General features: G+C 58.4%; 101 protein-coding genes, 3 tRNA genes and 3 pseudogenes. 49 read left to right on the forward strand and 58 right to left on the reverse strand.

The window, feature by feature from the left end:
- The 3 genes and pseudogenes from ACR1XY_RS14255 to hisD (ACR1XY_RS14265) all read right to left on the reverse strand — a co-directional run.
- Positions 1 to 137 (reverse strand): annotated as a pseudogene (locus ACR1XY_RS14255) (sulfopyruvate decarboxylase subunit alpha); the annotation flags it as partial.
- A 48-nt stretch (positions 138 to 185) separates the two neighbouring features.
- Positions 186 to 596 carry a universal stress protein gene (locus tag ACR1XY_RS14260; RefSeq protein WP_480594266.1) on the reverse strand — a complete coding sequence of 137 codons (411 nt, stop codon included), beginning with the start codon at positions 594 to 596 and terminating at the stop codon, positions 186 to 188.
- Between the two features lie 182 nt (positions 597 to 778).
- Positions 779 to 2,086, reverse strand: a complete 1,308-nt coding sequence (hisD, locus tag ACR1XY_RS14265; RefSeq protein WP_480594268.1) for a histidinol dehydrogenase — start codon at positions 2,084 to 2,086, stop codon at positions 779 to 781.
- A 153-nt stretch (positions 2,087 to 2,239) separates the two neighbouring features.
- Between hisD (ACR1XY_RS14265) and ACR1XY_RS14270 the strand changes: the two genes are divergently transcribed.
- On the forward strand, positions 2,240 to 3,265 hold the full coding sequence (locus ACR1XY_RS14270) for a LacI family DNA-binding transcriptional regulator (protein WP_480594270.1): 1,026 nt from the start codon (positions 2,240 to 2,242) through the stop codon (positions 3,263 to 3,265).
- Here ACR1XY_RS14270 and ACR1XY_RS14275 read toward each other — a convergent pair.
- Together ACR1XY_RS14275 and ACR1XY_RS14280 are read right to left on the reverse strand one after the other, a co-directional pair.
- The gene (locus ACR1XY_RS14275) at positions 3,262 to 4,233 is read right to left on the reverse strand and encodes a LysR family transcriptional regulator (RefSeq protein ID WP_480594272.1); all 972 of its coding nucleotides are present in this window, start codon (positions 4,231 to 4,233) and stop codon (positions 3,262 to 3,264) included. The two genes, ACR1XY_RS14270 and ACR1XY_RS14275, sit on opposite strands and share 4 nt — an antisense overlap.
- Positions 4,234 to 4,314: 81 nt before the next feature.
- Positions 4,315 to 6,750 (reverse strand): GcvT family protein, encoded by a 2,436-nt coding sequence (locus ACR1XY_RS14280; RefSeq protein ID WP_480594275.1) that lies wholly within the window; start codon positions 6,748 to 6,750, stop codon positions 4,315 to 4,317.
- 183 nt (positions 6,751 to 6,933) lie between these two features.
- Here ACR1XY_RS14280 and ACR1XY_RS14285 point away from each other — a divergent pair, with 183 nt between their 5' ends.
- Positions 6,934 to 8,454 (forward strand): trimethylamine methyltransferase family protein, encoded by a 1,521-nt coding sequence (locus ACR1XY_RS14285; protein WP_480594277.1) that lies wholly within the window; start codon positions 6,934 to 6,936, stop codon positions 8,452 to 8,454.
- 70 nt (positions 8,455 to 8,524) lie between these two features.
- Positions 8,525 to 9,493, forward strand: coding sequence for an agmatinase (locus tag ACR1XY_RS14290; protein WP_480594279.1), 969 nt, complete (start codon positions 8,525 to 8,527; stop codon positions 9,491 to 9,493).
- On the opposite strand, the gene ACR1XY_RS14295 is transcribed toward ACR1XY_RS14290, so the two are convergent.
- The 11 genes and pseudogenes from ACR1XY_RS14295 to ACR1XY_RS14345 all read right to left on the reverse strand — a co-directional run bounded on the left by ACR1XY_RS14295 (position 9,490) and on the right by ACR1XY_RS14345 (position 21,950).
- Complete coding sequence (locus ACR1XY_RS14295; RefSeq protein WP_480594282.1) at positions 9,490 to 10,464, reverse strand: arginase family protein; 975 nt, start codon at positions 10,462 to 10,464, stop codon at positions 9,490 to 9,492. The genes ACR1XY_RS14290 and ACR1XY_RS14295 overlap by 4 nt on opposite strands.
- A gap of 54 nt (positions 10,465 to 10,518) precedes the next feature.
- The gene (locus tag ACR1XY_RS14300) at positions 10,519 to 12,108 is read right to left on the reverse strand and encodes an ABC transporter permease (protein WP_480594284.1); all 1,590 of its coding nucleotides are present in this window, start codon (positions 12,106 to 12,108) and stop codon (positions 10,519 to 10,521) included.
- The gene (locus ACR1XY_RS14305) at positions 12,101 to 13,138 is read right to left on the reverse strand and encodes a quaternary amine ABC transporter ATP-binding protein (RefSeq protein WP_480594286.1); all 1,038 of its coding nucleotides are present in this window, start codon (positions 13,136 to 13,138) and stop codon (positions 12,101 to 12,103) included. The genes ACR1XY_RS14300 and ACR1XY_RS14305 overlap by 8 nt, the downstream gene beginning before the upstream one ends.
- 77 nt (positions 13,139 to 13,215) lie before the next feature.
- On the reverse strand, positions 13,216 to 14,166 hold the full coding sequence (locus tag ACR1XY_RS14310; RefSeq protein ID WP_480594288.1) for an ABC transporter substrate-binding protein: 951 nt from the start codon (positions 14,164 to 14,166) through the stop codon (positions 13,216 to 13,218).
- 1,442 nt (positions 14,167 to 15,608) lie between these two features.
- Positions 15,609 to 15,701 (reverse strand): annotated as a pseudogene (locus ACR1XY_RS14315) (IS5/IS1182 family transposase); the annotation flags it as partial.
- Between the two features lie 23 nt (positions 15,702 to 15,724).
- Positions 15,725 to 16,720: an ABC transporter ATP-binding protein gene (locus ACR1XY_RS14320; RefSeq protein WP_480594290.1), complete on the reverse strand. Its 996-nt coding sequence runs from the start codon at positions 16,718 to 16,720 to the stop codon at positions 15,725 to 15,727.
- Complete coding sequence (locus ACR1XY_RS14325; RefSeq protein WP_480594292.1) at positions 16,717 to 17,751, reverse strand: Gfo/Idh/MocA family protein; 1,035 nt, start codon at positions 17,749 to 17,751, stop codon at positions 16,717 to 16,719. Before ACR1XY_RS14325 ends, ACR1XY_RS14320 begins: the two co-directional genes overlap by 4 nt.
- On the reverse strand, positions 17,748 to 18,587 hold the full coding sequence (locus ACR1XY_RS14330; protein ID WP_480594294.1) for a carbohydrate ABC transporter permease: 840 nt from the start codon (positions 18,585 to 18,587) through the stop codon (positions 17,748 to 17,750). Before ACR1XY_RS14330 ends, ACR1XY_RS14325 begins: the two co-directional genes overlap by 4 nt.
- A 10-nt stretch (positions 18,588 to 18,597) precedes the next feature.
- Positions 18,598 to 19,539 (reverse strand): carbohydrate ABC transporter permease, encoded by a 942-nt coding sequence (locus ACR1XY_RS14335; protein ID WP_480594379.1) that lies wholly within the window; start codon positions 19,537 to 19,539, stop codon positions 18,598 to 18,600.
- Positions 19,540 to 19,757: 218 nt separating this feature from the next.
- Positions 19,758 to 21,011, reverse strand: coding sequence for an ABC transporter substrate-binding protein (locus tag ACR1XY_RS14340; RefSeq protein WP_480594296.1), 1,254 nt, complete (start codon positions 21,009 to 21,011; stop codon positions 19,758 to 19,760).
- A gap of 39 nt (positions 21,012 to 21,050) precedes the next feature.
- Positions 21,051 to 21,950 (reverse strand): N-acetylmuramic acid 6-phosphate etherase, encoded by a 900-nt coding sequence (locus ACR1XY_RS14345; protein WP_480594299.1) that lies wholly within the window; start codon positions 21,948 to 21,950, stop codon positions 21,051 to 21,053.
- Between the two features lie 237 nt (positions 21,951 to 22,187).
- On the opposite strand from ACR1XY_RS14345, the gene ACR1XY_RS14350 reads away from it, so the two are divergent.
- From ACR1XY_RS14350 to nagA, 4 genes are read left to right on the forward strand one after another with little or no spacing between them, the layout of a single operon-like run.
- Complete coding sequence (locus ACR1XY_RS14350) at positions 22,188 to 23,105, forward strand: glucosamine kinase nucleotide-binding domain-containing protein (RefSeq protein ID WP_480594301.1); 918 nt, start codon at positions 22,188 to 22,190, stop codon at positions 23,103 to 23,105.
- Position 23,106: 1 nt separating this feature from the next.
- Positions 23,107 to 23,862, forward strand: coding sequence for a GntR family transcriptional regulator (locus ACR1XY_RS14355; protein WP_480594380.1), 756 nt, complete (start codon positions 23,107 to 23,109; stop codon positions 23,860 to 23,862).
- Positions 23,863 to 23,888: 26 nt separating this feature from the next.
- A complete protein-coding gene (locus tag ACR1XY_RS14360) occupies positions 23,889 to 24,917 on the forward strand; it encodes an SIS domain-containing protein (protein WP_480594303.1) in 1,029 nt (342 codons plus the stop codon).
- Positions 24,914 to 26,053: an N-acetylglucosamine-6-phosphate deacetylase gene (gene nagA / locus ACR1XY_RS14365; protein WP_480594305.1), complete on the forward strand. Its 1,140-nt coding sequence runs from the start codon at positions 24,914 to 24,916 to the stop codon at positions 26,051 to 26,053. Before ACR1XY_RS14360 ends, nagA begins: the two co-directional genes overlap by 4 nt.
- Here nagA and ACR1XY_RS14370 read toward each other — a convergent pair.
- The 7 genes from ACR1XY_RS14370 to ACR1XY_RS14400 form a co-directional block, all read right to left on the reverse strand.
- Positions 26,050 to 26,379: a DUF6538 domain-containing protein gene (locus ACR1XY_RS14370; RefSeq protein ID WP_480594381.1), complete on the reverse strand. Its 330-nt coding sequence runs from the start codon at positions 26,377 to 26,379 to the stop codon at positions 26,050 to 26,052. The genes nagA and ACR1XY_RS14370 overlap by 4 nt on opposite strands.
- A gap of 38 nt (positions 26,380 to 26,417) precedes the next feature.
- Positions 26,418 to 26,492: transfer RNA gene (locus tag ACR1XY_RS14375), tRNA-Phe, on the reverse strand.
- 79 nt (positions 26,493 to 26,571) lie between these two features.
- Positions 26,572 to 26,754: a DNA gyrase inhibitor YacG gene (locus tag ACR1XY_RS14380; protein ID WP_480594307.1), complete on the reverse strand. Its 183-nt coding sequence runs from the start codon at positions 26,752 to 26,754 to the stop codon at positions 26,572 to 26,574.
- The gene (locus tag ACR1XY_RS14385; protein WP_480594309.1) at positions 26,751 to 27,773 is read right to left on the reverse strand and encodes a ribonuclease E/G; all 1,023 of its coding nucleotides are present in this window, start codon (positions 27,771 to 27,773) and stop codon (positions 26,751 to 26,753) included. Before ACR1XY_RS14385 ends, ACR1XY_RS14380 begins: the two co-directional genes overlap by 4 nt.
- The gene (locus ACR1XY_RS14390) at positions 27,770 to 28,348 is read right to left on the reverse strand and encodes a Maf family protein (RefSeq protein WP_480594310.1); all 579 of its coding nucleotides are present in this window, start codon (positions 28,346 to 28,348) and stop codon (positions 27,770 to 27,772) included. Before ACR1XY_RS14390 ends, ACR1XY_RS14385 begins: the two co-directional genes overlap by 4 nt.
- A gap of 11 nt (positions 28,349 to 28,359) precedes the next feature.
- A complete protein-coding gene (gene infA / locus ACR1XY_RS14395; protein WP_005978431.1) occupies positions 28,360 to 28,578 on the reverse strand; it encodes a translation initiation factor IF-1 in 219 nt (72 codons plus the stop codon).
- Between the two features lie 91 nt (positions 28,579 to 28,669).
- Entirely contained in the window at positions 28,670 to 29,545 is an 876-nt protein-coding gene (locus ACR1XY_RS14400) for a carbon-nitrogen hydrolase family protein (protein WP_480594311.1), read from the reverse strand.
- A 149-nt stretch (positions 29,546 to 29,694) separates the two neighbouring features.
- Between ACR1XY_RS14400 and ACR1XY_RS14405 the strand changes: the two genes are divergently transcribed.
- Positions 29,695 to 29,910 (forward strand): hypothetical protein, encoded by a 216-nt coding sequence (locus ACR1XY_RS14405; RefSeq protein WP_480594312.1) that lies wholly within the window; start codon positions 29,695 to 29,697, stop codon positions 29,908 to 29,910.
- A gap of 14 nt (positions 29,911 to 29,924) precedes the next feature.
- Here the strand turns inward: ACR1XY_RS14405 and ACR1XY_RS14410 are convergent, their stop codons facing one another.
- From ACR1XY_RS14410 to ACR1XY_RS14450, 9 genes are all read right to left on the reverse strand, one after another.
- Positions 29,925 to 30,524, reverse strand: coding sequence for a GNAT family N-acetyltransferase (locus ACR1XY_RS14410; protein ID WP_480594313.1), 600 nt, complete (start codon positions 30,522 to 30,524; stop codon positions 29,925 to 29,927).
- The gene (locus tag ACR1XY_RS14415) at positions 30,517 to 30,915 is read right to left on the reverse strand and encodes a ketosteroid isomerase-related protein (RefSeq protein WP_480594314.1); all 399 of its coding nucleotides are present in this window, start codon (positions 30,913 to 30,915) and stop codon (positions 30,517 to 30,519) included. The genes ACR1XY_RS14410 and ACR1XY_RS14415 overlap by 8 nt, the downstream gene beginning before the upstream one ends.
- A gap of 2 nt (positions 30,916 to 30,917) precedes the next feature.
- The gene (locus ACR1XY_RS14420) at positions 30,918 to 31,370 is read right to left on the reverse strand and encodes an arsenate-mycothiol transferase ArsC (RefSeq protein ID WP_475211327.1); all 453 of its coding nucleotides are present in this window, start codon (positions 31,368 to 31,370) and stop codon (positions 30,918 to 30,920) included.
- A 3-nt stretch (positions 31,371 to 31,373) separates the two neighbouring features.
- Positions 31,374 to 31,853, reverse strand: a complete 480-nt coding sequence (locus tag ACR1XY_RS14425; RefSeq protein ID WP_480594382.1) for a UPF0262 family protein — start codon at positions 31,851 to 31,853, stop codon at positions 31,374 to 31,376.
- Between the two features lie 689 nt (positions 31,854 to 32,542).
- Entirely contained in the window at positions 32,543 to 33,844 is a 1,302-nt protein-coding gene (hisD, locus tag ACR1XY_RS14430) for a histidinol dehydrogenase (protein WP_480594315.1), read from the reverse strand.
- Positions 33,845 to 33,896: 52 nt separating this feature from the next.
- A complete protein-coding gene (locus tag ACR1XY_RS14435; RefSeq protein WP_480594316.1) occupies positions 33,897 to 34,340 on the reverse strand; it encodes a GNAT family N-acetyltransferase in 444 nt (147 codons plus the stop codon).
- A 70-nt stretch (positions 34,341 to 34,410) separates the two neighbouring features.
- Complete coding sequence (locus ACR1XY_RS14440; RefSeq protein ID WP_480594317.1) at positions 34,411 to 34,887, reverse strand: DUF2948 family protein; 477 nt, start codon at positions 34,885 to 34,887, stop codon at positions 34,411 to 34,413.
- Positions 34,884 to 36,152: a UDP-N-acetylglucosamine 1-carboxyvinyltransferase gene (murA, locus tag ACR1XY_RS14445; RefSeq protein ID WP_480594318.1), complete on the reverse strand. Its 1,269-nt coding sequence runs from the start codon at positions 36,150 to 36,152 to the stop codon at positions 34,884 to 34,886. The genes ACR1XY_RS14440 and murA overlap by 4 nt, the downstream gene beginning before the upstream one ends.
- A 6-nt stretch (positions 36,153 to 36,158) precedes the next feature.
- Positions 36,159 to 36,314, reverse strand: coding sequence for a hypothetical protein (locus ACR1XY_RS14450; RefSeq protein ID WP_480594319.1), 156 nt, complete (start codon positions 36,312 to 36,314; stop codon positions 36,159 to 36,161).
- Positions 36,315 to 36,397: 83 nt separating this feature from the next.
- On the opposite strand from ACR1XY_RS14450, the gene ACR1XY_RS14455 reads away from it, so the two are divergent.
- Positions 36,398 to 36,472, forward strand: a tRNA-Thr gene (locus ACR1XY_RS14455).
- 121 nt (positions 36,473 to 36,593) lie between these two features.
- On the forward strand, positions 36,594 to 36,713 hold the full coding sequence (locus tag ACR1XY_RS14460; protein ID WP_480594383.1) for a DUF6538 domain-containing protein: 120 nt from the start codon (positions 36,594 to 36,596) through the stop codon (positions 36,711 to 36,713).
- A gap of 415 nt (positions 36,714 to 37,128) precedes the next feature.
- Here the strand turns inward: ACR1XY_RS14460 and ACR1XY_RS14465 are convergent, their stop codons facing one another.
- Entirely contained in the window at positions 37,129 to 37,704 is a 576-nt protein-coding gene (locus ACR1XY_RS14465) for a VPLPA-CTERM sorting domain-containing protein (RefSeq protein ID WP_480594320.1), read from the reverse strand.
- A gap of 296 nt (positions 37,705 to 38,000) precedes the next feature.
- On the reverse strand, positions 38,001 to 38,693 hold the full coding sequence (locus tag ACR1XY_RS14470) for a Crp/Fnr family transcriptional regulator (protein WP_480594321.1): 693 nt from the start codon (positions 38,691 to 38,693) through the stop codon (positions 38,001 to 38,003).
- 178 nt (positions 38,694 to 38,871) lie between these two features.
- Here ACR1XY_RS14470 and hemA point away from each other — a divergent pair, with 178 nt between their 5' ends.
- Positions 38,872 to 40,095, forward strand: a complete 1,224-nt coding sequence (hemA, locus tag ACR1XY_RS14475; protein ID WP_480594322.1) for a 5-aminolevulinate synthase — start codon at positions 38,872 to 38,874, stop codon at positions 40,093 to 40,095.
- 56 nt (positions 40,096 to 40,151) lie between these two features.
- Here hemA and ACR1XY_RS14480 read toward each other — a convergent pair whose 3' ends face one another.
- From ACR1XY_RS14480 to ACR1XY_RS14510, 7 genes are all read right to left on the reverse strand, one after another.
- The gene (locus tag ACR1XY_RS14480; RefSeq protein WP_480594323.1) at positions 40,152 to 40,400 is read right to left on the reverse strand and encodes a cytochrome C oxidase subunit IV family protein; all 249 of its coding nucleotides are present in this window, start codon (positions 40,398 to 40,400) and stop codon (positions 40,152 to 40,154) included.
- A 5-nt stretch (positions 40,401 to 40,405) separates the two neighbouring features.
- Positions 40,406 to 40,954: a cytochrome c oxidase subunit 3 gene (locus ACR1XY_RS14485; RefSeq protein WP_480594324.1), complete on the reverse strand. Its 549-nt coding sequence runs from the start codon at positions 40,952 to 40,954 to the stop codon at positions 40,406 to 40,408.
- Entirely contained in the window at positions 40,951 to 42,873 is a 1,923-nt protein-coding gene (locus tag ACR1XY_RS14490) for a nitric oxide reductase activation protein NorD (RefSeq protein ID WP_480594325.1), read from the reverse strand. The genes ACR1XY_RS14485 and ACR1XY_RS14490 overlap by 4 nt, the downstream gene beginning before the upstream one ends.
- 9 nt (positions 42,874 to 42,882) lie before the next feature.
- Entirely contained in the window at positions 42,883 to 43,692 is an 810-nt protein-coding gene (locus tag ACR1XY_RS14495; protein WP_480594326.1) for an AAA family ATPase, read from the reverse strand.
- Positions 43,693 to 43,694: 2 nt separating this feature from the next.
- Complete coding sequence (locus tag ACR1XY_RS14500) at positions 43,695 to 45,095, reverse strand: cbb3-type cytochrome c oxidase subunit I (protein ID WP_170575123.1); 1,401 nt, start codon at positions 45,093 to 45,095, stop codon at positions 43,695 to 43,697.
- A gap of 16 nt (positions 45,096 to 45,111) precedes the next feature.
- Complete coding sequence (locus ACR1XY_RS14505) at positions 45,112 to 45,561, reverse strand: c-type cytochrome (protein WP_170448418.1); 450 nt, start codon at positions 45,559 to 45,561, stop codon at positions 45,112 to 45,114.
- Positions 45,562 to 45,660: 99 nt separating this feature from the next.
- The gene (locus tag ACR1XY_RS14510) at positions 45,661 to 46,842 is read right to left on the reverse strand and encodes an NnrS family protein (RefSeq protein ID WP_480594327.1); all 1,182 of its coding nucleotides are present in this window, start codon (positions 46,840 to 46,842) and stop codon (positions 45,661 to 45,663) included.
- Between the two features lie 233 nt (positions 46,843 to 47,075).
- Here ACR1XY_RS14510 and ACR1XY_RS14515 point away from each other — a divergent pair, with 233 nt between their 5' ends.
- The 20 genes from ACR1XY_RS14515 to ACR1XY_RS14610 all read left to right on the forward strand — a co-directional run bounded on the left by ACR1XY_RS14515 (position 47,076) and on the right by ACR1XY_RS14610 (position 67,604).
- Positions 47,076 to 48,752 carry a cytochrome D1 domain-containing protein gene (locus tag ACR1XY_RS14515; protein ID WP_480594328.1) on the forward strand — a complete coding sequence of 559 codons (1,677 nt, stop codon included), beginning with the start codon at positions 47,076 to 47,078 and terminating at the stop codon, positions 48,750 to 48,752.
- Positions 48,753 to 48,876: 124 nt separating this feature from the next.
- Complete coding sequence (locus tag ACR1XY_RS14520; RefSeq protein WP_480594329.1) at positions 48,877 to 50,664, forward strand: NapC/NirT family cytochrome c; 1,788 nt, start codon at positions 48,877 to 48,879, stop codon at positions 50,662 to 50,664.
- Between the two features lie 50 nt (positions 50,665 to 50,714).
- Positions 50,715 to 51,119 (forward strand): cupredoxin domain-containing protein, encoded by a 405-nt coding sequence (locus tag ACR1XY_RS14525; protein ID WP_480594330.1) that lies wholly within the window; start codon positions 50,715 to 50,717, stop codon positions 51,117 to 51,119.
- 202 nt (positions 51,120 to 51,321) lie between these two features.
- The gene (gene cobA, locus ACR1XY_RS14530; RefSeq protein WP_480594331.1) at positions 51,322 to 52,083 is read left to right on the forward strand and encodes a uroporphyrinogen-III C-methyltransferase; all 762 of its coding nucleotides are present in this window, start codon (positions 51,322 to 51,324) and stop codon (positions 52,081 to 52,083) included.
- A 64-nt stretch (positions 52,084 to 52,147) separates the two neighbouring features.
- Positions 52,148 to 52,501: a c-type cytochrome gene (locus tag ACR1XY_RS14535; protein WP_480594332.1), complete on the forward strand. Its 354-nt coding sequence runs from the start codon at positions 52,148 to 52,150 to the stop codon at positions 52,499 to 52,501.
- Positions 52,498 to 53,643, forward strand: a complete 1,146-nt coding sequence (locus tag ACR1XY_RS14540; protein ID WP_480594333.1) for a cytochrome D1 domain-containing protein — start codon at positions 52,498 to 52,500, stop codon at positions 53,641 to 53,643. Before ACR1XY_RS14535 ends, ACR1XY_RS14540 begins: the two co-directional genes overlap by 4 nt.
- 3 nt (positions 53,644 to 53,646) lie before the next feature.
- Complete coding sequence (ahbB, locus tag ACR1XY_RS14545) at positions 53,647 to 54,636, forward strand: siroheme decarboxylase subunit beta (protein ID WP_480594334.1); 990 nt, start codon at positions 53,647 to 53,649, stop codon at positions 54,634 to 54,636.
- Positions 54,633 to 55,082 (forward strand): Lrp/AsnC family transcriptional regulator, encoded by a 450-nt coding sequence (locus ACR1XY_RS14550; protein ID WP_480594335.1) that lies wholly within the window; start codon positions 54,633 to 54,635, stop codon positions 55,080 to 55,082. The genes ahbB (ACR1XY_RS14545) and ACR1XY_RS14550 overlap by 4 nt, the downstream gene beginning before the upstream one ends.
- Complete coding sequence (gene ahbB, locus ACR1XY_RS14555) at positions 55,079 to 55,561, forward strand: siroheme decarboxylase subunit beta (protein WP_480594336.1); 483 nt, start codon at positions 55,079 to 55,081, stop codon at positions 55,559 to 55,561. Before ACR1XY_RS14550 ends, ahbB (ACR1XY_RS14555) begins: the two co-directional genes overlap by 4 nt.
- A 3-nt stretch (positions 55,562 to 55,564) precedes the next feature.
- Positions 55,565 to 56,779: a heme d1 biosynthesis radical SAM protein NirJ gene (gene nirJ / locus ACR1XY_RS14560; RefSeq protein ID WP_480594337.1), complete on the forward strand. Its 1,215-nt coding sequence runs from the start codon at positions 55,565 to 55,567 to the stop codon at positions 56,777 to 56,779.
- Entirely contained in the window at positions 56,754 to 58,307 is a 1,554-nt protein-coding gene (locus tag ACR1XY_RS14565) for a cytochrome D1 domain-containing protein (protein ID WP_480594338.1), read from the forward strand. The genes nirJ and ACR1XY_RS14565 overlap by 26 nt, the downstream gene beginning before the upstream one ends.
- On the forward strand, positions 58,264 to 58,527 hold the full coding sequence (locus ACR1XY_RS14570; protein ID WP_480594339.1) for a hypothetical protein: 264 nt from the start codon (positions 58,264 to 58,266) through the stop codon (positions 58,525 to 58,527). The genes ACR1XY_RS14565 and ACR1XY_RS14570 overlap by 44 nt, the downstream gene beginning before the upstream one ends.
- Before the next feature lie 141 nt (positions 58,528 to 58,668).
- Positions 58,669 to 59,133 (forward strand): DUF2946 family protein, encoded by a 465-nt coding sequence (locus tag ACR1XY_RS14575; protein WP_480594340.1) that lies wholly within the window; start codon positions 58,669 to 58,671, stop codon positions 59,131 to 59,133.
- A gap of 44 nt (positions 59,134 to 59,177) precedes the next feature.
- Positions 59,178 to 61,301, forward strand: coding sequence for a 4Fe-4S binding protein (locus ACR1XY_RS14580; RefSeq protein WP_480594384.1), 2,124 nt, complete (start codon positions 59,178 to 59,180; stop codon positions 61,299 to 61,301).
- Positions 61,302 to 61,317: 16 nt separating this feature from the next.
- Positions 61,318 to 63,225 carry a TAT-dependent nitrous-oxide reductase gene (gene nosZ, locus ACR1XY_RS14585; RefSeq protein ID WP_480594341.1) on the forward strand — a complete coding sequence of 636 codons (1,908 nt, stop codon included), beginning with the start codon at positions 61,318 to 61,320 and terminating at the stop codon, positions 63,223 to 63,225.
- A gap of 4 nt (positions 63,226 to 63,229) precedes the next feature.
- Positions 63,230 to 64,486, forward strand: a complete 1,257-nt coding sequence (locus tag ACR1XY_RS14590) for a nitrous oxide reductase family maturation protein NosD (RefSeq protein WP_480594342.1) — start codon at positions 63,230 to 63,232, stop codon at positions 64,484 to 64,486.
- Complete coding sequence (locus ACR1XY_RS14595; protein WP_480594343.1) at positions 64,476 to 65,369, forward strand: ABC transporter ATP-binding protein; 894 nt, start codon at positions 64,476 to 64,478, stop codon at positions 65,367 to 65,369. Before ACR1XY_RS14590 ends, ACR1XY_RS14595 begins: the two co-directional genes overlap by 11 nt.
- The gene (locus ACR1XY_RS14600; protein ID WP_480594344.1) at positions 65,366 to 66,187 is read left to right on the forward strand and encodes an ABC transporter permease; all 822 of its coding nucleotides are present in this window, start codon (positions 65,366 to 65,368) and stop codon (positions 66,185 to 66,187) included. Before ACR1XY_RS14595 ends, ACR1XY_RS14600 begins: the two co-directional genes overlap by 4 nt.
- Positions 66,184 to 66,699 (forward strand): nitrous oxide reductase accessory protein NosL, encoded by a 516-nt coding sequence (locus ACR1XY_RS14605; RefSeq protein ID WP_480594345.1) that lies wholly within the window; start codon positions 66,184 to 66,186, stop codon positions 66,697 to 66,699. Before ACR1XY_RS14600 ends, ACR1XY_RS14605 begins: the two co-directional genes overlap by 4 nt.
- Positions 66,696 to 67,604 (forward strand): FAD:protein FMN transferase, encoded by a 909-nt coding sequence (locus tag ACR1XY_RS14610; protein ID WP_480594346.1) that lies wholly within the window; start codon positions 66,696 to 66,698, stop codon positions 67,602 to 67,604. The genes ACR1XY_RS14605 and ACR1XY_RS14610 overlap by 4 nt, the downstream gene beginning before the upstream one ends.
- A gap of 127 nt (positions 67,605 to 67,731) precedes the next feature.
- On the opposite strand, the gene ACR1XY_RS14615 is transcribed toward ACR1XY_RS14610, so the two are convergent.
- Both ACR1XY_RS14615 and ACR1XY_RS14620 read right to left on the reverse strand, forming a co-directional pair.
- Positions 67,732 to 67,821: transfer RNA gene (locus ACR1XY_RS14615), tRNA-Ser, on the reverse strand.
- A gap of 257 nt (positions 67,822 to 68,078) precedes the next feature.
- Entirely contained in the window at positions 68,079 to 68,960 is an 882-nt protein-coding gene (locus ACR1XY_RS14620) for a LysR family transcriptional regulator (RefSeq protein ID WP_480594347.1), read from the reverse strand.
- Between the two features lie 103 nt (positions 68,961 to 69,063).
- On the opposite strand from ACR1XY_RS14620, the gene ACR1XY_RS14625 reads away from it, so the two are divergent.
- The 5 genes from ACR1XY_RS14625 (at position 69,064) to ACR1XY_RS14645 (ending at position 77,695) form a co-directional block, all read left to right on the forward strand.
- Positions 69,064 to 70,239 carry an acyl-CoA dehydrogenase family protein gene (locus tag ACR1XY_RS14625; RefSeq protein WP_480594348.1) on the forward strand — a complete coding sequence of 392 codons (1,176 nt, stop codon included), beginning with the start codon at positions 69,064 to 69,066 and terminating at the stop codon, positions 70,237 to 70,239.
- A gap of 35 nt (positions 70,240 to 70,274) precedes the next feature.
- Positions 70,275 to 71,897 carry an AMP-binding protein gene (locus tag ACR1XY_RS14630; RefSeq protein WP_480594349.1) on the forward strand — a complete coding sequence of 541 codons (1,623 nt, stop codon included), beginning with the start codon at positions 70,275 to 70,277 and terminating at the stop codon, positions 71,895 to 71,897.
- A gap of 328 nt (positions 71,898 to 72,225) precedes the next feature.
- The gene (locus ACR1XY_RS14635) at positions 72,226 to 73,887 is read left to right on the forward strand and encodes a GMC family oxidoreductase (RefSeq protein WP_480594350.1); all 1,662 of its coding nucleotides are present in this window, start codon (positions 72,226 to 72,228) and stop codon (positions 73,885 to 73,887) included.
- Between the two features lie 599 nt (positions 73,888 to 74,486).
- Positions 74,487 to 75,368, forward strand: a complete 882-nt coding sequence (locus ACR1XY_RS14640; RefSeq protein ID WP_480594351.1) for a FecR family protein — start codon at positions 74,487 to 74,489, stop codon at positions 75,366 to 75,368.
- A gap of 206 nt (positions 75,369 to 75,574) precedes the next feature.
- Entirely contained in the window at positions 75,575 to 77,695 is a 2,121-nt protein-coding gene (locus ACR1XY_RS14645) for a CHASE2 domain-containing protein (RefSeq protein WP_480594352.1), read from the forward strand.
- 118 nt (positions 77,696 to 77,813) lie between these two features.
- On the opposite strand, the gene ACR1XY_RS14650 is transcribed toward ACR1XY_RS14645, so the two are convergent.
- Positions 77,814 to 78,560 carry a pyridoxine 5'-phosphate synthase gene (locus ACR1XY_RS14650; RefSeq protein ID WP_480594353.1) on the reverse strand — a complete coding sequence of 249 codons (747 nt, stop codon included), beginning with the start codon at positions 78,558 to 78,560 and terminating at the stop codon, positions 77,814 to 77,816.
- A 9-nt stretch (positions 78,561 to 78,569) separates the two neighbouring features.
- Positions 78,570 to 79,220 carry a pyridoxamine 5'-phosphate oxidase family protein gene (locus tag ACR1XY_RS14655; protein WP_480594354.1) on the reverse strand — a complete coding sequence of 217 codons (651 nt, stop codon included), beginning with the start codon at positions 79,218 to 79,220 and terminating at the stop codon, positions 78,570 to 78,572.
- Positions 79,221 to 79,280: 60 nt separating this feature from the next.
- On the opposite strand from ACR1XY_RS14655, the gene pdxR reads away from it, so the two are divergent.
- On the forward strand, positions 79,281 to 80,717 hold the full coding sequence (pdxR, locus tag ACR1XY_RS14660; RefSeq protein ID WP_480594355.1) for a MocR-like pyridoxine biosynthesis transcription factor PdxR: 1,437 nt from the start codon (positions 79,281 to 79,283) through the stop codon (positions 80,715 to 80,717).
- A gap of 476 nt (positions 80,718 to 81,193) precedes the next feature.
- On the opposite strand, the gene ACR1XY_RS14665 is transcribed toward pdxR, so the two are convergent.
- On the reverse strand, positions 81,194 to 81,664 hold the full coding sequence (locus tag ACR1XY_RS14665) for a MarR family winged helix-turn-helix transcriptional regulator (RefSeq protein WP_480594356.1): 471 nt from the start codon (positions 81,662 to 81,664) through the stop codon (positions 81,194 to 81,196).
- Positions 81,665 to 81,813: 149 nt separating this feature from the next.
- Between ACR1XY_RS14665 and ACR1XY_RS14670 the strand changes: the two genes are divergently transcribed.
- The 6 genes from ACR1XY_RS14670 to ACR1XY_RS14695 all read left to right on the forward strand — a co-directional run bounded on the left by ACR1XY_RS14670 (position 81,814) and on the right by ACR1XY_RS14695 (position 84,382).
- Entirely contained in the window at positions 81,814 to 82,134 is a 321-nt protein-coding gene (locus ACR1XY_RS14670; protein WP_480594357.1) for an antibiotic biosynthesis monooxygenase family protein, read from the forward strand.
- A 37-nt stretch (positions 82,135 to 82,171) separates the two neighbouring features.
- Entirely contained in the window at positions 82,172 to 83,194 is a 1,023-nt protein-coding gene (locus ACR1XY_RS14675; RefSeq protein ID WP_480594358.1) for a (4Fe-4S)-binding protein, read from the forward strand.
- Positions 83,195 to 83,438: 244 nt separating this feature from the next.
- A complete protein-coding gene (locus tag ACR1XY_RS14680; protein ID WP_480594359.1) occupies positions 83,439 to 83,594 on the forward strand; it encodes a hypothetical protein in 156 nt (51 codons plus the stop codon).
- A gap of 3 nt (positions 83,595 to 83,597) precedes the next feature.
- A complete protein-coding gene (locus ACR1XY_RS14685) occupies positions 83,598 to 83,780 on the forward strand; it encodes a hypothetical protein (protein WP_480594360.1) in 183 nt (60 codons plus the stop codon).
- Between the two features lie 83 nt (positions 83,781 to 83,863).
- The gene (locus ACR1XY_RS14690; protein WP_480594361.1) at positions 83,864 to 84,088 is read left to right on the forward strand and encodes a cytochrome b/b6 domain-containing protein; all 225 of its coding nucleotides are present in this window, start codon (positions 83,864 to 83,866) and stop codon (positions 84,086 to 84,088) included.
- A 168-nt stretch (positions 84,089 to 84,256) separates the two neighbouring features.
- Entirely contained in the window at positions 84,257 to 84,382 is a 126-nt protein-coding gene (locus tag ACR1XY_RS14695) for a cytochrome b/b6 domain-containing protein (protein ID WP_480594385.1), read from the forward strand.
- Between the two features lie 111 nt (positions 84,383 to 84,493).
- Here ACR1XY_RS14695 and ACR1XY_RS14700 read toward each other — a convergent pair.
- A pseudogene (locus tag ACR1XY_RS14700) lies at positions 84,494 to 84,637 on the reverse strand (integrase core domain-containing protein); the annotation flags it as partial.
- Positions 84,638 to 84,857: 220 nt separating this feature from the next.
- Between ACR1XY_RS14700 and ACR1XY_RS14705 the strand changes: the two are divergent.
- Together ACR1XY_RS14705 and ACR1XY_RS14710 are read left to right on the forward strand one after the other, a co-directional pair.
- On the forward strand, positions 84,858 to 85,808 hold the full coding sequence (locus tag ACR1XY_RS14705) for an isopenicillin N synthase family dioxygenase (protein WP_480594362.1): 951 nt from the start codon (positions 84,858 to 84,860) through the stop codon (positions 85,806 to 85,808).
- Positions 85,809 to 85,878: 70 nt separating this feature from the next.
- Positions 85,879 to 86,391 carry a methyltransferase family protein gene (locus ACR1XY_RS14710; RefSeq protein ID WP_480594363.1) on the forward strand — a complete coding sequence of 171 codons (513 nt, stop codon included), beginning with the start codon at positions 85,879 to 85,881 and terminating at the stop codon, positions 86,389 to 86,391.
- A gap of 338 nt (positions 86,392 to 86,729) precedes the next feature.
- On the opposite strand, the gene ACR1XY_RS14715 is transcribed toward ACR1XY_RS14710, so the two are convergent.
- The 3 genes from ACR1XY_RS14715 to ACR1XY_RS14725 all read right to left on the reverse strand — a co-directional run bounded on the left by ACR1XY_RS14715 (position 86,730) and on the right by ACR1XY_RS14725 (position 88,295).
- The gene (locus tag ACR1XY_RS14715; RefSeq protein WP_480594364.1) at positions 86,730 to 87,209 is read right to left on the reverse strand and encodes a helix-turn-helix transcriptional regulator; all 480 of its coding nucleotides are present in this window, start codon (positions 87,207 to 87,209) and stop codon (positions 86,730 to 86,732) included.
- Positions 87,210 to 87,262: 53 nt separating this feature from the next.
- The gene (locus ACR1XY_RS14720) at positions 87,263 to 87,697 is read right to left on the reverse strand and encodes a hypothetical protein (protein WP_480594365.1); all 435 of its coding nucleotides are present in this window, start codon (positions 87,695 to 87,697) and stop codon (positions 87,263 to 87,265) included.
- A 76-nt stretch (positions 87,698 to 87,773) separates the two neighbouring features.
- Positions 87,774 to 88,295, reverse strand: coding sequence for a hypothetical protein (locus tag ACR1XY_RS14725; protein WP_480594366.1), 522 nt, complete (start codon positions 88,293 to 88,295; stop codon positions 87,774 to 87,776).
- A gap of 339 nt (positions 88,296 to 88,634) precedes the next feature.
- Here ACR1XY_RS14725 and ACR1XY_RS14730 point away from each other — a divergent pair, with 339 nt between their 5' ends.
- On the forward strand, positions 88,635 to 90,131 hold the full coding sequence (locus tag ACR1XY_RS14730; RefSeq protein ID WP_480594367.1) for a di-heme oxidoredictase family protein: 1,497 nt from the start codon (positions 88,635 to 88,637) through the stop codon (positions 90,129 to 90,131).
- 590 nt (positions 90,132 to 90,721) lie between these two features.
- On the opposite strand, the gene tcuB is transcribed toward ACR1XY_RS14730, so the two are convergent.
- From tcuB to ACR1XY_RS14745, 3 genes are read right to left on the reverse strand one after another with little or no spacing between them, the layout of a single operon-like run.
- Positions 90,722 to 91,801 (reverse strand): tricarballylate utilization 4Fe-4S protein TcuB, encoded by a 1,080-nt coding sequence (tcuB, locus tag ACR1XY_RS14735; protein ID WP_480594368.1) that lies wholly within the window; start codon positions 91,799 to 91,801, stop codon positions 90,722 to 90,724.
- Positions 91,791 to 93,185: an FAD-dependent tricarballylate dehydrogenase TcuA gene (tcuA, locus tag ACR1XY_RS14740; RefSeq protein ID WP_480594369.1), complete on the reverse strand. Its 1,395-nt coding sequence runs from the start codon at positions 93,183 to 93,185 to the stop codon at positions 91,791 to 91,793. Before tcuA ends, tcuB begins: the two co-directional genes overlap by 11 nt.
- 11 nt (positions 93,186 to 93,196) lie before the next feature.
- On the reverse strand, positions 93,197 to 93,877 hold the full coding sequence (locus ACR1XY_RS14745; protein WP_480594370.1) for a GntR family transcriptional regulator: 681 nt from the start codon (positions 93,875 to 93,877) through the stop codon (positions 93,197 to 93,199).
- A 123-nt stretch (positions 93,878 to 94,000) separates the two neighbouring features.
- Between ACR1XY_RS14745 and ACR1XY_RS14750 the strand changes: the two genes are divergently transcribed.
- Positions 94,001 to 95,020, forward strand: a complete 1,020-nt coding sequence (locus ACR1XY_RS14750) for an AbrB family transcriptional regulator (protein WP_480594371.1) — start codon at positions 94,001 to 94,003, stop codon at positions 95,018 to 95,020.
- Here the strand turns inward: ACR1XY_RS14750 and ACR1XY_RS14755 are convergent.
- From ACR1XY_RS14755 to ACR1XY_RS14775, 5 genes are all read right to left on the reverse strand, one after another.
- Positions 94,989 to 95,969 carry a D-2-hydroxyacid dehydrogenase family protein gene (locus ACR1XY_RS14755; protein WP_480594372.1) on the reverse strand — a complete coding sequence of 327 codons (981 nt, stop codon included), beginning with the start codon at positions 95,967 to 95,969 and terminating at the stop codon, positions 94,989 to 94,991. The two genes, ACR1XY_RS14750 and ACR1XY_RS14755, sit on opposite strands and share 32 nt — an antisense overlap.
- Positions 95,966 to 96,202, reverse strand: coding sequence for a hypothetical protein (locus tag ACR1XY_RS14760; protein WP_480594373.1), 237 nt, complete (start codon positions 96,200 to 96,202; stop codon positions 95,966 to 95,968). Before ACR1XY_RS14760 ends, ACR1XY_RS14755 begins: the two co-directional genes overlap by 4 nt.
- 50 nt (positions 96,203 to 96,252) lie before the next feature.
- Complete coding sequence (locus ACR1XY_RS14765; RefSeq protein ID WP_480594374.1) at positions 96,253 to 97,341, reverse strand: 4-oxalomesaconate tautomerase; 1,089 nt, start codon at positions 97,339 to 97,341, stop codon at positions 96,253 to 96,255.
- 10 nt (positions 97,342 to 97,351) lie between these two features.
- Positions 97,352 to 99,382 carry a tripartite tricarboxylate transporter permease gene (locus tag ACR1XY_RS14770; protein WP_480594375.1) on the reverse strand — a complete coding sequence of 677 codons (2,031 nt, stop codon included), beginning with the start codon at positions 99,380 to 99,382 and terminating at the stop codon, positions 97,352 to 97,354.
- 78 nt (positions 99,383 to 99,460) lie between these two features.
- Complete coding sequence (locus tag ACR1XY_RS14775; RefSeq protein ID WP_480594376.1) at positions 99,461 to 100,549, reverse strand: tricarboxylate transporter; 1,089 nt, start codon at positions 100,547 to 100,549, stop codon at positions 99,461 to 99,463.
- 139 nt (positions 100,550 to 100,688) lie between these two features.
- On the opposite strand from ACR1XY_RS14775, the gene ACR1XY_RS14780 reads away from it, so the two are divergent.
- Positions 100,689 to 101,357: a response regulator transcription factor gene (locus tag ACR1XY_RS14780; protein WP_480594377.1), complete on the forward strand. Its 669-nt coding sequence runs from the start codon at positions 100,689 to 100,691 to the stop codon at positions 101,355 to 101,357.
- On the forward strand, positions 101,354 to 102,721 hold the full coding sequence (locus tag ACR1XY_RS14785) for a sensor histidine kinase (RefSeq protein WP_480594378.1): 1,368 nt from the start codon (positions 101,354 to 101,356) through the stop codon (positions 102,719 to 102,721). The genes ACR1XY_RS14780 and ACR1XY_RS14785 overlap by 4 nt, the downstream gene beginning before the upstream one ends.
- Positions 102,722 to 102,994: the final 273 nt, after the last annotated feature.

Raw genomic sequence — 102,994 nt, forward strand, 5'->3', positions numbered from 1 at the left:
TTCGAGGGGATGTGAAAGATGTCGTCGCGTTGGTCAATCTCCTCGATCACCCCGGCCAGCTGTTTGCAGGGCACGGTGGTGACAAACGAGATATCGTTTGCGACCAGATCATCCGTAATCTTTTTGTCTATGTTCATATCTGGTCTGTTCGTCCTGCTTGAGGTACCTAGGGCGCGATTTTGGGTTCATATTCTGCGATGCACATGCACGGCGCACCCGGCATGGCGAACCACACGCGATGCGGTCGAGCCCAGGAAATAGTCGCTGAGCCCCGGCTTGTGTGAGCCGATAACGATGCAGTCAAAGTCATTGCTATTGGCATAGTCGATGATGGTCCGGGCAGTATGGCCCTTGACGATCTCGGGCTGGATACCCTCCAGTTCCTCGGTCTTTTCGCGCAACAAACTGGCCGCCGCGCGGAATCCATCGGCAACTGCGTCCTTGTCCAGATAGGCACTGACCGAGCCCTGCGGCATCTCGTAAACATGCAGCGCAACAATTTCGCTGCCTTTTGCCGAAAGCGCCCGTGCCACTTCCAGCGTGTGCTGCGAAATGCCGTGGTCCAGCGCCATTGGAACCAGAATTTTCTTATACATGAAACCCTCCGTTTCTGTTGGACCAGAGCCCACAGACGGCCGCCAATAAGACCCACGCGGTCTGCCGGAAAACTTCGGCCGTATTTGTGTACGGTGCCGAAAAAGGTGGTTTTCTGCAAGGTTTTGCGACAAGACTCCTGCCCTGAGGCCCCCGCGCAGTCAGATTGAAGGGTATCCGATGTTCATCCATCCGCGTGTAGGTCAAACTGTTCGTCAGGGAAATACTTGGCCAAACGCACATCCGCAGCGCGGGCATGGCCTTCCATCCCCTCAAGCCTGGAAATTCGGGCAGTGGCGACAGCGACAGGCTTCGATCCTTCCCGCGTGGCACGTTGCCAGGTGACGATCTTCATGTACTTGTGGACGCTCAACCCTCCAGTATAGCTGGCCGCCCCCGAGGTCGGCAAAACGTGGTTGGTGCCGGTGGCCTTGTCGCCATAAGACACAGTGGTCTCTTCACCCAGAAACAACGACCCATAACAGGTCAGCCGGTCCAGCCACCAATCCAGGTCCTCGGCCTGGACGGTCAAATGTTCGGGGGCGTATTCGTCCGAACAGGCGGCCATTTCCTCACGATCCGAACAGACGATGACCTCGGCATAGTCGCGCCATGCGGCGGCCGCATTTTCGCGGTTCAGGGTGGGCAGATCGTCTATAAGCTTCGGCACCAGCGTCATCACCTCCTGCGCCAGATCCCGGTCATCGGTTACCAGCCAGACGGGCGAGTTGTACCCATGCTCGGCCTGGCTGACCAAATCGGTGGCCACCACATGCGCGTCGGCGCTGCTGTCAGCAAGGATCAAGCTGTCGGTAGGACCCGCGATCATGTCGATGCCGACTTTGCCATAGAGAATCCGCTTGGCCTCGGCCACGAACTGGTTGCCCGGGCCCACAAGGATATTGGCCCGCGGCAGGCCGAACAGGCCATAGGTCATCGCGGCCACGCCCTGCACACCGCCCATGGCCAGAATACTGTCTGCCCCACAGATATGCGCGGCATAGACAATCGCTGGCGCAACGCCCTCGCCTGGGCGCGGCGGAGAACAGGCGGTGATATGGCGGCATCCGGCGACCTTGGCCGTGGTAACGGTCATGATCGCGCTGGCGGTATGGCTATAGCGCCCTCCGGGCACATAGCAGCCCGCCGCATCCACCGGGATCGCCTTTTGACCGGCGACGAACCCCGGAACGATCTCTGTCTGCACATCGGCCACGGTTGCCTTCTGCGTTTCAGCAAAGCGGCGCACATTGTCGTGGGCAAAGCGGATATCGGCCTTCAGTCTTTCCGGAACCCGTGCGATAGCAGCGTCAATCTCGGCCTGCGTCATCAAGACATTGCCGTCGAACTTGTCGAATCTGGCTGCGTATTCCAGCGCCTTGGCATCACCGCCAGCCTCAATATCAGCAAGGATGGTCCTGACCGTATCATTCACCTCGGAGGCATGGGATTGCGCTGTCAAGATGGCTTTTTTCAAATAGTCACGAGGCATGCTCAGCTGGTCCTATTCACGGGTCTTTCTTCCGGATTCGGCTTACCGGATTTGTAAGCCCTTACATCAAAGATGCAAGCGCTTACACATCTACTTTTCTTAAGCCGTGCTTGAGTTTAAGCTTATTGGCAAAAGCAAATCTCAGGTTTGAAAATGCCTAAACTTCGATCCGCGCCCACATTGGACGATGTCGCCAAACTGGCGGGCGTTTCAACAGCGACCGTGTCGCGCTGCATGAATGATCCCGACCGGGTGGTAGAGGCAACGCGTCAGCGCGTTCTGTCAGCGGTGGACAAGCTGGGATACACGCCGAACTTTGCCGCGCGGGTGATGGTAGCCAAGCGAACCCGGACGATCGGTGCGATCATTCCCACCATGGAGAACGCTATTTTCGCGCGCGGCCTACAGGCTTTTCAGGAAGAACTGCACACACGCGGTTACACACTGCTGGTATCAAGTTCGGCCTACGATCCCGACCTTGAAGAAGAGCAAATCCGGACGCTGGTCGCGCGCGGTGCGGACGGGTTGCTATTGATCGGGCATGACCGCAATCCGCGGGTTTACAAAGATCTTGCGCTCCGCGACATCCCGGTAATGATCGCGTGGTCCTTTCTGGCGGATGCACAGGTTGCTTCGGTCGGGTTTGACAATCGCGCAGCCATGGCCGAGCTGACGAACCGCGTGATCGGGCTGGGCCACCAACGGATCGGAGTGATTTCCGGCATCACCGCTGGCAATGATCGGGCGCGTCTTCGGATTGAAGGTATAAAGGACGCGGTCCGGCAGAACGGGATTTCCCCGTCAGGTTTAGCGATCGTTGAAACACCCTACCAGATCGAAAACGGTGCCGATGCCTTTACCGAACTGATGTCACAGAACGCCCCGCCTACGGCAATCCTGTGCGGCAACGACGTTCTGGCCGTCGGCGCACTGCATCGGGCGCGTGAGATGGGATTAAATGTGCCCAAGGATGTTTCTGTCACCGGGTTCGACGATATCGAGCTGGCCCGGGTCGCCACCCCCGCGCTGACGACGGTGCATGTACCGCACCGCGAAATGGGTCAACGGGCCGCGTCGGCTCTGGTTGATATGCTGGAAAACCAGGCCCCAGGCACTGGCACGCGGCTAGTGACCCATATCGTCGAGCGTCAATCCCTCGGACCGCCGGCCAGCGCCTAGGCAGCCTCGGCCTCCATGGTGCGGAAATCGTCCTTTAACCAGGAATGGGCCCCACACATCGGATCGGTGAAATGCTGCCGGATCAGCTTTACCATCACTTTCTGGATCAGCTTCGAGGTCGTCTCGGGATACACTTCGGTCGTGAAAAGGGACACGGTGCGTACGAAGTTGCGCCCCGGAAACGGCAGCGCCCGAACGTTGTCGTGGAACCTTTGTGCGCGGTGGAAACAGGCGGCCGTCGTGATCGCCCAACCGCTGCCCTCGGCGACAAGACCGATGATCGAGTGGTTGCACTCCATTTCAAACCGGTTCGGCAGATTGTATTTGCTGCGGGTTAGTTGAATTTCAATCTGCTTGCCGATCATGTAGTCCCGCGAATAGCGCAGCAAGGGCAATTCCGCATCGGGTTTTAGCAGGTCTTCGGGTTCTCCGCTGAACGTGTTGGGCAGAATTACGATAAACGGGTCGCGCATCAGCGGGTATTCGATCAACCCCTCGGTCCGCTCCGAGGGCTGGGTGGCAACCCCGGCATCCAACTTATGCTCTTGCAGATTGTTGATGATCTCGTGACTGGGGCGCGTGTAGTGGCGAAAGCTGCAACGCGGCAGAGCCTGTGCCAAAAAGCGGAACAGGTCCGGGGCGATCTGGTTGTCGAAATCGTCAATCAAGGCCAACCGCAGATCCGTTGCGTGCTTCCAGTTGCCGGAGCGGATTTCGGCCTCTCCCCGTTTCAGCACCGTGAGCCCGTCGCGGACATATCGCGCGAACACCTCGCCCGCAGGGGTCAGCCCCATCGGACGCCGCCCATGATCGACCAGATCAACGCCCAGCGCGCCTTCGAGGCTGCGCAAGTGGTTCGAGACGGTGCTGATCGACAGCCCCGTTTCCGAAGCGACCTGCTGGATCGACCCCGATTTGGCAACCAGACGGAAGACTTCCAGCCAGCGAAGGCTCAGAGATTTGGACACTGGACACCCGTTGTTTCGATTTCTTCGAAACAAACCAAGCAAAGATTCACACAAACGGCAATGGTGAAGTTGGCCGAGCGGTCACGCTCTCATGCGCTCAAAACCCGGATCATAAGGTGATGGCGGGATAACTGTCGCACGCACGCGCTGACCACAGGAGTCTAACTCCATCTCAGTTCCGATATCTGCCAGATCGGGTCGCACGAAGCCATGCGCAAGATTCAGCCCTGTGCGATACCCCCAATCACCCGAGGTGATCGTGCCGACAACCTGCGAGCCCAGCATCAAAGATGCCCCGGGATGAGCGGGTTGTCGGGTGGCGTGAATGTGCAAGACGACCAGAGTTTTACGCGGCCCCTCGGCCTGCCGTTTCAACAAGGCGTCCCGCCCTGTGAAATCTCGCTTGTCCGGCTTCACGAAACGGTCGAGGCCGGTTTCGAAGGGGTCGAATTCGGTGATCAGATCGGCCTTCCAATGCAGGAAGCTCTTCTCCATTCGCATGGATTCCACTGCCCGCGCGCCGAAGAGTCTCAGCCCATGAGCCTCTCCGGCCTGCCGCAACGCCAGATAAGCCGCATAGAGCGACGCGTTGGGGACATGGATTTCATAAGCCAGTTCACCTGAGAAACTGACGCCCATCACCGTCACCGGAGCAATCCCGACGAAACACTCCCGCACGCTGAGCCACGGAAATGCCGCTGCGGACCAGTCACCGCGTGCGCTGGCGGACAGGACATCGCGCGCCTTGGGGCCAGCCAGCACCAGAATGGTCTGGTCGTTGGTCAGGCTGCGCAATTGCACGTCTTCATCGGCGCGCAGGTGTTGGGTCAACCAATCCATGTCGTGAAACTCACTTGCGGCGGCGGATCCGTACCACAGGCGGTCCGGCCCCCGGTCGCTGGCGGGCAGGTTGGCGACGGTCGCCTCAGCCTTGACCATGCCCTGATGGTTTAGCAAGTAGCCCAGCCCAACCCGGCCATCGCGTCGGGTGACGGTGCCGCAAAACATCCTATCCAGAAAAGCGTGCCGGTCCGCGCCTGTGATCTCAATCCGGTTGAACCCGTTCACCTCGGCCAGCCCGACGCCGTTCTGCACGTTGGCCACCTCAGCTGCGACCAGATCAAATGTTTCGTCAAAACCGAAACTGAGAGACGGCGAGAAATCGGGGGTAGGCTTGATATACTCCACCCTCTCCCAACCATTGACCACGGTGAATTCCGCCCCTTCAGCTGCCAACACCGGAGTCAGAGGCGTCGTCTTGGCCGGCCGCCCGGCGGGGCGGTGTTCGTGCGGAAAGTGAAAGCGGAACTCGTTTTGATAGTCTTCGATGGCTTTCAGCGCCGTCAGTTCCACATTCGCATGACCAGTGAACCGGCGCGGGTCCAGACACCACGTGTCGTAACATGCTTCGCCATGCACAATCTGCTGGGCCAGCAGCCAGCCGTGGCCGCCGCCCTCACCCAACCCAGCGCGCAGGCCGATGATGCAGAACGCGTTGCGCTTGCCCGGGATCGGCCCGACCAAGGGCGCACCGTCGATCGTGTAGGTGATCGGGCCGTTGACAACCGTGTGAACGCCTACCTCCATCAACGCCGGCATACGGGCAAATGCGCCCTCCAATACATCGGTCACCCGGTCCAGATCGTCTGGGCACAGGGCATTGACGAAGTTCGGATCGATCCCGTCCATGCCCCAAGTTTTGCAGTTCTGTTCGTAGAACCCCAACAGCAGCCCGTTCTTTTCCTGTCTGCAATAGTAGTCACTGATTGGGCACCGCAGCAGGGGCATCCTGTGACCCGCATCCCGGATGGCAGGGATCTCTTCGGTAAGAAAATACTGGTGCTCCATGGACGAGACAGGGTGATGCACCCCCATCATCGCGCCGACCTCGTTCACCCGATAGCCGCAGGCGTTGACCACGATGTCACAATCGATATCGCCATGTTCGGTATGGACCGTCCAGGTGTCGTCGCCGTGCTGGGTCAAACCGACAACCGGCGTGTTGCGATAAACCTCGGCCCCCGCCTTGCGCGCGCGCCGCGCCAGCGCCTGACACAGCTGCGCCGGGTCGATGTCGCCATCCATCGGATCCCACAAACCGCCAATCAGGTTCTCGGTCGAGATCAGCGGGTGGCGGCGGGCGCATTCTTCGGCGTCGATCACCTCGAAATGCACATCCATCCCGCGCGCCATCGACGTGAAATGGCGATAACCCTGCATCTGCGCCTCGGTATTGGCCAGACGGATGCCACCGTCCCCGTGGTGGTAGTTGATCGGATAATCCGGGTCCTCGGCCAGTTCCTTGTACAGTTGGATCGAGTGCGATTTCAGGCCCACCATCGTCTGGTTCATGCCGAAATTCGTCACCTGCGCCGCAGAATGCCATGTCGTGCCCGAGGTCAGTTCGTTGCGTTCCACCAGAACCACATCCGTCCACCCCTCCTGCGTCAGGTGATAAAGTGTCGAACAACCGGCGATCCCGCCCCCGATCACAACAACTTTGGTGCGCGACTTCATTGGCTCTGCTCCCTCTGGTCCGGGACAAGTTTTGCGGAAGAATGGACCGGGCCGACAATAGGGCCAGTGACTGTATTGAAAAATCGAAACTGCGATTGAGGATTCTGATATTCGCAGTTCCCCTTTGCGACGGGGCAGAGTTGCCGCTTAGTGTGCCCGGAGGAATAGCGGGAAAGGATAGGGATGTCCTCGGAAGGTGGCAAACGAAGCGGTCGGCGGGCACGGCACGCTCAGCGCGCGGCCAAGCCTGTTTTTGATCCCTGCCCGCCCGGTCAAAAAGGAGGCGCGTTCAAACCACTGAAACCAGCTGAGCTTGAGCAAATCTACGACACCGCACTGCGCCTGCTAGAGACGCTGGGCATGGGCAACGTGCCGGACCGGCTGGCCGTTGATCTGCTAGCCGCTGGTGCGCAGCCGGGAGAACAGGATCGGCTGGTCTTTCCGCGCAAAATGGTGGAGCGGTTGGTCAATTCCGCCGCCAAGACATTCACCTTCCACGGCCGGGACGAAACACGCTCCATTCAGGTGGGTGGAGACCGCGTATACTTCGGTACCGGAGGCGCCGCCGTACAGACATTGGATATCGACAGCGGGCTCTATCGCCCCTCGACGCTGATCGATCTGCATGACTTCACCCGGTTGCAGGACACTCTGGCTAATGTCAGCTGGTTTACCCGCTGCTGCGTGGCGACCGATGTACCCGATGTGCGCGATCTGGACATCAACACGGCTTATGCGCTGGTGCGCAACACGACCAAACCGGTGGCCACATCGTTCACGCTGGCTGAAAACGTCGCTCCGATTGTCGAGATGCTGGACATCGTGGCCGGTGGGCCGGGCGAATTCGCCAAGCGGCCCTTTTTGAAGGCCCATATCAGCCCGGTGATTTCTCCGCTGCGCTATGGAGAGGATGCGGTGGACGTGGTCTATGAATGCGTTGCCCACAACATTCCCATGTCCTGCATCACCGCCGCGCAGGCCGGGGCCACTGCCCCAGCGACCCTGGCTGGATTTCTGGCGCAATCTCTGGCCGAAACGCTGGCCAGCCTTGTGATGGTCAACGCGATCCAGCCCGGTTTTCCGATGGTGTTCTCCAACTGGCCCCTGATCGTGGACCTGCGCACCGGCTCCTTCGCCGGGGGCAGCGGTGAGACCGCCATTCTGAACGCCGCCTCAGCGCAGCTTACCAACTGGCTGGCGCTGCCTTCTGGCGTGGCGGCGTCAATGACCGACGCCAAAGCTATCGATGCGCAATACGGGGCCGAAAAGGGGATAACTTCTCTGGCCGCCGCGTTGGCCGGGGGCAACCTGATCTATGAAAGCTCGGGCATGACGGCATCTCTGCTGGGGGCCAGTTTCGAAGCGTTTGTTCTGGACGATGAAATGCACTCTCACACTTATCGGGCCCTGCGAGGGATCGAGGTGACCGAGGAGAACCTAGGCTTCGATGCGATCTGCCAGTCGGTTCTGGGCGACGGTCACTTTCTTGGCAGCACCCATACCTATGAGGCGATGGAGCGGGATTACTTCTACCCATCCCTCGCCGACCGGAATGAGCCGCGCACGTGGGAGGAGGGAGGCGCAACCGACGCATGGTCCGCTGCGCGTGCAAAGGTCAAAGAGGTTCTGGCCACCCATCACCCACAATACCTGAGTGACGCGCAGGACGCAGAAATCCGCAAACGCTTTCGCATTCTGATCTGAGCGCATCGGCCCATTCCCAAGTCACAGATCTGCCGCTAGGCTCGCGCCAGAACCAACAAGGGGGAACCACATGACCAATCCGTTTTTTCAACCGGTCTCGGCGATGGAACTGGCCCGGTTTGCTGGTATCCCCACCTTCATGCGCCTGCCCAGCCTGACGCTGGATCACGAACGCATTGCCGAGGTTGAGCTGGGTCTGGTCGGAATACCGTGGGATGGCGGCACCACCAACCGCCCCGGTGCCCGGCACGGACCGCGTCAGTTGCGGGACTATTCGACGATGATCCGCGCAATGAACCCGGTGACCGGGGTTGCGCCATTCTCGCTGGTCAATTGCGCCGATCTGGGCGATGTCGCGCCGAACCCGGTGGATATCCAGGATACGCTGGACCGGGTGACCAGCTTCTACGCTGACCTGACAGCGCGCGGCATCACCCCCCTGACTGCCGGCGGCGACCACCTTACCACCCTGCCCGTTCTGCGTGCGATGGCCAAGTCCGGCCCGCTTGGCCTGATCCAGTTCGACAGCCATACCGATCTGTTCGACACATATTTCGGGGGCCACAAATTCACCCACGGCACCCCCTTCCGCCGCGCGGTCGAAGAAGGGCTGGTCGACCCCAAACGCTTTGTTCAGGTTGGTATTCGCGGCACCGCCTACAACACCGATGACATCGAATGGGGCGAGGCGCAGGGTATCCGCATCATTCGCATTGAGGAGCTGTTTGACCGCGGCATCAACGACGTCATGGCCGAAGTGCGCAGCATCGTGGGTACCGCGCCCACCTATTGCACCTATGACATCGACTTTGTGGACCCGACCTATGCCCCCGGCACCGGCACGCCCGAGATTGGCGGGCCAAACAGTTTTCAGGCGCAACAGGTCATTCGCCAGATGGCGGGCGTCAATCTGGTCGGCGCCGATCTGGTCGAGGTTGCACCGCCCTTCGATCCCGAGGGCGGCACGGCTTGGCTGGGCATCTCTTTGATGTTCGAACTGCTCTGCGTGTTGGCGCAGGCAGTGGATGCGCGGCGCTAACTGACGTTTTCGGCGATCATCGAGATCATCTCGAACATCACCGCCGCCGCTGTCAGGGCAGTAATGTTGTTGGGGTTGTCTTTGGTGGGCATCATGCAGACGACATCCCCACCCACGATATTCAGGCCCCGTGCGGCACGCAGAATGCCGACCGCCTCGTCGATATCGAACCCTTTCTCACCTGGCTCCAGATTCGACACGGCGGGCGCAACCGTGGGGTCGAGGCAGTCCAGATCGAACGTGATATAGACCGGACGGTCGCCCAATACCTCGCGGGTCTGTGCCACCACATCCTCCAGCCCGCGCTGACGGAATTCGCGCATGGTGACGATATTGTAGCCATAGTCATAGGAGGGCTGCAGCCAGTCCAGACTGCGCGGATGGCCCCGCAGCCCGATCTGCATCGACCGCGTCGGATCGACCTGACCCTGATCTGCCAGATATGCCCCCCAATGGGCCGCTGATTTCTTGGCGCCCAGAAAGTGATCAACTTTGGTGAACACATCTGTATGCGCGTCCAGATGCAGAAAGCTGACTGGCTCTCCGCCCGCCAGCTTGCCGTTGCCCAGCGCCTGCACGATCCCACCGGTGATCGAATGATCACCACCGACAGACACCGGCCGCGCCCCTGCCGCGTCGATGTCCTTAAAAAAGGCCGTGATGCGCTCGATGCAATCTTCATTGTCGTTCGCACGCGGAAACGGCACGTCGCCCACATCGGCAATTTTCGCACTGTTCCACGGGTCGATCTCGAACACCGAATGCACCCGGCGTTGGACCGCCGAGACGTGACGCAGGGCACGCGGACCCAGATGCTGATCCCGCTCAGTCGTGCCGTTGCCGGTGGAATGTGGCACGCCCACCAGCGCGATGTCCTGCCCCTCGGGGCCTTCGTTTGGACAGCGAAACAAGGTGGGCACGCCCCACCAATAGAGATTGTCCATCATGGACTGTTCATAACGATCGGTCATTGTCTTACCCGGTCAAAGAAAAACGCCCCCGGCGGCAACCGGGGGCGGATATGTTCAGATTTTTTCGTCTTCTCGCCGGAAGGCTCCCTGCACGATCCGGTCAATGACCATCGCGCAGAAGAGGATGGCAAAGCCACCCAGCAGGCCCGGCCCCTTGGCGGCGTATTGCAGCGCCTCTAGGATTTCCTTGCCCAGACCTCCGCCGCCGATCAGCGAGATGATCACCACCATCGACAGGCACATCAGGATGGTCTGGTTCACCCCGGTCATGATCGACGGCAAGGCCAGCGGTATTTCCACATCCTTCAACAATTGCCACTTGGATGCACCAAAGGCGACTGCCGCCTCTTTGATACTCTCCGGCACCCCGCGCATCCCAAGCGCGGTCAGACGGATCACCGGCGGCATGCCAAAGATGATCGTCGCCAGAATACCCGGTGGGTTGCCGGTGCCAAAGAAGGCAATGATCGGGATCAGGTATACGAAGGCCGGAAGCGTCTGCATCAGGTCCAGCACCGGTTCCGCCGCGCGATATGCACGTTGGGACTTGCCGAACCAGATACCCAACGGGATGCCGAAAACCACGCACAGCAACACCGCCGCGCCGACCAGAGCCACCGTCTCCATCGCCACATCCCAGTAACCCAGCAAGGCAATATAGGCCAACGAAGACGCTGTGAAGATCGCCACGCGCGGCCCTGCCGCACGCCATGCGGTCACGCAGATAACCAGCATCACAACTGGCCACGGAGACCCGATCAGCGCAATAGTCAACGCATCCAGAACCGAGCGGACACCAGCGACAATCCCGTCGAAGACATCACCCCCGGCGGCGGCGGCGGCGTCGATTTGCGCCTCCATCCAACTGGCCAGATTCGAGAAGATAGTGCCCTCGCCCTCGCCTAGTATCAGAGCGGAGACCTCATCTTCCGGAAAGGCGTCCAGCATCGCCAGCGACGCATTCACCGTGAACTTATAGATGATCAGCGGCGCAATCGCGGCGACCAGAACAGCACCCAGAACCGTATTGCGCGTGGATCGGCCGCTTTCGGTGCTGGTCGGATCGGTCCGCCATTTCGAATACTGTTTTTCATAAACCCGGTCCGCGTAGAACCCCTGAGCCAGTTTGAACACGAGCAGCATCAGAAGTCCGGTGATCAGGATCCCCGACGCCTCGGCCTGAGCCGCCTGCGCTTGCGCCAGACTGCTGTCCGCCGCCTTCTGGATATTCTCGGCCAGCCGGTTGAACCGGTCTATGTCGGCCTGTTCGGTTGCGGCTGCTGCGCGTTCCAACAATTCATTGGCCCGGGTCTGCTGGCGTTCGGCGCGTTCGGCCAGGTCAGCGCCGGGATTGCCCCAGGCCCCACGCCCGATCTGGACCCAGGCGATGATTTCCAGGATCAGGAAAGTCCAGAACATCCCCCAGATGGCCCGCGAGGCGGACCAGAACGGCCCCAGCACCGCCGCCCAGATATTGAACGTGTTGGGCAATGCGCTGGTGGCATCGTGGATCTTGTGGAACGCGGTGACGTAGTAGTCACCATTCGGACCGGCAAATTCGTGAATGGATTGGTCCAGTGCCTCGCGGTCAACCTCGATATCGGAGGCGGCCGTGACTTTCATTTCCATTGCTGCATCAGTCATTTTTGCCCCCCTGAATTCCGCGCAGCAGACGCGGCTTGGTCACAATGCCGACGTCACTGCCCGCATCGGTGATGACGACCGGCATCTCGGTATTCACGGCCAGATCGATCAGTTGATCCAAATCCGCGCCCTCATCCGCGCGCGGCGCGCCGTCGAGCGGGCCAGAGTAGCTGCCCATCGGCTCCATAATCGAATGCGCCTTGACCAGTTTCAGTTTCGAAATGCCCTGCACAAACTCGCGCACATAATCGTCCGCCGGGTTCATCACGATGTCTTCCGGCGTGCCAATCTGCACGATCACCCCGTCTTTCATGATGGCGATGCGGTGACCGATACGAATGGCCTCGTCCAGATCGTGGGTGATGAACAGCGTCGTCTTCTGCAACTGCGCCACCAGCGCCTTGAACTGATCCTGCAGTTGCAGGCGGATCAGAGGATCAAGGGCCGAGAACGGCTCGTCCATCAGCAGGATTTCAGGGTCCGAGGCCAGCGCGCGGGCGATCCCCACCCGCTGCTGCATCCCGCCCGACAGTTCCTTGGGCAAGCGGTCTTCGTAACCGGTCAGGTCCACCAGACCCAGCGCGTGATCCGAAACCGCCCAGCGTTTGGATTTGGACACTTTGCGAATTTCCAGCGGATAGGCCACGTTGTCACGCACCGAGCGGTGCGGCATCAGCGCCATGTGCTGAAATACCATCCCGATCTGCTGCGCTCGGATGCGGCGCAGTTCCGTCTCGGATATCTTGGACACATCGTGTCCCAGAATTTCGATCTTGCCCGAGGTCGGCTCAATCAGCCGGTTCACGTGCCGCACCAGCGTCGACTTCCCCGAACCCGACAGGCCCATGATGCAGAAAATCTCGCCCCGCGGCACGTCAAAGGTGGCCCCTTGTACACCTACGACGCAATTGAATCTTTCCAGAACTTCGGGCTTTCCAATGCCTTCGTTCCGCACGGCTTCCATGGCTTCTTCGGCGCGCGCGCCGAAGATCTTCCACACATCCGTCAGTTTTACGACTGTTTCGGTCATACTTGTCCCTTTGATGCAAAACAGGCCGCCGGACGTGTCCAACGGCCTGCCCGGTTTTCAGTTCCGGTTGGTATCAATCACTGAGACATCCAGCCCAGAACGGCATCTTCGTTGGCAGCCACCCATTCCTCGGCATAGGCTGCGGGCTCTTTACCCTCGATCACCAGAGCATAGGTCATGGCAGAGACCGTATCGGTGTCCAGCTTCATGTTGGCCAGCAACTGGGCAACTTCGGGGAACTCATCCTCGAGGGATTTTGCATAGTGCAAGTGCAGATAAGCCAGATCCCAGGCCACACCGGCGTCAGATTTCTCAAGCCAGTCCGGATCGTCGGTGGGCTGCAGCACATTCCACTTGGACGCGTCATAGGCTGGTTCTTCCAGAATCTGCATGTCATGCAAGGCAAACACGTAGTGCGGTGTATAACAGAATCCGACCCACGGATCCCCTGCCTTGATCGCGTTGTCGAGGTTGGCATAGGCCACGGTTTCGTCGATTTCAGTCAGTTCCATGACTTGGTCATAGCCATAGGATTTGGCCCTGATTTTCTCGACATTGGTCGAAGCCCATCCAGGCGCACCGATCCAGACTTCGCCTTGCCCATCGCCATTACTGTCAAACAATGCGGCAACGTCAGGGTTGGTCAAATCGTCGATCGAACGAATATCGTGGGCGTCCGCAGTTGCTTTGTCGACGCACATTCCCTGGAACGCTTCAACTCCATTTGGGTTGAATGCAACGGTGCCTTTATCAGTGACGTAGGTATCGTGCAGGTTCTGCTGGTTCGGCATCCAGACCTCGGGGTGAACATGCATCGCACCGGAATCCATCGCCTCGAACACGATCGGGTTGGTTCCGTTCTGCAGCTCAACATCAAGACCCAAGTTCTGTTCGATCGCCACCTTCAGAATATGCGCCGTGGCATTCACCGATGGCCAGTTCGGCACACCGATCACAATATCCGCAGCCATCGCTGGTCCGGCGACCGCCATCGATGCGCCTCCTAAAAGTGTTGCAAGTTTTTTCATCTGATATCTCCATGTTGGTCATCCGTGGCACTTGTTCTTGTGTCCCTATCGGACACCGACGCACCTTTCGAACAGTGGCGGGAAGGTGGAACTTCCCCGGTTTCTTGGCCAGCGGCTTGCTGCGCCGGGTTGGCCAGAAAATTGAACCATGCCAGTACGCCGACCTTCAAGAATTACATGCGGCAAACTGCACTATGCGATATTATCGTAATTTAGTTTCGCTTTTTTGCAAATAGGTGCACATTTGTGACCCAGCGCCAGTGCAAAACATATGTCGGTTCCGTCCAACATAGTTCCGGAAAACTTCGCGCCATTCGGCAAGAGGCGGCGACATAATTCAACCTGAGAACCGATCTCCGGCATTACCGAATGTCTTGCACAACCGTCTCCGATATTTTTTGCCATACACCCGATCTGGCCCACTGCAACGGCAAGCATTGGCCGCGCTTGGAAATGTGATCCGAAATCTCGTTATACGGTAACTCTGCCGCATAAAATGACCGTCAAAAAAGGGAAAACAACGGTGCGATTTTTACAAGCTGCGCCCGCCAAAACAGGAAAAAACCGGATCAAATCGATTGAATCAAATAATGTCGGGATAAGATTACAAACGGCGACAGATGGGTAAAACCGGTACCAGATGCGGGTTTCTATTAACAAAGGCACTAGGTTAATACTTTATTCGGCTCTTATTCGGTACATTGCTTGACCTCACGGGCCAAGATCGAAACAGCGCGCTTCTAGTCGAGCAAAACCAACTCTCAAGAACGCCAGTTTTATGCGCCTTGTTTGCAAGAAATGGCGCCACGAACCGCTGCAAAGGCTCGATTGCGCTCAAGCATCAGAGCTTCCGCTGCTCTTCAGGGGCTGGGTGAAACTGAGAATAACGGCCACCAACCCGCTTTCAACTTTCAATTGTCCTGAGTGGACGCGGTTGTACCATGCTCAACGAACTCGTTCACGAAGAGGTCAGAAAAGACAACCTGTGTCGCGGCAACGAAGGTGCCTCAGTATTTCTCACAGCAGCCGCGTGCTCTGCTACCGCTCAACATTTCAAAGTGCTTGTTTCCTGGTCAGATATGATGGATCAGTTGCCGCTACTTCTCGGAGGTTGGCTCTCGCCTTGGGTTGAAAGCGCGTTCTCACACTTCGACCGGGTCGCCAGCGGAAGCCCACAGATTTCTCGGCACACTGCCATGCAGCTTTAGCCACGAATTTACAGACGGTATTGCCGAAACTCGCAAGCTGGCTGATGCAGCGGATCAAAAAGCCTGAACGGATGCCGCCTCCAAAGCTGCCGAGACCGCTCAAACTCTCCCCGGTAAAAGCGACGGGCTGCTGACATTGAATGGTATCTGCTGGACAATGACACCCGACGAGACTGCGACAGTCCCGGCCTCGCAGCAATACGAGTGCAAATATGACCTGTTTGAAAACCTCTACTCACGGGCTGCATCAGACCATCGCAACCCATTGCGGTTAATGAAAATTATCTCGCTTGGCACACGCCGATCATCAACTCTCGACTTGCCATACCCCCCTTTTGCGCCTCCCTTGCTTAATCCATGCGTGCCCCTTCGCGATTGAAATAGTAAACTCTTTGCGGATCATAGCCGAGGCGAAGTTCCTGACCCTGTTCCACCGCATGCTGTCCGAACAGACGCGCAGTGATCTGAAGATCGTTCACCTTGGCAATGACGTTGGTATCGCCGCCGAGTTTCTCGACATGATTGACCCGAGCTGTAATCAGGCCGTCATTGTCCGGAAACAGATCCTCAGGACGCACGCCCATGGTGCGGTCGTCGCCTTCGGACAGCAGCCCGGCGGGAAGGAAATTCATCGCCGGTGACCCCAGAAATCCGGCAACAAACTGATTGGCGGGATTGTTATAAAGCTCCATCGGGCTACCGATCTGTTCCACCCGCCCGTCACGCAGAACGACGATCTTGTCGGCAAGCGTCATGGCCTCGGTCTGGTCGTGGGTCACATAGATCATCGAGGCCCCAAGCTGCGCGTGCAGCTGGGCGATTTCCAGCCGTGTATTCATGCGCAAAGCTGCATCGAGATTCGAAAGGGGTTCGTCAAACAGGAACAGTTTCGGCTGTCGTACAATGGCCCGACCAATCGCCACCCGCTGACGCTGGCCTCCGGACAATTCGGACGGGAAGCGATCAAGATAAGGAGCGAGATCCAGCATCCGGCTGGCTTCTTCCACCCGCTGGTCGATGACTTCTTTCGATTGTTTTTCCTGTTTCAACGCCAAGGTCATGTTGCCGCGCACATTCAAGTGCGGATACAAAGCATAGCTTTGGAACACCATGGCGATGCCGCGTTTCGATGGAGGGGTCGTATTGACAAGATCATCACCAATATAGATTTCGCCGGACGTTGCATCCTCAAGCCCCGCGATCACCCGCAAAAGGGTCGACTTGCCACAGCCCGAGGGGCCGACGAACACGACAAATTCACCTTCTTCCACTTCAATGTCGATGTCTTTCAGCACGTGCACCGGACCAAAGGATTTGTTCACTTTGCGTAGGGAAAGAGCGGTCATGATGTCTCCTCTTCTAGGCTGACGGGTTGGCCGGTGCGCACACTTGTGTCCGCAGCCAGGCAAATGGCAAGGGACCGCACCGCATCCTGCATGTGACGGGTGAGGTCGAGATTTTCAGAAATGGCCTCAAGCATATGGGCCTGTTCGGCATCACACAGCGCTTGATGGCCGGGTTCATCCGGCAAGGCGATCAAATGATCGCCTTCAGGACGGTGGACCAGCAGCCCCCCAACGGCGGTGTGGCTGTCCACATTGGAACTGTCCGATTTATCCGCTTCGGTGATCGATACGGATCCGGTGGGGGTAATCACATCTTTCACGAAAAATGCGGTTTCCGACATCATCGGCCCCCAGCCCGCTTCGTACCAGCCCACGGATCCATCTTCGAATATGACCTGAAACTGGCCGTAATTATACATGTCGGAGGAAATCTCATCAGACAGGCGCAACCCGATACCATTCACCTGCACGGGGGCGGCGTCGGTGATCTGGCACCAGACATCGACATAATGCACGCCGCAATCGACGATTGGAGCGGTGGTCTGCATCAGGGCCTTGTGGGTGTCCCACTCCGCACCTTTGGATTGTTGGTTCAGGTTCATGCGGAACACGTAAGGTCCGCCAAGCGCACGTGCCTCTTTGATAAGCCGCACCCAGCTTGGGTGATGGCGCAGAATATACCCCACCACCAGTTTTCGCCGCAGCCGGGTGGCGGTCGCGACCACACGCATTGCATCTGCCACCGTAATGGCCAGTGGTTTTTCCACGAACACATGGGCACCTGCTTCCATCGCCGCCACGGCAAAATCGGCGTGGCTGTCGGAATAGGTGGCGATAACCACTAAATCCGGCTTGGTTTCTGCCAGCGCTTCGTGGAAATCGGTAAAAACAGGATAGTTGGCCAATTCCGGTTGATTGACTCGACCCGAGCGGTTCACAAGAGCGACAATCTCGGCACCGGCGTTATTATGGTGGGCAAGCGCGTGACTTGTCCCCATGTTGCCCAGCCCTGCAATCAGAACCCGGATCATTTCACCGCACCGGAGGTGATGCCGCGGATCAACTGGCGCGAGAAGATCACATAAAGGATCAGCACCGGCAGAATTGCCATCGACAGCGCGGACAGGACCGCGTTCCAGTCGGTCACGAACTGGCCGATGAAGACCTGGCTGCCCAAGGTGAGCGTTTTGGTTTCTTCGGCGGGGGCAAGGATCAGCGGGAACCAGAGGTCATTCCAGATTGGAATCATGTTAAAGACGGCCACCGTCGCCATGGCGGGGCGCACAAGCGGCAGCACCAGTTTGAAGAAGATCGTGTATTCCGACAGGCCGTCAATCCGCCCAGCGTCCTTCAGATCGTCACTGACCTGCCGCATGAATTCCGACAGGATGAATACCGCCAATGGCAGGCCCTGCGCCGTATAGACCAGGATCAGCGCCCAAAGTGTGTTGACGAGCCCAGTCGAGACCATCAGTTCAAGAATGGCCACTGTGCCGATGCGGATCGGGATCATGATACCTAATGCGAGGTAAAGCCCCATCATCGTGTTGCCCCTGAAGCGATACTCGCTCAGCGCATAGGCCGCCATCGCACCGAACAGCAGTACAAAGAACAGCGACGCCACGGTCACTATCATCGAATTCTGGAAGTAGAGGAAAAAATCCCCCTGTTTCATCACGGTCTCATAGCCAACCATGGAAAAGCTCTCGCTGTTCGGCAGGGCCAAGGGCTCGCGAAAGATCATTTTGCGGGTCTTGAAGCTGTTGATCAGGATCACGAAGACCGGAAACAGCGCAATCAGCGTGTAAAGGATCAGCGCGCCATGCATGGCGGCAACGTTCAACGGGTTGCGACGGGCTTGGTTCATCTCGGCCTCCTTACAGCTGATAGCGGCGCATCCGGGTCTGGATGCCGAACAGATAGCCGCAGACTCCGAGAAGAATGATCGCGAACATAGCGCCGGCAATGGCCGATCCCATATGCGGATCCCCCAGTTGCAACTGAAAACCAAAGAAGGTGCGATACATGAAGGTACCCAGAATATCGGTCGAGAAATCCGGCCCCGCCAATGCGCCCTGCGAGGCATAGATCAGGTCAAACGCGTTGAAATTGCCCACGAAAGTCAGGATCGAGATGATCCCGATCGACGGCAGGATCAGCGGTAACTTGATCTTCCAGAAGGCGGCAGCGCCGGTGATCCCGTCAATCTCACCCGCTTCCAAAATTTCTTCCGGAATGGTCAGAAGGGCGGCATAGATCAGCATCATCGGAATGCCCACAAACTGCCAGACCGAGATCAGCGCCAGCGCGGTCAGCGCATATTCCTCTTTGCCCAGCCACGGCGCAAACAGCGATTTCAACCCCACTGCGTCCAGCATCGACGGCGCAATCCCCCAGATCGGCGACAGGATCAGTTTCCATGCAAAGCCGACAATCACAAAGCTGAGGATAGTGGGAAGAAAAATGGCCGAACGATAAAGGGCAGCAAAGCGAAGCCGGGGATGGCTAAGGATCGCAGCAAGCGCAACCCCAATCGGGTTCTGCACCAACATATGCACGATGAAAAACCAGAAGTTGTTGCCAAGCGCGTTCCAGAATTGCTTGGACCAGATTGGGTCAAAAAACAGGGTGCGGAAGTTCTCCAGCCCCACAAAAATCCGAGTATTCTCCACCTCGCTGTAAAGAGCGAGACGTAAGGTGTTGAAGAGCGGGAAGATCATAATCGCGGTGTAGACCAGCACGGCAGGTGCAAGGAATACAAGGATATGCCAGCGGATCGGGCTGCGGTTCTGCGCCCCTTTGGGCAGTTGGTCAGACATGCTGAGCTCTCCCGTTCTGTTGAGTGTCATGTGTTCCCTCCGGCGAGGGAACGGCTTCAAAGATTGCGGAGAATGCGCGCATCATGGCGAAGCCTCTCCGGGGATCAGGCGCACGGCGCCCACCCAATCCTTGGTTCTCGTTCGTCTTTGCTCGAAGTGATCCACCTTTTGGGTGGCATGACGGCCGGAAAAAGGTATCCGGCCGTCCGTATCAGCCTTTACTTATGCGGCTCGTACCAGGAGGCAAGCCCGTCCTGCAGCTTGGCGCCCAGCTCTTCCGGGGTAGACGTGCCTTTGATGGCGGCCACAGACGCCCCCCAGGTCTCGTTCTCGAGGTTCGGGGTGCCGCGCGACAGGATCTGATAGGTGGAACGGATGGTGCTTTCGCACTCATCTCGCCAGCCAATAATTTCCTTGGCCAACGGATCAGACAGCTCAACCTGTTCCTTGGACAGCGGGAAAAAGCCCGGCAATGCATTGCCGAAGATCGAGGCAAATTCCGGCGACGCCACCCAGGCCAAGAATGTTTTGGCCGCTTCCGGGTTGGCGGTTTTGGCATTCATACCAATGCCAATGTCCGTATGATCCGAGATATAGCAGGTGTCACCTGCGTTCTGCACCGGTGGTTTGAAGGCTCCCATTTCGAAATCGGCCTGCGCATTAAAGCCTGAGATTTCCCAACTGCCGGCCGGATAGATCGCGGCGCGCCCCAGCGTGAACAGGTTCTGGCTGTCAGGGTAGGTCTGTGCTTCAAAGCCGTCCCCCAGATAAGCGCTCCATTTGGCAAGGGTTGCATAGGGTGCGGTCCAGGCCTCATCGGTCAGCTTCTGCTCGCCCGCGATCAATGCCAGACGACCTTCTTCACCTTTCCAGTAGTTCGGGCCGATGTTGTTGTAACCCATTGTGGCCGCTTCCCACTGGTCATTGGTGCCCATTGCCATCGGGATATAGTTCCCATCCGCCTTGAAAGCTTCCAGGGCGGCAAAGAATTCCGCCTCGGTAGTCGGAACTTCAACTCCCACTTCCTCGAACGCTTCTTTGTTGTAGATAAAACCGTGGATCACCGATGCCATCGGCACGCAGAAGCTTGCCGAACCATCATCGGTTTGCCAGGCAGATTTCGCCACGTCCGAGAAGTTGCTCATCGCTTCCATGTCGCCAAGGTCGGTCAGATGACCGGCTTCGAACAGCGCCAGCGAGGCGTCAAACGGACGACAGGTGATGATGTCGCCAGCAGACCCGGCATCCAGTTTCGAATTCAAAACGGCATTGTATTCCGCCGGGGCCGACGGAGTGAACTTAACCTTGATGCCGGGATGGGCAGCTTCAAAGGCCGGGATGATCTTGTCCTGCCACAGCGCCAGATCGTCGTTGCGCCAGCTTTCAATCGTGATGGTCACGTCATCTGCCATAGCAGAGGTGGCCACCATGGCCGTGCTGGCCAGTGCCAGCGTCATCAGTTTGCGTTTCATTGTTTCCTCCCAGTTAATTCCGCAATGTTATCGTGGTGGTTATTCCTTGGTCAGGACCGACAGGGCCGGTCGCAAATGACCGTTGGTTCGTTTGATCAGGTCTTTAGCCTGGTCGGGGGTCGCCCCGGTGGCGATCAGGATCGCCCGCTTCACATCACCACCGGCACGCCGCAGCGCGCTTTCGGCGGCAGCCTCCTCCTGGCCTGAAATCCGTGCGACAATCCCGGTTGCGCGGGCGCGCAGCTTTGCATTGTCGGCACGCAGGTTTACCATCATCCCGTCATACACATGGCCCAGTTCCACCGCCATCAGGGTCGACAGCGTGTTCAAGGCGATTTTCTGTGCGGTGCCGGCCCCCATGCGGGTGGAGCCCGACAGGACCTCGGGTGGGGTGGGCAGGCAAATCGCGCAATCGGCCAAGTCCAAAAGCGCGCTTCCTGCATTGTTGGCAATGCCGATCACTGCCGCGCCCCTGCTTTTGGCAATCCGTGCGGCGGCCAGGGTATAGGGGGTACTGCCACTGGCAGAAACAGTGATCACCGTGTCCTTTGGCGCAAGCCCGGACAAGGCGCAGCCCAGCGCATCAGATTGATCTTCGCTGTCACCGGGCATTTCCGGCGTAGTGGGAATACCCCCGGCCATCAGAATTCGGATCTGCGCGGGCGGGATGGAAAAAGTGCCGCCCAGCTCCATCGCATCAGCGGCAGCCATCAGCCCTGACGACCCGGCGGCAATATAATACAGAGTGCCACAGTTTCGGATGGTTTCGGCCATCACACGGGCAGCGGTGGCCATTTGGGCAGCGCTTTGGCAAACCGCCGCAGCGGCGTTTTGCTGACCATCCGCCAGAATACCTGCCACCACATCCAGCGGCAGGCGGTCCAGGCCCGCGGCCTTGCCATGCAGCTTTTCGGTGGTGTTTGCAGTTTGGTCAGCCATGATTGCGATGTCGCGCCCTGGGCGCCTCCCCTAAACTCTTCTCAAACCGCCCGGACAAATCTGAAGACGAATCCGGTTTCAGTTATCCAGTGATCATACCTTTTAGATACCATTTGTCTACCATTTATTTTGCCACCCCATAATTCCCCTAAAAATTGCGCCTATTAGCGGCCTTTGGGTACATATTGGACTATTTTTTTCTTTCATTCCGCACACAGGTATTATATAGGTATTCTCATGACGACACGCACAGATCTTCCTTTTCTGGCCGTTGACGGGGGCGGAACACGCTGTCGACTGGCCCTGCGCGACCCATCCGGACAGATGCACGTGACAGAGACTGGCTCGGCAAATGTGACCAGCGATTTTGCCGCGGCCACGCAGGAAATTCGGCACGGGGCTGATACACTGGCACAGATCTCCGGGCTAACAGTGGATGAGATAGCCGCGCTGCCCGCCTATCTGGGCTTGGCTGGCATCACCGGAGAGGACATTGCCATGCAATTGGCCGCGGCTTTGTCCTTTTCTAAAATCCGCATCGAAGATGACCGCCCTGCCGCATTACGCGGGGTGCTGGGTGTGCGGGACGGGATGGTTGCCCATTGCGGCACCGGGTCTTTCGTCGCAACGCAGATCGAAAGCCAGATGCGCTTTGTCGGCGGCTGGGGTCCGGTGCTGGGCGATGAAGCCTCGGCGCAATGGGTTGGCCGCCAGGCCCTGGCACGCAGTCTTGACGTTGTGGACGGGCTGATTGAAGCCTCGACTTTGTCAAGCCACATTCTGACCACCCTGGGCAGCCCTGCAGAGGTGGTGCGCTTTGCTGCCAGCGCCACACCGGCCCGGTTTGGTCGCTTTGCCCCGGAGGTCACGCGCTTGGCCGCCGAAGGCTGTCCGATATCGCGCGCAATCCTGCAACAGGCCGCGAACCACATCGCGGCCACCCTGACCACTCTTGGCTGGCAGAACGGGATGCGCATCTGCCTGACCGGTGGAATCGGCCCATCCTATGCACCCTATTTGCCCGCAGCGATGAAATCCGCCCTGCACGACCCGGAAGGGCAACCGCTGGATGGGGCAATTGCCCTGGCCGAGGAATTTGCCTCCGCTTGCGCCGCCAAAAAAACCACGAGGAGAGAGACCCATGTCCGTTGCTGAAATGTCCGTCGCCGATTTTCTGCAGCCCGAAGGCTGGCTGGGTCACTCCCCCGGTCCACGCTATGTGCAATTGCATCGCCGTCTGGAAAAAGGCATCAACAGCGGGTTACTGCCACCCGGCAGTTCGCTGCCGCCTGAACGTGAGATTGCCGAGATCACCGACCTGTCTCGTGTGACCGTGCGCAAGGCTATTCAGGAACTGGTCAAGACCGGCGCCATTGAACAGCGCCAGGGATCTGGATCTTTTGTGCGCGAACCGGTGGGGCGCGTGGAACAGTTGCTGTCGCATCTCACCTCATTCACCGAAGACATGGAGCGGCGCGGGCTGACCACCTCGTCGACATGGCTGGAACGCGGCGTGTTCATGCCCTCACCGGAAGAGGTACTGACCCTGGGTCTGTCAGCGGGCGACAGCGTGGCGCGAATTCACCGGCTGCGCGAAGCGGATGGGCACCCGATGGCGCTGGAACGCGCAGCCTTACCCCTCGACATCCTGCCCAACCCTCTTGCAGTGACAACCTCACTTTACGAAATCCTCGAACAAAGCGGCCACCGCCCGGTGCGCGCGATCCAGAAAATCTCGGCGATCAACCTCGATGCGCACGAGGCCGAACTGCTTGGCGTTGCCGAAGGCACGGCCGGTCTGAAGATCCAGCGTATCTCTTATCTTGAGAGCGGGCGTGCGGCAGAACTGACACGGTCGATCTATCGCGGCGATACCTATGATTTCGTTGCCGAGCTGCGCTTGTCACCCTGACCCACCCCTATGAAAAGGCTGCCCAAATGACCCAATCCATGACCCGCATGCGCGCCGAGATCAACGAAATCCCGCAAGCCGTGGACCGGTTGCTGACCGATGGAGCTGACGCCATCGCCCAGACCAAATCCGCACTGGCCGACCGCAATCTGCCCTATCTTCTTTCGGTGGCGCGCGGTTCGTCTGATCATGCGGCGACCTATCTGAAATACGCCACCGAACTGCTATTGGGCTTACCAATGGCCTCGGTCGGTCCGTCCGTGAAGTCAATCTATGGCGCCGAAATCCGAGCCAAGGGCGCACTTTGCCTCTCGGTGTCACAATCGGGCCAAAGCCCTGATATCGTGCGCCTGACAGAGGCGTTTGCCGCCTCGGGCGCCTTTACCGTTGCGATCACCAATGACGCAGATTCACCGCTGGCCAAGGCCACCGCCGCCACTCTGCTGATCCATGCAGGCCCAGAATTGAGCGTTGCCGCCACCAAAACCTTCGTCACTTCGCTGGTCGCAGGGATCTGGCTGCTGGCCGAACTGCGCGGCGATGTCGAGCTGATCCGCGCCATCCACACTCTACCCGACGTGCTCGACAAAGCCACGCGCTGTGACTGGACGGAGGCAGCGGAAGCAATCACCGGACAGTCGCTATTTACCCTCGGGCGCGGCCCGTCCTGGGCGATCTCCAACGAAGCGGCACTAAAATTCAAGGAAACCTGCCAGATCCATGCGGAAAGCTATTCCAGCGCCGAGGTGCTGCATGGGCCGGTCTCCATTGTGGAGCAGGGCTTTCCGGTCATTGCCTTTGCGGCCGGCGACGCCGCCGAAGACACTGTGGCCGAAGTGGCCGATGCACTGGCAACCAAAGGCGCACATGTTTTTGCCACCTCCGGCAAGGTGCGTGAGGCAGACCCGTTGCCTCATGTGCGCACAGATCATTGGATCACCGACCCCATTGCTGCCATCGTGTCTTTCTATGGCATGGTCGAAACCGTGGCCGCCGCGCGTAAGATCAATCCGGACACGCCGCGCCATCTGAGGAAGGTGACGGAAACCGTATGACACAGGGTGCGAAAGTTTTCCGGAATGGCGGTATCTTCGATGGATCGACCCTGCGGGACGGTTTTGCAGTGCGGTTTGAGGAAGGTCACCTGACAGAGTTTGGGCCGGACGCCGACGTACCGAGGGACGGAGAGGTGATCGATCTGAACGGAGATATCCTCAGCCCTGGATATGTCGATTTGCAGGTCAATGGCGGTGACGGCGTCATGTTCAATGACGATCCTTCGGTCGAAACGCTTCGCAGGATATCTTCGGCGCATTTGCGTCTTGGTGTCCGAGCCCTCTTGCCAACATTGATAACTGACACAGCAGAAAAGACCCGGGCCGCCATTGCCGCCGCAACAGATGCCATCCGCGCAGATGTGCCGGGGATCGCAGGTCTGCACCTCGAGGGGCCGCATCTTTCGATTGCGCGCAAGGGAGCACACGACCCCTCCCTCATTCGCCCAATGGAACCGAGCGATCTTGATACACTATTGGCCGCTGCTGAGAATTTGCCCGTACTGAAGATCACAATCGCTCCGGAAAACGTTTCAGAGGATCAAGTCAGAGTGCTTTCTGCAGCCGGGGTGCTTGTGTCCCTGGGTCACACAGATGCCGGGTACGACACATGTCGTAAGTTTTTTGCCGCTGGCGCGCGCTGCGTCACACATCTCTTCAACGCCATGAGCCAGCTTGGAAACCGTGAACCCGGGCTTGTTGGCGCAACACTTGCCGATGGGAATGTGTCGTCTGGGCTGATCGCTGATGCGGTGCATGTTCATCCTGAGACCATGCGCGCGGCTTGGCACGCAAAGACCGGTCCCGGGCAAATCTTTCTCGTGAGTGACGCCATGGCCGTTGCGGGAACCGATTGCACAGAGTTCACATTGGAAGGGCGGCAAATCCGGCGCGATGGCGGCCTCCTGACCTTGTCGGATGGGACATTGGCTGGCGCCGACCTTGATCTTACGCAGGCCATTCGAACGCTCGTCGAAAAGGTGGGCGTGCCGATCGAGACCGCATTGCGGGCAGCAACCAGCTTTCCTGCGGCTCTGGCCGGAATCCCTCCGTCGACCCTCGAGACCGGGAGCGGAATGCAATCGGACCTAATACGATTGTCACGGGATCTGAGTGCGGCTTCCATCCTGGCTTAAGAAACCAGTGCAAACCAAGCGCCTGTCAAAAAGCGCTGCGCGCCTAGCGCAGGTCGCGACATCCTTAAGCTGAGATTGGAGCGGTCATGCCAATGGCATAGATACATGATCCGTCGTACAGCCAAAGCCTTGCCTTCTTCAGTTGTTTCGATGGCACATTTGTCATTCGGGTCAAATTGCGGAACAAGAGCTTGTAAGGAAAACGCGATCTTCCTCGTGTTGTAATGCTCCAAAAGGTCCGCTGGGACCCGCCTCTCGAAGTAATAAATGCCGTTCTTGGTGAACGAATACGGCACCGATTTGCCATACGCCCTCGCAGTCTCCACAAGAAAACTGATGGCGAACAACAGGTTATGACTAAAAGTGGTGCCCGGGGGCGGAATCGAACCACCGACACGAGGATTTTCAATCCACTGCTCTACCCCTGAGCTACCCGGGCACGGGAACGATGTTCATCGTTGGGTGGAGGCCTTCTATGACTTGCCACTGGCAGTGTCCAGAGCCTTTTTGACATTTTTTCAATGTGGGCGGGATTGCTCTGTTTCCCCCTCAGTGACGTCCGCGTCCAGGTCTTCTTCGCGCTGTGACGGAACCGCATATGACCCGTTAAACCACTTGGCCAAGTCGATATCAGCGCAGCGTTTTGAGCAGAACGGGCGGAACCTCATCACCGTGTCTTCACCGCAGATCGGACAACTCATTTGAACACCTCCGACAGCGGAATACGGCCACGTTTACGCTGCAGTTCATAGTGCCCCAACGGTGTCCAGCCGGCCAGAGTGGTCTCGATCCCATCTGCCTTGAACGCAGCGCGCAGTGCCGCTTCAAAGCCGCGGCGGTCCTTCTTGGGCATGGGGGCCAGGTCCACCGTGATTTGCCCACCAAGGCCGCGTACACGCAGCGCACGGGCCAGCGTCTTGGCGCAGGCGAAATTGGCTTTGGTGCCAGCGGCCAGAGACGTATCGGACCCGGTGTTCACATCCACGGCAACCAAAGCGCGCGTGGGCTGGATGAACAGGTGGCCCCCGCCCGGAAGCGGCTCGGATATCCCGCGCGCCACGTCCAGCGCGTCAAGCACGCCCTGCACCTCGAACCCGCCCGCCTGCGTCAGGACCTCAGCCGGGTCGGTCCAGTCGCGCCAGGCCAATACGTGCGGGCCGTCACCTTCGAGCAAAAGCGCGGGCTCAGCCCCGGAATCTTTCAGAACCTGATCAGCGTGGGCCAGCATGGCGCTGATATCTTCGGCAATCTCGCCCGCATCCTCGCCCTCGCAGCACGACCGCAGGATCAGGCCATAGTCGCTGCTCTCCATGCATTCATGCGCGATCTCGAGCAGACGGTCGCGCTCTTCTTCGTCACGGATGGAACGCGAGATGTTCAGGCCGGGCGCATCGGGTGTGACAATTGCATAGCGGCTTTTGAACAGGATACGGTCGGTTACCGGCAGCGCTTTGCCCGGTTCAGCATAACCCGTGACTTGCACCAGTAACAGCGCACCCGGCGCCAACCCCTTGACCTGGCGCAGAAAGGCCGGGCCCTCAGGCGTTGTCAGGAACATACCGCCCTGCCCTTTGACCGGACGGTCGGCGCGGGCGCGATAGATCGTGCCCGGCACGGGAGCGTCTGACGCGATCAGGAAATCGTCAAGCTTTCCGTCCACCATCAAAGCAGCTGCTTCGCGGTTTTCAATATGGTCCAGAACGATGGTACGACCCTTCATGATGCCTCACGATACAGCGGATAACCGATGCCTTGCAAAAGGGCGGCAGTCTCAGATAGTGGCAAACCCACAATGCCGGTGAACGAGCCCGAAATCCATGGGATGAAGCCACCTGCTGGACCTTGGATGGCGTAGGCACCTGCTTTTCCCTGCCAGTCTCCGGTCGCCAGGTAGGCGTTGATTTCCACGTCCGACAAACGTTTGACCTTGACTTGGGAAACAACATCTCGCTGCAATATCCGGTCCCCACGCCGCACGGCGACCGAGGTGATCACGCGGTGCCGCCGACCGGACAAGGCATGCAGGAATTCGGCCGCTTGGCCTGCGTCTTCGGGTTTGCCCAGAATGCGGCGACCCAGCGCGACGGTGGTGTCGGCGCACAGGGTTATATCGCCATTATCCGCCTGCACCGCCTGCACTTTGGCCCGCGTGATACGGCTGCAGTAGGGCACCGGCAGCTCGCCCTTCAGGGGCGTTTCGTCGATGTCGGGGGCGCGAATCGCATCGGGCTGCACACCAAGCTGGGCCAGCAGGTCCAGCCGCCTTGGGCTGCCCGATCCTAAGATAAACGCCATTGCGGCAGGCGTTACTTGAAGCGGTAGTTGATCCGACCCTTGGTCAGATCATACGGGGTCATCTCGACCTGAACCTTGTCGCCGGCCAGAACGCGGATGCGGTTCTTGCGCATCTTGCCTGCCGTATGTGCGATGATCTCATGGCCGTTTTCCAGCTCGACCCGAAACGTCGCATTAGGCAGGAGTTCCTTCACGACACCGGGAAATTCGAGCGTATCTTCCTTGGCCATGTTGTCTCCATCATTACGTTGCACCCGCAGAATCTACGGGGATGTGGGCTTAAATGAGCCTATTTCGGCCCTATTTCAAGGGCGGAATCACCTAAAGGCGCGATATTGTGACTGAATCGACTCGGGGCGCCTGCTCTTCCCAGTGGGTGCGGTTCAGTACATTCCCATCGGCGCGGACTTCGGCAATGGCCGTCAGGTCGATATCGGCATAGGTCCAGCCGGGCTGGTTCAGGACGCCCTCAGACAGCACGCCGGTCGCTGGGAAGCCCTTGTCGGGCGGGCCAAAAACGCCGCCGGTGCCGGTGTTCATATCCACAGCCTCGGACCAATCATTGTTCCCGACCAGAGACGCCATTACGGTAACGCATTGATTTTCCAACGCTCGCGACATCGCCCCGATACGAACGCGCCAATAGCCTGCCAATGCTTCGGTACACGAAGGGACAAGGATCAGGTCAGCCTTGCTCAACGCTCGGCCCAGCAAGGGGAACTCACTGTCATAGCAGATCAACACGCCGATTTTCCCCAATGCAGTGTCGAAGAGTTTGAGTGGCCCGCCCGGCACGATATCCCAGTCTTCGCGCTCGAACCGGGTCATGATCTGTTTGTCCTGATGATCCTGTCCGCCATCAGGCGCGTAGAGCGCTGCGCGATTTACCGGACGGCCCGGCCCATCCACAACCGGCGCCGATGCGCCCAGAATGTAGGTTTTATATTCTTGAGCGATGCGCTGATGCAGGGTCTTCGCCTGCTCCATCCGATCCGATACAGCCCGGATCGAACGCTCCAGATCACCTGCCACCTCAGCCCCGTCGAGCGTCGACAGTTCCATCGCACCGTATTCCGGAAACACCAGAAGCTCGGCCCCCTGCCCGGCAGCTTCGGCCACCCAGCGATACAGCTTATCCTCGTACTGCGCCCAGCTGTCGAGCCAGTCAAGATTATAGGCGGCGGTTGCGACTTTCATAGCGCGGGCTCCTCAGGCCTGGTTTGGCGAGACACTAATAGACGGCGTCTCGAACTGTACAGACGCATTGTTCGCCCCAGCCATCATCGACGGGAAAGTGAATTGGCAGAAGACATCCGAAGTGTTTCAATGTGCTTAGGAGGAAGACCATGCAAAACCCGCAAAATTTCGAGAAGTTCTATTTTGCCAAAGTTGGCATGGGCGAAGCCTGTGGCTGTGCGGAACGCGTTATCGACGTGTTCGAATTCAATCGAAAGAGCGGTGCACAGGTAAAAAAGCCGCTGAAGCAGGAAAAACGCAAGAGCCTGTCCCTCAGAGGGTGGGCCGTCAAATACGGTCTGCTCCGCCGAAAGCACCGGACTTGAAGCGCTAGCGCGGATTACGTTGGCAAATCCCTGATCCAGAACTGTAACGGTTTGAGCGTCTCACCCTCTTCGCCGATATCCTTCCACGAAAACTGCGCGATTGCACCGGGCGACGGTTCGTAGCCCCGCGCGCGCCAGAATGCATCCAGTGGCCGGTAGCTTTCCGGCCGCATCGGATGATCGGCCGGGCGTTGGACGCTGCAAAAGGCACATTTTTTAAAACCCAGCGCGCGGGCATGGGCCTCGCGCAGGTCGAAGAATTTGTGGCCGACACCCTGCCTCCGGTAGTCGGACAGCAGAACAGACTCGGCACAGTAGAAGATCTCGGACAGGTCCAACCCGGACCCTTCGAAGGCCACAGCGAAATCGTCGGCGTGTTCGGTCAGAGGCGCCCCGGTCGAGGCCCCGATCAGGCGGTCACCGTCGAAAGCACCAACCACAATCGCCTTGTCGCTGTCGCGGTAGGATTGCAGGTATTTTCGTTCGTATTCCAAATCACCGTCATACAGGTACGGCCACGCCCGAAACACTTCGATCCGCAGGCGCGCCACGTCGTCCAGAGCGGCCCCCAGCGCCGCTCCGGTCAGGGGGCGGACGGCGGTAACCTCAGCCATTCGAAACCTGCTTGGTCCAGTCGGCGAGGTTGTAGAAGGTGGTGACGCGGGTGATCTTGCCATCCTTCAGGTCAAAGAACGACCCGGCGGGCAGGCGGTAGGTCTGGCCATGCGCCTCGGGCAGGCCCTCGTCGGTTTCCAGATAGGTGCCGTTTACGATGAACTCGGCCGCGGCGCGGGTACCACCTTCGGTGTTGAACACCACAATATCGGTCAGGTTCTCACGATAGCAGCGATTCATGTGTTCGCAGAATGCCGCGAACTTCTCTTTACCGACGCGAATCTGGCCCTCGTTCACGTGATGCGCCACGTCATCGGACAGGCAGGCCAACATGCCGTCCACATCGCCTGCATTGAAAGCTTCGAAATAGGTTTTGACGGTCTGGTTCATGGTCACTCCGTAGGTTCGCCCCAGCGTTCTTTCAGATGCCCGATGATCTGATCGCGGGTCTGTCGGTAGTGATGTAGCTTTTCTTCGCGATTCTCGCCCAGCCCGGTAGGGTCCATTATTGGCCAATAATCGACATCCAGGTGAAAAATCCGGGTCAGTTCCAGCGCTTTTCGCTGGCTGGCGGGCGACAGGGCGACCACTAGGTCAAAAGAGCTGAGGTCATCTCCCCATTCCTGCATCTCGTCAAACGAGCGCGTCCGGTGGCGGGAAAGCTCAACCCCGATTTCCTGGCAGACCGAAATGCAGAACCCGTCGATCTCAAAGTCGTTGCGCACACCGGCAGATTGCACATAAGTGCCGGTGCCGTAAAACTTCTTCATGATGCCTTCGGCCATCGGTGACCGGACCGAGTTGTGGTCGCAACAAAACAGGACCGACTGCGGCAAAGGCTTCACCCGTCAGCCCCCAAAGTGCAGCACGCAGATCAGCGTGAACAGGCGACGGGCGGTGTCAGTATCGATATCTGCTTTTCCTTCCAACCGCTCCTGCAGCACGCGGCTGCCTTCGTTGTGGATACCGCGGCGAGCCATGTCGATGGTTTCGATCTGGCTGGGCGGCAAGGTCTTGACCGCGTTGAAATAGCTTTCGCAGATCTGGAAATAGTCTTTGACCACCTGTCTGAACGGACCCAGTGACAGGTGGAACTCGGCCGCTTTTTCCTCGGCCTCGGTGGCGACGTCGAACACCAGCCGCTTGTCCCGGATCGACAACTGCACGTGGTATGGCCCTTCGGGTACCTCGCGGCCGTCCCGCTGGGGCAGTGCAAAGCTGTTGTCTTCCAGCAGGTCATAGATAGCAACCTTGCGCTCCTGCTCGATCTCGGGGGTTGGCGGGGGCAGATTACGGTCATCCAATTCGATATGCGAAATGCGGGTCATCATTATGGTCACAGTGTTTCGGGTCTGCACAGACCTATAACAACGTATTTCGTTCGGCAACGCACAGAAGCCCCTTAAGGGCTCCTATTTGTGATCTGCGGACCGATTCTCACAACTTGACCAAAGCCTGCCAGCCCATTCGCTACGCTTTTACCCCGGAGGGGCCGATGACCAGCTGCAGGACTTAATCGTTTGCATTGAGAACAATTGGTCAGATGGCAAGTACGCAGCGTACTGGACCTCCCCGCCCAACTCAAAGAAGTGTCGCGACCCGTCTACGGAACAAAGAGCTCGCCATATGCCGTATTCAAACTGTTGTTTAGCTGTAGAATCATTCAAGTTGGTAGGTCTATTTTTCACGCGGTCAGCAACATTGAACGTCAAAAAAACTACTTTCCCATCTGTTTTTGCTTCACTCACAGATATCCCGTGACCCCAGTTTGTACCTGCCGTTTCGTTGTAGCCGTTGGTCCAAATGGTGGCGAGAGTACATAGTTCGTCACCTAAACAGCTATCATTGGCTCTTTGCACGTCGTTCTGGCTAGGCACATAGGATGTACATGCTGAGATGACAGGTAGTAGAAACAGAGTGATTGTTTTGCGAAAAGTCATTAGACTTCATTGTTTTGTTCCCTGCGGTCGTCTTTCGACCGGGCCTTATTTGAGGTCACACTGCGTCATTAGCCAATTCAGCCGTTCAACCGCTTGAGACGCGCGGTGACCGACAGGCCATGCGCCTCAAGGCTTTCCGATTGCGCCAATTGTTCGGCGGCTGGTCCGATGGCCCGCAGTGCCTCGGGCGTCATCTGGCTGAGTGTCGTGCGTTTGAGGAAATCCATCACGCTGAGGCCGGATGAAAAACGGGCCGAACGCGCGGTCGGCAACACGTGGTTGGGGCCACCGACATAATCGCCAATGGCTTCGGGCGTATACTGGCCAAGAAAGATTGCGCCGGCGTGAATGGTTTTTTGGCTGAGCGCCACCGGGTCGGCGACGCAAAGTTCAAGGTGTTCTGGTGCGATGCGGTTTGACAGCGCGGCAGCCTCGTCCAAGTCGCGCACGGTAATCACCGCACCAAAGTCGCGCCAGCTGGCTCCGGCGATCGCGCGGCGCTGCAAGGTTTCCAGGCGCTTTTCCACGGCCTGCGCCACGGCCTGTCCGAACGCAGCTTCGTCGGTGATCAAAAGCGATTGCGCGCTTTCGTCATGCTCGGCCTGACTGAGCAGGTCCAGCGCGATCCAGTCCGGGTCATTTTCCTTGTCGGCGATCACCAGAATCTCGGATGGACCCGCGATCATGTCGATGCCCACCTTACCGAAAACCCGGCGCTTGGCAGCAGCGACAAAGGCATTTCCCGGACCAGTGATCTTGTCCACTGGCGCGACGGATTCGGTACCATAGGCCAGCGCCGCAATCGCCTGCGCGCCACCGATGCGATAGATCGTGTCGACGCCCGACAGTTGTGCCGCCAGCAGGACCAGAGGGTTCACCTGCCCGTCCGGCGTCGGCACCGCAATGGCCAGCCGGTCAACTCCTGCCACCTTGGCTGGAATCGCATTCATCAGAACCGAAGACGGGTACGAGGCCAGACCGCCCGGCACGTAAAGCCCCGCCGCCGAGACCGCCGACCAGCGCCATCCCAGTGTCGCCCCGGCGGCGTCGGTCCATTGCTGGTCTTCTGGCATCTGCCGTTCGTGATAGGCCCGGATGCGTTCGGCCGCCAGTTCCAGCGCGGCACGGTCCGCGTCCGAGACCTGCGCGACCGCTTCGGCGATTTCATCGACAGAAAACGCCAGTGTTTCCGGCGTCAGTTCCAGCCGGTCAAACTTGGCGGTCAACTCAATCACAGCCGCATCGCCCCGGGTGCGCACATCCTCAATGATCTCCGCAACCACGGCGTCCACATCCGGGCTGTCTTCTCGCTTGGCCGACAACAGCGCCTGAAAGGCGGGTTCAAACTCGGGCGACGAGGAATCTAGGAAAACGGGCATGATCTGGCTCTCCGGGCATTTGATCGGGACATATCGCCGGGATGGGCTGGCCTCAACCCTTCTCGGCGGGGTGCAGCGATTTGCGCATGGCGAAACAGGAAACGTCACCACGCGCGCCGCATTGCCCGGTAGGCTGCCAGCCATGCCGCCGATAAAACGCCTGCGCCGTTTGTGTCGCCTCAAGCCGGGCTTCGGTATGGCCCGAAGCGATCAACTCCTGTTCCAGCCGACGCAGCAAGGCCGACCCGATACCATGCCCGGTATGATCCGGATCGATATAGAGCAGGGTGATCTCATCGTTACGCAATCCACCTACGGCGGCGACCTGACCTGCACGTTCAGCCAACCAGATCTGCGCTCCGTCCCTGATCCAGCGCCGAATCGTCTCGGGGTCTTTGTTCACCGTCCATTTCGCGATGGCTTGCGGGTCACCCTGATGATCCACCTGACACAGCTGGGTGATCGAGCGGATCAGAACCCGGCTCAGATCGAACACATCGAACACAGTCGCGCGGCGCAGCCCCGAACCCGCCGGAGGCCCGGAGAACGCTTGTGATATGCCGCGCTTATTCCGGATGGTGCGGGGCCTGCCCCGACGGGGCCTGATAGGGCCGCGTCACATCCTTGAGCGTGGCGTCAATCGCCTCAACCGCCAGACGGATCGCGCCGTCACCTGCCAACGTCAGGATGATTTGGCCTGCGCCGTCCTCACCCGCTTCGAAATCGACCGACAGCAAAGACACCACCATATCCTTGTCGCTGCGATCTACACCCTGGCTGGCCACCGATAGCACCGAGTCAAACACCAGAACCGATTGGACACGTTCGAATGCACGTCCTCGGCGGGTGGCGGCGTCCTTATCTTCCCAACGAAAGCGGTTCAACAGCAGGCCAAACCGGCGCTGCGACGGCTGCCATTTCATCTCGGTCATCGGGAACACGGCATCTTGCGTCAGTGTAGAAATCACCTGCAGGTCATCGCCATCCTCGGCGCCGAGGTTCAGCGGGGCTTCGCGCCCGTCGTGAAAGCTTGCGTCTGTCATTGGCCTTTGATCCGTTCGATTTTGGCGCCCACGCCTTCCAGCTTGCGCACCACATGTTCATATCCGCGATCCAGATGATAGACCCGGCTGACCGTGGTTTCCCCTTCGGCTGCCAGTCCTGCCAGAATTAGCGAAACCGAGGCCCGCAGGTCCGTTGCCATCACCGGCGCGCCCTTCAGTTGCTCTACTCCGGTGACCGTAGCCGTACCACCGTGCACTTCGATATTCGCCCCCATGCGCACCAACTCCGGCGCGTGCATGAAGCGGTTCTCGAAAATACGCTCTTCCAGCACCGAGGTACCCTCGGCCGTACACATCAGCGCCATTATCTGTGCCTGCAGGTCGGTCGGAAAACCGGGGAACGGTTCGGTGACCACGTCCACGGACTGAACGCGCCCATTCTTGCGCGCAACTTTCAGGCCCTTGTCGGTTTCCGTAACGCTGACCCCGGCGGCCTCCAGTTTCTCGGCAAAAGAATCGACAAGACGCATCCGACCGCCCAGCAGCTCGACCTCACCGCCGCAGATAGCGGGGGCCAGCATATAGGTGCCCAGTTCGATCCGGTCGGTGACAACCTGATGAGTCGCGCCGTGCAGGCGATCGACGCCCTGAATTTCGATGGTCGAGGTGCCCTCACCCGAAATCTGCGCGCCCATCTTTCGCAAACATTCGACCAGATCGACAATCTCTGGCTCACGCGCGGCGTTCTTCAGCACCGTGGTACCCTTTGCCAAAGTGGCCGCCATAACGATGTTCTCGGTCGCGCCGACAGAGGCAAAGCGCATCTCATGCACCGCGCCTTTCAGACCGCCTGGCGCCTTGGCGTGCAGGTATCCGTCCTTCAGTTCAATCTCAGCGCCCAGCGCCTCGAGCCCCTCAACGTGGAGGTCCATCGGACGCGCGCCAATCGCGCACCCTCCGGGCAGCGAGACAACGGCTTCTCCGAACCGGGTCAGTAACGGGCCCAGAACTAGGTTAGATGCACGCATTTTGCGCACGATTTCATAGTCGGCGACGTGACTGGTCAGGCTGTGGCTGGACATGGCGATCACCTGCCCGTCCTGCAGCGAGGAAACTTCGGCCCCCAGCGACTGCAACAACAGCGTCATAGTCTTGATGTCGCTCAGCCGCGGCGCGTTGGTCAGCGTCAGCGGTTCTTCGCTCAACAAGGTGGCGGGCATGAGCGTCAGACACGCATTCTTGGCCCCTGCAATCGGTATCTGACCGTTCAGCGGGCCGTTGCCCGTCACCAAAATCGAATCCATCTGCTCTTATCCCTCGTCCTTATCGACAGTGTTCCCGGATGCCGCCCGCGCCTTGGCCTGCGCCTTGCGCCGCGCCATATTCGCCTTAAGCGCTGCCTTCAGCCGCTCGTCGCGTGCATCACCGGATTTACCGTGTTTTTTGGGTGTTTTTTTTTCTGTCATTGTCTTTCTCTACAGGAGGCGAAAAAAACCGTCCAGACACCCTTGCGCCGCGTTTCGTTTGAGTCTAATCACCCGCCCACGGCGCTGCTGTAGCTCAGAGGTAGAGCACTCCCTTGGTAAGGGAGAGGTCGAGAGTTCAATTCTCTCCAGCAGCACCATGATTTCCTCATCATTCTCAAAAACTTACGAAAACCAACTGCTTGCGCCTGCTAGCTCCTACACAGGAGTCTTAGGCATTGACCCCAGCCTTGCTTAAACCGGTCAACAACAAAAAAAGAGATATACTTCGCTGTAACGCGTATTCCAACGGACCTGAAGGGAATCATCGGTCGTGCTGAAGTGTCAAAGTCACTCCGCATCAAGGACGCAGCAAAGTCAAAAGAGAGAAATACCACCTAACACGCGTAGCCTCAAAAACGTTGCGCGCCCCTTCGGGCAAAGCCTGAACGGCTCCCCTTTGAGAAAATCGCCGTACTTTCTCGATATTGTAATTCCGCCTATCGGAAGTGTTGGAGAATAAGCCGGTTGAACCTCAGTTAAGATTGCCTGTCAGCGGCAGGTTAACGATAAACACCTCGGTCTAGTGTCGCTAACAGATAAACGCTCGGCAGGGATGAACTGCACGCAGTGCTGCCCAAAATCCTAGATGGAATGAAACGCGACAATAACCAGTAACTCGAAAACAAGTTGCGGTTTCTAAGACTGCAAAAATAGCGTGGCGGTCAAACTCAAAAACCGTACAACCCAAGCTATCTAATAGTCGCAGCAAATCTCACTGTTTCCGTATCAACACCTGTCGACCGAACTCAAATTATCAGTAAGCGGCAGCACGGGATTGGCATGCCGACAGCTTCACTTCTGGTTCGACACCATGTAACCTACGTTTGTTCAAGGTGCGCAATGCTCCAAGTGCCCCTAAAGCGCTGACAATAAGAAGCAATCCTGCAGGGAGCGGGACAGGCGAAGGGCTGGCGACATAAGGAGCGCTTTCATAGGTTGCGTTACCCAAGCGCCTACCAGTCGCGTCAAGAAGAACCGCAAGATTGGAAAAGCTGAAGTTTTCAATCGTACCAAATTCCGCTGTGGCAATAATTGAACCATTAGGACCCGCAGAGGGCGTATCTATGTACATACCACCTCCACTTGCTGCGAAAGGAAGTACCCTTGATCCGACTACACTGCCGGTAAGCCCGGGTCCGGAGTAGACTGTTACGCGCAGTTGGTTTGCTGCAAACGGTGATGCGCTCCAATACACATCATAAATATCAAAAGTGGTGCCAGAGCTAAAATCCACCGCTAGACCCTCAGTGGGGCTCAAAGTCGCCGCAGACGAAACCGACGCAAAAATTGAAAAAAGTGCTGATAGAGCACAGACGAAAACACCCCTCATTTTGCCCCCCAAAAACCTGAAAACCTACTATGAAAGATTGGCAAAAAGTATGCCTGAACACCATGCAATTAGCAACGCTACATCTCGCGCTCATTTGCCCGGCATAGTGCATATCTAGCCCTTCCATGCGCAGTCAGAGTTTCGGAGAGCTGAGGCAGTTTCGCAACGAATGAGACCTGTTACAGTATACGTTTCAGGTCGAAGAAACGCGCCACGTTGTAGCCTGACGTGCGGATTGGACAGCAAGAAACCGATCAAGGTCTGGATATCCGAATGGCTGCAGTCAATCCGGACGACTACTTCTCTGACGGATCGCTTTCGGCGTAGTCTCGCAGGCGGTCGACGTCTGCGATCTCAGCGTGGTTGCGGTTGATCTTCACACCAACGGTCTTGAGCCGCGAAAAGGCGCGGCTCAGGCTTTCCGGCTTCATCCCCAGACGCCCGGCAATCAGCATCTTGTCATAGGGCAATTCCACGTCGCAAGCTTGGGCATCGGTGTCGCACAGGCTCAGCAAGAACTCGGCCACCCGCTGTGCGCCTGTCTGGGCTTTTAGTTGCTCCAGTTGCGCCACCAGCGCATGCAGATGGGTAAAGGTCGAGGCCAAGATCGATACGCCGATCTCGGGGTCTTCCTTCATCAGCGACAGTAACAACGGGCTGGGGATATGCATGATTTCGCAGGCCGACACCGCCTCGGCAGAGACAGGATAGGGAACGTTCCGCAGCGCAACCGCCTCACCAAAGCTTTCACCGCGTGTAAAGACGCTCACCACCGCCTCGGCCCCGGTGGGCGACATACGGAACAGCTTGACCCAACCCGCCAGCACCACGTGTACGGCCTTGGCTTTTTCTTCCTGCAGGAAAATCGTCTCGCCGCGATCATAGCTGCGCCAGATTGCATGGCTGAGCAGAGTATCGACATGCTGATCCGGCAAGCTCTTGAGCAGGAGCGATTGCCGCGCGATTGCTTTTTGCGCTTCGTGAGCCAAGAAGGTTCCCCTTTTCCCTAGTCGATCTTCTGACCGGTACATCCTTCGGGTTCAGGCTATGCCAAAGCTGCGCCCAACGCACCAGTCTTTTCCGAGGTCAACTTGACAATAGTCATGTCACTTTGGGCACGACGCTCCTAATCTCGCCCCAAAGCCAGTATTCCGGGGAGCCAGAAAGATGGACTACGAGCGATTTTTCAGCCAAAGCCTCGATAGTTTGCGGGAAGAAGGAAACTATCGCGTCTTCATCGATCTGCAACGTCGCTGCGGATCCTTCCCAAATGCGCGCCAAACCGACGGACAGGTGCAGCGGGACGTGCGGATTTGGTGCTCGAACGATTACCTGGGCATGGGCCAACACCCTGCCGTGATTTCAGCCATGCATGACGCGCTGGACCGCTGCGGCGCAGGCGCGGGTGGCACGCGGAACATCTCGGGCACCACCCATGATCACGTACTGCTGGAATCCGAACTGGCTGATCTGCACGGCAAAGAAGCCGCGCTGCTGTTCACCTCGGGATATGTTTCGAACTGGGCCGCCCTTGGCACCCTTGCTTCCAAAATCCCCGGACTGATCGTGTTTTCAGATGCCCTGAACCACGCCTCGATGATCGAAGGCATCCGCCACTCACGCGCTCAAAAGGTCATCTGGAAACACAACGATTTAGAGGATCTTGAGGCGAAACTGGCCGCCGCTGATCCCGATGCGCCAAAGATGATCGCATTTGAGTCGGTCTATTCGATGGATGGAGACATCGCGCCGATCAAAGAGATTTGTGATCTGGCCGACAAATACGACGCCATGACCTATCTGGATGAGGTCCACGCCGTAGGTCTCTATGGTCCGCGTGGTGGCGGTATCGCCGAACGCGAAGGTCTGATGGATCGACTGACCGTGATTGAAGGTACCCTGGGCAAAGCCTTCGGTGTGGTCGGTGGCTATATCGCTGCTTCGGCCGCGTTGTGCGACTTCGTACGCAGCTTTGCCAGCGGGTTCATCTTTACAACTGCCCTGCCCCCCTCAATCGCAGCTGGCGCTGCGGCCTCGATCCGGCACCTGAAACAGTCGAGTGCCGAACGCAATCTGCAAAAGGCCCGCGTGGCGCAGGTGCGCGCCCGTCTTGACGCCGAGGGCATCCCGCATCTTCCCAACCCCAGCCACATCATCCCCGTGATGGTCGGTGATCCGGTCAAATGCAAATTCATTTCGGACACACTGCTGGAAGAGTTTGGCATCTATATCCAGCCGATCAACTACCCCACCGTTCCCAAAGGAACCGAGCGCCTACGGATCACGCCGTCGCCGGTTCACACCGACGCCGATATCGGCCACTTGGTCAATGCTCTGTCGGCCCTCTGGCAACGGTGCCAGATAGCGCGCATGCCGATGGCCGCCCAATAACCAAAGCGCCCCTTGCTTGGAAACCTGCCGCCCTTTCGGGGCGGCTTTTTTCTTTCTCAGATCAGGTAAAGGCCGAAGATCAGCACCGCAAACCCCGTCAGAACCATGGTGAAGCCGCGCAGCCAAGACGGGCTGGTAGCAAGGTCCAGGTAATGGGCTAGGATAATGCGGGATTTGGCCAGCGCTAGAATCAGAATCCCACCGCCCAGAACTTCGGACGGCAACGGCATTGTGGTCAGCACCGCCGACCCAAGGCTAAGCACCAACAGAGCTAGCCAGGCCCGTGTAAGAGTGTTTGCGATCATTTCCCTCATCCCAACAGGTAGATAACGGGGAACAGCATGATCCAGACCAGATCAACCATGTGCCAGAACTGGGCACCTGCCTCAATATTGCGGGGATCATCCCGCCACGAGACCAGCAGCAAAATGCCAACCCCGGCCAGCACATGCGCGGCGTGAAAACCGGTCAGCAAGTAGTAGAACAGAAAGAACGGGTGCGTTTCGTATCCGATCCCCTGCGCAGCTTTGTCCGCGTACTCCGTGCCTTTTATGATCAGGAACACCACGCCCAGCAGGGCAGCGCCAAACAAAGCCAAACGCGCAGCTCCGCGCCGGGAAGCCTGCCGCCAGTGCAGCGCCTGCGCCGCCAGATAGCCAGACGTGACCAAAACAGCAGTGTTGAACGCCGCGCCGGTGCGATGCAAATGCGACTGCGCCTCGGCAAAGCCCACCGGATCGGTCAGGCGCACGCCCATAAAGGCGATCATCCCGGCGCCGAAGACCAGCAATTCCGAGATGATCAGAACCCACATCAGCAACTCGCCCGGAAGCTCGTCGATCAGAGAGGTATCGCTCATGCGCCGACCAGTTGGCGGTAGATCTGCGGCAAGGCCATCGTCAGACGATGCGGGTCGGGGATAACAGCAAAACCGCCTTGCCCGAACATACGCGGGAACCAGCTTTTGCCAGTCTTGTCGATGGTAACGCCAAAGACCGATTGTCCGGCCCGGCGCGCCTCAAGAACAGCTTGGCGTGTGTCTTCGATTCCGTGGCGGCCCTCATAATGGTCCAGATCGTTCGGTTTGCCATCGGTGATCACCAGCAGCAGGCGGCGCTTACGAGTTTGCTTGGCCAGATCGGCAGAACAATGACGGATCGCAGCGCCCAACCGCGTGTAATGCCCCGGCCGCAGCGACGCGATGCGCTGTTCGACGGTGCTGCTCATCGGCTCGTCAAACCGTTTGCAGCGTTGCACATAAACGCGCTGGCGTTTCAGAGAGCTGAAGGCATGGATGGCAAAATCGTCACCGCAGGCATTCAGGCCCCAGGCCAAAGCGGCCAGCGCCTCACGTTCGACATCAATCACGGCGCGGCCTGTGACGGCGCTTTCGGTAGAACGGCTGACATCCAGCACAATTGACACCGCCAGATCGCGCGCCACTGGGCGGGACTGCATCCAGATGCGTTCGTTGCCCTCACCACTGGCCATCCTGTCGGTTTCGGCGCGTACGGCGGCTTCGATATCCAGCTGATCTCCATCCAGATGGCCGCGCGTCATCACCCGACCGGGGCGCAGGGCCTCGAACTGGCGTTTCACTGCGCGAATTCGGCGGGCGGTGGCGGGGTCTTTGCCAAACTCGGCGGCGTCTTCGCGGATCTCGGCATCCGAGAGTAGAACGTTGACGTGATCTGGCAGGTATTGACCTGTACGCACATCCCATTCGGGATAGAGGATACGGCCTGACAAACGTTCGCGATTCACGTCTTCGGGGGCAAGGTCCAGATGCAGCTTCAGCTTGGTCGGTGGCGCCTTGGAGATCTGGCCCAGGCCTATTTCTTCCTGGTCATCGGCAGCTTTTTTTGCATTGTCAGGATCATCGTCGTCGATGCGTCGGTTGATGTTCAGGAACTCGGCCCAGCTGAGAATGGCCTCAAACTTATGCAGAATAAAACTGTCGCTGCGGTTGGCCTGATCCGATTTGCGGCGGCGTGCGCGGTGGGTTTTCTCACTGGATTCTTCAGGTGGACCTTCGGTTTCGGGGTTTTCGACCTCGTTATGTTCGGAAAAACCAACCGCGCGCAGTTCTGGCCACAGGGGGACCGGGCGCATCGGTTGATAGCCACGCGGGGCAATAAGGTCATTGTCCAGCTTCAGCATCTGTTCAGCCCGGTCCGACAGCGGCGCAGGGTCCCCCAGCATGTGACGGACAAGTTCTTCAACCGTAGCCTCAACCGGTGGCAGGCCCGGGATGTCGCGGTGATGCAGAACACCTTTGCAAAGCTCGGTGTAAAGTGGGCGCAGTCCAGGAGCGTCATCCAGCGTCGTCTCGACCATGCTCTGCGCCGCGATCAGCGCGTGCACGTCGGCGCGCAGCGGATCGTCCTCGTCAATTCGGGTTCCGGCATGGGCAGCGGCGGCGGCGAGCCAGACATAAAGCGCGCCATTCGCCTCGCGCACGGGGAAAACAGCCAGCCGATCCGGCAGGCGCAATACCTCTCCATCGAACGAGGCGCGCGGCATCAGTTCAGCCTCGGTTGCCAGCTTGCGACGCCAGCTTAACCGGTGGCGTGAAACCTCGGGCGAGACCGGGCGCAATTCAACGCCCGGACTACCCCCAAGTCCCCGGAAGAGGACTGCCAGCCGCCCCGCGACCTCTGAGAGGTCGACCGCGGCTCCAACATGCACCTCAGGTGCATCGAGACGGCTGGCAAGGGTGTGCCACAGTTTCCCGATCGTTTCTTCGGGTTCCCATGGCTCAAATTCGATCCTGACCATCGGCGGGCCTCACCCAAAGACAGCCGTGACAAGATCGAGGAGCCCGCGTTTGATATCCTCGTCATCAGTCAGAGGTTCGATCATTGCGGCAAGGATGGCGCGGTCGGTCGACATGCCCTGTGCGATCAGCGTCGCGGCATAAACGACCAAGCGGGTGGAAACGCCTTCCTCAAGATCCTGACCCTTGAGCCCGCGCAGCTTGTTCGCCAACCGGATCAGCGGCTTGCAGCGCTCCAGCGCCAGCCCGCTTTCCTGAGCAACAACTTCGGCCTCCATCTCGGGCGACGGGAAGTCGAACTCGAGAGAGATGAACCGTTGCCGGGTCGAGGGTTTCAGGGTTTTCAGGATATTCTGGTATCCGGGGTTGTACGAGGCGACCAGCATAAAACCGGGTGCGGCCTCAAGTTCTTCGCCTGTGCGGTCGATCGGCAGTATGCGCCGGTCATCGGTCAGTGGGTGCAACACGACGGTCACGTCTTTGCGGGCTTCGACCACCTCATCAAGGTAGCAGATCGCGCCTTCGCGGACCGCGCGGGTCAAGGGACCATCAACCCAGACGGTTTCGCCACCTTTCAGCAGGTAGCGCCCGATCAGGTCGGCGGCGGCAAGGTCATCGTGGCAGGCCACGGTATATAGCGGACGACCAAGGCGGGCGGCCATATGGGCCACAAAGCGGGTCTTGCCGCAGCCCGTCGGCCCCTTCAGCAGAACCGGTAGGTCGTTGTTGTAAGCGGCGGTGAACACATCGCATTCATCACGCTGGGGCAGGTAGAAGGGGGCGTCAGCCGCCCCCGTTCCCATGTTTCTTGAGCCGTCCATCTTCATGACTCCGCTGCGACGTGGTCAGGATCGTTTTCCAGCCGGTCGCGTTCGATCGGGCCGGGTTCAACCATCTCTTTCCGGGGCACCCAGATCGAGTAGATGAACAAAAGCGCACCGAGGACAACGACAACACCGGAACCAAGACGCATCCAGTAGAAGATCGCGATCTGGTCTTGCACGTCCATGAAGTAGTCACCGACCACACGTTGCATGTGCGTTTGCACGGTACCGCCGAAGGTCAGCACGAAGGTCATAAAGACCATGCCGCTGGTCATCAGCCAGAACGAACCCATGTTCAGTACCTGATTGTACGGGTCACGGTTCTTCAGGATTGGCATCGCATAGCTGAAGATTGCCAGGTTGAGGCAGACATATGCACCGTAGAAGGCCAGGTGGCCGTGGGCTGCAGTGATCTGCGTACCGTGGGTATAGTAGTTCACCCCGTGCAGCGTGTGCAGGAAGCCCCAGACACCGGCACCGAAGAAGGCAAGCGTGGCACAGCCCAGCGACCACAGCAGCGCAGCCTTGTTGGGGTGGTCACGACGACCTTTCCAGACCATGACGAAGGCAAAGGCCATCATCGCGAAGAACGGGATCACTTCGAGGCTCGAGAAGATCGAACCGATCCACTGCCAGTACGCGGGTGTACCGATCCAGTAGTAGTGGTGACCCGTACCAAGGATGCCCGAGAACAGCGCGGCGGCGACGATGACATAAAGCCATTTTTCGACGATCTCACGGTCAACACCGGTCAGTTTCAGCATCAGGTAGGCCAGGATCGAGGCCATGATCAGTTCCCACACGCCTTCAACCCAAAGGTGGACGACATACCACCAGTATTGTTTGTCCAAGGCCAGGTTGCCCGGGTTGTAGAAGGCAAACAGGAACAGCAGCGCCAGACCCCACAGACCCAACAAAAGGATGTTGGTGATCGCGGTCTTTTTACCCTTCAGAACGGTCATCGACACGTTGTAAAGGAAGATCAGCGCGGCCACGACGATGCCTGCCTTGACCCATTTGGGTTGTTCAAGGAACTCGCGCCCCTCTTTGCCCAGCAGCCAATTGCCTTCGAAAAGGTTGAAGACATAGGTCACAACCACGCCCAATGTACCGACCACCAGAATGATCAGCTGCAAATAGGCTAACTTGGGTGAATGTATTTCACGCTCAGATTCTTCCGGGATCAGGAAGTAAGCCGCCCCGAAGAAGCCCAGGATCAGCCAGACGATCAGCGAGTTGGTGTGCAGCATCCGCACGATGTTGAACGGCAGAAGCTCACTCAGGAAGTTTGGGAACACATAGATCAAACCGGCCAGCAGGCCGCCGATCACCTGGATCGCAAACAGGGCCATTGCCACCGCAAAGTAGGCGTAGGCGATTTTTTGGGATTCGTATTTCATTTCTCCGTTCCCTTTCTCAGCCGGCCTCGTTGGGCGGCCAGCCCTGAGCGTCGATATTGTCCGTCCAGATCAGGAAGTTGGTCAGATCGCGGAGCTCTTCGTCGCTGAGGTTGAATTGTGGCATCTGCCGACGACCGGGAATGCCGGTCGGCTGCGCCTCCATCCAGCCTTTAAGGGATTCAAAGGCCGATTCCGGGTCGTCGAGGACGCCCCACCGAGTCATTACGTTAGCGACTTCGGGGGCAAAGTAGGCCCCTTCACCCAGAATCGTATGACAGTTGATACAGGCGTGTTTTTCCCAGACGTGTTTGCCGCGAACCACACTTTCATCGAGCTTTGCCGAATTCTCGGAATTCACGATATACCAGTGTGAATGGGCCGACAGGGCCAAGAATATGAGGATAAAGAACAGTGACCCGCCATAGAATATGTTGCGGGCCATGCTCTTGGTCATGACTTCTCGCATTGCGCTCTCCTTTGCGCAGATTAGCTAGTCTGAACACCATGGCGGCTGGGCCATGGTGTCTCCTTAACGAAAGTCAAGACTGGCCGAAGTAATTGAAATTCATCCCGCCCGGGCTGCGCGGGGACCTGTCAGGGCGGGCCACATTGCAATCAGGTACAGCGCAAAGGCGCAGACCCACAGGCCATCGGACAGCAGCATCGCCACCATATAGCCTGCGTTCAGGTCCGCTCCGATCCAGCGCGACAGAGCTGCCACGGCCATCAGCCCATAGGCGACAACCATTGGAGCGGGTGCGATCAACGCACGACCGCTGTGACCCAGCGCAGCGCGGCTCATGACCGCCAGGGTCATGCCGCCGACGCAACCGATGCCCAGAACATGCAGGGCGGCGACTTCATTACCCAGGCCCAGCACCGAAAGCCCCCAGAGAACCAGCCCAAGCGCCAGCATTCCAAGCCCCAGATGCAGCGCCAGCAGAATCGGTTGCCGCACAGCCCAGCGTGCGCGCCAGCGTGCCATGCGCAATACCTGCACCGCGCCCAATGCAAGTGCAACCACCCCGGCCACCGGCCCGGCGCCAAACACCAAAACGCTCAGCGGCAGAATCAAGGCCAGAATCATACCCGCCTTATCCAAGACAGCGACCGAAACCGGCCAGTCCGCCTCAGGCACGCCTTCGCGCTTCATGGCATTGCGGGTGAAGGCCGGCGTGATCCGCCCGCCCAAGATGGCAATCATTGCACACAAGCTCAGCAGCCCTGCGCGCAACCCGGTTTGCAACGTGTCCGCCGTGACCTCCATCCATTCCAGATGAGTCATCAGGTCCGCGGCCCAGATCAGGCTGAGCAACAGCAGGAAAATCATGTTCTGCGGTTTTGGGCGACGGATCAGCTGAGTCAGGATTTTGGCTGCCAAAACAGGCACAAAGGCCAGATCGACCATCGCAACTAACACTGGCGGCAGCATCCCGGAAAACCACATGGCCATCCGACCCGCCAGCCACAGCCCGGCGGCCAGAGTGATAAAGCGTGCGCGCGCCTCGGGCGCGCCGGTCCAGTTGGGAACAGCCGTCAGAAAGAACCCGCCCAGCGCGGCGGTGGCATAGCCAAAGATCATCTCGTGCGCGTGCCACATTGGTGGCGTCATGCCATAATCCGGCGCCATGTAGGGCACCGCCAGCCACAGCCCCCAAACCAGCCCCACAAACAGGCCGTAAAGACCGGCGGACAGAAAGAAAACACGAAACGCCTCACCAAGAACACGGGCGACGATTGCGGGCATGGCTGCTCTCCTTGACGGTTTTCTAAGCCCTAGCAGCGAAGCTGAAACGGCGACTTAACCAAAATCAAAACGTTGGAAAACATGCCCCTAAGATTCAGATTTTTCCGCGATTTTTTCGCGATTTTTCCAGTTGCCACCCCGAATTGCACCCCTTGTGTTGACTTTCGTCAAGGAGTGCTATCGCACGATGCTCCACCCTTGGGGGTGCCTCACCACGCAAATGGAGAGTGATCATGTCACTTGGAATCAGCTACAACAAAACTGGCCGCGCCTTTGGGGCCGGTTTGGCGATGCTGCTGGGCAGCGTCGCTGCACCAGCCTTCGCCGAAGAGCCAACCCTCAGCGAGGAAGCGTTTGAATCATCCAAACAGCTTTATTTCGAACAATGCGCAGGCTGTCACGGCGTTCTGCGCAAAGGCGCCACAGGCAAGAGTCTTGAACCACATTGGAAGAAAACCGCAGCCGACGGAACCGTGACCGAAGGCGGAACCCTTGCACTCGGGCAGGAACGTCTTGAGAAAATCATCGCCTGGGGTACCGAAGGCGGGATGAACAACTTCTCGGACATCATGACCGAGCAGGAAATCAAGGATATGGCGACCTACATTCAGATGGAGGCCCCCAAGCCGCCTGAGATGTCGCTGGAGCAGATGAAAGAGACCCGCAAGGTCTATGTCGAAGAAGCCGACTACCCGACCGAGCCGCTTCACGGCCGCAATTGGGAAAACTTCTTCGTCGTCATCGAGCGTGACGTAGGTAAGGTGGCTGTTATCGACGGCGACACCAAAGAAGTGCTAACGCACATCCCGACAGGTTACGCCGTGCACGTTCTGAAAGCATCGGAACACCACAGCATTACCGAGCCTGAGCACCCCGGCCGCTTCTGGTACACCATGGGCCGCGACGGCAAGATGACCAAGATCGACCTCTGGCAGAAGCCCGAGAACATGTTGGTTTCGGAAGTCAAGATTGCCTATGACGCACGTGACGTGGCCGTTTCCGGCGACGGCAAATACGTCATCGGTGGTGGTTACTGGCCGCCGCACTTTGCAATCGTAGATGCCCAGACAATGGAACCGGTCAAGGTTGTATCGACCCGCGGTGTGAACGTGGACGGCGACTATGTGGAAGAGGCACGTGTGGCCGCAATCTACACAACGCCGAACGAGCCGACCTGGATCGTCGCGATCAAGGAATTGGGTCAGCTGTGGCAGGTTGATTATACCGACCTGGATAACCTGCGGATCGACAAGATCGACTCGGCCAAGTTCCTGCACGACGGGTTCTTTGACCCGACTGGCCGGTACTTCCAAATCGCCGCAAACGCGTCGAACAAGATGGTTGTTGTCGATACCCAAACCCACAAGCTGGAAGCGATGATCGACACCGCCGCGTTGCCGCACCCCGGTCCGGGCGCCAACTGGGTCGACCCGAATTGCGGTCCGGTCGCTGGCACAACCCACCTTGGTGTCGGTACCGTGACTGTTTGGGGCAACGATCCCGAGAACCGTCCGGATGATGCCTGGAAGGTCTGCTACGAAGTGGAAACCGATGGCCCCGGCCTGTTTGTTCGGACCCACCCGAATTCGGACTACATCTGGGCGGACCAGACCAAGCACCCCGAGCCTGAAATTCAGCAATCGGTGCAGGTCATCTCGAAAGAGACCGGCGAGATCGTGAAAACCATCCAGATCACCGAAGATGAAGGCAGCGCTGCCGTACACTTCGAGTTTAACGCGGATGGCACCGAGGTCTGGGTTTCCAAATGGAACCTATCGGACTCGAAAGAACCCAACGGTCAGATCGTGATCTTCGACGCCAAGACGCTGGAAGAAATCGGTCGCATCGAAGGGCTGTATGCCCCGACCGGCAAGTTCAACGTCTACAACCGCTCGAACCACGTCACCTGACGGGTTTGATACCACAACCGGAAAGGGCGGGCCCCTCGCCCGCCCTTTCCTCGTTTGACAGTTCAGCCAAACACGCCCGCCCGACTTACCGGGCCAGTCAATACAGCCATAACGGAGCCCGGATATGACCTCCGAACCGGATAAAAAACCACCGATCTGGCGCCGGTATTTCCTGTGGGGAATGCCCGTGGCCGGAATCGCTGCCGCCTTTGTCGGTGGCATCATCTTCTGGGGCGGGTTCAACACCGCCATGGAAGCCACCAACACCAAAGATTTCTGTATCTCGTGCCACGAGATGCGCGATTTCGTCTACGAGGAATACACAGGTACGATCCACGACGTGAACCGTTCTGGCGTGGGCGCGGTCTGTTCCGACTGCCACGTGCCCAAGGACTGGACCCACAAGATCATCCGCAAGATCAAGGCGTCCAAAGAGCTGTATGGCAAGATGGTCGGCACCATCAACACCCGCGAGAAATTCGAGGCCAAACGTGTACACCTGGCCATGAACGAATGGGAACGGATGAAGGCCACCGACTCGCGCGAATGCCGCAACTGTCACGATTTCGAATCGATGATGCCGGAATTCCAGAAACCCCGCGCGCGTCAGCAGCACCTGAATGCAATGGAGATCGGCCAGACTTGTATCGACTGCCACAAGGGTATTGCGCACTCGGATGCCCGCGACCGGGCCGACGAAGAGTATCTGGAAAAGCTTGAAACCCCGAATCCGGACTTCATCCGCCCGATTCCGCCCGAGTATTTGGTCAGTCTGGAGCGGATTGAGGCAAAGGAAGCCGCTGAAGCCGAGGCTGAAAAAGCCGCCAAGGCAGCGCAGCAAGAGGCCGTTCAGGCTCAGATCGCAGCCGCAGTTGACGCGGCCGTCGCTGAAGAGCGTGCCGCAGCAAACGGTGAAGAGGCCGCAGCTCCCGCAGGAGGTGGTGGCGGCGATGTCCCAGGCAACGTCGACTGGAACGCCGTGGCCAGCGCGGATCTGAAACTGTTCTACCCCGGTCAGGCTTCGTTTGAATGGGTGCAGAACGGCAAGTTCCATGGTGGCGCCCGTCCGCTGACAAAAGGCGGCGATCAGTGCTCGACCTGTCACGCCAAGGAACTGGACACGATCGGCAACAAGATTGTGGCCGGTGGTGATCTGGAGCCAACGCCGATCCCCGGCAAACGTGGTGTGATCGACGCAACCGTTCAGGCCGCACATGACGACGAGAACCTGTATATCCGCTTGCAATGGCCGGATGCAGGCCACAACCCGGCACCGTTCGTGGATGGTGGCAAGATGGACCCCGACAACCAGATCAAGGTTGCCATGATGATCACCGGTACCGGTATCGAGATGGGCGACCAAGTTGGTTGCTGGGCCTCGTGCCACGCCGACAACTCGTATATGCCCTTTGATCCGGGTGCGGAGGCGATTGCCGCCAATGGTGATGTCTCAGGTCGTCTGACCGCTCAGGACACGGTGACCAAATACATCAGCGAAAGCCGCACCGAGGTTGATACCAAAGGTCGTCGCGGTAAGCCGATGGGTGGTTGGGAGAAACTGCATACTGCCGAGCAGATCGAGCAGTATCTGGCCGACGGCACCTATCTTGACCTGATGCGTGTCTATGCGGACGGCAGTGCCACCAACGGCTATCTTCTGGAACAGCGCGTGGTCAATGACGGCGAGATCGCCGCATCTGCCGAACTTTCCGGAGGAATGTGGACTGTGGTCTTTACCCGTCCGCTGACCTCCGGTGCGCCCGGCGACGTGCCGCTGGAGGCCGGCAATACCTACACGGTCGGCTTTGCCATCCACGATGACTTTGCCGCCGCGCGGTTCCACCATGTGACGCTGGACACTAGCCTTGCATTGGACGACGACAGCGCCTTCATCAACGTGGTAAAACAATAATTGAGGGGGCCGGATGAACCGGCCCCTTCCCCTTTGGAAAGGAGACATGGATGATGAAACCCCACCGCCTTCTTCCCGCGCTGCTGCTTTTGGCCGCGCCCGCCTGGGCCGATGAAACCGCTGAGATCTGTGCCGAGGCCGAAGATCGCTATGTCGAGATGTTTGACCAACCATCGTCCGCTGTCGAGGACGCCGAGGTGGTGCTGATGTACAAATACAACTTCTGCCCTCGCGAATTGACCGTAAAGCCGGGCACCACCGTGCGTTGGGTAAATGTGGACAAACGCACCAGCCATTCGGTCTTGCTGAAAGACGGCAGCGAACCCGAAAGCGATCGGTTGTTCCCCGAGGAATCGGTGGACATGACATTCCTCACGCCGGGCCCGCAGGAATACCTGTGCGGTCCGCATTGGGAAACGCAGGACATGATCGGCATGATCACAGTCGAACCCTGAGCCGAGGCAAAAATACAGGCAAAATCAAAGGAGCGCGGGCGCTAATCCCGCGCTCCTTAACTTATGTCAAGGAGGTTGGTTTAGGATTACGCCAACTTGGCCTCATGACACGCCCGGTTCACCCAGCAACGTCCCCTATTCGCGCGTGGAAGCTGCCGGAAGGTCCGGGTTCCGAGGACATTCAGAACAAGCGAGTTAGCACATGAGCGGTAAGGTTTTTCTGATTGGCGCCGGCCCAGGCGACCCCGAGCTGATGACCCTGCGCGCCCTGCGTATGCTGCAAGAGGCCGACGTGGTCGTCTATGACCGGCTGGTTTCGGACGGAATCCTCGCCCTGCACGCCGACGGTGCGCGGCTGATCCCGGTGGGCAAGGCCCCCAAATGCCACACCGTACCGCAGGATCGCATCAATGAAATCCTGAAAGAAGAGGCACTGGCCGGTCACACCGTCGCAAGGCTGAAGGGCGGTGATCCGATGATCTTTGGCCGCGGCTCGGAAGAAGCCGCCTATCTGATGGCTTATGGAATCGCTGTCGAATACGCACCGGGTATCACGGCGGCACAGGGGGCCTCCAGTTCGACCGGCGTGCCGCTGACCCATCGCGGGCTGGCGACCTCGGTTCAATATGTTACCGGCCACCGGCAAGCCGACAAGGTGCTGGATCTGGACTGGAAACGGCTGGCCGATCCTGACTCGACCTTGGTGGTCTATATGGGCGTTGCCAACATCGGCCAGATCGCCATGGGGCTAATGACCGAGAGCCTGCCCGGCTCGACCCCCGTTCTGGCCGTGGGCAAAGCCACCACACCGGATGAGAGCCGCATGGTATCCCGCCTTGATCAATTGGCGGCGGATGTCCGCAAAGCCGACCTGAAAGCGCCAACCTTGTTCATCATCGGCAAGGTGGTTTCGCTCTACGCAGAACGGCCTTTGGCAGACCTGCTGGAACAGGCTCATGGCTAAGCTTGGTCATAAAAGCCTGGGGCAGCGCCAGGTCCCGGCGGGGGGCCAGGCGCCTAGCCGGGGGATGGACCGGGTGTTACCCCGCAGGGCGGGCCAACGTTCGGGCTGGACGGCGCACGCCGTGCTGACGACCGCCGTAGTTCTGGCCACGTCAGCCTTTGCCGCAGAAGCCATTGACCCCAACGCACTGAAACGACTTGTCCATCAGGATTGCGGCTCGTGCCACGGGTTGTCGCTGAAAGGCGGCCTTGGCCCCGATCTGCGGTCCGAGACATTGCAGCATTACGATGCCGACGTCCTGACCGGTGTCATCCTTGACGGCATTCCCGATACCGCAATGCCCCCATGGCGGCCCCTGATCAGCGAAGAAGAGGCCGAATGGATCGCCCGTTACCTGCTGGAACAGGAGGAACAATGAAACATCTCATCCTCGGCCTTGCAGCCACATTGATGATCACAACGGCACATGCCGATCCTACCGCAACCGGAGACCTGGGTCTGGTGATCGAACGGGCCAAGGGGTCAGTCCTGTTGGTCGACCAGTCCGACCGCGCCGCGCTCGCGCGGATCGAGGGGCTGGGCGACCTTTCCCATGCCTCGCTGGTCTATTCGCCGGATGAACGCTTTGCGTATGTCTTCGGGCGTGACGGCGGGCTGACCAAGGTGGACATTGTCACCCGTCAGATCGTGAACCGCGTCGTGCAGGCGGGCAACGCCATCGGCGGCGCAATCTCAGACGATGGCAAACTGGTGGCCGTGTCCAACTATGAACCCGGTGGTGTACGAGTCTTTGATGCGGACACGCTGGAGATGGTCGCCGACATTCCCACCGACAGCAAAACCATCGGTTTAGTCGATGCGCCGGGCCGTCGCTTCGTGTTTACCATGTGGGACACGGGCGAGACCTGGATTGCCGATTTTGCCAAAGGCGACCCCGCGATCACCAAGATCACCGACATGGGCAAGAACCCTTACGACGCGCTGATCACCGCCAATGGCCGCACCTATATCACCGGCCTGTTCGGCGAGGACGGCCTGACCGCGCTGGATCTCTGGGCCGAGAACCCCGAACCCATCCGCGTGCTGCCCGACTATGGGCGCGGACAGGAGGAAATGCCGGTCTACAAGATGCCCCATCTGGAAGGCTGGGCGCTGACCGGGCGCGAGTTCGTCCTGCCCGCCGTTGGCCATCACGAGGTTCTGTGGATCGACTCTGACACCCTTACCGAAACCGGGCGCACCAAGACGCACGGCCAGCCGGTCTTTGCCATGGCTCGCCCCGACGGGCGGCAGGTCTGGGTCAATTTCGCCCATCCACTGAACGACACGATTCAGGTCATCGACAGTGTCAGCAAAGAGATCATCCACGAATTCAAACCCGGCCCCGCCGTGTTGCACATGGAGTTCACGCCTCGCGGGCATGAGGTCTGGCTCAGCGTGCGCGATGCCAACAAGGTTATGGTCTACGACACGCAGACCTTCGAAAAACTGCGCGAGATCGATGCGGACAGCCCCTCGGGCATCTTCTTTACAGCGCGTGCGCACAAAACGGGGCTGTGACGGATGGATCATATCACCGACCCGATCGACCGCCGCCTGCTGGATGAGTTCCAGCGTGATTTCCCGATCACCGACCACCCGTTTCAGGTTCTGGGCAATACGCTGGGTCTGGACGAGGCCGAAGTCATCGACCGCCTGACCCGAATGCGCGCAACCGGCCGGATCACGCGCGTTGGCGCGACGATTGCACCCGGTGCGGTTTCGGCCAGCACTCTGGCTGCCGTCGCCGCGCCCGATGAGCGTCTGGAAGAGGTCGCCGCAATGATCGACGCGGAACCCGGCGTTAACCACAATTACCAGCGCGAGGATGACTGGAACCTATGGTTTGTCGCCACCGGCCCGGACCGTACGCATGTGAATGACACGCTGGCGCGGATCAGCCATCGCACCGGGCTGCGGGTGCTGGATTTGCGGCTGGTGCGCCCGTTCAACGTCGATCTGGGGTTCCGCATGTCGGGCAATACCCGCAACGTGCCCGGCCCCCGCAAGGTGGATTGCTCGGCCATGCGGGACGGAGACCGCCCCTTGCTGCAGGCGCTGAGTTCGGGCCTGCAACTGGTCATTGATCCGTTTGCTGATCTGGCACGGTCTCTGGGTCGGTCCGCCCCCGAGGTGATGGCGCGAATCGAGGCACTGCACGATGCGGGCATTATCTCGCGCCTGGGTGTCATCGTTCGCCACAGGGCGCTTGGCTGGTCGGCCAACGCGATGGTGGTCTGGGACATGCCCGCCGATCAGGTCGGCACTGCTGGCCCGGCACTTGCCGCACATCCCGGCGTGACCCTGTGTTATGAGCGGAACCCGGTCGAGGACATCTGGCCCTATCGCCTCTATTCCATGATCCACGCCCGGTCGCGCAGCGAAGCGCTGGAAACCCTTTCAAGTGCCGTCGCCTTGCCGGAACTGGCCAGTGCGCGCCACAAGGTGCTGTTCTCGACCCGCTGCTTCAAACAGACCGGCGCGCTGATCCACCAAAAGGAGGCTGCGGCATGACACTGGACGCAACCGATCGCGCAATCCTGAACCGGATGCAGGACGATCTGCCACTGAGCACGCATCCCTATGCCACAATCGCCACCGAGCTGAGCATTTCGGAGAGCGACTTGCTGGACCGTCTCAAACGCATGAAAGAAGAGCGCATCATCACTCGCTTTGGTCCGTTTTTTGACGCCGCTGCCATGGGCGGCGCCTTCTGCCTGTGCGCAATGGCCGTTCCACCCGAGAATTTCGAAACCGTCCTGACCAAAGTCAATGCGCATCCAGAGGTTGCCCATAATTATGAACGCACGCATCGGCTGAACATGTGGTTCGTCCTGGCAACCGAAACCCCCGAGGGGATCGAGGCCACCGCCGATGCCATCGAACGGGAAACGGGGATCGAGGTACTTTGTTTTCCCAAATTGCAGGAATTTTTCATTGGCTTCCGGGTGGCGGCATGATCGACGCGAAAGACAGAGAGATTATCGAGGCGCTGCAAGGCGGCCTGCCGCTCGTGCCTGCACCCTACGCGCAGGTGGCTTCGGACATGGGCATGGACGAAGACGAGTTGCTGCTTCGTCTGGCCGACCTGAAATCGAGCGGTGTGATCCGCCGCATCGCTGCTGCACCCAATCACTACAAACTGGGCATGACCTCGAACGGCATGACCGTGTGGGATGTCGAAGACGACCACGTGACCGAACTGGGCACCCGGATCGGCGCTTTGCCGTTTGTCACCCACTGCTACGAACGCCCTCGCGCCCTGCCCGACTGGCCTTATAACCTGTTCGCCATGGTCCACGGAACGGACCGCGACGAGGTCGAAGAAAAGCGGGCGGAAATCACCGCAATACTGGGCGAGGCCTGTCGGGCCAAAGATATCCTCTATTCCACGCGCATTCTCAAAAAGACCGGGCTGCGCCTGAAAACGAAAGGCTGAGACATGTTCCGCCTGACCGAATACATGCATCAACTCGTCACCCCGACCCCGGTGCGGAAACGCCGCCCCGGACCGGTAAAACCGGTGGTAATCTGGAACCTGACGCGACGCTGCAACCTGAAATGCCGTCATTGCTACACCGTCTCGGCGGATGTTGCGTTCCCAGGCGAGCTCAACCACGAGCAAGCCATGGTAACCCTTGAGGATCTGGGCCAGTTTCGCGTCCCGGCCTTGATCCTCTCGGGTGGGGAACCGCTGGACCGGTTCGATTTCTTCGATATCGCCAAACGCGCCCGTGACCTAGTGCCGATGCTGGCATTGTCGACCAACGGTACACGGATACACGACGAAACCGCCGACATGATCGCCGATGTCGGGTTCAACTATGTCGGCATCTCGTTGGACGGGATCGGGGCCACGAATGACTGGTTCCGCGGGGTTGAAGGCGCCTTTGCCGACGCCCTGCGCGGTGTGCGCGAATGCAAGAAACGCGGCATAAAGGTTGGCCTGCGGTTCTGTCTGACCGAAGGCACCCAACATCACCTGCCCGACCTGCTGCAACTGTGCGATGATGAGGGCGTTGATAAGTTCTATCTGTCTCACCTTGTTTACGCCGGGCGCGGCGACAAGAACCGGGGCGAGGATGCCGAGCATATGCGCACGCGCAACGGGCTTGATCTGTTGCTGGAACGCGCGTGGGAGGCCGCCTCGGGCGGGCGCCCACTGGACATCGTGACAGGCAACAACGACGCCGATGCTGGGTATTTCCTGAACTGGGTCCGCGCACGCTTCGATGCCGACAAGGCCGCCCATGTACGCGAGCACCTGGCCGCATGGGGGGGTAATTCCAGCGGTCTGGGCGTGGCCAATATTGACAATCTGGGCCGGGTTCATCCCGACACCTACTGGTCCGACTACACGGTCGGCAATGTAAAGACCAAACCGTTTTCCGAGCTATGGACCAGCGATGATCCGATGCTTGCCATGCTGCGCACCCGCCCGCGCCCGCTGAAGGGGCGCTGCGGGGCTTGTCAGCTCAAGGACGTCTGCGGCGGCAATACCCGGATTCGGGCGTTGCAGCTGACCGGCGACCCCTGGGCCGAAGATCCGGCCTGTTATCTGACAAATCAAGAAATCGGCGTCGAAGATGCGGGCGAGCGCCTGCAGGTGACGCCGTTCCGAGGAAAAAGCCATGACCCGGCGCATCAATTCTTTTGACACTCTGAAAATCGGCACCTTCTGTTCGCTGCTGCTGGCGGGCACTGCATGGGCCGACGCCCCAGCCGACTATGCCGAACACTGCGCATCCTGCCACGGTGAAAACCGTCTGGGCGGAGTTGGTCCTGCGCTGATCCCCGAGACGCTGAAACGGATGCGCGGCCCGCGCGTGGCCGCTGTGATCGCCGAAGGGCGCACGGCCACTCAGATGCCCGCCTTTTCCCACGAACTCGACGCTTTGCAGATCGAGGAACTGGCCGGTTGGCTGAAATCCCCGCTGGAAACCGACCCTGAATGGGGTGAGGCCGATATCATGGCCAGCCGCACGCTGGACGAGGACTATGTCCCGGTGGACGCACCCGTCTGGGACAGCGACCCGATGAATATCACGTTGGCGGTTGAGACCGGCGATCACCATGTCAGCGTTCTGGACGGCGACACGTTCGAAGTTCTGGACCGGTTCGAGACCCCCTTTGCCGTTCACGGCGGGCCCAAATTCAGCCCCGATGGCCGCTATGTGTTCATCATGTCCCGCGATGGCTGGGTGCAGAAATACGACATCTGGGCGCTGAAACAGGTGGGCCGTGTGCGCGCGGGCCTGAACAGCCGCAACATCGCCATGTCTGGCGACGGCAAATGGGTTGCCGTGGCGAATTACCTGCCCAACAGCCTGACCTTGCTGTCGACCGAGGACCTGTCGGTTGCCAAGGTCGTTGAGGTCAAGAGCAAGAAGGGCGTCCGCAGCCGTGTCTCGGCCGTGTATCAGGCCCCACCGCGCGAAAGTTTTGTGCTGGCACTGAAAGACGTGCCCGAGATCTGGGAGGTCTTCTACGGCGCCAACCCACCGCAATCCGGCCTGGGTCACGATTTCCGCATCGAGGGTCAGTTCAAGAACCCCGACCCATTCCCGGTGCGCAAGATCACCACGCCCGACTATCTGGACGATTTCTTTTTCGACCAGAGCTATGAATATGTCATGGGCGCATCGCGCGATGGCGAGGGCGGTCAGGTGATCGATCTGGTCATCGGCCAGAAAGTCGCCGATCTGGACCTGCCGGGGATGCCGCATCTGGGCTCGGGCATCACATGGCAGCACGGCGACACCACCGTGATGGCCACGCCGCACCTGACCGATGGCACCGTGTCGGTGATCGACATGGAAACTTGGGATACTGTCAAACGGATCAAGACGGAAGGACCGGGGTTCTTCATGCGCAGCCATGAAAACTCGCCCTACGTTTGGGCCGATGTGTTCTTTGGGCCGAACAAAGACGCGATGCATGTGATCGACAAGCAAAGCCTTGAGATCGTTAAGACTCTGCGCCCGGCTCCGGGTAAGACAGTTGCGCATGTTGAGTTCACCAAAGACGGCAGCCACGCGCTGGTTTCGATCTGGGAAGATGACGGCGCGGTAATCGTCTATGATGCGCAAACGCTGGAAGAAGTCCGCCGCCTGCCGATGCGCAAACCTTCGGGAAAATACAATGTCTGGAACAAAATCACCTTCTCGGAAGGAACCAGCCACTGAAGGCAAATGGCCGGTCTGGAAACTGGCCATTCTGCTTTATCCGGCCACGGCGCTGACCGTGGCTATCAATCTGTTTCTGGCCGGCCTGATTGCCAACAGCGTCGGTTACGGCATTATCGAGCCGGTCACAGCGATCCTGTGGTCGATCCCATTGGGCGTGCCTGCATCCTGGCTTGCCGGGCGCTGGGTACGGGGCCTGATGGACGAAGCTGACAGTTGACGTCGGCTTCTAGAATTCTGAGATTTCACGGAAATCCGCCAAGATTAATTTTTGGGCAGTCTGAGAACAAATGACTTAAGTCAAGGATCGAATCCGGCGGCAGGTCTACCCCTCAGGAAAGATTGCCGAGTTGGATTCTCCATGCCCGCCTTTAACCCTCTGCACATGTCAGCTGTTTGCGCGTCCCGCGCAGCTTGTGCTGTAGCGGGCATTTTCCTTCTGCTGTTGCAGCTGCTTGGCCCGGCGCTGGCGAGTCCCGGGGAAAGCATGTGGGTGGAGATCTGCTCGGAGGCAGGGGCGGTCTGGGTTCAGGTGGACCTTGAAGAGGACACCACGGATCCAACCGCGCCCTGTCCGAATTGCGCCGACTGCGCCCTGTGCGCCGTCACCTCAGCGGCCCCGGTGCCGGAAATGCCTGTATTCTACCGGGAAGGTCTAATTCACGCCGCACATTGCGAAAACCGCGATCTGCTCAGCGTCACCAGTGTAAAACGACTGTGGCCCGAAACCCGCGGCCCCCCCCGCGTGACCCAAGAAACAACTGAACGCGCCCCGCGCGCGTCCATGGCGTCTACCCAAATTATCGGAGGTGCGCCGTGGTCGTAAGTCGCGCAATCCATTTCCTGCTGGCCCTTTCCCTGTCCTGCCTGATGGCGATCAGCGCCCATGCCGACAGCCTCGCCAGCTTCCTGCCCGACATTGAGCCCGCCGACCTGGCCCCCGGTGCCGATGCTTTTGGCCCGGTTCGCGACGACGTGCCCGTTGCCCCAGTTCTGAAGGGCGGAGAGACAGTTGCCTGGGCTTTCCTGACTTCTGATTTCGTGGGCACCACCGGTTATTCGGGCAAACCCATCCACGTGGTTGCTGCCATCGACGACGATGCGGTTCTGACCGGCGTTAAGCTGGTCAAACACTCGGAACCCATCGTTCTGATCGGCATTCCCAATTCCCGTATGGTCGAATTGACCGAAGGTTACACTGGGCTTGACCTGAAAGTCGAAGTGGAGACCGGTGGCGAGGGGCATGACCTCGACATCATCTCGGGCGCGACAGTGACGATCATGGTGATCGACGACAGCCTCGTTCGTGGTGGGATCAAGGTATCCCGCGCACTGGGTCTGGGAGGCCTGTCTCCGTTGCTGGCCGATGGTCCCAAACGCGAAATCGATATGGCGAAGAACTCCGCTTACGACTGGGCAACCTTGTCTGGCGACGGCTCGGTCCGGCGTCTGACGCTGGACGTCGGTCAGGTCAATGCCGCTTTTGAGGCCACGGGCGATCAGCGTGCCATCAAGCGCCCCGAGCCGGGTGAACCGGACGACACATTCATCGACATGCATTTGGCACTGGTTTCTGTCCCGTCAATCGGCAAGTCGCTGTTGGGTGAGGCCGAATATCAGAATCTGGTCGAGTGGCTGGATGAAGGGGAACAGGCTATTCTGGTGCTGGGCCGCGGCGCCTACAGCTTCAAAGGTTCGGGTTACGTCCGCGGCGGTATCTTTGACCGGATACAACTGATCCAGGGCGACAATTCAGTACGGTTCTTTGACAAGCAACAAGAGCGTCTTGGCAAAGTCGCAGCCTCCGACGCGCCAAGCTTCACCGAACTGGATATCTTCAAGATCCCTGCCGAGGCCGAGTTCAATCCGGCTGAACCGTTCCGCCTGCAACTGCTGGTGCAACGCGCTATAGGTGCGGTTGAGAAGACATTCCTGACCTTTGATCTTGGTTACAAACTGCCCGAGCGGTATCTGCTGCCCGTCGCTGCCTCCGCGGTCGTCGATGATGCCACCGGCGAAGCCGCCGCCAAAGCCGCTTTGTGGCAGCGCATCTGGAAGGATCGCACCGTTGAAATTGGCGTTCTCGGCATCATGCTTCTGGTGCTGACGGCCACCTTCTTCTTCCAATTCCACGCCACCATGAACGCGCGGGTCTTCTACTGGTTCCGCATCGGTTACCTGACAATGACCCTGTTCTTCATCGGCTGGTATGCCAACGCGCAGCTAAGCGTGGTGAACCTGATGGCTCTGGCAGGCAGTCTACGCACCGGGTTCTCATGGGATGCGTTCCTGCTGGATCCGCTGGTCTTTATCCAATGGTTCGCCGTGGCCGCCGCCCTGCTGTTCTGGGGCCGAGGTGCCTATTGCGGCTGGCTGTGCCCGTTCGGTGCATTGCAGGAGCTGACCAACAAGATCGCGCGGGCCTGCCGCGTTCCGCAGTGGACCCTGCCCTGGGGTCTGAATGAACGGCTTTGGCCTGCAAAATACATGATCTTCCTTGTGCTCTTCGGCATCAGCTTCGTGTCCATCCCGCTGGCCGAAAAATATGCCGAGATCGAACCGTTCAAGACCGCAATCATCCTGAAGTTCATGCGCGACTGGCCGTTTGTAGTCTTTGCGCTGCTCCTGCTGGGTGTCGGGCTGTTCATCGAACGGTTCTACTGCCGTTATCTCTGCCCGCTGGGCGGAGCGCTGGCGATCCCCGCCCGTATCCGCATGTTCGACTGGCTGCGCCGCTACAAGGAATGCGGCACACCCTGTCAGACCTGCGCCAACGAATGCCCCGTTCAGGCCATCCACCCCACGGGTGAGATCAATCCGAACGAGTGTGTCACCTGCCTGCATTGTCAGGTGCTCTACCAGTCCGAGACGAAATGTCCCGTCGTCATCCGCCAGCTAAAACGGCGGGCCAAGACAGGGTCGGTCGACCTCAAGACCCCGCTCGGACAACCACCGGCGAACCATCCGAACGCCAAACCGCAATCCGTTTCCTAAAAAAGGAGGAACGATCATGTCGGACAATGAAAGCAAACTGAACATCACACGCCGCGGGATGCTGGGTGCAACCGCAACCGGCGCTGTGCTGGCCGGGACCGGTCTGGGCTCAACCCTGATGACCGCGAAGCAAGCCAGCGCTGCCGCCAATGCTAACCTGGAGCCCGGTGAACTGGACGAATACTACGGTTTCTGGTCTTCAGGTCAGACAGGTGAACTGCGCATTCTGGGCTTCCCGTCCATGCGCGAACTGATGCGGGTTCCGGTGTTCAACCGCTGCTCGGCCACCGGCTGGGGTCAAACCAACGAGTCGTTGAAGATCATGACCGATGGCCTGCTACCGGAAACCAAGGAATTCCTCGCCAAGCGCGGCCTGAAAACCTATGACAACGGTGACCTTCACCACCCGCATATGTCGTTCACCGACGGCACCTATGATGGCCGCTACCTGTTCATGAACGACAAGGCCAACACCCGCGTCGCCCGCGTGCGCTGCGACGTGATGAAATGCGACAAAATCACCGAGATCCCGAACGCCAAGGCGATCCACGGTCTGCGCCCGCAGAAATTCCCGCGCACCGGCTATGTATTTGCCAACGGTGAGGATGAAACGCCGCTGGTTAATGACGGCACAGTGCTGGATGATCCATCGCAATACGTGAACATCTTCACCGCACTGGACGGCGACACCATGGAAGTGGCATGGCAGGTGATCGTGTCGGGCAACCTCGACAACACCGACTGCGACTATCAGGGCAAGTACGCCTACTCGACCTCGTACAACTCGGAAATGGGTATGAACCTGGCCGAGATGACCGAGAACGAGCTGGACCACGTCGTTGTCTTCAACCTCGCGGAAATCGAAGCGGGTATCGAAGCCGGTGACTACCAAGAGCTGAAAGGCGTCAAGGTTCTGGACGGGCGCAAGGGTCAGAACAAGAAGTACACCCGCTATATCCCGATCCCGAACTCGCCGCACGGCATCAACACCGCACCTGACGGCAAGCATGTCTGCATCAACGGCAAGCTGTCGCCGACAGTCTCGATCATGGACGTCACCAAACTGGACGCCCTGTTCGAAAGCGACGCTGACCCGCGGTCGTGCATCGTCGGCGAACCGCAGCTGGGTCTCGGCCCGCTTCACACCGCTTATGACGGTCAGGGCAACGCGTTCACCACGCTGTTCCTCGACAGCCAGATCGTGAAGTGGAACATCGAAAAGGCAATCGAGGCATACGGCGGCGCCGATGTGGACCCGATCATCTCGAAGGTCGACGTGCACTATCAGCCGGGCCACAACTCGACCTCCATGGGTGAAACCAAGGATGCCGACGGCAAGTGGCTGATTTCGATGAATAAGTTCTCGAAAGACCGCTTCCTGAACGTGGGTCCGCTGAAGCCCGAAAACGAGCAGCTGATCGACATCTCGTCCGACGAGATGAAAGTGGTTCACGACGGCCCGACCTTTGCCGAACCGCATGACTCGATCATCGTTCGCAGCGACATCGTCAACCCGGTCAACGTCTGGGATCGCGCCGATGTCACATGGGAAGACGCCCGCAAGCAGGCCGAAGCCGATGGCATCGATCTGGAAGAAGGTGCCGAGGAACCCATCCGGGACGGCAACAAGGTGCGGGTCTACATGACCTCGCAGGCCCCGACCTTCAGCCTTGAGAAGTTCACCGTTAAACAAGGTGACGAGGTGACGGTCTACATCACCAATCTGGATGACGTGGACGACGTGACCCACGGCTTCTGCCTGGGCAACTACGGCATCGCGATGGAAGTCGCACCATTGGCAACCGCCTCGGTCACCTTCACCGCCGACCGTCCGGGCGTGCACTGGTTCTATTGCCAGTGGTTCTGCCACGCGCTGCACATGGAAATGCGCGGTCGGATGCTGGTCGAACCGGCTGGAGCATAAGGCGATGCGCTGGTCCCTGCTCATTCCGCTCCTGCTCGGCTCGCCCCTTTGGGCGGCGGACTGGGACGTGCCCAACCGGGCGGGGGCCATCAATGAAATACTGGCGCAGGCGGCGGATGGGGACACCCTCCGCCTGAGCCCCGGTGTTTACACCGAAACACTGGTTCTGGACCGGCCTGTAATTATCGACGGGCTGGGACAGGCCACCATAGACGGGAAAGGAAACGGCAGCGTCATCACTGTGACCGGGCCGGGTGTCACCGTGCGCGGGCTGACGGTGATCGGCTCTGGCTCAAGCCATGACGGGATCGACAGCGGTATCCAGCTGACCAAAACGGCCAAAGCACCCGTGGTTGAGGATAACGTGCTGCTGGGCAATCTCTACGGCGTCGACATTCACGGGGCCAAGGACAGCATCGTGCGTGGCAACCGGATCGAAGGCCGTTTGGACCAGCGAATGAACGACCGTGGCAATGGCGTCTATGTCTGGAACGCGCCGGGCGCGCGGGTGGAAGACAACGACATCCGCTATGGCCGCGACGGGATCTTTGTGAACTCGTCCAAGAAAAACACCTTCACAGGCAACCTGTTCCGCGATCTGCGGTTTGCGGTGCACTACATGTACGCCGACGACTCGATCGTCAGCGACAATGTCTCAATCGGTAACGATCTGGGTTATGCCGTGATGTTCACCACCAATGTGAAGGTCGTAGATAACGTCTCGGTTGGTGACCGCGAACATGGCGTGATGCTGAACTACGCCAACAAAAGTCAGATCACCGGCAACGTGGTGATAGGTGCCAAGGAAAAATGCACCTTCCTCTATAACTCCAACAAGAATGAATTCACCGATAACTGGTTCCAGGGATGCGGCATCGGCATCCATTTTACCGCTGGCAGCGAGCGCAACCGCATCGTCGGCAATTCTTTTATTGGGAACCGGACACAGGTGAAATACGTCTCGACCAAGTGGGTCGAGTGGTCCGAAGACGGGCGCGGCAATTACTGGTCCGATTTCGCCGCCTATGATGTGGATGGCGACGGTATCGCCGACGCCCCCTATCGCCCCAATGACAGTATGGACCATGTGCTGTGGACCCAACCCTCAGCCAAATTACTCCTCGGCTCCCCTGCCGTGCAGCTGGTGCGCTGGTCGCAATCCGCCTTCCCGGCCCTTCTGCCGGGCGGCGTGATCGACAGCAACCCGCTTATGCAAGCCCCTGAACCCCCAGCTATGAAAAAGGTGCCTCATGACGGATAAGGCCCTAAGTATTACCCAAGTCAGCAAGGACCGAGGGAAAACCCGCGTTCTTGACGATATCACCCTTTCCCTTGCCCCAGGTCAGCGCGTTGCACTGCTGGGCCATAACGGCGCGGGCAAGTCGACCCTGATCAAATCCATCCTCGGCTTGACGCCGATCCATGGCGGAGCCATTCGGATCGGCGATACCACTCCCGGCACCGCGCAAGCACGGCGGGATACGGCCTATCTGCCCGAGGCTGTGTCGTTCCACCCAGCCTTGACCGGACGCGAGCAGTTGACCCTTTTCGCAAAGCTGTCCGGGGCAATTGCCGATGTGCCCGGCTTGCTGGATCGAGTTGGCCTCAGCGATGCACTGGATCGCCGGATTGGAACTTACTCCAAAGGGATGCGGCAACGTCTTGGTCTGGCGCAAGTGCTGCTAGGCCAGCCGAAAGTGGCACTGCTAGACGAACCAACCTCAGGCCTGGACCCGATCTCTCGGCAGGATCTTTATGCCATCATTGACGAACTGGCAGCGCAGGGCACCGCCGTCCTGATCGCGTCGCACGCTCTGACCGAGGTCGAGGCCCGCACTGACCGCATCGCTATCATGCGGAAGGGCCGGATGGTTGCGGATGACACGCTGAACAACCTTTCGGCGCTGGCCGGGCTGCCGATCCGCCTGCGCGTACGCGCCAGCGTCAACGCAGATGCACTGGCCGCCGAATTGGGTGGCAACCGGATCAATGGTGCGTCCGTGGAACTGCTCTGTTCCCCTGATGACAAGATGGAGGCCCTGCGCCGTATCGCCGGGTTGGGCGACGCAGTAGCGGATGTCGAAATGACCCCGCCCAGGCTGGAAGACCTCTATCGACACTACGCACAGGAGGAGATGCAATGACCCGCTTCCTCGCCATCACTCGCACCGAGATGCTGATCCTGCGTCGCAACCGCTGGCTGCTGGTCGCAACGCTGATCATGGTATTGTTCGCTTTGGCTCTGACTTTTGCGGGCAGCGCCCCCACCGGCACACTGGGCGTCGATATGCTGACTGTTTCGGTGGCCTCGATGACCACACTGTCGGTTTACCTGGCACCCTTGCTGGCGCTGATGATTTCCTTCGACGCCATCGCTGGTGACGTGGACCGGGGCAGCCTGTCGCTGCTGCTGTCCTACCCGGCAGGGCGCGGAGAAATCCTGCTAGGCAAGTTCACCGCCCACTTGGCCGCCCTGGCCTTTGCTATGACCGTTGGTTTCGGCACCGCAGGCGCGGTGGCCGCATTTTTTGGCGGCGCGGGACCGGAAAGCCTGATGGCGCTGGCTCGCCTCATTCTCACATCCATCCTGCTGGGCGCTGTGTTTCTGGCGCTGGGTTACCTGCTGTCTGCCCTGGCAAGGGGCGCCACGGCGGCAGCAGGTCTGTCGGCCGGGCTCTGGCTGGTTTTTGTCGTCCTTTATGATCTGGGCTTGTTGGGAGCCGTCGTCATGGACAAGGGCGGCACCTTCACCCAATCCGTCTTTCCGTGGGTGATGGTTGCCAACCCGGCCGACGCATTCCGTCTGTGGAACATCGCCGCAACCGAAGGTGTCGCCATGGCCTCGGGCATGACTGGAGCTGCGCAAGCTCTGCCCGTATGGGCCGCGCCGGCCTCGCTGCTGATCTGGCCGGTGCTGGGTTTTATCCTAGCCCGTGCCGCCTTCCGGAGGGTCGAGCCATGAAACGCTTTTGCCTGATCGCCCTGGTAGCCCTGACTGCTTGTAAAGAAGAGATGGCCGTGGCCCCTGACCCGGTTGATTTGACACCGGACGCGCTCAGCTATTTTTGTCAGATGAACATTGCCGAGCATGGCGGGCCAAAGGGGCAAATTCATCTGGAAGGGTATCCCGTGCCGCTGTTCTTTGCTCAAGTGCGCGACATGGTGGCCTATCTGAAAAGCCCCGAGAGGGATGCCAAAATCACTGCTGTTTATGTCAGTGACATGGGGGTTGCCACGAACTGGCGGCAGCCGGGCATTTCCAACTGGATCGCGGCTGATGACGCAACCTTTGTGGTCGGCTCCAACGTTGCAGGCGGCATGGGCGCACCCGAGGTTGTACCCTTTGCCGATCCCACCGCTGCCGATGTTTTCATCACCCAATATGGCGGCGCGCAGATGCCGCTGCCCGACATTCCAGCTGCCGAGGTTCTCGGCCCCGTCGATCTGGACCTGAAACTGGAGACCCCCTCATGACCCCCCTCTCCCGCCGTCGGTTCCTGACCATGTCCGCCGCCTGCGCCGCCTTTCCAGCCAGCGCGAAACCCGCCCCAGCGGCCCATTGGCGCGGGGTTGCACTAGGGGCCGAAGCCAGCCTGCGGCTGGAAGGGCTGACCGATGCCCAGGCGGCGCCGATCATTGCCGCCGTCGAGGCCGAGTTGAACCGTTTGGAAAACATCTTCAGCCTGTACCGCCCTCAATCCGAACTCAGCCGACTGAACCGCGACGGCCAACTGTCGGACCCCGCACCTGAATTGCTAAACGTTCTCAGCCTGTGCACGGCGTTGCACGAGGCTACGAACGGCGCGTTCGACCCCACCGTTCAACCACTCTGGTCCGCACTCGCAACTGATGCGCGCCCTGAAAAGACCGACGCGGCACGGCGTTCTGTCGGGTGGGCTCGCGTGAACGTTCAGACGGACATGATCCGCCTGCCGCAACCGGGCGTTTCAGCACTGACTCTGAACGGCATCGCACAGGGCGCCATCACCGACCGTATCAGTGCGCTACTGACTGCGCATGACCTGCGGGGCGTGCTGGTGAATATGGGAGAAATAGCGGCCCGGGGGCAACGCGGAGACGGACAAGCTTGGCAGGTCGGGCTGGCTGGACCCGGAGGCAATGTTCGCAAATCCATCGAACTGCGGGACCGTGCGGTCGCAACTTCGAACGCGCGCAGTTTCATGCTGACAGGTGATCAGGGGCATATTCTGAACCCTGCGAGTGGTATGCGCCCAGCGGGCATCGTCTCAGTCTCGGCGCCCAGCGCGGCCATTGCCGACGGGTTGTCGACTGCTTTGTGCGCCCTGCCGAAGACAGGATTTGACACAGTACTCAGGTCTTTCCCTGACGTGCGGCTGGAAATGCACATCTGGTCATAAGGCTCAGGGTTGCGTGCCAGAAACCGCGCAACCAAAGCCTCTCAGTACACCAAAGCCGAAACATAGACTTGCCCAAAGACTAATTTGGTAAGCCGAGTTTCACGCCGTATCTACGAAAAAAGGTAGGTGGCGGAGACGAAGGGATTCGAACCCTCGAGACGGTTTCCCGCCTACTCCCTTAGCAGGGGAGCGCCTTCGACCACTCGGCCACGTCTCCGCCGACGGGTATATCCTTGCAAACGCTGGAAATACAAGGCCAATTCTGATCAGATTGGCAGTTTTCTGAGAAATCCCGGAACTACTTGAAATCTCACCAAATAGCACTGCTTAAACCGATTCCGGACCATGTCCGGTCAACCGATTTCAGCTGGGTGTAATGGGAACAGGTTGCAGATTCGCAAAACACATTGGGGCTGTACGCACCCGTGCGCAGCATCGGGTGTCGAACATGCCCCGATACCTAGCTATGCACCGTCAGTTTTTCAAAAGGTCAATGACCAGCCCTCCCTGAGCTGTGTCCCAAAAGCCTTCGCGGCCAAGAACCCAATATCCGAAATTCGATCGTGCGTGATGGGTCGACATGGGAACCAGACTTTGTCCGTCGATCAGGTCCTGGATGATCCCCGTCCACCCAAGCGCTACCCCGGCTCCGGTCAGGGCAAGATGCAGCGCCATTCCGTGATCATTGACCACGACGCGGTTGTCCGAAAGGCGCCAATCGTCTTGAGAGCGATCCAGCCACGCCTCCCAACTCAGCCAGCGCCTTTCCGGATCTTCCTGTTCGATCAGCGGAATGCTGGACACGTCAATGCTGCCATCTGGCTGCCGGTAGCGTTCGATCAGGCTGGGGGAGGCAACAGGACAAACGGCTTCATCAATCAGCTTTCGGGCCTCGAATCCCGGCCAGTGGCCTTGACCAAAGAGAATCCAGCAATCTGCTGGCTCCACAAACAGGTCCGCGTCCTTGACCAGGGTGATTACCTTTACCTGAACATCCAACCGCTCGGACAGTTCCGGCAGGCGCGAAGACAACCAGTAAGCTCCGATTCCCGGATAAGTCGCGATTGCGAAAACCCCGTCGCCCTCTTTAGCGCGAATCCGGGCCGCCGTCGTTCGTATGTTTCGAAAAGCCCGTGACACGCTGTCATAGAGCTCACTCGCGTCCGGGGTCGGTACCAGACGCCCATGCGATTTCTCGAAGAGAACGGCACCAAGATCCTGCTCAAGCTTCTTGATCTGATAGCTTATCGCCGGTTGTTGCACGTTCAGCGCCTTGGCCGCCAGCGTGAAGCTGCCATGCCAGTAAGCCTCTTCGAAGGCTCTCAGACCCTTGAGTGTCGGAAGGCTGTCAGCCATTGAAAAATTCAATCTCCTGCTCAGAATTTTCCGCGTATTTTAGAAGAAAAAACTCGTTAAAACAGAAAAAACTATTCTAATGCCGGAAACTGGGAGGCCTCACTTGTCCACCGATATTGAAAAAATTTTGAACATGGCGCGCGAACACGCGGCCGCTGAGGTTGCTCCTAACGTTGACGCCTGGAACCAGTCGGGAGTTTGGCCGCGTGCAGTGTCGGACAAGGCTGGGGCTGCGGGTCTTACGGGTCTTTATGCCCCCGAAAAATATGGTGGTCAGGGGCTTTCCCTTGGCGACGGCATCCGGGTTTACGAAGAGCTTGGAATGGCCGATGGCGCCTATGCGTTCGCGTTGTCGATGCACAATATCTGCACCTTCGCCGGGTGCAGCTATGGCACCGAAGCATTCAAGGAGCAGTGGGCGCGTGATCTTACATCCGGCCGGAAACTTGCGAACTTCGCGTTGACGGAACCGCAATCGGGCTCTGACGCCACCAACATGTACAGCCGCGCCGTGATCAACACAGATGGCACATGGACTATCAATGGCGCAAAGGCCTGGGTCAGCCTAGCGGGTGAAGCCGATATCTATTTCACCGTTGTGAAGACGTCCGATCAGCCCGGCCATCAGGATATGGCGATGATCGCCATCCCGGCCGACACTCCGGGCCTGAGCTTTGGGCCGCGTTATGAAACGCCCAGCTACAACTTCCTGCCCCTGTCCGAGATGTACATGAAAGATGTCGTCGTCTCAGAGGACAATATCATCCTGCCAGTCGGACAAGGGCTGCAGGGGTCACTGATGGCAATCGACATCGCTCGTGTGTCCATCGCCTCGGGCTGTTGCGGATTGATGCAGGCCGCGCTGGACACGGCGCTGAGCTATTCCAAGAACCGCAAAATGTTTGGCGGCAAGAACCTGGATCTGGATGGCATCCAATGGATGCTGGGCGATGTTGCGACCGAGCTGGAGGCCTCGCGTTTGTTGTACCGGGCGGCGGCAAACGCGCTTGGAACGCCCGAAGGACCGGTAATGGCGGCCCATGCCAAGCGATTTGTTCCGGATGCGGCCATCAAGGCGGCCAATACATGCACGCAGGTGCTTGGGGGGATGGGGTTGCTCAAACCCTATGGCCTCGACCGCCTGTCCCGGCTCAGCCAGATGCTGCGCATCGTTGACGGTACAACGGAAATCAGCCGGGTCGTTATTGGGCGCAGTCTGATGAAACGGGCAAAAAACCTGCCAGACTTGCCAATCCCCAAAGGCTTCGGAGCAGCCTAAGTCAAGTCACGCTGGTCTGTTTGGGAGGGTTGACCATGCAAAAACACTTTGAAGCGATGGAAAAGACAGCGGCCAACCATGTGCCGCTGTCCCCTCTATCCTTTCTGAACCGGGCGGCGGCGCTGCACGGAAAACGCACGGCGGTTGTTTACGGGGACACGCGGCGCGATTGGGGTGAAGTTGTCCAGCGCTCGCGCGCTGTTGCGCGCGGGTTGGCTGAATTGGGCATCACCAAAGGCGACACGATTTCCGTTCTCTGCCCCAATATACCCGAACTGTTCGAGCTTCATTTCGCCGTACCCTTGTCCGGTGCCGTATTGAACACACTGAACACGCGGCTGGAACCCGAGACGGTTGCCTACATTCTGGATCATGCTGACACTAATCTGGTGATTGTCGACCGTGAGCTGGTGCCACTTTTGTCCAAAGCCTTTGAACTACTCGGTCGTGATATCCCGGTTGTGGAAGTCACCGACCCGAATGCCGCGGGTCAAGACAGTCTTGGCGGGCAGGACTATTGCGAGCTTTTGAACAAAGGCGAATACGCTGGCCCGGCTGTGCCCGAGGATGAATGGGACGCGATTGCGCTGAACTATACCTCGGGCACCTCAGGGCGCCCGAAAGGCGTGGTGTATCACCACCGCGGCGCTTACCTGATGGCACTTGGCACTGTGGCGGCGTGGCAGATGCCCAGCTATCCGGTTTACCTGTCCGTTGTGCCGATGTTCCATTGCAACGGCTGGGGGCACCCTTGGGTGATGGCACTTCAGGGGGGAACCATGGTATTCACCCGCGTGCCGGCCGCAGACAAGATTATGGCGTCGATCCACGAACATGGCGTGACCCATTTGGGCGCGGCCCCAATCGTACTGCAGATGCTGGCCGAATTGGACAACAGCGGAACCGCCCCTTTTTACCCGGCCATCAAAGTGATGACCGCAGGTGCGCCGCCCCCACCTTCGGTTTTGGAGAAAACTACGGCGATGGGTCTGGACGTCATGCAGGTCTACGGCCTAACCGAAACCTATGGCCACATTTCTCAATGCCTGTGGCAGGAAGAGTGGGCCGATGAAAGCCCGGCCGAGCAGGCGCGACTGCAAGCGCAACAAGGCATCGCCTTTCCAATGGTCGAATCTGTTGAGGTCATCGACCGAGACAGCTGGGAAACCGTCCCCCGGGATGGCGAAACGCAGGGTGAGATCACCATTCGCGGCAATACGGTCATGAAGGGTTATTACAAGGACGCTGCTGCCACGACCGAGGCTTTCGACAAGGGGTATTTCTGGTCCGGAGACGCCGCCGTGGTCAACCCGGACAGCTACATGCAGATCCGGGACAGATTGAAGGACGTCATCATCTCGGGCGGTGAAAACATATCCTCGGTTGAGGTCGAGGCCGTTCTGTACCGCCACCCCGCGATCCAGGCGGCCGCAGTTGTGGCCAAACCCGACCCCAAATGGGGCGAGGTGCCCTGTGCCTTTGTCGAATTGCGACCGGGCCACCTAGCAGAGGGCCGCGAAATCATAGCGTTTTGCCGCGAGCATTTGGCCGGGTTCAAGGCACCCAAGTCAGTGGTGTTTACTGACCTGCCCAAGACTTCGACCGGGAAAATCCAGAAATTCCAGCTCAGGGAAAAAATAAAAGCCGCAGAGCCCTGAAAGACCGGCCCTTTTCATCCCTTGGACAGCCTGTGCCGCGCCCTGATGACCATCCTTTGGGGCCGACACTTTGCAGCAAGATGCGAACCCACCAAGAAACCGCGAAAGGCTTCTGGATGGGGAGCACCCCTTTTGCTAACGTCGCCCCGATCATGACCACTTACCGTGAAATAATCCGGCCCCACTTTATACCGCGCCTATTCAAAGTTGCATTGCCGGATGTGCGGTTCGGCACGACTTCAAGACCTAATCTGCAGCTCTGTTCGAAGAACGTCCTGGTGGCGTCTGATATCGCCCTGCCCCAAACCCACCGACCCGGAGCCCGACCATGCCTGTCGAAACGTTTGATTACATCGTCGTAGGGGCTGGCACCGCCGGTTGCCTGCTTGCCAATCGCCTCAGCAAGGACCCGTCGAACAGAGTGCTGTTGCTGGAAGCCGGTAAAAAGGACACCTACCCCTGGATTCACATCCCGGTCGGCTATCTGTACTGCATCGGTAATCCTCGTACCGATTGGCTGTATCGGACCGAGCCAGACAAAGGCCTGAACGGCCGCGCGCTACTCTATCCACGCGGCAGGACATTGGGCGGCTGTTCCTCAATCAACGGCATGATCTACATGCGCGGTCAGGCGCGGGACTATGACAACTGGGCCAAGTTAAGTGGAGAGGAAGACTGGAGCTGGGAAAACTCGGTCCCGGACTTCAAGGCACATGAAAACCACTACAAGCTGGACAATGGCGCCGATCCGGAAACCGGCAACAACAGCCGGTTTTCGGACCTGCATGGGCATGGCGGCGAATGGCGCGTAGAAAAGCAGCGTCTGCGCTGGGATGTGCTGGATGCCTTTGCCAACGCCGCAGTCGAGGCGGGAATTGAACCGACCGATGACTTTAATTCGGGCGACAATGCCGGGGTTGGTTATTTCGATGTGAACCAGAAATCAGGTTGGCGATGGAGCACCTCGAAAGGTTTCCTCCGCCCCGCGAAAGCGCGCCAGAACCTGGCAATCTGGACCGAAGCGCAGGTCGAGCGCCTGACCTTCGATACTGCCCCCGATGGCGCAACCCGCTGCTCCGGCGCGTTAGTGCACTGCGCGGGGCATTCGGTGACCGTGTGTGCCTCCACCGAGGTCATCCTGTCGGCAGGTGCCATCAACTCGCCACAGATTCTGCAGTTGTCAGGTATCGGCAATGCCGAGTTTCTGAAGTCCCACGGCATTGAGGTGGTGCTGAACGCGCCCGCTGTTGGAGAAAACCTGCAGGACCACCTGCAGATCCGCGCAGTGTTCAAGGTAGACGGAACCAAAACCCTCAATACGCTGGCAAACAGCCTTTTAGGCAAGGCCAGGATCGGTCTGCAATATGCCCTGCAACGCTCTGGTCCGATGAGCATGTCGCCCAGTCAGTTGGGGGCCTTCACTCGGTCCGACCCGTCCCGCGCTCATCCTAACTTGGAATATCACGTCCAACCGCTGAGCCTTGAAGCCTTTGGCGAAGATCTGCACGATTTCCCGGCCATCACCGTCAGCGTCTGCAACCTGAACCCGACCAGCCGTGGCCTCGTTCGCATCCGGTCGAACAAATACACCGACGCGCCGATGATCACGCCGAACTATCTGGCCACCAAGGATGACCGCAAGGTCGCTGCCGACAGCCTGCGCCAAGTGCGCGAGATCATGTCCAAACCGGCGATGCAGAAATACAGTCCGCAGGAATGGAAGCCGGGTGTTCAGTTCCAGACCGATGAAGAACTGGCAAATCTGGCCGGTGACATCGCCAACACCATCTTTCACCCTGTAGGCACGGCAAAGATGGGACACGAGGACGATCCGACCGCGGTGGTCGATCCCTATCTGAAGGTCAAAGGCATCAAGGGGCTGCGCGTAGTTGACGCTAGCATCATGCCCGAGATCACCAGCGGCAACACCAACGCCCCGACCCTGATGATCGCGGAAAAGGCCGCACGCTGGATTCTGGACAGTCGGTAACCCAACCACACAGTGGCCTCGGGTTCTTGGGCGGATCCGGGTCTTGTGTCAAATCAGCGGCCAAGAACCATGGAACGGCAGGGACAGTGCGCATGCTGTTCCGATTGTCCTCTGGACTGCCGCTTGTCGGTGTCAAAGCCACCGGCCTTGCTCAGTAAACTGTAGGTTCCCGCCACGGTCGGGGCGCAGCAGATCAGAGAGCGACGCCCCACTTTGGAAAAGCCCGGCCAATGCTAGCTGATCCGCAACAAACTGATCCTCAAACATGATCAGGTCGATGCCATTCGGTTCAGGTATCGGCCTATCTCACACAGAAAACTTGCCAGATATGCAGGTTTTAGGGCATATTTGTATGGATTTAATAAGTTCAAATTCATACAAATGAATTTCTTGAGGCTGAACCGAGCGGCGGGCGCTTTGCGCCCGAGACCACCTGTGGGGGAAGGAAGTTGGTTTTGGCTTGGTTGAGACTGTTACTCGTTTTTTGTTGTGTTTTGCTGCTGCCATCGCAGGTTTTAGCTGAAATCGGGAAAGTCATAGGCGTCAAACAAGGCGCACTCATCACGCGCGCTGGGAAAACCCAACCGTTGCAGGCTGGAATGGGAGTTGCTTCTGGCGATTCCATTTCAACCGACCGTAGCGGTGTGGTTCAGCTTGTTTTCGTTGACGAAACCAAGATTGCCATCGGTCCGAACGCACGCATGATGCTGGATGTGACAATGCTGCGCGGCAACCGAAAGGCCAAGAATTTCGCGGTTCAGGCATTGGGTGGCAGTTTTCGGTTTATCTCCGGCAAGAGCAAAAAGCGCGCCTATTCCATCAACACTCCGACCGCGACAATGGCGGTGCGGGGCACAACCTTCGACCTTTGGGTCGTTCCCGGCACTCAAAGTGCCATGCTGGTTTTGCAGGGACGGGTAGAAATGTGCGGCCAGAACGGCAATTGCCGTGAAGCCGGGCGCCAGTGCAGCCTTCTGGCAACGACACAAGCCGGCAGTATTGGTCGCCCTGTCGATCAGGAAAGCTATGACAAGGCACTGAAAAAGGGGTTTCCCTTCGTTCAGTCGCAGGAACAGCTGCTGGCACCTTTGCAAGTAGACTTCAGAGGTTGCGGAACAGATACACTGCCACCGCCACCTCAACGGTCCGAGGCGCGGGAAACCAGTCCCGAGCGCGGCGAAACAGGCGGTGTTGAAAGCGCCGCGGCTGCGGAGTCGCGCAGTGAAACTCCGTCCGGGCAAAGCGTCGGTCAGGGGAATGGTGGCAACATCGGCAGCAATACCGGCAGCGGCAACGGCAATGGCGGCAATATCGGACCCAGCAGCGGCAGCGGGGATGGGCGCGGTGGTTCGATCGGTGGTGGCTCGGGCAGCGGTGGTCCGGGAAGCGGCGGCACAATCGGTGGCGGCGACACCGGAGGATTCGGGGGCGCTCCCGGCGGCGGTGGCGCCGGTGGGAATGGCGGTAACAGCGGCAGCTGAAGATATAATGGCACCGCTAGATGACACCAGTTCAGGCGATGTCGTGGCGGCACCCGCACGTTCAGGGATGACCATGGCATTCGGAGGCTAACGTGACCGGAAAGCCCAGGGAAAGAACGGGGCGACGGCGAGCCTTTCAGTTTGTGGGGCTCGGACTGATTCTGTTTGGATGTTTCATAAGGGTGCTCGATCCTTACCCGGTGCGAATGACGCGGCTGATTTATTTTGACCTTTTGCAACGCATTTCGCCGCGGGAATACAACCCCGACCTTCCAGTTCGCGTAGTGGATATTGACGAACGGTCGCTGGCTAACTGGGGGCAATGGCCCTGGCCCAGAACCCTGCTTGCTCAGATGGTCAATAACCTGGGCGAATACGGCGCTGCCTCCATCGCCTTTGACATGCTGTTCATTGAGCCCGACAGGTTCTCACCCACACGCCTGCTGAACGATCCTGCTCTTGCTGGCGTGGTTTCGGTGGACCATCATGCCTCGAAACTGGACAACGACGTGCTGTTCGCGCTGGAAATCGCCAACTGGCCAGTGGTTTTGGGTGCCGCGGCCCGGCAATCCGGCGACGGGCGGGCCGTCACGCCCCACGCCGGCATCATAGAAATCGGGGAAACGCCAACTGCGGGGCTGGTCACGGTTCCTCATTGGACACCGCCTGCGCCGCCGCTGGATCGCAGCGCAGCAGGTGTCGGCGGGGTCAACGTTTCACCTCTGGGCGGCATGGGCATCATACGCCGCGTTCCCATCCTGTGGGGCGGCCCGGACGGAACGCTGCCGGGGCTGGGCGTCGAGGCACTCAGGGTCGCATTGGACGAGCCCATCATCATTGCCGAGGGTACACCGGACGAAGCTGGTATCATGTTGGCGGTCGAGATCGGAGAGTTCCGACTGCCCACCACGGAAAACGGCGAAGTCTGGGTCCGGTACAGACGTGACAATCCGGATTTGTACCTGTCGGCGGACGATATCATGCAAGACCCGGATAACCCCGCTCTGCGCGCAGAAATCGAAGGTCACATCATATTGGTCGGCACCTCAGCTGCGGGACTGTTCGACATGCACCAGACGGCGCTGGGTGAATCCGTTCCGGGAGTGTCGATCCACGCGCAAATCCTGGAGCAAATTCTGACCGGCGAAATGATGAGCCGCTCGGATGTGACCGCCGCCCTTGAATTGCTGTCCTTCGTCACTCTGGGCATCGTGGTCACGGCTGTCATGGCCCGGTTCGGCGCGGTTGCCTCGTTCGTGGCGGGTGGCGCCTCGGCGGCGGTTGTTCTCGGCATCAGTTGGCTGGCCTTCCAGAACCAGCTGATCTTGTTCGATGTCACTTTTCCGTTGATGGGTGGCATGGCCAATTTCGGCCTTCTCGCGGGCTATCTGTTCATTTCGACAGAGCGCGAAAAGCGGGTGATCCGGCAGATCTTTTCTCACTATGTCGCACCCGAAATCCTGGATGAGATGGAGGGGACGGGCCATCAACTGCAACTGGGAGGGGAAACGCAGGATATCACTGTGATGTTTTCCGATATTCGAGGCTTCACCCCGCTGTCCGAGTCGATTTCGGCCACGGATCTTGTCGCCCTGCTAAACCAGTTGTTTTCACAGATCGGGGATCAGATCCTGCTGGAACGAGGCACCATCGACAAGTTCATAGGCGATGCGGTGATGGCCTTTTGGAACGCGCCGCTGCCAGTCGAGGACCACCCTTGCCGCGCAGCACAGGCGGCGCTGCTGATGCGGCAGGCGCTGATCGAATTCAATGCGTCGGACGCCATGACTGGGCGGCCACCGATAGCCCTTGCCACGGGCTGCGCTACCGGTCGGGCCTGTGTCGGCAATATCGGGTCCAAACGTCGGTTCAACTACACCGTGATCGGGGATGTGGTGAACGTCGCCGCGCGGATCGAACAAAGCTGCCGCCATGTCGAATATGACATTCTGGTTTCCTTTTCGGTTTACGAAAAAACCAGGCACGACATGGCCATGCTGGAGGCCGGGTTTGTCGACCTGAAAGGACGAACCGATCTGGAGCCTGTATTTGTCCTGGTTGGCGACAAATCCATGCTGAACACGCCCGCGTTTCAAAGGCTGGAAGCAACCCACAAGAAACTGATTGAGGCCATTCGGGGTCGTCAGCCACCGGATCAGGTCGAGGCGATCTGCGAAGATTGCATAGCGCAGGCGCGTCACATCGAACCCGGCCTGCTGAATTTCTACGGTGCGCTCTCTGGCCGAGCGGCAGACTTCAGGTCCGAGTTCCAGTCCAGCCAGTTGATTTTCAGCCACCACGAGCGCGAAAGCACGTCCTCAGCGTGACAAGCATAGAACACACAGCCATGCTTGCCCGCCAGGCAAGATGCATAAGACCACCCAGGGCCGGGTGCATTCCTGCTTTCAACGTTGCCCTAATCGACGGCTCGTTCCCCGGAAGCCTTCATTCTTCGGCGGGCGCGCAGGACCCCAGATAGCGGCGAACAGTTTCGGCCATCCCGAATGTCAAAGCATCGCAGAACAGCGCATGGCCGATAGAGACCTCTGTAATCGACGGGATACGGGTAATCAGCTTGCGCGTCCCGCCAACCGTCAGATCGTGACCCGCATTGACCTGCAGGCCCTGCCACTTGGCTGCGGCTGCGGCTTCGGCCAGACGTTCAAGTTCCCGATCTTCAGCAACGGGATCGCTGTGGGCGCCACCAAACGGGCCAGTATAAAGCTCGACCCGATCCGCCCCTGTCTGGGCTGCAGGACCCATATGTGTCGCGTCCGGGTCGCTAAACAGCGACGCGCGATGGCCGTTTCTCTTAAGCCCGGCAACCACCTCTGCCAGCATCGCGCCCTGTGTCTCGTAATCCCAGCCATGGTCGCTTGTCGCCTGCGTGGGATCATCCGGCACAAGCGTCACCTGATCCGCGCGAACCTCTTGAACAAGCGACAGGAACCGGGGATCGGGATAGCCTTCGACATTCAGCTCCCGGTCCGAAAACTCTGCATCAAGCAGCACCCGCAGCGCCCGTACATCTCCGGGTCGGGTATGGCGTTCGTCTGGCCGGGGGTGCACGGTCACACCCGCAGCACCTGCAGCTAGGGCGATCCGGGCCAGATCCACCACATCCGGCCATGGGTGTTCGCGCCGGTTTCGAAGCAAGGCAGCAACGTTCAGATTCACCGAAAGGTCTGTCATGTCACTGCCCTACAACTGAAAAGACTGCACATGCGCGGGCATCGGGATGCCGTCGATGTTGCGGGGATCGGGGATCGGGTCTCCGACCTTGGTGCTGACGGGAATGACCCCGGCCCAGATCGGCAGGCCGTAATCCTCTTCCTCATCCTTGGGCCCACCGGTGCGAATCTTGGCGCTGCCTTCGGAAATCTCCATGCCCAGCACCATGGTCGCCTTCAGATCCTGCGCATAATCCGGCCGCAGGCCTTCATAGCGCCCGGGAAACAAGCCGTTCACAAACCGGGCAAGCTTTTTCAGTTTTTCCGCAGGGTCTTCGATCTTGAATGCCGACCCGAACAGCGTAACCGACCGCGAATTGACCGAATGGTGCATTCCGGACCGGGCCAGCACAAAGCCATCAAGGATCGCCACCGAAAGACACACCTGCGCGTCGCGCGCGTTGCGCAGCGCGCGACTGGCCGAAGAGCCGTGCCAATAGACATGGTTGTCTTCACGCCACTGCAGCGTCGGCGTGACAAATGGCTTGCCATCAATCACGTATCCCACGCTGCACATGGGCTGCGCGTCCAGAATTTGGTTGATCGTGGCGCGGTCGAAATGCCCCCGCTCGTGCGATCTGCGTAGGCGCGTTCTGTCGGTTATATCCAGTGTCTCGTTCATATTCATAGCTCGGGTTTGTTCTTGCTATGACCGTAATGCCCGGATATTGGGTGTTGGCAAATGACCAATTTTGAATCTTTTTCTAAGGCCAATTTGCACCGCGACCTGTTCGCGATTTCGCTGGATGCGTCGCTGAAGACGTCATTGCAGGCCCAGTTGCTGGATGCGTTGCGGCGCGTTGTCTCCAAGTCGCCGAACCTGGTCGGCGCGCGGCTGCCCGCCAGCCGGACCCTGGCGTCCGAGCTTTCGATCTCGCGCACCACGGTTCAGGCGGTCTTTGACCAGATGATCAGCGAAGGATATCTGGTCACCCGGCAAGGCAGCGGAACCTTTGTTGCCAGCGAAATCACCCACCTGTCGCAGCCACAGCCAATTTCCCGTCCGGCTGGTCCCGTAACCGCGGAATGGCGCCCCTTCCAAACCGGGCTGCCCGATCAAACCCTATTACCGCACCGGCAATGGGCCCGCCATCTTGAACGCGCATGGCGCAGCCCGGCACCCGAGCTTTTGACGCGCCCGGATCCTCTGGGCTGGTATCCGCTACGCGAAGCGATTTCGGACCACCTTTCCGCGTGGCGTCATTTGAACTGTGATCCCGGTCAGGTGGTCATCACCTCGGGTGCACGCGAGGCTTTCGAGGTGATTTTCTATGGTCTGCTTGGTGCAGGCAAACATGTTGCGATCGAGGATCCCTGCTGGCCCAAATTGCACACGATCCTTGCCGACACGGGCAACAGTGCCCGTCCCGTCCGTATCGATCGGGACGGGCTGGACGTGGCCAGAATTCCGCAGGGCATACATGCCACGATCGTTACCCCCTCGCGGCACTATCCTACGGGTGTGAGCCTACCCCTGTCCCGCCGGGTTGCTCTGCTGGATTGGGCGCGGCAAACCGGAGCGGCAGTGATAGAAGATGACTATGACAGCGAGTTCCGATATCGCGGGCAACCTTTGCCGTCCCTCTCGGGTCTGGACGGCCTGACGAACACGATTTACCTCGGCAGCTTTTCGAAACTGGTCAGCCCCGCGCTGAGGATCGGGTACCTAGTTGTTCCCAAGAGATTTTTACACAACACCCTGGCCTATCTTGGCCGCGTCGGTCCGCGCGCCTCGTTGATCCCGCAACCCGCTTTGGCAGCGTTCATGAACAGCGGAGAGTTTGCGATGCACCTGCGACGGATGCGGCGGGTCTATGCACGGCGTCAGAGCCACTTGCTTGAAGCGCTGTCCCCGGTAGCGGGCCTTCTGAATCTTCAGCCTGACTCCTCGGGAATGCACTTGTGCCTGTCGCCAAAGGCACCGCTGGTTGACCGAATGTCGGATCTTGAGATAGGCAAACTTGCCGAGCAAAACGGTCTGCGCGTCAACGCCTTGTCAGCCCACTGCGTTCTGCCCGAAAAACTGCAAGGCTTGTTGCTTGGATATGCGGCTTTTGACGAGGACACGCTCTCGGACGCGGCAGATCGATTGATCACCCTCCTTCGCACACACGCCTGAACTGTCGTGAAAAGCAGCCGCCAGAACCGCTCCAGCACATGGTGTAGCTTTACACCAGCGCCGGAGAAACGTGATATCATGAAAGCACAATAAGTACTTTCGTTATTTGGAAACGCGGAGACTGTGAGGGGGAGATTCACCTGCTTCGACAGTCTTTCTGCTTGTTAACGTTGATATCCGTCTCAAGTAAGGAAAGGCTGAATGCCGCTTTCAAAGACAAAGCTGCTCCAACTCATCCTTGGAACTGGTGGATGGAATTCAACATTAAAGATGTCCTTGAACGCCACGCTAAACGTAGCAGAACGAATTTATATGTGAAGCGATCTCTGGTTGGGTGGTCCACTCGTCTGCGGATCAAACTCACCATCACTTCAATCCTCCTGATAGCCGCAACTGATCGCGCGTAGAGAGCGATTGCGGCGATCCCACAACAGCAAATGCAGCGAACTGAACAAGAGTCCGTATTGTTTGGAGCGCTAGTCCTGCGAAGACAACGCCTCCTGTACACGCGCCCTCAGGAAGCCGATGACCTTTTGTGTGGTCGCGATGTCTTCAGTCGAAAGACCTTTGGACAGTTCGTTCACCCATGGAACTTGCAGCGCGATAGCGGCATCGAACAGTTTTTGACCTTCTGACGTTAGCGTAACGAGTTGCGCGCGCTTGTGATGCGGGTTTGGTCGAAACTCTATGATTCCTTCCTTTTCCATCTCATTGACGATGCGCTGAACACCCTGGCGATGAACCCCCATCGTCCGAGCATGCCATGCGACAGATTCGGGGCGCTCCGCATAGGCGATCGCCCCAAGGATCTGCCAGCGCGCGCTGGTTAGTCCAAGATCAGCCACCAGACGATCTCCAGCCAGCTGCAATCTGCCATTCAGTCGAAACACGTCCAGGATTAGCGCCGTCACCGCCTCTCCGGCCTCTGTCCATTGTTCGTTTGCCATGCGAGCAATCTGGCCTGTTGACAACATATAGTCAATATGATTAATGAAAAAGAAACGACAACATGTCACCAAATAGGACACCCACTCACGGAGCAAGACACATGGTCAACTTCAAATCTCTGGATCCCGAGTTTCCAATTGAACAGCAATTGAGCGTCGAAGCCGGACCTGTTGTTTTGGTCAACCTGTTCACAGTGGATACGGCAGATCAGGGTGCTTTGGTTGAAGCCTGGAAAGAGGATGCGCTCTGGATGAAAAAGCAGCCGGGTTACATCAGCACGCAGCTGCACAAGGCCATCGGCGAAAGCAGCATGTTTTTGAATTACGCCGTTTGGGATTCTGTGGATGACTTCCGCGCGGCATTTTTGAACCCAGAGTTTCAGAATGCGCTCAGTCATTACCCATCCAGCGCAGTAACCGCACCGCATCTCTTTGAAAAAATTGCTGTGCCCAACTGCTGCACGGCCTGACGGACACCTAATCAAAAACTGATCAGAGGATGCAAAGATGAAAACACGCATTCACGCAATAGCAGGCGGAATCGGCTTCCTGATGATCCTTCTCTTCTGGACGTCCACGGCAATCAGTGAGCTATTTGCGAGCCACGCGACGGTCGCAGCTGTTAAGGGTTTGATCCTCAAAGGCATGTTCATCCTGATCCCGGCAATGGTAATTGCGGGCGGATCGGGCACTGTGATGGGTAAGAACCGAACGGATGCCAAGGCGGTCGCAAAGAAGAAACGAATGCCCATCATTGCGATGAATGGGCTTCTGGTCCTGTTGCCATCAGCATGGTTTCTGGCAGGCAAAGCTACCGCGGGCGAGTTCGATACCGTCTTCTACACGGTTCAGGCGGTCGAGCTGATCGCTGGAGCCGCAAACCTGAGCATGATGGGTCTCAATATTCGCGATGGCCTTACCATGACAGGGCGTATCGGTGGCCCGCGCGCGGCATCCACGAACCTGCAAAAGCTGGTAATAGAAGAGCGCCCCGCAGGGCCGTTGGTAGCCAAATCCGTTCCACGGCTCACCAACTATGATGGTCAGGAGCTTGACGCGGGCTCTGTTGTTGCCTTGTGTCGCTGCGGGCAATCGAAGAAGAAACCCTATTGCGACGGGTCGCACAGTGAATTTGGCTTTTCCTCGGAACCCTCACCGGACCGCACTCCCGATGGCGTAAAAGTCTTCGAGGGTGAGCAGCTTGATATCCACTACAACCGCTTGCTCTGCTCACACGCGGGAGTATGTGGAGCGACATTGAAAACCGTTTTCGACACCAAGCGAGACCCCTGGATCGCGCCTGACAATGCAACCCCGGATGACATCAGGGGTGTGATTGGGGCGTGTCCCTCCGGGGCGCTGTCCTGGAGTGAACCGGGCGGATCACCACAACACATCACGCATGACGCGCCCGGGATCACAATCGAAAAAGACGGGCCCTATCGTGTGACACAGATCCGACTGGCCTCAGGTGTTCAAGTCCAGGCGGCTTCCATGGAAAAGTATGTCCTGTGTCGGTGCGGTGCCTAAAAAACAAACCTTTTTGTGACGGGTCGCATGCCGATATCGGTTGGACCGGCTGAATCGAACTCCAAACTTCTCTTAACCTATAGGCCTTAGGAGCTGTACCTTTGAAAAAGCACTGATTGCTTGCGCTGCCAGTCTCTTGATCTCAACACCGTCCCATGTGGAAACAAACAATATCGGAACGGGTCAGGAGCTGGCAAAGCTCATTTTCGCCTCCAGTGAAAGCAATCACAGAGGGCTGACCGATATGGGACAAATCACTGCCTTTGGGAAAGACCTATTCGTCTCCATGGATGGCAATGATGATGGCGGCATTGCATTCGAGGGGCTCAAGGAGCGGGACTTCGGTTTTGAATCTATTGCCGAGGACGTAGGGCAGCGGCATATCTATGACACCGCTTAGAAAATGCTGTTTGCGGTCTGGGACCGTGACAGTAGTGGCCGGATCAACAACTCGGAATTCAACAAGTCGATGATCGCCGACTTCCGAAACGCAGACATCAATGATGATGCGTTTCTCGGCGAAGATGAACTTTTGCAGGGATACAACGCCAACCGTGCTTGCCGCGCGGCGGGTACTGGCAAATAGACCTCTGGGAACTAATCCACAGCATTTTGGGTGATCGAACCTCTTCACCCACCCTCTGCAGCACGGAAATCAAAAGCTCACGTATGAAATATGGAACGGTGACTGTCACCATTCATTGGCTGAGCGCGCTATTGATCCTGCCTCAATTGGGATCGGGTTTTCGGGCTGCACTCATGCTTGATAGCGCCGCGAAGGAAGCGATTTCTAATCTCCATGCGCCATTGGGGCTCGCCATCCTTGTGTTTACGGAATTTTTTGCTCGCTTGGTGGAAGTTCGCAGACCGCAAGCCAGATCCAGTTGCCGGTGACCCGACTAGGCAGATTTTCGTCGGCAAAGCGGTTCATGCGCTGTTTTACATCGTCATTCTCGGCATGGTGGCCAGCGGCATCAGCTTGATGATAACCTCTGTTGCTGGAGAGATCCTTTTTTGGGAGTCCACAGCACCGCATCCCGATTCTTCCAACTGCCACCACGTGTGCCACACGGGATGTGCGCAAGGCTGATGGTTGGCTTGCTTGTGATTCATGCAGGAGCGGCGCTCTACCACCAGTTTGTCAAGAAGGACGGCGCGCTCGCACGGATGTGGCACAACGCAAAATGAAACAGGCCTCTCCCCCTCGAGAACTTTTTCGAGACAACAACAACGGAATGTGAGCAGCCTCAGCTGACTGATCCAAGTTGATTGTCGGTGCATTCTCGGCCTGTGATCCATCGGAGTGATTGTTTCGGCGGCTGGCGGGCGATAGCCCGGTGCACTGTGTGGGCGTTTTGTGTTGTAGTGTCTCCTCCATTGTTCGATCAGGATTTGAGCTTCGCTTAGGCTGTGGAAGATCTCACTGTTGAGCCGCGCGTCCTTGAAGCCGCGCCGCTGCACTTGACGATGTGTGCAACGGCAGGTCTGGGTCGGTGATGTTTTGAGGTTGATCGGGGATTTTGTCCGTCATAGCGTGTTGTGCATGTCAAAGTTCATCCATCATGTCGTCCTCGAGCGTCACAGTGCTCATCGCAGAAAGCGTTTTGCCGGATAGCAGGCCTCCATTTGCACACTTTCTAGCAATACACTTTGGAGACCTCAGATGACTGAATTTACTGATATCCCGGTGCTTGATCTGGCGCCACTGATTAATGGCGAAGACACATCCAGCCTTACCTTAGATTTTGCCAAAACCTACGGCGAGACCGGTTTTGGCTATGTTGTCAATCACGGCGTGGATCCTGCCTTACGTGCCGCCGTGTTTGCCGCCTCAAAGAAGTTTCATGCGCTGCCTGAGAGCGAAAAGCAGACAATCACGCTTGATAAATGCCACCGCGGTTACATCGCCATTAATACCTCTACGGATGTGAATTCCGACCTTGCCAAAGTAACCAAACCAAACCAATCCGGGTCGTTCATGATGATGCGCGAGGACTCAGAGATTGACCCCGAAGTATACCTGTCTGGGCCAAACCAGTGGCCGGATCTGGAAGGGTTTCGTGAGGCGTGTGAGGCCTATGCCGAGGCGATGACCGTGTTGGGGCACAAACTAATGGCGTTGGCATTGGACGCGATCGGTGTGACGGATCGCTCGTTCCTTGCTGCATTTGAAACACCAACGATCTGGTTACGTCTGCTCCACTATCCGCCGCAACCTCCGCAAGCGCCCGATGATATGTTTGGATCCGCACCGCACAGGGATTTTGGATGCTTGACTTTACTCGCACAAGACGATGTTGGCGGGTTGCAAGTGCAGACACCTGCCGGTCTTTGGGTGGATGCACCACCAATCGAAGATGCATTCGTGGTCAATGTCGGTGATATGCTGCACCGCCTGTCCAACGGAAAGCTCTTGTCCACCCCGCACCGGGTGATCAATTCAACCGGACGAGAGCGCTATTCCGTGCCGTTCTTTTACGATCCTCATGTCTCTGCGGAAATTGCGCCTCTCCCGCACACAGGCAATGCAAGGTTTGGCCCACTGAACTTTGGAGAATTTTTGAGGAACGAACTGGAAGCCAGTTATGATGCGCATCAGACCAACCAGTCGTAACCATAGAATGCACACAGAAGGCGGCGGGGCAGCGCAGAAAATGATAAACACGTTGTGGTGAGGATCCTCAGTGTTTTGGCGCATGATGAAGGCGGTGCTTATCCTTCCGGGAACAGCGCTGATCTATATCCCGATTTTGATCCAATGGTACAGCGACCGTTGGCCATTCGACGAAAGCACGGGGACGCGCCTGCATTGGGCAGTGGCAGCGTTTTTGGCTTTCCCTGCGCTTGCTTTGGCTGTCAACACGATGAAACTGTTTGTTCTGGAGGGGGATGGAACTCCGGCGCCGTGGGATCCACCCCAAAGATTTGTAGTCAGCGGGCCTTATCGCCATGTTCGCAATCCCATGCTTTCATCGGTCGTTCTTTTGATAGTGGCGGAAGCAGTGGCTCTGGACAGCCCGCTCTTGCTCGGTTGGGCAATCACGTTTTTTTTCCTAAATACAATTTACTTCAAATTCGTGGAGGTACCGGGACTAGAGCGACGCTTTGGCGAGGAATACTTACGGTACAAGGCGGCAGTGCCACGATGGGTTCCCATGTTAAGTCCGTATGAGTCCCCAGACGCCGACGGCAAGTGAAACGTAAGTTGTATGCACTGAATGTTAACTAGTTCATACTGTGGATTCACGGCCATCGCGAACAACTGAATTAAAGAGCCGCGCCGCAGCATAGTTGAGATGAGACGAATGTCGGGAACAGACCGTCCACAACATTAGCCGTGTGACCGAATTGCAATGGGTGCTGGAATTGCAGCTGCATCGCTGATTTCAGCACCAAGAAATTTAAGTAAGCCGTCCGACTTCGACTTCCCGAGCACGCCTTGAATTGCGTGCAGGTGAGCAGATTCTGGACTTCTATGTAACGTTGGTGCGCTGTATCGAGTAAGCACCTTAGCGCCATCTGATCCAATTTGTGTCTAAAACAGAAGGTCCTCAACGAGCTGTGAGATCAATTGGCTTTTGCCAGACACTCCCGCCTTTCTGTAAATCGCAGTACATTGAGCCTTAACGGTTCCAATTCGGGTTTGTCTCAGATTGGCGATTTCAGACATAGACATCCCTTTCAGAACAAGCCACGCGATCTCTGTTTCCGCGCCAGTCAAGCCGAGCTTCTCGAAATACGCCTCTACCACGGTCGTGAACTCGCCGGACGTGATCCGGCGGGCCGTTTCGGCCCGGTGTGTCGCTTTTTGGGCCACGAGCGCAAGCCGGACACCCAGAAATGCGCCAAGTATCAGCCCGATACTGGCGCCTGCTTCGACAAGCTCTCGCACATTCCAACGTAGCGGAACCGATGGGATACCCAAAATTGATGCCAGAATTTCCCACAGGAAATACGCACCACACAGGCACTGGATAAGGACAAGGGTCCATACGACCCATGCGCGGTTCATCATGCGCGGCACCGTGCGCAGGTCAATTCCGTTTCAGCAGGTTGTCTCATGCCGGATCACCCACCGTTTTTACCGGGGCCGCCATGTCCGCCACCCCCTTTTGGACCGCCGGATTTGCCAGCCCCTTTGGGGCCATCGGATTTGCCAGCCCCTTTGGAACCGCCATGCGCATTTGGTTCTCTCGGCTGAACACGTTCGTTTGGTTCATTGGCTGGCGGTTCAGCACGCTCGTCGCCGTGCGATTCCTTCGAGAACCTTTGATCTCGCAATACCTCTCCGGACGTACGGTTCAGCACCACCTCGCGCAGTTCATTCTGATCGCTCGCGGTGATGACGATGCGGCCCAGCCAAGACCGTTTCACTTCGTCAACCGTGTAACCTTCGGCCTCAATCCGCGCGATGACATCATCAGCAACGGATACCTGCGCCTGCGCCGGCGAGTGCAGGAGCATGACCATCGCGAGGCTTGCGAGGATATGTGATCTACGCATCAAAAGTTCCCATACCTTTGCATTTTGGCTAAGTGGTTACCGCGCACCGTGTCAACCGGTGCGCGGTAGCTTTGTGTTACCCGCGAGGACCGCCTCGACCGCCGTGGCCGCCACGACCTTCGCCGCCGCGACCTCCACGACCTTCGCCACTGCCGCCCCTTTCGCCAGAGTCAGCCGTCTCGCTGCCGGATTCCGCACTTCGGCCTTCACTGTCGTGCCCGCCTCGCCCAGCAGGGATTCCTTGTTCGGCCAGTTGATCGCCGATGTTCCGCCGATCTTCGGGGCTCAGGCTTGAGTGGTCGATATCCCCCAGCGCTACGGTTTCGCCGGTTGAAGGGTCGACGACCTCTACCTCTGAAATATCAATGGCGTTCCGATCACGGCCTCGGGGCTGGACTCCCTGTTCTTTCAGCTGATCCCGAATATCGGCACGTTCTTCCTCGGACAATGCTTCGAAATCCACTTCGGACTGTTCGACGGTTTGGCCTGTACTCGGGTCAACAACCGAGATGCTTTTGGCAAGTAGCGGCTGGAACGACACTGCGGTGATAAGGGCAGCTAGGATCAACGGGCTGTGAGGGAGTGAGAGAGTACGCATGTTTTTTCTTCCTGTTTGTAAGATTTAACGCGGCTTGGATTGGTGCCGTGAAGCCTAGATGCAGTGAAAACTTCGATCGGAATACTGGACGCGAGCCTGATTTTTGGCCGAATAAGCCAAAGTCGCAGACCCGCGTAGCATGGCCGAAATGCGCAGGATCGACGCGTTCAGAATACGTTCTTCACGATGAGAATTTCAGTGTCAGACGTCCATATGACTTTGGCTTAGAACGTCCTTTCGCAGCCTGGGTTCAATGGTTTTCTGATCGGAAAACATGCCAACCAAGTCCCTTCAGCCGTCACTACAAGACGAACCTCGCGACCGAGAAGTGGACACGAAATGCGACCAAGCACCCTGAGCTTTATTATGGCAAGCCTGATGCCTTTGACGGCCTATGCAGAGGAGGAACCTGCGCCCGTCGATCAGCACGAGTTATCGCGCATGATACAGAACGGAAAGGTAACCAAGGCGTTTCTGGAGGCCTTTGAGGCGGGGGACGAACTGACCGAATTCAGCTTTGACACAGCGCGCGGGGTCGGTGCTAATATCGGCGAAGGCCGTCTTTTTACGCGTATTCCGCGGGCTGATCTCGCCGACCCATCAGAGTGGGCTTCGCATTTTCCAAAGCGCGAAGGAGGGGCTAACGCGACATCTTGTATTGCCTGTCACAACGCACCGATTGCCAATGGGGCCGGTGACGTTGCAGTCAACGTGCTTGTGGATCCCGCGCATTCGGGCGACGCAACCAGATATCTTGAAAGAAATACACTCCCCCTGTTTGCACTTGGTATCCCTCAGCGACTTGCAGAAGAAATTAGCGCGGACCTTTATCAACAGCGAGATGCAGCCCATCAGGTTGCCTGCACTTCGGGTCGCGCCTCAATTCTGTTAGAGTCCAAAGGTGTAGACTATGGAACGTTGACACTGACGCGTACTTCTCAAGACCCCTGTTCCGTCGACACGGATTCCAGCGGATTGAGTGGCATCGACCCGGACCTCGTGATCAAACCGTTTGGATGGAAAGGTAATCATGCAACGATCAGAGCATTCACGAGGAATGCTGCGCACAACGAACTGGGACTACAGGCCGTCGAGCTTGTCGGAGACCGGGATGGCGACTTCGATGGTGTGGTGAATGAGTTGACCGTTGGCGATGTGACGGCGCTTACAATATACCTGGCAGCCCTCGAACGGCCAGTAACCAAGATTGAACTGGCCGATCTGGGGTTGATCGACCTTTCTGAGTCCGAAAGAACCGATATTCTGGCAGGAGAGGCGCTATTCGCTCAAACCGGCTGCACCAGTTGTCACACGCCAGCGATGAGCCTTCGGGACACAACGTTCAAAGAACCCAGCGAAATTCCGGGTTTCTACGATGTCAGGTTTCCAGATGGATCTGACCCGAATACTCATGGCTTGAACGTCGTCAGTGCAATCACATTCAATCTGGCCGGAGATCAACCCAACAACTCGATTAAGCTGCTGGACGGTTCAATCCACCATCTAGGTGCTATGGGGCAGAATGCCGAAGGTGAGCCAGTGGCCCGATGGTACACAGATTTCAAACGACACGATATGGGATCCGACTTGGCAGATCCCGATGACCCTCTTGGGTTGGGGGCATCTATGTTTCTGACGCGATCACTGGCGGGTGTCGGGGCAACTGGACCCTGGTTACACGATGGCCGGGCGACCACATTGCAAGAAGCAATAACGAGTCATGCGGGTGAAGCCTCAGACAGCGCCACTGTCTACAACCACCTCAGCGAAAGCGAACAAACTAAAATCGTCGCCTTTCTGGAGAATCTAACAATATATAAGACGGTCGAAGAATAAGTGCTGGTTGAGAGAAGTTGAACGTCGGATTTGGCCGGTGCCGTGTGAATTCTAGCTTCCCAGATATTGCGCGTTCAGTGAACGTCTGGAAGGCGGGCAGCGATTGCTTCATGAATGTGTGGCGGCCCGTGTCATCAGATTTCAACAGCTTCTGCAACCACAAGTGCGCCGTCTAATTCAGAACCCAGACACCCAACTGTACTGTCCATTATCGTGTGACCTAACAGAAGTTGAACCGTACGTGGGTTGCCAGTCTTCTTGGTTGTACCGCAAACTTTTGGAGCAAATGACTGGTTTGCCGGGACGCACCTCAGCAAAGACATCCATCGGCGAACGACAGGAATGGGCCGTCCTACTAGTTGTGGTGGGGCTGTCGGCCCCTCCACTTTTTTGAGGGCCAGCAGGGCTTTGACGAGCCAAACGTCTGGCTGCCAGGGTGAGGCCACTGTCCTCACCCTCGGGCAACCCTATTAGACAACACCGTGTCCTCGGCTGTGCCTGCTGACCGCACCACCACAGTCGAATAGCATTGCCCCGCCCCCCTTCCGCATTCGCCACGTGGCAGATCAGCAGGAACAGGCGACTGCTCGCTAGCGGACCACCGACAAATCTCTTTTTCGTTGCGCATCCCGGATGAGTGCAGCAAGCCTATAGAAACCGTGAGCCATTTTTGTGTAGGGCGTAAGGAGGAAGAGGGCCAGGACCGATCCAAGATGGATGGTAAGCAGCGCAGGCATCAGGGCCGATGAACCGAAAGCGTAAAGAACAAGCCCGCTTAACCCAACGAACCCTAGCAGCAGGATGAAGCCGATGTCTCCGCCCCAAGCTGAAACGTCGCCGAGGTTGCGGTCTGATTTCTGTTTCAGCAACACCATCGCGCAGCAACCGACGGTAAGCAATAAACCCCCTGATACACCGAACAGCTTTGGTAATGACCAGAACCCGTAAGGTGCGTGCAAGCCGAAACCGTAATGCATGATCGTAGCTACCGAAGTTGAGGCGAAACATAGCAGAAACCCGTACATGATTGCATGATGCACGTGGCGACGGGCCTGACTAAAGCGGTCTTCGTCCTCGAAATTGCAACCCTCCCCATGGCCGGCAGCCAGATCCTGCATTTTGGCTGCTCGTCTTAGCGCGGCATTCAAGTCGCCGGGTTGGATCGGTTTGCCTCCAATCACATGCCAATAGCGCCGAAGGCTGATCCCAATGCTAAACAGTGGTAGAAGGAAAGCCGGAGCAAAGATCGCCACCATCGCATTGTGAGAGAGGACAGCGTAGAAGCCTTCGCCCCCAGCGGAGCCGATCACGTGAACGGCCCAAAACAAAAGTGCGAAGCCGACGACCAGAGCCAGAGCGATCGCTCCACCATGGGTATGGAAGCGGCGCGCCACGGGTTGCGGCCAGGCGAAGCTTTCCCAACTGTCCCGCCGCACCTCTGCCAGCGCTTTGGGCAGGTTCAGATCGAACTCGTGCGGGGCCGTGTATTGACAGGCGTAGTAGCAACCCCGGCAGTTGTGGCAGAGGTTGGCCAATTGCGTGATATCGCCGTCCGAGAATGCGCGTTCGGCGTGAAGCGACGGAAAGACCGAGCAATAGCCTTCGCAATACCGGCAGGCATTGCAGATCTCAGCCTGACGGCGGGCTTCCTGGATCAGTTCAGTTCGCATAAGAAGCGGCCTCTCGTCCTGCAATGCGTCCGAAGACGGTTCCGATGGTCATGCCGAACCCGGCCAGATAACCCTGCCCCAAAATCGATCCAGCCATGGCTTCTCCTGCCGCCCAGAGGTTCTTGATCTTGCCGTTTGGCGTCGAACACTGCGCAGTTTCATCCACCTTCAGACCCAAATAGGTGAAGGTCACACCGGTACGCAGTGAATATCCATAGTAAGGAGGCTCACTTATCGGACGTGCCCAGTTTGTTTTGGGCGGGGTAAGACCCGAAGTGGAAACGCCGTCCAACTCAGTTGGATGAAAGCCGCTTGTATCCCCACAGGCGCCATTGAATTCCGCGACGGTCGTGGTCAGCTTTTCGGCGGGCAGACCCATCATTTTGGCCAGTTCCTCCAACGTGTCCGCCTTTAACGGCGGAAAAACCGACGGCATGAACAGGTTCAGCGACTTGGCGTCAATGATCACATAACCCACCTGATCCGGCTGGGCTGCCACCAGGCGACCCCAGATCGCGTAACGCTTGGGCCAAACGTCCTCGCCCTCGTCATAGAACCGCTCGGCATCCTTGTTGACGACAATTGAGAACGGAACGCAGTCCAGGCGGGTGACGATGCCGCCGTCGAATTTCGGCGCACGCCCGTCGATTGCAACAGCGTGGCATTGGGTCGGATCACCAACGCTCTCAACGCCTTGATCCAGAAGATCAGCCAGCACGACACCCCGATTATAGGGCGTGCCGCGGATCAGGAAATTGCGTGCCGCAGGCCCCCACGCGCGGGTCAGCCAATCCGTGTCAGCCTGAAACCCGCCCGAAGCGACGATGACCGCTTTGGGCGTGATGCGATGGGATTGACCTTCACATGTATAGTCCACCCATGCGATCTGGTCCCCGTTCAATTCCAGATGCGTGACGGCAGCTTCGTAAAGGACCTCGACTCCCAGCCGCGTCGCTGTCCGGTAATAGGCGTTTACCAGCGATTTACCGCCGCCCATGAAGAACGCATTTGTCCGCGCTAGCGACAGAGTCCCCGACAGAGAGGGTTGGAACCGGACCCCGTGCTCCTCCATCCAGGGAAGGCATTCCTCAGACGTGCGGATTGCGAGGCGCGCCAGATCTTTGTCGGTTTTGCCCCCGGTAACCTTAAGCAGATCCGACAGGTATTCGTCTTCGCTGTATTCTTCGACCAGCGGGCCCAACGGGCTAGAGTGCATACAGCGAAAGTTGCGGGTGTGGCGCGAGTTTCCACCACGATAGGGTTTGGGCGCCGTTTCAAGGATGAGAACACGCGCGCCTGCTTCGGCGGCGGTCATAGCGGCGCAGAGGGCGGCGTTCCCTCCGCCAATCACAGCGATATCATAGACTTCCGGTTGGGCGGTCATGTCGTTTCTGCCTATTGAGTTTGGTCGGTTGTACGGTCGCGTTCCTGCAACGCGCGAATGCGCATGCGTTGTGCTGCGTGGATATGAGCGCGCATCTCATTCTCAGCCGACGCGCCATCACGGGTTTTCAAGGCGGCCATGATAAGGCGATGTTCGGCCACTGCGGCCTCGGCTCGGTCGCCGTCCAGCAATTGCGACGGGCCTAAGATCAACAGCGCCTTCTGTAGAGACAACATCGATTTTGCCAGAAACCGGTTCTTGGCCGCATCCAGAAGGGTCGCATGGAAAATCCGATTGATCCGCGCGGCATCCGGGCCGGTGCCTGCTTCGGCCAACCTGTCATTCAGCACATCCAGCTCATCCAGCTCGACATCTGACGCCGCCCGTGCCGCAAGACGGGCCGCAGTGCCCTCGAGCACAGCGCGCATCTCATAGAGTTCCATCACCTCGGCGTAATCCAAGCTGCGCACCGTTGCGCCCTGCCGGGGGATGTGCGTGACCAACCCATCCGCTTCTAGCTGTCGGATCGCTTCGCGCACAGGTGTGCGGCTGACACCCAGTCTCTCGGACAGCTCAATCTCGCGCAGCCGTTCGCCGGGCAGCAGGCTTCCATCACGAATCTCATCCAGCAGGCGCTGATACGCGGAATTTCCTTGTGGGCCAGGCTGCAACGGATCGTCCTGAAGGGTCATAAAACGCTCACTTGTCTTCTTGCGTCCATTTGTATACATTTGGATACACAGTGAGTCAACCACACCGGAATCGGCACTTTGTCCACTCAGATCAACGCACCCTCTGCTGTAAAAAAAAGGGCCGTGACCTTCGCGTTAGCAGTGCTGGGTACCGGAGTATTCTGGGCTCTGAATTTGCCCTTGCCTTTTTTGTTCGGCCCCATGAGCGCCTGTCTGATTGCAGCTCTGGCCCATACCCCCATGGAGGGCTTCGGGCAGGTCTCGGTGGCGGCACGTACTATTCTGGGCGTGGCGGTAGGCGCATCAATCACACCGGCCCTGTTTGCCGAATTGCCGAAAATGGCCGCGTCGATTGCGCTGGTCCCATTCTTTATCCTGCTGATCGCGCTGGTCGGCGTACCGTTCTTCCGCAAGGTCTGGGGTTTCGATACGACAACCGCATTCTATGCAGCCATGCCCGGTGGCTTGCAGGACATGATCATATTCGGGACCGAAGCCGGAGCCAATCCGCGCACTCTGTCCCTGATCCACGGCACACGCGTGCTGATCATCGTGACACTGGCCCCGCTGTTCCTGACAGTGTTTTATGGCGCCGAACTGACAAACCCAATCGGAGAACCCGCGCGCGACTTACCGCTGCATGAACTGGCCCTGATGGCGCTGGCGGCCTTTGTCGGCTGGAAGGGTGGTGAGCGCATTGGCCTGTTTGGTGCTTCCATATTAGGACCGATGATCCTGACTGCTGCTTTGTCCCTCGGGGATTTCATCCATACCCGTCCCCCGCGCGAGGCAATCCTGGCCGCGCAATTCTTCATAGGCTGCGGGATCGGCGTGAAGTTTGTCGGTGTTACCTGGGTGGAGTTGCGCAAGGTCGTGGCGGCGGGCTGCGCCTACGTGGTTGTTCTGGCAGTGTTGGCGGCGGCCTTCACCGCCGTTGTCACCACCTTAGGGCTTGGCAAGCCGGTCGAAGCATTCCTGGCCTTCGCGCCCGGCGGACAGGCCGAAATGACGGTTCTGGCCATCGTTTCAGGCGCGGATCTGGGCTTCGTGATCACTCACCATCTGACAAGGATCGTGCTGGTGATCATCGGTGCACCCATCGCCGCAAATCTTATTCTGCGCTGGTCCAAACCTCGGGGTTGATCATGTGGGTCGGTGCGCCTTCAGCGTAAGCATTCACCTGATCGAAGATGTCGGCAAATTGCAGGTCGAACTCATCCTCCGTCACAAAGCCGATATGCGGCGTCGCGATCAGGTTGGGATGCGCCAGCAACGGATCTGTCGGGTCGGTCAGCGGCTCCGTATCAAACACATCAATTGCGGCTTTACCGGGGCGACCGGCGTTGAGCGCCCCAAGCAATGCACCCGGCGCAAGAAGCCCCGCCCGCGACGTATTGACGAACATCGCCCCGGGCTGCATCTGCGCAAAATCCGATGCGGTGATGATCCCTCGCGTGTCCGGCTTCAGGCGCACATGGACCGAGACAACATCACTATCGGCAAAAAACGCCTCGCGGCTCGGCGCGATCTGTGCACCATCCTCCCGTGCACGTGACCGGCCTTCTTCGGATGACCACCAGACTACATTCATTCCGAAAGCTTCGGCATAACCTGCAACCGCACGAGCTATGCGGCCATAACCATAGAGCCCGAGCTGACGACCACGTAACGTCTTGCCCACGCCGGCCTGCCAGTGCCCTGCCTTGACCGAGACCATCTGAGCAGGCAAATCGCGCATCCCTGCCATGATCAGTGCCCATGTGAGTTCGGCTGCGGCATAGGACGGCGTGCCGCCATGCATGTTCGAACACAGCAAAACACCCTGATCTGTGCAGGCCGGTACATCAACATGAGGATAGACGCTGCGCTGGCTGATCAAGCGCAAGTTTGGCAGCTTCTCCAGCAAGGCGCGGGTGATTTTGGTGCGCTCGCGGAACAGCACCAGCACCTGAGCCTCTTGCAAACGCTCGGCCAAAGTGTCTGTATCCTCGACATGATCCGTCCAGACAGTCACATCATGACCGGTGAGTTTCTCAAAACACGGCAAGCCACGCAGCGTGTCGAACCAGTCATCCAGAATGTGTATTTTCATCGGCTTTCAATACCCTGCCCGGTGGTTAGTTTTCTTGGCGTCGGCACAAAATGCTGCGCGTCGAGAGCTGCCAGCGCGTTTCGGACGCGTTCGCTTTGGTCCAGCAAATGGTTAAATTGCTCGTCGCACCCGGCAATTGGCGTCGGGTATTCGGCCATATCGCGCCGCAAGGCCGCTTGGGCCAACCTGAGTTCCTGACGTGCGATATCGAGGCATTCCGAATAGTTGTCCATCGAGATCCCCTTTAATGTATGCCGTGGTATACCATTTTCAGATCGCCCGATCAACTCCCCTTCCACACCGATTGTGGCACATAGACGTGCCCGTCCGCGAGCTTACGCGCGGTCCGCACAAGGCCCGCAGAGTTCACGGTGAACCCTTTCTCGTTAGCGAAATCCACCAACACGTCGATCTTACCCGAGGCGTGTTCCAGTACAACTTCAGCCGGGCTTGTCGTTGGGCGATCCAGCAAACCGTCCGCGACCGTGCCGGGCGTCAAAGCGCAGGACGCCATGCACTGCGCACCGGTGACCGCCATTGTCGGATGGGTCTTCCACGGCATGAAATACCGAACCGCAAGAGTTCCGCCTTCTCTGGCAGACGCGATCAGGCCGAATTTGGGGGTCACCGATTTCGACACATCCCCCATTCCCATTCGCTCTCCGGCTTCGATCCGAACAGATTCCATCCGGTCAAAAAAGCCACGGTTGGCGTCCAGCTCCTCGGCGCTTTCATAGCCCGTCAGACCGAAGTCGGCGGCGCGGGCAATGGCCATTGGCATGGCGACATCCATGCCGGTCAGTTCGATCCCCTGAACTGTGTCGCGCAGATTGCCCGTGGGCAGGAAACCACCGGTTGCTGACCCCACCACGCCCATGAAGCTCAGCTGCACCGGCGCAGACTGGCCAGGCACTCCGGCAATTCCTGTATCACCCTCGTAGGTCAGCTTTCCATTAGGTGTCTGGATTCGGGCCACTACGCGGGCCCCAGTGTTGACCGCCCGGATACGGATTTCGGTCTCATCGCCTTGCGGTTCGAACAGTCCCATTTCGATGGCAGCAGGGGCGACACCGGACAGGATGTTACCACAAGTGGGTTTGAAATCGACCAACTTTTCCTCGACCGCAACCTGCGCGAAGAAATAGTCAATATCGGCCCAGTCATCCCCGCTGACTGACAGCATCGCGACCTTGGTGGTCACCGCTGCACCGCCGCCGATGCCATCGATATTCAGCGACTGTCCGGAACCAAGGGCTGCGATCAGCACCTTGGCCAGCGTCTCCAGATCCTCAGGCAAATCCGAGCGGCGGAAATACGGACCCTTCGAAGTACCGCCACGCATGAAGATGTACGGGATTGCGGTTTGAGTCATTTTGGGTCCCTCACTTCAACGGCCAGGGCAGGCTAACCATGTCCTGCAGCAGACCCGGCGGGAAATCCCTGTTCAAAGCACCCGCCATCAGGCACATGAATCCGATACCGCAGGCGGTCAGGATCAGCGCCATCCGCCAGCTGGCCCCGGCCCTGATGCGGAAGAAAGCGATCAGGAAGCCCAGCAATGCGAGGATGAAACCCACCACCCATGTCGCCGCGATGAGACCTGCGAACCACGCAAGCGTTGACCACAGGCCATGGGGCGCACTGGCATCCTCACCCGCGATTTCCTTGTCGGCAAAGATCGCGTCGCCCTCGGGCCGCCGCATCATCTGGATCAACAGGATCACGCAGCAGAACAGTGAGACGCTGCCGATCACCAGCGGGATGATTTTGTCGGTCATGTTGTAGTCGGGGATCATGTTGGCGTTGACCAGCGCGACGATCAGATAGGCCATGATCACCAGCAGGAAGATCAGCGGCGCACGCTTTGTCCCGGCCTGAACGTCACCCTCAGCCATGATCATCTTGGCCTGACGGATACCCAGAATGACCGAGACCACGGTGACCACTATCAGAACGATGACGATGGGGCTGAAGACATATTCCATGCCTTCACCAAAGCTCTTGCGGAAGCGGAACGATGCAATCTGAAATGCCTGGTTGGTGAACTTCTCGACCGGATTCGACAGAACAAAGCCGATCAGGAAAGCCGGACGTGACCAGTCGAAGCGGCGCAGGAAGATGCCGATCAGGCCGATAACGAACAAGGCCAAGAGGTCTTCGAAGTTCTGACCAGATTGGAAGGCCGCAAAACTGATCAACATGAACAGGAACGGCGCCAAATAAGTGAACCGAATTGTGGTCAGCTTGGCGATGCCCCCCGAAGCTGCGATGCACAGGATGGTGCCGACAACGTTGGCAAGCGCCAGCAACCAGACGATCGAATAGGTGATGTCGAGATTGTCCTGAAGCATGCTCGGACCAACCTCGATATCGCCCGACCCCAGAAGAGCCACCGCGCCAATGAAGATCGCCATCGAGCCTGAGCCGGGGATGCCGAACAGCAGCGTTGGCACCAGACCGCCGCCTTCCTTGGCGTTATTCGAACTTTCCGGCCCGATGACCCCGCGTACTTCGCCTTTGCCGAAATTACTTTTGTCCTTGGTCGTTTGAACTGAGTGACCATAGGCAATCCAATCGACGACAGAACCTCCGAGGCCGGGAATAACCCCGACGATAACGCCGATTATCGAACATCGGACCGATAGCCAGATGTTCGCAAACCAGTCTTTGACGCCATCCAGCCATCCAGCGCCTAACGAAGCGCCTTTGGCAATCGACCGGTCCTGCCGCAGCAGCGAAACGATCTCGGGAACAGCGAAGATGCCTAACCCCACGATGACCAGCTTCAGACCATCCGTCAGGTAAGGAATGTCATAAGTCGCCATTCGAAGCGAGCCGCCGGCATCGGCCTCGCCAATCGTGCCGACCATCAGGCCCAACCCGGCAGCAGCCACGCCTTTCAGGGGAATACGCCCGGCCAGAATGGCAACCATCGACAAGCCGAGGATAGTGATCATCAACATCTCGGGCAGTCCAAAGGCCAGCACGATCGGACGTGCGATCAGTATGAACATAGTCAGGAAGGTCGCGCCAACGAGACCACCGAATAAAGATGACGCAAAGGCAGCAGACAACGCCCGCGCGGCCTCTCCCTTTTTTGCCATTGGGAAGCCGTCAAGCACGGTTGCCTGCGAGGCCGAACTGCCTGGTATCCCCATCAGAACCGAAGCAAATGTGTCAGAGGTCGGAACGACGGCAACCATTCCGATCATCAGCGCCAGACCCAGAATCGGGTCCATGCCGAACATGAATGGCAGCAAAAGGGAGAGGCCGGCGATACCGCCCAGTCCGGGAAAGACGCCCACGGCCAGCCCCATGACAACACCGAGCACAAGATAGCCCAGAACGATGGGTTGCAGGATCAGAGCCCACGCATCACCAAGCGCAGGAAGAGCGGTGGCGAAAACCTCCATAGCGGCCGCCTTTCATAAATTGTCTTGTGTGCAGAAAAGCGCGCGCCCTTCGTTGGGCACGCGCTGTGGTATGTCGGCTTAATTCAGCTCAACGCCATAGGCCTCTTTCAGCCAGTTCAGGACATATTGCTTGGCGTTATCATCAACGTTTGTCGCTGTTTGTAGCGCTGCCTTGGAGCCGTCGCCCACGAACACGGGGTATTTGCCCACACGCTTGGAGGAGATGTCCCCAAAGTCGCCACGCTCGGTCACCGCCTGGAAGGCCGCGGTATAAGCATCAACCACCTCTTGCGGTGTGTCACCCGGCAAGAAGGCCAGCTTTTGTACCGGGAAACCGGCAACAAAGAAGGCTTTCCATGCGTCCCATGCCTCACCACTGGTCTCACAGCCATCGGTTGCTTCGCAGACCTCTTTGAAAGTCGGAACGTCCGGGAAAGTCGGATCGCGCACGATATTGCCATCGGCGTCCAGCGCGCCCCACGTCATCATCGGCACGGCCTGACCAGCCTCGACGAGAGGTGCCGAACCGCCCAGATAGCCAGAGGAGGTCTGATAGTCGATATTGGCTTCACCACGCTCAAACATCAGGCGACCGTCTCCACGGCCTTTGATGCCAAACACAGGCTCGACATTCATGCCCAGCATCTGCCACGCCAACAGCGGTACGAGGTCCAGACGCGTCGCGCCTTGCGAGCCGTAGATGAAATTGGTGTCTTTCAGAGCGTTGGCGGACCCGTCGAACTTTGCCCCGTCCTCGGCATTCAGATAGGCCACACCACCGGTTCCGGACGCCATGACCGGAATCCAGTCGTTATACTCGTAGCGCACGCGCGGGTCGCTCAGCAGATAGGGAAACTGGGTTGAACCGGATGTGCCAAACAACAGGGTGCCGTCATCGTGGCTTTGCTCCTGAAACCAGTTTGCGCCTTTCGTTGAACCCGCACCGGGCATGAATTTAACCACAACAGTCGGCTGACCCGGCAGCGCCTCGGACAGAAGCGGTGCAAAGAAGTTGGCCCATTTGGCAGACCCGCCCGTTTCCGAGAACGGAATGACCCACTCTATAGTCTTGCCCGAGAAATCGACTTCGGCGGCGGCGGGCGCGGCAAGTCCGGCAGCGGCGATCAGTCCCACGACAGCGCGACGGGTGAAGTTGGAAATGGCCATTGGTACCTCCCTGTTGACCAGACAACCACGTCAGCGCCCTCCGCGCCACCGTGATCGCAAATAGAACTGCGGGGTTGATTCCCCCTCCCATCTGGCAATCATGGAATGCCAACCTTGCGCGAAACTTGCAGGAGACCTGATGCGGATCGTCATCGTCGAGGACAATGAGCCCCTCGCAAACGCTATTGCCTACCGCTTGCGTGATCGTGGTCATGCCGCAGATGTGCTGACGGATGGCGACGCCGCCGAACTGTATCTGGTGCAGGAAGGGGCGGACCTGATCGTCCTGGATATCAACTTGCCGGGCCGGTCAGGGCTGGAAATCCTGCGTTCGCTGCGCAAGCGGGGCGACAGCGTCCCTGTCATTCTGCTGACCGCGCGCACCGAGACCAGTGACCGCGTTTCCGGTCTGGATATGGGCGCGGACGATTACCTCGTCAAACCTTTCGAAATGGATGAACTTGAGGCCCGCATCCGTGCGTTGTCCCGCCGCAAACAACTGGACTACGGCGCACGCGAGATCATCGGAGACCTGGAATTTGACCGCACCGCTCGTCAAGTCAGCGCAAATGGGCAAATGCTAGACGTGCCGCGCCGGGAAATGGCCGTACTTGAGTGCCTGCTGGAGCGTCGTGGAAGGATTGTCCCCAAAAGCCAACTGACTGATTACGTCTATGGCGTGGGTGCGGATGTCGATGACACTGCCGTTGAACCTCATGTATCGCGATTGCGCAAGCGCCTTCTGAACCACGGCATAAAGATAAAGACGGCCCGTGGCCTCGGGTATCTGCTTGAGGTGCAGAAGTGATCAGACATGGTTCGCTCAGGCTTAGGCTATTCATTCTGATCCTGACGCCTTTGGTGTTGCTCGCAATCCTTCTTGGATATTGGCGCTACACGGTGGCCCAGCAAACAGCGCAAGAGCTTTTTGACGACAGTCTTTTATCCGCTGGTCTGGCGATTTCCCGAGATGTGGCGGTTTCGGAAGGCGATGCCTTGTCGCCCACTACACGCAGCTTAATCCGCGATGCATCGGGTGGAGAAATTTTCTATCACGTGACCGGACCCGGTGGTATCTACGTGACCGGGTACGCATATCCCCCTGCCTCGGCAAACCTGTCAGAGCAAGATGTTTACCAACCGCATTTTTTCGAGGCAGTTTATCGTGACGAGCCGGTGCGCGTGTTGAAAATGACCGAACGGGTCACATTGGATAACCTGGTGGGAGATGCGACGGTCACGGCATGGCAACGCATCGCGGATCGCAACGCGTTTGCCAATGAACTGTCGATCCGCGCGGCGATCCTTATGGGCATCCTTCTGGCCACCCTTGCCTTTGTCGTGTGGTTCGGCGTCGCGCGCGGCCTGCGACCCTTGCTGGACTTGCAGGACGCCATTGACCTGCGTTCACCCGACGACCTCAGCAAGATCAAACGCCCGGTGCCAGTCGAAGTCCACGGTATTGTTCAGACCCTGAACCGGCTATTTGGACAGGTCGAACACAGCATCAACGCCCATCAAGTGTTTATCTCAGAAGCCGCGCATCAGCTGCGAAATCCGGCAGCCGCGGTCCAGTCGATGGCCGAGGCGCTGAGAGATGCAAAAACGGATGAGGACAGAGACAAACGCATTGTTGAGCTTGTGTCAGCAGCAAAGAATTCGGCCACGGTAGCCGAGCAGCTGCTATCGTTGGAGCGACTGCAGCAACCTACACATCAGGATCAGATGGACAAGGTTGATTTCCGCTTGGTCGTGGAAGATGCTTGTGCAGAAATGGGCGTACACATCCTCGCAAAAGGAATCGATTTTGAGGTCACGATGCCGGACTCGGCAATCACGGTCTCAGGGGATCAGGTCTTTTTGGCTGAGGCGATCAAAAACCTGCTGGACAACGCGGTTAAGCACGGTGGCGCTAAGTTGAGCCGAATTACAGTTGCTTTGCGCTGTGACGACGGGCACGTAAAACTAACTGTAGCTGATGACGGAACAGGTCTTTCGCCCGACCAAAGCGAAGCCGCCTTCAGTCGGTTTTCGCAGCTGGAGTATTCCGAAGGCAGCGGTTTGGGATTGTCAATTGTCTCAGCGGTCGCGAAGCGACATGGAGGAGTGGTCGCAATCAACCAGGTCGAAAAAGGAGCGAGCATTACACTCGAGCTTCCAATAGTCCTGTAAATCGTTTCGAGTTTACTAGAAGCGTGAAACCCTTCACGATCAAAGTGCGTTCTTTGCTATTGCAGCGAATTGTCGCTCTGTTGTGCAATTCGCAGCAGCAACTCGGTGCTCTGCCAAAACTTGAAATGTATTGCGTTTCATATCAGTGCTGAAAAAGGCTTCTGATTATTCACCGGCCCTAACCGGATGAGGTGGGTGGCTCCTGCTCCACCGGCATCGAATGTGCCAAAGTGCAGTTGTCATCGACTGCTAGGAAAGGAGCCACCCAATGAC

The sequence above is a fragment of the Ruegeria sp. AD11(2025) genome (assembly GCF_056542405.1).

What these genes read in the sequence shown, in the direction of transcription:
- ACR1XY_RS14260 (WP_480594266.1), bottom strand. Translation starts at nt 596, where the DNA reads ATGTATAAGAAAATTCTGGTTCCAATGGCGCTGGACCACGGCATTTCG.
- hisD (WP_480594268.1), bottom strand. Translation starts at nt 2,086, where the DNA reads ATGCCTCGTGACTATTTGAAAAAAGCCATCTTGACAGCGCAATCCCAT.
- ACR1XY_RS14270 (WP_480594270.1), top strand. Translation starts at nt 2,240, where the DNA reads ATGCCTAAACTTCGATCCGCGCCCACATTGGACGATGTCGCCAAACTG.
- ACR1XY_RS14280 (WP_480594275.1), bottom strand. Translation starts at nt 6,750, where the DNA reads ATGAAGTCGCGCACCAAAGTTGTTGTGATCGGGGGCGGGATCGCCGGT.
- ACR1XY_RS14285 (WP_480594277.1), top strand. Translation starts at nt 6,934, where the DNA reads ATGTCCTCGGAAGGTGGCAAACGAAGCGGTCGGCGGGCACGGCACGCT.
- ACR1XY_RS14290 (WP_480594279.1), top strand. Translation starts at nt 8,525, where the DNA reads ATGACCAATCCGTTTTTTCAACCGGTCTCGGCGATGGAACTGGCCCGG.
- ACR1XY_RS14295 (WP_480594282.1), bottom strand. Translation starts at nt 10,464, where the DNA reads ATGACCGATCGTTATGAACAGTCCATGATGGACAATCTCTATTGGTGG.
- ACR1XY_RS14300 (WP_480594284.1), bottom strand. Translation starts at nt 12,108, where the DNA reads ATGACTGATGCAGCAATGGAAATGAAAGTCACGGCCGCCTCCGATATC.
- ACR1XY_RS14305 (WP_480594286.1), bottom strand. Translation starts at nt 13,138, where the DNA reads ATGACCGAAACAGTCGTAAAACTGACGGATGTGTGGAAGATCTTCGGC.
- ACR1XY_RS14310 (WP_480594288.1), bottom strand. Translation starts at nt 14,166, where the DNA reads ATGAAAAAACTTGCAACACTTTTAGGAGGCGCATCGATGGCGGTCGCC.
- ACR1XY_RS14320 (WP_480594290.1), bottom strand. Translation starts at nt 16,720, where the DNA reads ATGACCGCTCTTTCCCTACGCAAAGTGAACAAATCCTTTGGTCCGGTG.
- ACR1XY_RS14325 (WP_480594292.1), bottom strand. Translation starts at nt 17,751, where the DNA reads ATGATCCGGGTTCTGATTGCAGGGCTGGGCAACATGGGGACAAGTCAC.
- ACR1XY_RS14330 (WP_480594294.1), bottom strand. Translation starts at nt 18,587, where the DNA reads ATGAACCAAGCCCGTCGCAACCCGTTGAACGTTGCCGCCATGCATGGC.
- ACR1XY_RS14335 (WP_480594379.1), bottom strand. Translation starts at nt 19,539, where the DNA reads ATGTCTGACCAACTGCCCAAAGGGGCGCAGAACCGCAGCCCGATCCGC.
- ACR1XY_RS14340 (WP_480594296.1), bottom strand. Translation starts at nt 21,011, where the DNA reads ATGAAACGCAAACTGATGACGCTGGCACTGGCCAGCACGGCCATGGTG.
- ACR1XY_RS14345 (WP_480594299.1), bottom strand. Translation starts at nt 21,950, where the DNA reads ATGGCTGACCAAACTGCAAACACCACCGAAAAGCTGCATGGCAAGGCC.
- ACR1XY_RS14350 (WP_480594301.1), top strand. Translation starts at nt 22,188, where the DNA reads ATGACGACACGCACAGATCTTCCTTTTCTGGCCGTTGACGGGGGCGGA.
- ACR1XY_RS14355 (WP_480594380.1), top strand. Translation starts at nt 23,107, where the DNA reads ATGTCCGTCGCCGATTTTCTGCAGCCCGAAGGCTGGCTGGGTCACTCC.
- ACR1XY_RS14360 (WP_480594303.1), top strand. Translation starts at nt 23,889, where the DNA reads ATGACCCAATCCATGACCCGCATGCGCGCCGAGATCAACGAAATCCCG.
- nagA (WP_480594305.1), top strand. Translation starts at nt 24,914, where the DNA reads ATGACACAGGGTGCGAAAGTTTTCCGGAATGGCGGTATCTTCGATGGA.
- ACR1XY_RS14380 (WP_480594307.1), bottom strand. Translation starts at nt 26,754, where the DNA reads ATGAGTTGTCCGATCTGCGGTGAAGACACGGTGATGAGGTTCCGCCCG.
- ACR1XY_RS14385 (WP_480594309.1), bottom strand. Translation starts at nt 27,773, where the DNA reads ATGAAGGGTCGTACCATCGTTCTGGACCATATTGAAAACCGCGAAGCA.
- ACR1XY_RS14390 (WP_480594310.1), bottom strand. Translation starts at nt 28,348, where the DNA reads ATGGCGTTTATCTTAGGATCGGGCAGCCCAAGGCGGCTGGACCTGCTG.
- infA (WP_005978431.1), bottom strand. Translation starts at nt 28,578, where the DNA reads ATGGCCAAGGAAGATACGCTCGAATTTCCCGGTGTCGTGAAGGAACTC.
- ACR1XY_RS14400 (WP_480594311.1), bottom strand. Translation starts at nt 29,545, where the DNA reads ATGAAAGTCGCAACCGCCGCCTATAATCTTGACTGGCTCGACAGCTGG.
- ACR1XY_RS14405 (WP_480594312.1), top strand. Translation starts at nt 29,695, where the DNA reads ATGCAAAACCCGCAAAATTTCGAGAAGTTCTATTTTGCCAAAGTTGGC.
- ACR1XY_RS14410 (WP_480594313.1), bottom strand. Translation starts at nt 30,524, where the DNA reads ATGGCTGAGGTTACCGCCGTCCGCCCCCTGACCGGAGCGGCGCTGGGG.
- ACR1XY_RS14415 (WP_480594314.1), bottom strand. Translation starts at nt 30,915, where the DNA reads ATGAACCAGACCGTCAAAACCTATTTCGAAGCTTTCAATGCAGGCGAT.
- ACR1XY_RS14425 (WP_480594382.1), bottom strand. Translation starts at nt 31,853, where the DNA reads ATGACCCGCATTTCGCATATCGAATTGGATGACCGTAATCTGCCCCCG.
- hisD (WP_480594315.1), bottom strand. Translation starts at nt 33,844, where the DNA reads ATGCCCGTTTTCCTAGATTCCTCGTCGCCCGAGTTTGAACCCGCCTTT.
- ACR1XY_RS14440 (WP_480594317.1), bottom strand. Translation starts at nt 34,887, where the DNA reads ATGACAGACGCAAGCTTTCACGACGGGCGCGAAGCCCCGCTGAACCTC.
- murA (WP_480594318.1), bottom strand. Translation starts at nt 36,152, where the DNA reads ATGGATTCGATTTTGGTGACGGGCAACGGCCCGCTGAACGGTCAGATA.
- ACR1XY_RS14450 (WP_480594319.1), bottom strand. Translation starts at nt 36,314, where the DNA reads ATGACAGAAAAAAAAACACCCAAAAAACACGGTAAATCCGGTGATGCA.
- ACR1XY_RS14465 (WP_480594320.1), bottom strand. Translation starts at nt 37,704, where the DNA reads ATGAGGGGTGTTTTCGTCTGTGCTCTATCAGCACTTTTTTCAATTTTT.
- hemA (WP_480594322.1), top strand. Translation starts at nt 38,872, where the DNA reads ATGGACTACGAGCGATTTTTCAGCCAAAGCCTCGATAGTTTGCGGGAA.
- ACR1XY_RS14480 (WP_480594323.1), bottom strand. Translation starts at nt 40,400, where the DNA reads ATGATCGCAAACACTCTTACACGGGCCTGGCTAGCTCTGTTGGTGCTT.
- ACR1XY_RS14485 (WP_480594324.1), bottom strand. Translation starts at nt 40,954, where the DNA reads ATGAGCGATACCTCTCTGATCGACGAGCTTCCGGGCGAGTTGCTGATG.
- ACR1XY_RS14490 (WP_480594325.1), bottom strand. Translation starts at nt 42,873, where the DNA reads ATGGTCAGGATCGAATTTGAGCCATGGGAACCCGAAGAAACGATCGGG.
- ACR1XY_RS14495 (WP_480594326.1), bottom strand. Translation starts at nt 43,692, where the DNA reads ATGGACGGCTCAAGAAACATGGGAACGGGGGCGGCTGACGCCCCCTTC.
- ACR1XY_RS14500 (WP_170575123.1), bottom strand. Translation starts at nt 45,095, where the DNA reads ATGAAATACGAATCCCAAAAAATCGCCTACGCCTACTTTGCGGTGGCA.
- ACR1XY_RS14505 (WP_170448418.1), bottom strand. Translation starts at nt 45,561, where the DNA reads ATGCGAGAAGTCATGACCAAGAGCATGGCCCGCAACATATTCTATGGC.
- ACR1XY_RS14510 (WP_480594327.1), bottom strand. Translation starts at nt 46,842, where the DNA reads ATGCCCGCAATCGTCGCCCGTGTTCTTGGTGAGGCGTTTCGTGTTTTC.
- ACR1XY_RS14515 (WP_480594328.1), top strand. Translation starts at nt 47,076, where the DNA reads ATGTCACTTGGAATCAGCTACAACAAAACTGGCCGCGCCTTTGGGGCC.
- ACR1XY_RS14520 (WP_480594329.1), top strand. Translation starts at nt 48,877, where the DNA reads ATGACCTCCGAACCGGATAAAAAACCACCGATCTGGCGCCGGTATTTC.
- ACR1XY_RS14525 (WP_480594330.1), top strand. Translation starts at nt 50,715, where the DNA reads ATGATGAAACCCCACCGCCTTCTTCCCGCGCTGCTGCTTTTGGCCGCG.
- cobA (WP_480594331.1), top strand. Translation starts at nt 51,322, where the DNA reads ATGAGCGGTAAGGTTTTTCTGATTGGCGCCGGCCCAGGCGACCCCGAG.
- ACR1XY_RS14535 (WP_480594332.1), top strand. Translation starts at nt 52,148, where the DNA reads ATGGACCGGGTGTTACCCCGCAGGGCGGGCCAACGTTCGGGCTGGACG.
- ACR1XY_RS14540 (WP_480594333.1), top strand. Translation starts at nt 52,498, where the DNA reads ATGAAACATCTCATCCTCGGCCTTGCAGCCACATTGATGATCACAACG.
- ahbB (WP_480594334.1), top strand. Translation starts at nt 53,647, where the DNA reads ATGGATCATATCACCGACCCGATCGACCGCCGCCTGCTGGATGAGTTC.
- ACR1XY_RS14550 (WP_480594335.1), top strand. Translation starts at nt 54,633, where the DNA reads ATGACACTGGACGCAACCGATCGCGCAATCCTGAACCGGATGCAGGAC.
- ahbB (WP_480594336.1), top strand. Translation starts at nt 55,079, where the DNA reads ATGATCGACGCGAAAGACAGAGAGATTATCGAGGCGCTGCAAGGCGGC.
- nirJ (WP_480594337.1), top strand. Translation starts at nt 55,565, where the DNA reads ATGTTCCGCCTGACCGAATACATGCATCAACTCGTCACCCCGACCCCG.
- ACR1XY_RS14565 (WP_480594338.1), top strand. Translation starts at nt 56,754, where the DNA reads ATGACCCGGCGCATCAATTCTTTTGACACTCTGAAAATCGGCACCTTC.
- ACR1XY_RS14570 (WP_480594339.1), top strand. Translation starts at nt 58,264, where the DNA reads ATGTCTGGAACAAAATCACCTTCTCGGAAGGAACCAGCCACTGAAGGC.
- ACR1XY_RS14575 (WP_480594340.1), top strand. Translation starts at nt 58,669, where the DNA reads ATGCCCGCCTTTAACCCTCTGCACATGTCAGCTGTTTGCGCGTCCCGC.
- ACR1XY_RS14580 (WP_480594384.1), top strand. Translation starts at nt 59,178, where the DNA reads ATGGCGATCAGCGCCCATGCCGACAGCCTCGCCAGCTTCCTGCCCGAC.
- nosZ (WP_480594341.1), top strand. Translation starts at nt 61,318, where the DNA reads ATGTCGGACAATGAAAGCAAACTGAACATCACACGCCGCGGGATGCTG.
- ACR1XY_RS14590 (WP_480594342.1), top strand. Translation starts at nt 63,230, where the DNA reads ATGCGCTGGTCCCTGCTCATTCCGCTCCTGCTCGGCTCGCCCCTTTGG.
- ACR1XY_RS14595 (WP_480594343.1), top strand. Translation starts at nt 64,476, where the DNA reads ATGACGGATAAGGCCCTAAGTATTACCCAAGTCAGCAAGGACCGAGGG.
- ACR1XY_RS14600 (WP_480594344.1), top strand. Translation starts at nt 65,366, where the DNA reads ATGACCCGCTTCCTCGCCATCACTCGCACCGAGATGCTGATCCTGCGT.
- ACR1XY_RS14605 (WP_480594345.1), top strand. Translation starts at nt 66,184, where the DNA reads ATGAAACGCTTTTGCCTGATCGCCCTGGTAGCCCTGACTGCTTGTAAA.
- ACR1XY_RS14610 (WP_480594346.1), top strand. Translation starts at nt 66,696, where the DNA reads ATGACCCCCCTCTCCCGCCGTCGGTTCCTGACCATGTCCGCCGCCTGC.
- ACR1XY_RS14620 (WP_480594347.1), bottom strand. Translation starts at nt 68,960, where the DNA reads ATGGCTGACAGCCTTCCGACACTCAAGGGTCTGAGAGCCTTCGAAGAG.
- ACR1XY_RS14630 (WP_480594349.1), top strand. Translation starts at nt 70,275, where the DNA reads ATGCAAAAACACTTTGAAGCGATGGAAAAGACAGCGGCCAACCATGTG.
- ACR1XY_RS14635 (WP_480594350.1), top strand. Translation starts at nt 72,226, where the DNA reads ATGCCTGTCGAAACGTTTGATTACATCGTCGTAGGGGCTGGCACCGCC.
- ACR1XY_RS14640 (WP_480594351.1), top strand. Translation starts at nt 74,487, where the DNA reads ATGGGAGTTGCTTCTGGCGATTCCATTTCAACCGACCGTAGCGGTGTG.
- ACR1XY_RS14645 (WP_480594352.1), top strand. Translation starts at nt 75,575, where the DNA reads ATGACGCGGCTGATTTATTTTGACCTTTTGCAACGCATTTCGCCGCGG.
- ACR1XY_RS14650 (WP_480594353.1), bottom strand. Translation starts at nt 78,560, where the DNA reads ATGACAGACCTTTCGGTGAATCTGAACGTTGCTGCCTTGCTTCGAAAC.
- ACR1XY_RS14655 (WP_480594354.1), bottom strand. Translation starts at nt 79,220, where the DNA reads ATGAACGAGACACTGGATATAACCGACAGAACGCGCCTACGCAGATCG.
- pdxR (WP_480594355.1), top strand. Translation starts at nt 79,281, where the DNA reads ATGACCAATTTTGAATCTTTTTCTAAGGCCAATTTGCACCGCGACCTG.
- ACR1XY_RS14665 (WP_480594356.1), bottom strand. Translation starts at nt 81,664, where the DNA reads ATGGCAAACGAACAATGGACAGAGGCCGGAGAGGCGGTGACGGCGCTA.
- ACR1XY_RS14675 (WP_480594358.1), top strand. Translation starts at nt 82,172, where the DNA reads ATGAAAACACGCATTCACGCAATAGCAGGCGGAATCGGCTTCCTGATG.
- ACR1XY_RS14680 (WP_480594359.1), top strand. Translation starts at nt 83,439, where the DNA reads ATGGGACAAATCACTGCCTTTGGGAAAGACCTATTCGTCTCCATGGAT.
- ACR1XY_RS14685 (WP_480594360.1), top strand. Translation starts at nt 83,598, where the DNA reads ATGCTGTTTGCGGTCTGGGACCGTGACAGTAGTGGCCGGATCAACAAC.
- ACR1XY_RS14690 (WP_480594361.1), top strand. Translation starts at nt 83,864, where the DNA reads ATGAAATATGGAACGGTGACTGTCACCATTCATTGGCTGAGCGCGCTA.
- ACR1XY_RS14705 (WP_480594362.1), top strand. Translation starts at nt 84,858, where the DNA reads ATGACTGAATTTACTGATATCCCGGTGCTTGATCTGGCGCCACTGATT.
- ACR1XY_RS14715 (WP_480594364.1), bottom strand. Translation starts at nt 87,209, where the DNA reads ATGATGAACCGCGCATGGGTCGTATGGACCCTTGTCCTTATCCAGTGC.
- ACR1XY_RS14720 (WP_480594365.1), bottom strand. Translation starts at nt 87,697, where the DNA reads ATGCGTAGATCACATATCCTCGCAAGCCTCGCGATGGTCATGCTCCTG.
- ACR1XY_RS14725 (WP_480594366.1), bottom strand. Translation starts at nt 88,295, where the DNA reads ATGCGTACTCTCTCACTCCCTCACAGCCCGTTGATCCTAGCTGCCCTT.
- ACR1XY_RS14730 (WP_480594367.1), top strand. Translation starts at nt 88,635, where the DNA reads ATGCGACCAAGCACCCTGAGCTTTATTATGGCAAGCCTGATGCCTTTG.
- tcuB (WP_480594368.1), bottom strand. Translation starts at nt 91,801, where the DNA reads ATGCGAACTGAACTGATCCAGGAAGCCCGCCGTCAGGCTGAGATCTGC.
- tcuA (WP_480594369.1), bottom strand. Translation starts at nt 93,185, where the DNA reads ATGACCGCCCAACCGGAAGTCTATGATATCGCTGTGATTGGCGGAGGG.
- ACR1XY_RS14745 (WP_480594370.1), bottom strand. Translation starts at nt 93,877, where the DNA reads ATGACCCTTCAGGACGATCCGTTGCAGCCTGGCCCACAAGGAAATTCC.
- ACR1XY_RS14755 (WP_480594372.1), bottom strand. Translation starts at nt 95,969, where the DNA reads ATGAAAATACACATTCTGGATGACTGGTTCGACACGCTGCGTGGCTTG.
- ACR1XY_RS14760 (WP_480594373.1), bottom strand. Translation starts at nt 96,202, where the DNA reads ATGGACAACTATTCGGAATGCCTCGATATCGCACGTCAGGAACTCAGG.
- ACR1XY_RS14765 (WP_480594374.1), bottom strand. Translation starts at nt 97,341, where the DNA reads ATGACTCAAACCGCAATCCCGTACATCTTCATGCGTGGCGGTACTTCG.
- ACR1XY_RS14770 (WP_480594375.1), bottom strand. Translation starts at nt 99,382, where the DNA reads ATGGAGGTTTTCGCCACCGCTCTTCCTGCGCTTGGTGATGCGTGGGCT.
- ACR1XY_RS14775 (WP_480594376.1), bottom strand. Translation starts at nt 100,549, where the DNA reads ATGGCCATTTCCAACTTCACCCGTCGCGCTGTCGTGGGACTGATCGCC.
- ACR1XY_RS14780 (WP_480594377.1), top strand. Translation starts at nt 100,689, where the DNA reads ATGCGGATCGTCATCGTCGAGGACAATGAGCCCCTCGCAAACGCTATT.